We start from the raw sequence: 114,349 nt of genomic DNA, 5'->3' as shown, positions 1-114,349 counted from the left end.
GAAAAGGAGAGGAATTGTGCCGAACGCTCAATTTATTGAGCCAAACAACATTTAATTGAGCGTAACTCAAAATAATTGATCCAAACTAAAAATTCAGATAACTGCGCTCAACTAAGCCAGCCTAATTTCCACAAAAAACCCCACATTATCCTCATGCATTGTCATTTCCCGCAAAGTAAAAACCCTTCATTTCTGTCAATTAGTCTCTTATCCTTACATTTATTAGGTCATTTTAGCGAGTTTTGTAACAATTTGAAATATAGTTGTAATGTAATTGCCCAAAAACTCTATCATCTAAATGATATAATTCTTTTGGGATTAAAAGAGGGTGTAGGAGAACGTATGGAGGAGGCAATACCATTGAAAAGAAAGATATTAAAGGGGTTATTATCTCTAAGCATTGGCTTGAGCGCTTTTACATACACTTCTGCTAACGCGCAAACGTTAAGTGATATACATCAAAAGCAAGCTGAAAACCAGGCCAAAAAACAAGAAAAGAACGCAGAAATTAAAGACGTGCAAGGACAGCAGGACCAGGTGCTTGAGGAACTGCAAAAAATTGAGTCTACTCTGCAGCAGACGCTGAACGATATTCAGACGAAAAAAACAGAAATCAATGATACGAAAAACGAGATTCAAAGCTTGAAAGACCAAATTGCCAAGATTCAAAAACGCATCAAAGAACGCGATGCGATCTTAAAAGAGCGTGTCCGTTCCATGTATGAAAGCGGCGGAGCGGTGAAGTACCTTGATGTCGTACTCGGCTCAAGCAGTTTTGGTGATTTCCTTGACCGTTTGATTTCATTAAATATGATCGCAGAATCTGATAAGTCCATTTTGGAAGATCAAAAACGCGATAAAGCAGCAGTTGAACAGGATAAACAGCATGTAGAACAAAAGCTGAATTCCTTGAATGCGAAGCTTCAGGAATTAAATGGGCTGAATGATAAGCTCAGCGCCCAAAAAGAAGCAAAAAACAGACTGTCCGCTTCATTAAAGAAGAAGGAAACGCATCTTCATGAAGACGTGACAAGTATTGAAGAGAAAAATCAAATTCTTTCCGCACAGGAAAAAGCGGTAAAAGAAGAGATGGCAAGAGCAAAAAGAGAAGCTGAACAGCGCAAGCGTGAAGAAGCAGCCCGTAAAGAGGCAGCCAAACGTGCGGCTGAACGCCAACAAGAGCGTCATGATTCAGCGCCTTCACCTGCGCCGACTCATAGCGAGCCAAGTGTTTCAGCGAACTTTATCTGGCCTGCCAATGGCTACGTTTCATCGCCATTTGGCAAGCGTTTTGGCGGCAGTGATTTCCATCCGGGAATCGATATCGCTCAAGCTGGATCGGACAATGCGATCTCAGCAGCGGCTTCAGGTACGGTTGCCCGTTCTTACCTATCGTCTTCTTACGGTAATGTCGTATTTATTTCTTCTTACATTGACGGCCAGCTGTACACGACTGTTTATGCACATATGAGTGAGCGTGCAGTCAGCACAGGACAAAGTGTAACTCAAGGGCAACGACTTGGTACGATGGGTAATACTGGACATTCCACTGGACAGCATTTGCACTTTGAACTTCATAAAGGTGAGTGGAATTACGCGAAATCAAATGCTGTAAATCCAATCCCATATCTTCGTTAACAACACATCAGGGAAGCAAGGAGACATCTCCGTGCTTCCCTTTTTATTTATAAAAATAGCGGGGTGAGAAGATGAAGGCCAGTCAAGCTCGTAAAAACGCAGAAGATTGGGTGAAGAAGTACGCCAGCTCTGAAAGATGGTTTTTGGGTGCGTATTTCAGCGGATCGACCATCGGACTCGCAGACGACGAAGAACTGCCGGTTGGTTCAGACGTCGATGTCGTCCTTGTTTCCAAGGAGGACGAACCGCCGATGAAACCCGGCAAGTTCCTCTATCGTGATACCTTGCTGGAAGCTACTTATCTATCTCAAAAATTATTAAAATCAGCCCAAGAAGTGCTATCCTCTTACCACTTGGCAGTAAGCTTCCGTACGAACACGATCATTGCTGACCCCACAGGACATTTGCAGAAACTCCAACAGCAAGTGTCCAAGTATTTTCCGGAGAAAAAATGGGTGAGGAACCGATGCGAAAACGCAATGAGAAGAATTGAATCCGGGCTCGCTGCAATTCAGCCGAAAGCACCGATTCATGAACAAGTAACAAGCTGGCTGTTTCCGGCAGGGGTCACGACCCACGTTCTTCTCGTTGCTGCCATGAAGAATCCGACCGTCCGGCTCCGTTACCTTAAAGCGCGCGAGGTACTGGTGGAATACGGACAGGAGGGGTTATATACGGATCTGCTGAGGCTGCTCGGCTGTGAGCATTTTACTTCTGAAAAAGTGGAGCACCACCTAGCCAACCTTGAAGGAACCTTCGATGGTGCAGTGGCGGTCTCCAGGACGCCGTTCTTTTTCAGTACAGATATTACGAAAATTGCCCGTCCGATCGCCATTGATGGAAGCAGGAAACTGATTCAGGACGGTTTTCATCGAGAAGCTGTATTTTGGATTGCAGCCACGTTTGCGCGATGCCGCACGATCCTTGCAGCAGATGCCCCGCCTGATTTGCAAGAATCACTGGCTCCTGCTTTTACCGAACTCCTCGCTGATTTAGGTATTGCAACCACAAGAGATATCTTTGACAGGGCACAGGAAGTGATCAGCTTTCTGCCGGCTGTATGGGACACCGCCAATGCCCTTATGGCGGCCAACCCTGATATTAATAAAAATAAGTAAAGGCATGCCCCCGGATAAAGGGCATGTCTTTTTTAATACGCCGAGTAGACCATAAGAGCAAGAATGAGGACGATTTACACCGATGAAAGCTGATAGAATAATGAAGAGGTGAGTGATGAGATGAATCAGATCAAGCGGTTTAACGAACTGCATCAAGGCAATGATTTGCTTTTGGTGAATCTTATGCTTCAGAAACGGTATGACTATATTGAACCTGAAAACGATAAGCATGCTGCCCTTTACGAAAAACTGCTTAGGAAGGATGAATACGCTGGCTATTATATCGGCGTGACGACAACTGGCATCGCATGCCGCTTTGGCTGCAGCGCTACACCTCCCCACAAGCAGAACACCGTCTTTTCCAAAAGATTATTTGATCTCGTCTGCTTTGGGTTCAGAGAATGCAAAGTTTGCAAGCCGTTAACCCATGGGACCGAACGAGAGGACATCCGGGACTTTATTGACATGATACAGAAGGAACAACATCCGGAAAAATATTTGAAGCAGATCTCTCCGGATGATTCCTCTTATAGCCGTGCGAGGAGATGGTTTTTGAAGCAGCATGACGGAGATCTGCAAAAGTACGTGTACGTCAAGCGGGTAAACGACATGCTCCGCAGCGAAAGCAACCGTGACGAAGAGCTCCCGAATACCCTTAGCTTCCAGAAATACTGGACGCCGATCGGTGTTTTGATCGCCTGTTTTTATGAGGGGGAATGCTGTTTGCTGGAATTTATGGACCGGCGGGCGCTTGAGACCGAGCTTGTTTTTCTGAAAAAGAGACTTAAAGCCAATCTCAAAAAGAGATCAAGCCCATTGAGCCGCCAATTAGGTTTCGAGCTCCAAGAGTATTTCTCCGGGTCACGCAAGGAATTTTCCGTGCCGGTTGCCAGCATCGGAACGGAATTTCAAGTGCAAACATGGAAAGCGCTGAAGGATATACCTTATGGCACGACGCGCAGCTATAAAGCGCAGGCGGAGCATCTGGGACGTCCCAAAGCCGTCAGGGCAGTGGCCAACGCAAACGGCAAGAACCGCATCTGCATCCTTATTCCTTGCCATCGGGTGATCGGGGATAATGGTGACTTGAGAGGATATGCGGGTGGATTGGATCGAAAACAATTTTTACTTGAACTTGAAAATAACAGAAGTTTACAATAGGAGCAGAGGAAGGGGACAGTGAAGATGGACAATCTCTCATTTGATGAGATGTGGGAAAAAATTATGGTGTGCGACAGTTCGTATGACGGTTTATTTTATACTGCTGTCAAAACGACAAAAATTTATTGCCGTCCTTCCTGCCGCTCAAGAAAACCGAAGAAGATCAACGTGGATTTCTATGGAACTATTCCTGAAGCAGTAGAGGCGGGCTTTCGAGCCTGTAAACGATGCCAGCCGGATGCCGGGCTTTCTCCGCAGATGGAGCTCGTCACAAGCGTCAAATCATTTCTTGTTCAGCATTATAAAGAACCGCTCGTTCTTCAGGACATTGCCGATTTTGCCGGTGTCAGTCCGTTTTATCTGGAACGGCAATTTAAACAGGCGACCTCAGAAACGCCGAGGGAATATTTGGAGAAGATCCGGGTAGACAAGGCCGCCCATCTTCTTAAAAATACGAGCCTTACAAATCTCGAAATCTGCTATGAAGCAGGGTTTCGAAGTCCGTCAAATTTTTATAAAGTCTTTCGTACGGTCTTGGATTGTTCACCAAGTGAATTTCGTAATAAGTAAAAGCACTTCTCCTTTGCGGAAGTGCTTTGTGTTTTTTAGAATCGAATTCAGTTCTTCACATCTTCCTTGCTGTGTGTCGGCCCTATATAAACCGATTCGGGCCTGAATATCGTGTTGTCTTCTGACTGTTCAAGAACATGGGCGGTCCAGCCTACCATTCGGCTGGCCGTAAAGGTGGGCGTGAACAGCTCGTCATCCATTTGAATGGCCTTCATAATCGCTGCAGCATAAAATTCTACGTTCGTATACAGCGAACGTCCTGGTTTAAATTCCTGCAAAAGAGCAACAGCCGTGCGTTCTGTCTCAAGAGCCAGATCAAGCCATTGGTCTTTTCCTGTCATGTTTAAGAGACGCTCCTTCAAAGCGGCCGCTCTCGGATCAAGCGTTTTATATACGCGATGGCCAAATCCCATCAGCTTCTCACCACGAACTAACTTCTCTCGAATTACTCTTTCGGGATCGCCTGCTTCCGCCACTTCATCCAGCAGTGCGATCACACCGGAAGGGGCACCTCCGTGAAGGGGGCCTTTCATCGTCCCAATGGCTGATGTTGCAGCAGAAACGAGGTCCGATTCTGTGGAAGCTGTTACCCTTGCTGAAAATGTTGAAGCGTTCATCCCATGCTCCAGCGTCAAGATCATATAGGTTTCCAGCGCTTCAGCATGTGCTTTTAAAGGTGGTGTGCCGTTGATCATATAAAGATAGTTTTCAACATGATCTAAGTCCTCGAAGGGAGAAACAAACGGCCTACCTTCTATGCTGCGTGTCCGATAGGCTATGATACTCGGAACGAGCGCTGTAAGTCTAATCGCTTGAGCAATCGTAGGTTTCCAGCCATATTCTTCAGAGCCTTCTGAAGAGATGGCGGTTCGGATCACGCTCATCAAATCCATGTTCTTTGGAAGGTGATCAATGATCTCTTTGATCGAACCTGAAAGCTTCCTGTTTCTTTTTAACTCATTCTTCAGATCGTTCAGTTCATTTTCAGTTGGAAATTTTCCATGCCATAGAAAGTAGGCTGTTTCTTCGAATGAATAGTGCTTTGTCACTTCGCCGATATCTAAACCTCTGTACAGCAATTTTCCATTCAGGCCATCCACATGGCTGATGGACGTCTGTGCTGCCACAACACCTTTAAGACCTTTTTCCATCAATCATCTCTCCTTTTCTTCTTTGATAACATTGTATAGAATATATATAATTAAGAAAATTAAATCTTTTTAAAGAACTTGATTAGGATCATTAATAAGGAGATAATAATGGAGTTTAATTGGCTATATACCTTTTTAACGGCGGCAGAAACGGGGAATTTTAGAAAAACAGCAGAGATTCTTTACATATCACAGCCTTCCGTAACGGTTCATATTAAGCAGCTTGAAAAAGAAATCGGGGTATTGCTCTTTCATCGGGAAGGAAAGAAAGTTAAACTGACGGAAGACGGAAAACGATACTTGGATCATGCCAAAAAGCTGATTGCCGTTTATGAAAACGGGCTTGAAGATCTTGCTTCCTTCAGCCAGGGCTATACGAGCAAGCTTATCCTGGCCATCTCACCGCTGATCGCTGACACGATTCTTCCCTTTGTGCTGAAGCGATACTTAAATAAGCATCCTGAAACAGAAATATCGGTGAAAATCATAGAATCAGAACACATCGAACAAGCGGTATTGAACGATGAAGTGGATATTGGTCTATCATGTCTTCCTACAGCCAATTCCAATTTAATCTGTAATCTCCTATACAGAGACAAAGTGATCTTGGTTTGTACACACGATGGCCGGGATTCAGAATCCGCACCGCCTCTGGAGGAAGCAGAAGTATTCGAATTGAATTATCTATTGACTCATAATCACCCAGGTTACTGGGGAGGCTTGATTAAAACGATTAAAGCTAAATATCCTGGTGTGCGAATGATGAAAGTGTCACAAGTGCATATTACGAAAAGATTTATTATAGAAGGGCTTGGGGTATCCTTTCTGCCTGCCTCTACAGTCAGGCGAGAACTGCTGGAGGGAAGGATGCTGGAAGTGGACTGCCATTCTATTCAGCTGCCTGACGCCAATACCTATGCACTGACAAAATACGATCACTCCAAACAAAGAGAATTCCTTTCCTTTGTTTCCAACCATAGAATTTAAAAAAAGGAGAGAAAATCGATGAAAAAGAAAATGGCCATGATCAGTATGGCGATGCTGCTTTTGGCTGCATGTTCATCCAATAACGGACAGGACGAGCAGAAGAAACATGAAAAGCAAAACATGCTGGCTGCTGACAGTGTCTTTAAACAAAACTGTGCAAGCTGCCACGGAAACAATCTTGAAGGATCAGCAGGGCCTTCTCTAAAACATATCGGAAGTAAATATTCGGAAAAAGAGATCATGAGCATTATTTTAAAAGGTCGAAATGGTATGCCGGCCGGTCTATTGACTGGCGGAGACGCGAGGCTTGTGGCGGAGTGGCTCAAGAAAGAACACAAATAGGGAAATTCGTTTGTTTTACAAACTCACTGGCTTTTTTAGCATCAGTAAGCGAGATGTTTTTGAGAGATTATCAATAATCATAACAAAAACCGCCTTGTTTAGGCGGTTTTTGTGTTTTATAAGAGGGGGGAGAGCAGGCGGGAGATGGATTCTCTGAAGCGGATCCACTTCGAACGCTCCTGATATTGTTCCCACGTTAATTTACGGGAAAGCTTTACATCCTCGTGAAAAGCGTCCATCAGCTTTTTGGCTATTGTTTTGTTGTATATAAAAGCATTGATTTCAAAGTTCAGCTTTAAGCTTCGGATATCGAAATTGGCGGTCCCGACGGATGATATCTCATCATCTACAACAATCGATTTGGCATGGATAAAGCCGTTGTCATAGATATAGACTTCCGCACCAGCCTTCAGCAAGTCTCCGATATTGGATAACGAAGCCCAATATACGAAAAGATGATCGGGTTTATTCGGTATCATGATCTTTACGTCTACACCCGAATGGCAGGCGATCCGCAGAGTATCCAGCAGACTGGCATCAGGAATAAAGTACGGAGTTTGAATGGTGATTGAATGTTTGGCAAGGGAGATCATCTTGATGTAGCCGTCTTTAATCTGCGGCCACTCCGATTCGGGCCCGCTCGTAACAATCTGCATGCCGATAGCGCCTTTGCCGATTTCCTCAGGAAAAAGGACAGGATCATAATCAATATCATGTCCATATGAGGCTTGGTTCCAGTCTAGTATAAAACGGGTTTGCATGGAGTGGACGGCTGTGCCCTGAATCTTTAAGTGTGTATCACGCCAAAACCCAAACCTCGGGTTAAGCCCCAGGTATTCATCCCCTACGTTAAAACCGCCGACATAACCGATCTTGCCGTCGATAATAACGATCTTCCGGTGATTTCGGTAGTTCATCCGAAAATTAATGAAGGCAAACCTTGTGGGGAAAAAGACTTCAACCTCTCCCCCGGCCTTTCTGAGTTCGGAGAAAAAGCGCTTGGTGAGTCTTCGTGATCCCAATTCATCATATAAGACCCTGACCTTAACCCCTTGTTTTGCTTTTTCGACCAAGACATCCCTTATCTTTCTGCCAAGATTATCTTTTTTAATAATGTAATATTGCAGGTGTATGTGATGTTCTGCCCGTTCGATATCTTGAATCAGATTCTCGAACTTTTTCCCTCCATCAGTAAAAATTTCAACGGAGTTATCCCGTGAAAAGGGAGCCTCGTTATTGACGAGCTGCATGTAGATCAAGTCCTGGCTTGCTCTCTCAGGTTCGTTGCAAAACTCAAAGGACCCGTCCCGAAGATGCTTCATCTGGCTTTTTAAGGTTTTCTCCAAACCAAGCTTTTTTCGGTCATCCCATTGAAATAGCCGGTGTCTGCTTAAGTTTCGTCCGAACAATAAATAAAGAAAAAAGCCACCTAAAGGAATGAACACTAAGACAAGGAGCCAAGCCCAGGTGGAACTGGCATCACGGCGTTCCCGAAATACGATGACGGCCGCAAGCAATATATTCAAAATGGTAACAAGCATAAGTAATATAGAAAAAATATGCATAAATTCTCCTTAACAAGCAAGAGTACGGTAGATGTATAACATACCATATTCTCCTTGTATATTCCCAGTTCTTCAAATAACAAGCAGTATGACCGGATTGAATTTTTTCCATAACCCTAAACAAAGTGTATCATAGTACCATTTATCTCCTAATGACTATTGCGAAAGAAAGCATATGGGAGGATATAAGAGTATATCTTCTTATATGTAAGTATATTATGGCTAACTGTTGGGATTCCTAATAGTAACTGTCACACACCCTTATATCAAAGGATACATAGTTTGGTGCAGCTAAGAAACTTCTTTACAATTAAAAAGTTGCGGTTAATCGCTGTCGAAAAATGTCGTGAAACTAGAGGTGATGTTAATGGAAGCAAAAGTGAGTATTAGAAATGTAACCAAAGTATTTGGCAAATCACCGAAAGCTGCCGTTCAATTACTGAAAAAGGGTTACTCCAAGAAAGACATATTAAAAGAAACGGGCAGCACGGTCGGTGTAAATAACGCATCGTTTGATATCTATCCAGGTGAGATCTTCGTGGTCATGGGGTTATCCGGAAGCGGAAAATCCACTTTGATTCGAATGATCAACCGGTTGATCGATCCTTCAAGCGGCGAAATACTTATCGATAATGAAGACATCGTGAAAATGCCTACCTCTCAACTTAGAGAAGTGAGACGCAAGACGATCAGCATGGTGTTTCAAAACTTCGCATTATTTCCTCATAAAACCGTGTTAGAAAACACGGAGTACGGTCTGGAAATACAAAATGTCTCCCCATCGGAACGCAAGGATAAAGCGATGAGATCCCTTGAAATCGTCGGATTAAAGGGGTATGAAAATCAGATGCCATCCCAGCTGAGCGGCGGGATGCAGCAGCGTGTAGGCCTTGCAAGAGCACTGGCAAGCGATACTGATATCCTTTTGATGGATGAAGCATTCAGTGCCCTTGACCCGCTGATCCGGAAAGACATGCAGGACGAACTTCTTGAAATTCAGGAATCCATGAAAAAAACGATCATTTTCATTACACATGATCTGGATGAAGCTTTACGTATCGGCGACCGTATCGCCCTTATGAAAGACGGAAGCATAATTCAGATAGGAACACCTGAAGAAATTATGATGAATCCTGCCAATGAATACGTTGAGCGATTTGTAGAAGATGTGGATATATCACGCGTTCTTACCGCTTCTCACGTTATGAAACGGGCAGAAAAGATTTCTCCTGACAGAGGCCCGAGGGTCGCGCTGCAGATTATGAAAGATCAAGGATATTCAAGCATCTTTATCGTTGACCGCAAGCAAAGATTGCTTGGGGCCGTAACAGCAGATGATGCCTCTATGGCCATTAAGGAAAACAAGACGATCGAGGAAGTCATGAATAAAGATGTGCTGACTGCAAGTGAAGATACACTTCTTTCAGATTTGCTTGAACCGATGGCGAATACTAATATTCCTCTTGCCGTAATTGATGAAGAAAAACGGTTAAAAGGAGTTATCATCCGGGGCGCTGTCATTGGCGCGCTTGCTGGAAACCGCGATGGGCTGAACGGAAAGGAGGATGACGAATGAATTTTCCGAAAATCCCTTTAGCACAATGGGTTGACCATCTAGTAGACTGGATCACAAATACATTTGATCCTGTCTTTAATGCTATTACTGGATTTATTGAAGGGCTTCTTGACAACCTTGTTACTCTTCTTGGGATAGGTCCTTCTATCTTGTTAATTTTAATTATTACCCTTTTTGCTCTTTATACGAGCAGATGGGGAGTTGCTATTTTTACATTGGTTGGATTATTGTTAATCGACAATCTTGGATATTGGAATGCGACCGTCGATACGATCGCACTCGTATTGTCGTCAGTTGTCCTGACCATCGTGATCGGAATACCGTTTGGAATTTGGGCTTCACAAAATGATACGGCCAAACGGATCATCACACCGATTCTGGACTTCATGCAAACTATGCCAGCCTTTGTTTACCTAATACCATCTATTCTGTTTTTCGGAATCGGGGTTGTACCGGGTATCCTGGCTTCCGTTATTTTCGCGGTGCCTCCGACGATCCGCCTTACGAATCTCGGAATCCGTGAAGTACCGAAAGATTTAATTGAAGCCACAGAGGCCTTTGGTTCAACAACAGGGCAAAAGCTGTTTAAAGTACAGCTTCCTCTTGCTGCACCAACTATCCTTGCTGGTGTGAACCAGAGTATCATGCTTGCCCTGTCCATGGTCGTTATCGCTTCACTTGTTGGTGCACCTGGACTTGGAGCAGAAGTTTACCGTGCTGTTACTCAAATTAAAGTCGGTGAAGGTTTTGAAGCCGGAATTTCGATCGTTATCATCGCGATCATTCTGGACCGTATCTCTCAGAACTTGCGAAAACCGCTTTTCGGCAATATCATCAATAAAAAAATCGTTTATTCTGTATTGGCAGGTCTGCTAATCGTAGCTTACGCGGCAGTAGCGATCAGCCAGGCAAAACCAGATAAAACCAGCTCTAAAAATGTTGGTGACCAGGTAAACTATGAAATAACGGGTATCGATCCTGGTGCCGGATTGATGAAATCAACAGAAAAAGCAATGAAAGACTACGGTCTGAAGAAAGACTGGACACTGAAAGAAGGTTCAGCAGCAGCGATGACCGCCGAATTGAAAAAAGCGTATGAAAAGAAAGAACCGATCATCGTTACTGGCTGGACGCCGCACTGGATGTTCAGTAAGTACGATCTTAAATACCTGAAGGATCCTAAAGGGTCATACGGTAAAGGTGAATCCATTCACACCTTAACGAAAAAAGGGTTCAAGCAGGAAAATCCAGGTGCTAACAAAATCCTGGATCAGTTCTTCTGGAAGCCTTCTGACATGGAAGAAGTCATGGTGGATGTTCAAGATGGAGCACAGCCTGAAAAAGCTGCAGCGAAATGGGTGAAATCTCATAAACAAGAAGTAGGCAAATGGACGAAAGGCGCACAAAAAGGCAACGGAAAAGAAGTCAAGCTTGTCTATGTGGCCTGGGAATCCGAAATTGCAAGTACGAACGTAGTAGCCAAAGTTCTTGAACAGCAAGGCTATAAAGTAAAACTTCAGCAAGTTGAAGCTGGACCGATGTTCGCCGGTGTGGCTGATGGAAGTGCTGACGCTATGGTTGCGGCATGGCTGCCGACAACGCATAAGGATTATTACAACAAGTATAAAGGCAAATTTGAGGATCTTGGTCCAAACCTAAAAGGTACAAAATTAGGTCTTACCGTTCCAAAATATATGCCGATCGATTCCATCGAAGATTTAAAAAAATAATTTGATCTTCTTGAGGACAGCTTCCTTGAAGCTGTCCTCTTTTTTTAGGTAGACTAATGGCCAAATTCTCCTAATAAATATATAGGGAATACTGCAAATTGTACGTAAGGGAGAGGTCAGCATGAATAACATTAACTGGGTTGTGAGTGATCCATATGTGTATCAAGCGCTGCAGTCGGTTGTAAGCAAACCGGTTGTCGTCCAGACGGAACGTGGCTCGGTTCGCGGAACGCTTAAACAGGTTGTTCCTGATCACATCGTCGTAGAATCAGCGGGAAACTCCTTTTATATCAGAACTCAGCAGATCATTTGGGTCGTGCCAAATCCGCAATTGGTTCCCGAATAATACAACCTTCGCCACGCATAAGCATTGAGGTAGAACGGATCACAGCGGGGGTGAGGCACGATGATGAAGCGTTTGAACAAAATAGCGATAGAGCTTCCTAGGCCGGAACACGGTGACATGAACGGAGCCGCGGCGGTTCAGGAACTATTGGGCGGCAAGTTTGGTGAAATGTCCACGTTAAATAACTATATGTATCAATCGTTTAATTTTCGGGGAAAAAAGAAGTTTAAACCCTTTTATGACCTCGTTGCGAGTATTACGGCAGAAGAGTTCGGCCACGTCGAGCTCGTCGCCAACACGATTAATCTGATGTCGTTCGGAAATACGTTTCCAGGCGACCCTGACAGTACGCCTCTTCAGAATGGGAAAGATGCGCGTTATTCCCTCCACTTTACGACAACGGCACAGGCTGCTTACCCGGGGGACGGAATGGGCCGGCCGTGGAATGGAGACTTTGTCACCAACTCCGGAAGTCTTGTGGGTGATTTGCTTCATAACTATTTGCTCGAAATCGGGGCAAGAACCCATAAAATGCGCTGTTATGAGATGACCGATCACCCAACCGCAAGAACGATGATCGGTTATTTGCTCGTCCGCGGCGGCACTCATATCATCGCTTATGCCAAAGCACTGGAAGTGGCAACAGGGGTTGAGGTTGGTAAGATGCTGCCCGTGCCGAGCCTGGATAACAACAAGTTTGATTATGCTAAGCCATTTATAGATAAAGGGCTTTCCAATGTTTTATATACATGGGGGGAGCCGGAGTACCGGGATATCAGTAAAATCTGGAAAGGAAAAAATCCTGAGACGGGACAGCAGTTAACGGTCATTGACGGCATGCCGGAAGGAGCAAAGGTTCCTGATTTTGAGGAGCTGCCTGAAGAGTTTGCTCCAGGCATTGATCAGGATGATTATCAGCGGATTTTGAAGCGGCTGATGTCGAATATATAAGGGGATGCCGGGTCGCTGATGAGTTTTTTGCGGTTCGGCTTCTGTCTTTGTGGGTATTGAGCCAAAATAATACATAATTGAGCCCAACTCCAAATAAAGGATTTTAACTTATTATTCATACTATTTCACCCGGAAAACCTTGACATTCATCTTTAAATTAAGGTACTATACTAAAAAATAAAAGCATATCCAGAGCGGCTGAGGGACTGACCCTATGAAGCCCGGCAACCCCCGAATGGGCGGTGCCAATTTCAGACAAGAATCTATTTTGGAAGATAAGCGGACATGAAATCGTCAAAATGAATGTGCCGCCTTCTCCAGATTTTGAGAAGCCTTTTTAATTACATACAGTAAGAGCTGACTAGACATCTAGAGGCTCGTTTAAGCAGAACTCGTTCTGTTTAAGCGGGTCTTTTTAATTGGCTGTTTTCGTAACCTTTGTTGCTCCTGGGAGTGGTTGATTTCCGTTCCAGGATGCTCGCTTTCCGCGGGGCGTGCGCTCGTCCCGCAGGAGTCTCGCACCTTGCACTCCAATCAACTTAGCAATGAAGGTTTCTTTACAAAAATGCTCCCAACTAAAGCAACAATCATTAAGAAAAGTGTCATTTTAATTTTTAAAAAAACAGGGGAGGAAAGCGCATGTTCACTTTCTATTGGAGTCTATTGACTTTATTTTGGGTTATCGGACTCTTCATCTGGCATAAAATTTATCCGGACAAGAGGAATGAAGGGTGACCTTTTGTCTGAAAAGACCTTATCTCACAAAAGCGGGATAGGGTCTTTTGATTTTTATGTAAATTGTTTGATTTTCTGCAGTCCGTAGTTTAACCATGGTATGATAAAACATAATGATTACGTTTTATTTTGTTTAAGGAGGATCCTGTTATGTCTCAACCAAAGATACCAACCTATATATTAAGCGGCTTTTTAGGGAGCGGGAAAACGACCGTGCTGCTGAAGATGCTGTCTGATTTTAAAAGCAGGGGGCTCAAGCCGGGCATCGTTCTGAATGAACTCGGACAAGTGAATGTAGAAGGGCATATGTTCAAAGGTGAAAAAATGCTGGAGATGCTGGATGGCTGTATTTGCTGTACGATCCAGGACGACCTTCGCGAGGAACTGCAGTTCTTTTTACAGGAAGAGAACGCTGTGGATATTTTGCTGATTGAAGGTACAGGAGTTGCAAATCCGAAGGAAATTCTTGAAGCACTGACGGATCCGCGGCTTCGTGACGGTTTTGAAACGCAATCGATCATCAGTCTGGCCGATGCAAGTAAGTTTCTTGAGTATCAAAGCATATTCTCCAGTTCAAGAGAGATACGCGAGATGCTCAATGAACAAATAACGAGCGCTACACTTATTCTTTTAAACAAGATGGATCTTGTTAACGAGAAAACGAAAGATAAAATCTATAAAAAGCTTAGAAAGCAATTAAAAGCGGAAGTAGAGATCATCGAGACAGTATATGGCGATGTGGAACTGGACGAGTTGCTGAAGAAACGGATGAGCACTGTCGCGGTATCGTTAAGCAAGGAAACAGGAAATGCTGGCTATTCTCATCATGAACATGAAGATCACCACCACGAGCATCCATTTAAGGCATTTAAAATAGAAGATTTCCCGGCGGTTGAACGGATCCGGTTTGAAAAATGGCTGAAAAAGCTGCCAGAAAGTGTACTGCGAGGAAAAGGAATGGTATCACTGGCGTCCCCCTCAGGACTCTATCAATTCCAATTTGCATCGAAAGAAGTAGAAATGGAGCGGATGGAAGATCAAAATTGCAGGACATGCCTCATTTTAATTGGCTATAACATGCCGATTGAGGAAATTCGAGTTTCTTTTCAGCAGGAAGTGCTGCAAACCGTCAGCATCTAGGTACGTTTGGCAAGCTGGATTCAGTGGCGGGCGGAGGTTTACCCGCCGTTTTGGGACAAATACGCGCGGAAATGCAAAAGTTACCCGCCAAAACGAGCTGTTTACCCGCGGAAATTGAATATTTGCCCGCCAACACCACGATTCACACAATCTCCTATTCAGCAAAATCGTATAAAACATGCTACATTAATTCATGATGATAAGAGTGTAAGTTGAAGGAGGATATATCGTGATACGTTTTGGAGTAATCGGAACAAACTGGATTACCGATGCTTTCTTGAAAGCAGCAGGTGACTTGGAAGACCTTAAGCTGGCTGCCGTCTATTCAAGGACGGTGGAGAAAGGGAGAGAGTTCGCGGACAAGTACGGGGTACATACGGTTTTTACCGATGTGGAAGAGATGGCAAAATCCGATGTGATCGATGCGGTTTATGTTGCCAGCCCGAACTCTTTTCACTCGAAGCATGCCATCACGCTGATGAACCATGGCAAGCATGTGCTCTGCGAAAAGCCGCTTGCTTCCAATGCAGAGGAAGTCAAAGAAATGATCGAAGCGGCAAAAGCAAACAAGATTGTTCTGATGGAGGCGCTAAAATCAACCATGCTTCCGGGATTCAAAGCAATTCAAGAAAGTTTGCCCAAAATCGAGACCATAAGAAGATACGTGGGAAACTACTGCCAGTATTCTTCCCGCTATGATGCCTATAAAGAAGGAAACATTTTGAATGCGTTTAAGCCTCAGTTTTCAAATGGAGCGCTCATGGACTTGGGAACGTACTGCATCTATCCGCTTGTAGTTCTGTTCGGCAAGCCGATCAGCGTAAAGGCGAGCGGGGTCATGCTGGAATCCGGTGTGGATGGGGAAGGCAGCGTCCTTTTGACGTATGAGTCGATGGAGGCTGTCATTACGTATTCAAAGATTACGGATTCGTTCCTTCCTTCTGAAATTCAGGGGGAGAAAGGGAGCATCATCATTGACCGGATTCATACACCGGAAAAGGTTGAGATTCGCCATCGAGGTGGATCGGTGGAAGATGTCTCTCAAACAGCCCAACATGAACCGATGTATTATGAAGCAAAAGAATTCATATCTCTGATTCAGCAGGGAAAACTAGAATCAGACATCAACTCTCACGAAAATTCTCTTACAGTCATGGAGATTATGGATGAAGTCCGCAGCCAGATTGGTGTTGTCTATCCAAGCGACCGAAAATAAACGATTTGAACTGCTCAGAGTTTTTTCTGGGCAGTTCTTGTTTAGTTAGGCTGTGAGAATGAAATAGTACGTACCATATGAAAATGGGGGTTTGGATGAGAGTGCATTGGTCACACTAAAGGTGACGATCCTTTCATTTACATAGATAGGGAAACTATTAGGCAATGAGGAGTGGAAGACATGACGAAAAAAGTGAAGAAAGCCATTATTCCGGCAGCTGGTCTTGGGACGAGATTTCTGCCGGCCACGAAAGCAATGCCGAAAGAAATGCTGCCTATCGTAGACAAACCAACCATTCAATACATTGTGGAAGAAGCGATTAATTCCGGGATAGAAGATATTCTGATCGTAACAGGTAAAGGAAAACGTGCGATCGAGGATCATTTTGATTATTCATTTGATCTGGAGCAAAGTCTGTTCAGCAAAGGAAAGGTGAAGCTGCTTCAGGAAGTTCAGCGCTCGTCAGAAATGGCAGATATTCATTACATCCGCCAGAAGCAGCCGAAGGGGCTTGGGCATGCTGTATGGAGTGCAAGGAAATTTATTGGAGACGAGCCGTTCGCTGTCCTGCTTGGTGATGATATTGTCCAATCGGAAACACCGTGCATTCGCCAGCTGATCCAGCAGTATGAGAAAACAGGATCATCTGTTATCGGGGTAAAGCCTGTTCCAGAAGAAGAAACAGGCCGGTACGGGATCATTGAAACGAGAAAACAAGCGGGACGCCTGTATGAGGTCTCCAATTTTGTAGAAAAACCTTCAAAAGGCGAAGCTCCTTCCAACCTGGCGATCATGGGGCGCTACGTTCTTACTCCCGAGATCTTTTCCATTCTCGATAACCAGGAAATCGGGGCCGGAGGGGAGATTCAGCTAACCGATGCCATTCATAGGCTGAACCAGGAACAGAACGTATATGCTTATGAGTTTGAGGGTGATCGGTATGATGTAGGGGACAAGCTTGGTTTTATAACAACCACGATTGAATTTGCATTGAAGAACAAAGAGCTTAACGAGCCTCTTATGCATTATTTAAAAGAAAAGCTGATGAACGTGCAGGCTGATCCAAAACTGTAAGCCATTGCCGATTTAAGGGCGTATCCTAAACAGAAGGGGTTCCATGATTGTGAAATACTGGTCAGCCTTGAGTCCGGAAAATAAACATCTGACATTGGCATGGGTGCTGCTGGTTTTGTTCATGGCCCCTCCGTTTATTCTCGGTGAGCATTCTCATATCCGAGTACATGACAATATGGATTCCAACATTGCGTGGTACAAGGTGTTAAAAGAAAGCGGGCAGCTGTTCGGTCCGATGGACGCTGTTATTCCTCAAATCATCAAAGGGCTTCCACGCAATGCGTTCGGAACGGAGTTCAGCCTGATCCAATGGCTTCATCACTGGTTTCCTCCTATGACAGCTTATGCCATAAGCCAGGGGATTACCCGGATTTTTGCGTTCATCGGAATGTATTTGCTGCTGTCGAAGCATTTTATGAAAGATGAAAAGGCTTATCCCATAACCGTGTGGGTTTCACTGGCCTTTGCACTGACTCCCTTTTGGCCGTCGGGAATGCTCAGTACGCTAGGGCAGCCCCTTGCTTTATGGGCTTTTTTAAATATTAGAAAGCACAAAGAAACCTGGAGGGAATGGCTTACACTTTTACTCTTGCCCTTATACTCCAGTTTTGTGCTTGGTTTTTTCTTTTTTCTCACTGCTGTCGGTTTACTTTGGATATATGATGCACTGGTAAAAAAGCGATGGAACCTTCGCTTGTTATTCAGTATCGTACTGATGGTATCAATATATCTGATGATTGAATACAGGCTCTTGTACTCGCTCGTTGTACCGGAAGAACCGACAAGCCGGAATGAATTTGAGATCGGGAAACATTCATTCTGGCATTCGGTGCGGCTGTCTTTTAAAAACTTTTTCTTGGGTCACACGCATGTTCTCACCCTGCATACAGCTGTCATCATGCCTATTACGTTTGCAGCACTTTGGAAGCTTTGGAAAGATAGAGGGAGGGGTGACGATAGTAAGAGGCTGTTCCTTTTCTTATTCGGGCTTAACTTTCTGCTCTCTGTCTGGTATGCCTTCTGGTTTAACAAAGGCTGGGCACCAATTAAAGAAAGGATTTCTTTTCTTGCAACCTTCAATTTTGCCCGTTTTCATTTTTTGCGTCCTCTTGTTATTTACGCATTATTTGCTTTGGGGTGTTGGATTTTATGGAAAAAAGAACGCTGGAGGATATGGGTGAAAGCTGGTATTGCTCTTCAGATTTTTGTTCTTTGCTGCGCTCATGAAGAGATCTATTATCGTACGGTCGGTGCCCCGTCCTTTAAGGAGTTTTATGCTGAAAAGCAATTTGAGGAGATGAAGAATTATATAGGCAGGCCTCAGTCTTCCTACCGGGTGGCGAGTATTGGAATTCATCCTGCTATTGCACAGTATAATGGCTTCTACACACTCGATACCTACAATAATTATTATCCGTTGTCCTACAAGCATCATTTTCGGAAGATCATTGCCAAGGAACTGGAAAAAGACCGGGTCTTAAGGAAGTACTTTGACCGTTGGGGAAACCGGTGCTATCTGTTTGTAGATGAGCTGGGGAAAAAGTATCATTACACCAAAGGTTCAAAAGAAGTGATTCAGCATCTGCAGCTGAACACAAAAGTTTTTACCGAAATGGGTGGACAGTACATTTTTTCCGCACTGCCGATCAGCAATGCGGAAGAAAATCATCTGCGCTTTGTCAGAGCGTTCTCACAAAAAGAATCGGCGTGGAAGATTTATTTGTATCGTGCAGAAGCCGTTGAATAAAATAAAGGTTGATGAAGAATGAAACATTCATTTATACGATTTTTAATGGTTGGTATCATCAACACACTTGTTGGACTATCCGTCATTTATCTGTTGATTCATGCAGCCGGTGCTTCGTATTGGCTGGCAACATTTTTAGGAAACGCAGTTGGCGCATGTGTGAGCTATGTGCTAAACCGGATGTTCACGTTTAAAAGCTCCTCACCAGTAGCGGGAAGTATGGTACGGTTTGTCATCGTCATTCTTCTCTGCTATTTTATCGCCTATTATGCCGGAATTCGGATCGCAGACTGGGCCTTCTCAGCAATAATTCCTCTGCCAAAACACTTTGCCAAAGATGCCGCTGTTTTGATAGGAACAGGACTGTATACGGTTCTGAATTATGCCGGACAAAAACGCTTCGTGTTTACGGAGAGCAGCAGCTCTGGTAAAGCGGGCACTATGACGCGGGAGTAATTAAATAACAGTTCTTTACTTTGTTCCGGGTGCGGGATGATCTACCCCTTTTACATGATGGTGATGGCCATCGTCTACACTTGTGTAAAAGTCGTAATAGTGAACATGCATGCCGTTGCCTACTGGAATAGGCGGACCAGAATAGGCTCGGTAATGGTGGTTATGGCCATTTTCAAACATTACGTATCCTTCCGTAAAATGGATGTGGCCTCCGTCCTGTGTTGGAATGGGCGGAGAAGTGACATCAAGGCATTGATGCACGTGGTCTCCAGCCATGGAAGTATAATCAACGGAACCATGATTGTGGTTGGGAACAAATCCTTGGACAAAATCATCCTTTCCCACTTTGTTGTTCATAAGAATCTCCTCCTGTAGCATTTGGTCTACTCAATAGTTATGTTCTGTTTTGTTTTATTTTCCAAAATTTTATGTTTCATTGATTTTCTCTTGTGAAAAGAGTATGATTAATGAACTGGACTTTTGCCGTAAATTATAAGGATGATGGATATGAAAAACCCAAAATTCAAAATCACATACCTGCCCTGAGCCGCCTTCGGCTTAGGGTTTTTTTTTCCTTTGGGAAACATTATTTTAGGAGGGGAACATGGAGATTGTACATGAAAGAGAAAGAATAGGTAAAAAAGTGGCCTGGCTGGCTCTGATCAGCAACTGTATATTAACCATTGGAAAGGTTGCGGTCGGGCTGATTGCAGGAAGTGAATCGGTCTTTGCGGACGGTATCCACTCCGCTGCAGACATTGTAGCTTCTATTGCTGTACTGGCCGTGGTAGGAATCTCCAACAAGCCGCCTGATGAGGACCATCCATTCGGACATGGTAAAGCTGAAGTGCTTAGTGAAGGCTTTGTAGGTATTATTTTATTTCTTGTTTCTATATATATTGTTATTGAAGGCATCCTGGGCTTAATCGGAACACCGAAAGCACCTGAGTACATTGCCTTGTTCGCCGCTCTATTTTCTTATTTTGCAAAGCACCTGCTTTACCATAACTCCATGAAGCTGGGTGAAAAATATAACAGCAAAGCCATAATAGCGATCGCATTTGACCACAAAGCTGACATTGTAGCCTCCCTCGCTGCTTTTTTTGGCGTCATACTATCCATTATCGGGGATAAATTCAACCTGCCTTATCTCTTATACGGCGATGCTGCGGCCAGTCTGATCGTCGCTTTCCTTATCCTGAAAATCTCACTGAAACTGCTCGGTTCATCCGTTGATGTATTGATGGATAAGAATATTGAAAAACCGCTGCTTACGCAGTACCGAAAAGTTGTCATGGAATTTAAAGAAGTGAAGCGGATTGACCGCATGAGAGCGAGGACACATGGCCACTACATCATTCTGGACTTAAGAATTTCGCTCAATTATGATCTGAGCATTAAAGAAGGCCATGATATTGCAAGAGATTTAAGAGACGAGATACAAAAAAGATTTCCGGATATATCTGAGGTATTTATTCATATTAATCCGTACTTTCCTGACAAAAATTGACACCTGGCCTGGGTGTTTTTTGTTTATCACAAGAAAAATCGGGAATAGGTTGCATAAACAAATCCTTTAAAAGGAGGAGAAATTAAATGAAATCTATTCATGTTCTGCTTGAGTATACGGAAGAAGCCCCTGAAACGTTTGATAAAGATCTTCGCGGGAAATTAAATGATAATTTAAGTGATTTGGGGCTGAAAGTCGTTTCGATTGGAGATTTTGGTAAAGAAGATGAAGATAACTCAGCCAGTTCACAGTCAAACAAAGCCTAGCCTGATGCTTCGGGAAAACGGACGACCATTATCCCGTATCACAACAATTCCGCAGGCGGGCAGTCAACCCCAGATGAGCAGCTGCCCGGATATGAAAATTATGAAAAAAATAACCATTGATCTTTAGACCTTGTCCCAGGACAGGGTCTTTTTCGTTTTTTTCAGGAATCAGGAACGTAAAATAAGATAGAAATTTGTTGGAATCCTTTAGCTCTTTAAAGGAGATAAATACGTGATGTCGAAATTAGTATTACGGGCGTTTATGTAAGTCTGCTCTAGTAAGATGTCCTCAAAAGGAAAGGATTTTGTTGAAATAAAAAGGAAAAATACTTAAATTGTTGAAATGTATGAAGGGTAAGTAATCCAGTATCCATTCACTGAAATTCCATAAAACAAAATCCGTATGCCCATAGAAAGTAAGCATACCAATAAAACAGGAATAGAGGTGCTTACCATGAACTATCATCAGGTTACGGTTGAAATAAAAAATGAATTGGATATCTCAATTGCCCGTCAAGAAGGGAAAGAACTTGCTAGAATCATCGGTTTTAATTCCGTTAATCAAGTCCGGATCAAAACCGTGATATCCGAGCTTGCCAGAAACATTTACCTTTATGCTGGAGAGGGTAAAATCATTGTCGAAGCGATTGAGGAAGAAAACCGGGCAGGGATCAGGGTATCGGCCATTGATCAAGGTCCAGGTATTCAAGACATTAAAATGGCGCTTCAAGCAGGATATACGAGTTCAGGAGGATTGGGAGCCGGTTTGCCGGGGGTCCAGAAATTAATGGATATCATCAATGTTCAATCGACTATTAATTTGGGTACTGAAATCACGGCCATTAAATGGTGCAGTGAAAAAATGATGAAATAGCCGCCGAATTCCCGTGAAGACAAAGGGAGCCGGCGGTTAAATTTTGCCTTTTTTTTGTGGGAAAAATTACAAACAGGATGTCTCTCCTCTATAATACACAATAAGCCGTACGATAAGGAGAACCCTTATTTATGATAAAGTCTGTTATTTTTGATTTTGATGGCACGCTCGCTGACTCAAGGCTCGTGTTCTTATCGGTGTTTAATCAGCTGGCAGCAAAGCATGGTTTTCGGAAAGTAGATGTTGAAGAGATGGAGTTTTTGAGGAAGCTTTCGATGATGGAAAGGATCAAACATCTGAATTTCCCAATGCACAAAATACCAGCATCGAGCGCTGAATTTTACGAGCTTTATAATCAAGCATTAGGGGATGTGACACTGGTCCCTGGCATGGCTGAACTTTTATCAGAAGTAAACAGGAGGGGATACAAGTCGGCCATAATATCTTCCAATTCGAAAAAGAATGTTGAAGCCTTTCTATCCCGAAACCGCCTCCACCATATGGAAGAGATCATTTGCTCCACCCGGCTTTTTGGTAAGGATCGCCATATTAAAAGCTATCTTAAAAAGAACGGAATGGCCAAGGAAGAAGTGATCTATGTAGGTGATGAAGCCAGAGATATTGCCGCCTGCAGAAAAAGCGGCATTAAAATCATTTGGGTAGGCTGGGGCTATGACGCAAGGGAAGCTGCAGAAAAGGAAAAACCGGATTTTATGGTTTTCCATCCCAAGGATATTTTAACGGTATTGAACTGATCACATGATAAAACCCTGCGTCAAGGACGCAGGGTTTTGTATGGCAGTTTCCGCTTCTTTTGCTGCATAAGCAAAAACGGTAGCCTTCTCTTATTGCCTTTATAATGGATGATTTCAAGCAGTTGGTTCAGTGCTTTAACCTGATCGGATTCATTCATTTCTTATGTGCCCCCTCTTCATATCAATCTATGAAGGAGTTGAGGCATTATGCTTTTTTTTTCTACGCCAGATATTCATGCTGGATCACAGTGTTCAGTAAAATATACTGTCCCTGATCAAGGACAGCCGAGTATAACTTGGCCTCGCTTTCAGATACACCAATCTTGACCAGTTTTTGGTGGGTGTTTTTTTCAGAGGGCGGGAGCTTGCTTGTTTCGTAAGGTCCTACAATCATCATATGCTTCGTGTCCATTCCGTCTTTTTTTAATAGTTTAAGCTTGTTTAATACTTTTTTCTCTGATGGGTAAATGCCAATAACCCTGCGAGTATTCATAGGCAGACCTCCTCAGTTTTAGAATGATAATTTAAGGGAATATTCTGTTAATTCCCGCAGTGGTTATACTTTAAAACCTATTTCAAAAAAATTTAAAGGGTTTAGGTTTGATTTTGTTCTGCGAAGGGTAAAAGCATTTTGAAGCAACTCACCCCCCCTTTTTAAGCCAGAGCCATAACGGTTTTGGTTTTTTTATGCTTTAAATGATGTGGTATAGTGAATGAGGAAGTATTTGAACAGATAGGGGTATGCACGTATGGTTGAGGTGTTACTGGCAGCGCTTTTGCCGATTGTTTTACAGCTTCTTTTTAACCGGGTGCTCTTTTCAAAGTATCTGCCTGTCATGATTACATTGCTAATTTTGCTGTTTGCGTTCGATGGCCTGAATCAGCCGCTGTATCTTCAGGCAACAGCACTATGTTCTGTATTGGCCGGATATTGGCTCGGTTTAAACATCCATAAAAAACAAGCGCGTAAAATGAAATAAAAGCGTTCGCCTCAAGAAGGGGCGGACGCTTTTTTTCGCCAGTAGCGAGCTGAATCCTTTAAAAAAACAAGGAGCAGTATGATAATATAGACCGAAACAACGCCGAGGCCGATATGGCCGAAGTGTAAAAGCTGCAGAAAGACGGATACGATTGTTGCGGCATAGATTCCGCCGAGATACGTTTCCATTTGATGATTTTGATAGAGCGAGGTTAGTCTGGCCCCCAGCTGAGCGCCGATCAATGCGCCGATGATTAAAAGGATGCCGATGTGATAGTTCAGCGTGATCGATTGTGCATAGGTCAGGAACCCTGCTGAAACAATGGCAAAAACACTAACAAGGCTTGTCCCAACTGCTTTTCTTGGTTCAAGTTTTAATACGGAAATCATCAGTGGAACCATGACAAAGCCGCCGCCGACTCCAAGGGTGGTCGAAAGAAATCCGCCAGTAAACCCAATCATCAGCGCATTCGTCATTGAAAAGGCATTTTCCGCCGGCATCTCAGCAACAGTTGTATTTTTCTTTTTCATGAGCAGCTGAACAGCAAAGTATCCCATTAGTATGATATATAAGGCCGGTATTACAATTTTATCCCAATGCTTTTCGCTAAGCCACATGACAACAGGGTGTGCAGCCTGTGTGGCAAGTACTCCTGACAAGCCAAGGGTGATGGCTGTTTTCCAATAGATATTCTTCATGCGAAGATGAGCAAATACCCCTGAAACACTCGTCCCGATCGAATACATGAGACTGGTCGCGATCGCGGTAACCGGCTCATAGCCAAACAATATTAAAACAGGGGTTAAAATAAAGCCTCCCCCAAGTCCGAAAAACCCAGAAATAATCCCAACAGCAAGACCCAGGAAAATATAGAGCAAATCCATGATGCATTCTCCTTTTGACGTTCTGTGCAACATTCAAAGTGTACACCAAAAGAAGAAGTAAAGAAAAGACATTTTACAGACTTAAATGTCTTTTCCAGCATTTAACGCACGAATATTTGTTCGTAAAAATTAGAGTTTCACAGGTCAGCTGTGTTATAATCTTATTAGCAAAATTTAGGAACGGAGGTTGTGAAATGAGTGAGCCTTTTCAGCTCGTTTCTTCTTACGAACCGCAGGGAGACCAGCCTAAAGCGATCCGCAAGCTGGTTCAGGGAATCAAAGAGAAGAAGCAAAAAATGACACTGCTTGGCGCCACAGGTACAGGTAAGACATTTACGGTTTCAAATGTCATAAAAGAGGTGAATAAACCAACGCTGGTTATCGCCCATAACAAAACATTGGCTGGACAGCTGTACAGTGAGTTCAAAGAATTCTTTCCGAATAACGCGGTTGAATACTTTGTGAGCTACTACGATTACTATCAGCCGGAAGCATATATCCCGCAGTCCGATACGTTCATTGAAAAAGATGCGAGCATCAACGACGAAATTGATAAACTCAGACACAGTGCCACCTCTTCGTTATTTGAACGGAAGGACGTTATCATCGTTTCCAGTGTTTCCTGCATCTATGGCCTGGGTTCACCGGAAGAGTACAAAAGCCTGGTTATTTCCTTGCGTACAGGCATGGAAAGAGACAGGGACCAGCTTCTGCGTGATTTGGTAGATATCCAGTACAACCGAAATGATATCAATTTCACACGCGGTACTTTCCGCGTGCGTGGAGATGTTGTGGAGATCTTCCCGGCTTCACGTGATGAACGCTGCCTCAGAGTAGAGTTCTTTGGTGATGAGATCGACCGGATTACCGAGGTGGACGCCCTCACTGGAGAAATTGTCGGCGAACGGAACCATGTTGCCATTTTCCCGGCATCCCACTTCGTAACACGTGAAGAAAAAATGAAATTAGCCATTCAGCGGATCGAAGCCGAGCTGGAGGAGAGGCTGAAGGAGCTGAATGACGCAGGGAAACTGCTTGAAGCCCAGCGCCTTGAACAGCGTACGCGCTACGATATTGAAATGATGAGCGAGATGGGCTTCTGCTCAGGAATTGAAAACTATTCCCTGCACCTTACGCTTCGCCCGATTGGATCTACACCGTATACTCTCCTTGATTATTTTCCTGATGATTCAATGATCGTCATTGATGAGTCCCATGTTACATTGCCGCAGATTCGTGGAATGTATAACGGAGACCAGGCAAGAAAGAATGTACTGGTGGAGCACGGCTTCCGTCTGCCGTCAGCCAAGGACAACCGTCCGCTCACGTTTGATGAATTTGAAGGAAAAGATAAGTTTCAGCATATATACGTTTCCGCGACCCCAGGACCTTATGAAGCGGAGCATGCCCCTGAACCGATCCAGCAGATCATCCGCCCGACAGGATTGCTTGATCCGACCATCGAAGTGAGGAAAAGCAAAGGGCAGATTGATGACCTTCTCGGGGAAATCAATGATCGTGTGGCGAAGAAAGAACGGGTGCTCGTAACAACGCTCACGAAAAAAATGTCCGAGGATCTGACAGATTATCTGCAGGAAATGGGTATAAAGGTAAGATATCTCCATTCCGAGATCAAAACGCTGGAGCGGATACAGATCATCAGAGATCTCAGGCTCGGTGTGTTTGACGTGCTGGTCGGGATCAATCTCCTGCGGGAAGGTTTGGACATTCCTGAGGTATCTTTGGTTACGATCCTGGATGCCGATAAGGAAGGGTTCCTTCGTTCAGAAAGGTCTCTCATCCAGACGATGGGCCGTGCAGCGCGTAACAGCAATGGCCACGTCATCATGTATGCCGACCGTATTACGAAATCCATGGAGATTGCCATCGGAGAAACACAGAGGCGCCGGAATGTTCAGATGCAGTATAACGAGGAGCACGGGATCACGCCGCAAACGATTAAAAAAGCAGTGCACGATGTCATAAGTGCCACTCAAGCGGCTGAAGAAGCCGAGGAGTATACATCTAAAGCACCAAAACAAAAAATGAGCAAGAAAGACCGCGATGCATTTGTTGAACGCCTCGAAGTTGAAATGAAAGATGCAGCAAGAAATCTGCAGTTTGAGCGCGCCGCAGAGCTTCGTGATATGATTCTTGAGCTTAAGGCTGAAGGGTAAGGTGAGTGTAGTTGTCTACAAACCAAAACATTATTGTAAAGGGTGCACGCGCCCATAATTTAAAAAATATAGATATTACCATTCCAAGGGATAAACTGGTCGTATTGACCGGTCTATCAGGATCAGGCAAGTCCTCACTTGCTTTTGATACCATTTATGCAGAAGGGCAAAGGCGCTATGTTGAGTCTTTGTCTGCTTATGCGCGCCAATTTCTTGGCCAAATGGATAAGCCGGATGTCGACTCGATTGAAGGCCTTTCTCCTGCGATCTCGATCGACCAGAAAACGACGAGCCGCAACCCGCGTTCGACTGTAGGGACCGTTACAGAGATTTATGACTACCTTCGGCTTCTCTTTGCCCGAATCGGTCGTCCGGTCTGCCCGAATCACGGAATAGAGATTACATCCCAGACGATCGAGCAGATGGTCGACCGTATACTCGAGTATCCGGAACGTACCAAGCTGCAGATTCTTGCACCTGTGGTTTCCGGACGCAAAGGTGAACACGTTAAAGTGCTTGAAGACATTAAAAAGCAAGGCTATGTTCGTGTCAGAGTGGATGGTGAACTGCGCGACATCGGTGATGAAATCAAGCTCGAAAAGAATAAAAAGCATTCGATTGATGTGGTCATCGACCGTATTGTCGTAAAAGAAGGAATCGCCACCCGTCTCGCTGATTCCCTCGAAACGGCGCTGAACCTCTCCAGTGGTACGGTTACGGTCGATGTCATGGGAGAAGAAGAACTGTTATTCTCCCAAAATCATGCCTGCCCGTATTGCGGATTTTCAATTGGTGAGCTCGAACCGCGACTGTTTTCTTTTAACAGCCCATTCGGGGCATGTCCTTCATGTGACGGCCTTGGAATGAAGCTTGAAGTGGATCCGGAGCTCGTCATCCCTGATTGGAGCCTGTCCTTAAATGAGAACGCGATTGCCCCATGGACACCTGTGAGCTCCCAATACTACCCGCAGCTCCTGAAAAGTGTTTGCACTCATTTTGGAATCGATATGGACACTCCTGTTAAAGACCTGCCTAAAGAGCAGCTGGATAAAGTACTTTATGGCAGTGACACGGAGAGAATCCGTTTCCGTTATAAAAATGATTTTGGACAAATTAAAACGAATGATATTTATTTTGAAGGCGTTCTGGCTAATGTTGAACGCCGCTATAAAGAAACAGGTTCTGATTACATCCGGGAACAGATGGAAGGGTATATGGGCCAGAAAGCCTGCCCTGCCTGCAAAGGCTACCGTCTGAAAAAAGAATCGCAGGCTGTTCTCATTAACGGCCAGCATATCGGTGAAGCCACGGCTCTATCCGTGACAGAAGCGAAAGAATTCTTTGAAAATCTTGATCTGACGGAAAAAGAGCAGGCGATCGCACGCTTGATTTTACGTGAGATCGTTGACCGGATCGGGTTCCTGGTTAACGTCGGCCTGGATTATTTGTCACTAAACCGTGCAGCTGGAACGTTATCTGGAGGAGAAGCCCAGCGTATCCGTCTGGCAACACAGGTCGGTTCAAGGCTGATGGGTGTTCTGTATATCTTGGACGAGCCTTCTATCGGACTTCATCAGCGGGACAACGACCGGCTGATCCGCACGCTTGAAGAGATGCGCAGCCTTGGTAATACACTGATCGTCGTTGAACACGATGAGGACACGATGCTGGCCGCTGATTATATTATTGATATCGGCCCTGGTGCTGGAGCTCATGGAGGCGTCATTACTGCCCAAGGCTCTCCGAATGAAATCATGGATGATCCGAACTCTCTTACCGGGCAGTATCTTTCCGGTAAAAAGTTCATCCCGCTTCCAAAGGCGAGAAGAAAGCCGGACGGCCGAAACATTGAAGTCATCGGAGCTTCCGAAAACAACCTGAAAAATGTAAAGGTAAAGATTCCTCTTGGACTTTTTACAGGGGTAACAGGTGTTTCCGGTTCCGGAAAAAGTACGCTCGTTAATGAAATCCTGCATAAAGCATTGGCTCAAAAGCTTCATAAAGCCAAGGATAAACCAGGAGCTCATAAAGAAATTAAAGGCTTGGAACATGTGGACAAAGTCATTGACATCGATCAGTCGCCGATCGGAAGGACACCGCGTTCCAATCCGGCTACCTATACAGGTGTTTTTGATGATATCCGGGATGTCTTTGCTTCCACCAACGAAGCGAAGGTCAGAGGCTACAAAAAAGGCCGATTCAGCTTTAATGTAAAAGGCGGGCGCTGTGAAGCATGCCGTGGAGACGGGATCATCAAGATCGAGATGCATTTCCTTCCTGATGTGTACGTGCCTTGCGAAGTATGCCACGGAAAACGGTACAACCGTGAAACGCTTGAAGTGAAGTATAAAGGGAAGAACATTGCGGATATTCTAGATATGACGGTTGAGGAAAGTGTAGATTTCTTTGTCAACATTCCAAAGATCAATCGAAAGCTGGCTACTATTCTAGATGTTGGTCTAGGCTATATCAAGCTTGGCCAGTCGGCAACTACCCTTTCCGGAGGAGAAGCACAGCGGGTGAAACTGGCATCCCAGCTTCATAAGCGCTCTACCGGAAAAACGATCTACATTCTGGATGAGCCGACAACCGGCCTTCATGTGGATGATATCTCCCGTTTGTTAAAGGTGCTGCAGCGCTTAGTCGATAATGGAGATTCAGTTGTAGTCATTGAACACAATCTTGATGTCATCAAGCAGTGTGACTATTTGATCGACCTTGGCCCTGAAGGCGGAGACAAAGGCGGAACACTCGTCGGTGCAGGTACGCCAGAGAAACTGGCTGGCATACCTGAATCACATACCGGCCGCTATCTTGCTCCGATCATCAAACGCGATAAGAAGCGCATGGACGCTATTCTGAAACAAAAAGAATCAGTGGCTAAATAAATCTTTTCACAGCGAGTGCCAGGCACCGCGATTACACAAGTGTGTAATGGTGGTGCCTGGCACTTTAAATTTAAGAGCCTGCGATAAAATAAATCGCAGAGCTCTTCTATTTTTTCAGGAAAAGTAATAGCTTGTATATAAGAAAGTTTATTAACAGGACGATCAGGCTACCTACAATAGCCGCGATGAGCCTTTCTCCTGCAGAATAATCAGCGCTGGAATCGCCCAGGGCTCCAAATATGATTCCGGCCAGCATAAGGATCGTTAAAAAAGTAAAGAAAGATTTTATCGCTTTTTGGGTTGAAAACATGTTATCCTCCAATATGATTTCCTTTACAAGTATGGCTAGGGAAGGTCTGGATGCCAAAAAAGAAGTATCCTCATCTAAGATAGCCTATAATAAGGGAAAAAAACAAATCCACATGTGAATTTTTAAAGGATGTATATTTCTTAAGTAGAATTACAAGAAGTAGTCCTTTTCATTGTTCTATAGTTCAGGAGGAAACACAGCATGAACCCAAAAGTAAAGCGTATTTTATCGGCCATTTGTTATTTCAGTCTGTTTTTTGCACCTTTTCTTTTCCCGGCAGTGGTTTATTTCGCTGTGCAGGACCAGGGTGTTACCTACCATGCCAAACGCTCATTTTTATCGCATCTTTTTCCACTCATCGCTATTCCGCTCGGGATTATCATTTCAGCTGAAACGGAATTCAACATGACGGCGATTATTATCAGTGTTATTCTATTCGGCCTTACTTCGTTTGCCGTGATGGTGTGGAATATTATTCAGGGAATTAAAGTTTTTACCCGATAGATGCAGTTCAGCATCCATTGACCGGAACAGAAGACAGCAGCCTAGAATCAGCCGGCGCCGGTTTTTAAAACATTGAAGGGGGCGTCAATTTCACATGGAAGAGCGAAAAATGATTTTAAACATGCTTAATGAAGGCAAGATTTCAGCAGAGGAAGCTGAAAAGCTATTGCTTGCTGTTAACCATAAAAAAGCGTTTGCGCTGCCATCCGGGACTTTGACTAAAAAACCAAAGGATACAAAAAAGGATCCTTCTAAGGGCTTTAAAATGGGCAAATTCTTCAACAGGGTCGTTAAGCGGATCAAGACGGTTGATTTTGATCTGAATTTTGGCCCGCATGAGGACGTTCACTACATTTTTGAAGACCGGCATGTCATGTTTGAAGCCATAGATATCGAGATTTATAATGGATCTATTACGATTGTTCCATGGGACAGAAATGATGTCCAGATTGAATGTGAGGCGGAAGTTTACAAGATTCCTGAAGGGACAGCAGCAAAAACAAAGTTCCGCAACGAAACGTTTTATGATTGTGATGCGACTCGCCTTCGCTTTTATGCAAGAAATAAACATCAGAAAGTGAATGCGGTCATCTCTGTACCGAGGAAAAACTATCAGGAGGTAAAGCTCGTCACGTTCAACGGCGGAATTAAGATCGGTGATTGTGAAGGCCGGCAGATGGCATTAAAGACCACGATCGGCTCACTTTTCGTCAATAATTGCAGTGGAGAGAAGCTGAAGGCCGAAGCGTCAAACGGCAGCATCACCTTAAAGGAAAGCCAATGGAAAGAGCTGATCGCCGAGACGATGAACGGTCCCGTGCGGCTGAACGGGCAGGTGGATGACATTCGAATCGAAACGATCAACGGCTCCATTTATTATCGTTTAGATACTCCGGCGACAGGGTATGCATCATTAAAAACTGTCACGGGTAAAATAGAAGCAGAATTACCTGAATCACTGGAAGTCGAGGCTAGTTTAAAAACCTATGTTGGCGGTCTTGTCAGTGATTTTGACGGAATGGAAGTCTTGGAGCAAAAAAAGGAAGTAACCAAGAAGTTTCTTCGTTTTATTGCTAATAAAGGAAACGAACCGGCTTACCGTATGGAAGCGGAAGCCAAGACAGGATCCATTGCCATCCTGAAGGTTAAATAAGGAGTGACATCATGAAAAGACTTGTTCGTTCTAGTGACCGGAAATTAGCCGGTGTCTGCGGGGGCATTGCGGACTATTTCGCCATTGATCCTGTAATTGTTCGTCTGATCGTCATTGTTGCCCTTATCGCGACAGCTGTAGCACCTGTTGTTATCGGCTATTTGATTGCCATATTTATCATTCCTGAAGAAAGTGAAGTGCACTAAATGTTTAACTGGTTAATCTCTTTACTTGTGAACACTGTAGTTCTTATGGTGGTTGCAGGCTATTATCCGCCTTTTCACCTGGAAGGGGTCGGTGCTGCTTTTTTAGCCAGCATCATCCTTTCCATTTTCAACTTATTTATCAAGCCCATACTGATCCTGCTGACGCTCCCCGTCACCGTATTGTCTTTCGGTCTGTTTCTTATCGTGATCAACGCCATTCTGCTTATGCTGACAGCGAAAGTCATGGGAGATCAGTTTAATATCGACGGATTTGGCGCCGCCTTTTTGGCAGCGATCATTATCTCAGTATTAAACCTGTTGATTCAAAATTTTATAATTGAACCTATGCAAAAAAAGAAGCGTTCCAGATAGGGGCGCTTTTTTGGTAGTTAAATCGAGGAGGTGTGGTTGCAGGCACCTTATGAGTTTGGGAGATAAATTCTGCGGTGCCAGTCACCACGGTTTGGTTCCAGGCACCTTTGCAATGGGGTAACTTTTTTTGTTCGGTGCCAGGCACCAAGGCACCAAGTTTGCTTACAGCAAACAGAAGGAGGCGAAAAATGGAATCTGAAAGGCTGCAGTTCAGGGAGTATTCGATGGAGGATTTGGAGTTTTATGCTTCTCTATGGGGACAATCTGATGTTGTTCAATACATAGGGAAAGGGTTAACAAAAACAAAAAAGGAAGCCACGAAAAGTTTAGAGAATTGGATCCTTCCAGGTTACAAAAATGGTTTGGGCCTTTATATCATACTGCATAAAGAGACAGGGGAGCCTATCGGGCACGCTGGCCTGGTCCGGCAGATTGTGGAGGGGAGAAGAGAGACGGAGATCGGCTATTGGCTCGCAAAACCTTTTTGGGGGAAAGGGTTTGCATCAGAAGCAGCTGCCTTTTTCATGTCCTACGGAAAGATTCAGTTGAAGTATGGAAGGATGATCTCTCTTATTCATCCCAAGAATACTGCGTCCATTGCTGTGGCAAAAAAAATCGGCATGGCCTATGAAAAAACGGTGTTCTTTAACGGAAGCCGTACTCGTATTTATGCTTCAGGATAATAGCAGACACTAGGGCTACAGGATGGCAAGGATATGAATATTTTTGAAAAATGAATTTTGTTACCTTATTGCCCTTAGTGTACAATAATAGTTGAATGGAAGAACAATAGGAGGAAACCATGGCGAAAGTACATACAAAAGAGTTGATCGATAAATTTCAGCTTGAACTGGTCAGCGGGGAAGAAGGTGTGCACCGCACGATTACGACCAGTGATATTTCCCGTCCGGGACTTGAGATGGCTGGGTATTTTACTTATTATCCTGCTGAACGGCTTCAGCTTCTTGGAAAAACAGAACTTTCTTTTATCAGCGAGCTGCCTTCTCAAATTCGCATAGAGCGGATGGAACAGCTGTGTACGGATGAAACACCGGGCATTATTATCTCGAGGGAAATGGAAGTGCCTAAAGAGCTGCTGATTGCCTCTCATGGGACAGGCGTGCCGATCATGCGGACGAAAATGACCACTACCCGTCTGTCGAGCAGACTGACCAATTATTTGGAAAGCCGCCTAGCACCAATGACTGCTGTTCATGGTGTATTGGTTGATATATATGGAATCGGAGTGCTCATTAAAGGAGACAGCGGGGTAGGAAAAAGTGAAACTGCGCTGGAGCTAGTGAAACGGGGACATCGTCTGGTTGCGGATGATTCTGTAGAAATCCGCCAGGAAGATGAAGAGACTCTCGTCGGAAGTGCGCCTGAGCTGATCCAGCATCTGCTGGAGATCCGAGGTCTCGGTATCATCAACGTCATGACGCTGTTTGGTGCGGGAGCGATTCGAAACTATAAAAAGATTTCTCTCATTATCAACCTGGAAACCTGGGATTCCAAAAAGGTATACGACCGTCTTGGACTTGAAGAAGAGACCATGCCAATTCTGGACGCTGAGGTGCCGATTTTAACGGTGCCCGTCCGTCCGGGACGTAACCTTGCTGTCATTATAGAAGTGGCTGCGATGAACTTCCGCCTGAAACGAATGGGTATGAATGCTGCCAAGCAGTTTAACGACAGACTGACAGATGCTATTGCGTCTGGCGATGAAGAAGATTTATAAATCATGGCTCTTTTCTAAATGATTTTTGCTTTGGGACGATTTAGTAAAGAATCTTCTTTGATAAGTTGATTGGAGTGCAAGGGGCGAGACTACGGCTAGGAGAAGCGGGACAGGTGAGACCCACAGGCGCATACGCTGAGGAGCTAGGCGCTTGCGCCGGTAAGGCTCACCGCCCGCCCCGCGGAAAGCTAGCATCCTGAAACGGAAATCAACTACTCCCAAGGGCAACAAATTTTACGAAAACAGCCTAAATCATAGAAAAAGATAGATAGAAGGAAGTGTGAATCGTGGACGCTAGTATTCATCCGATTGACCGGGTTGCATTTGAACTAGGCCCCATTACCGTCTATTGGTATGGGGTTATTATCGGGCTTGGAGCTTTGCTCGGGCTTTGGATTGCCGTCAGGGAGTCTGAACGCCGCGGGCTTGGGAAAGATATGTTCGTGGACGTTGTTATGTGGGCAGTGCCGATCGCCATTATCTGTGCACGGATATATTATGTTGCGTTTGAATGGGATTTCTACAGTAAGCATCCCGAAAAAATTATTGCCATCTGGGAAGGCGGCATCGCCATCCATGGGGCGCTCATCGGTTCTTTTTTAACCGCTTTTATTTTTTCAAAAATCCGTGGCATTTCGTTCTGGAAACTGGCGGACATCGCGGCTCCCAGTATCATACTCGGCCAGGGAATCGGACGCTGGGGCAATTTTATGAATCAGGAAGCACACGGAGGCCCCGTCAGCCGCAGCTTTTTGGAAAACACCCTGCACCTGCCCGACTTTATCGTGAATCAAATGTACATTAATGGAACGTACTATCACCCTACTTTCTTATATGAATCACTTTGGGACTTGGCGGGATTTGTGATCCTGATGTTGTTAAGAAAAGCTAATCTCAAACGGGGTGAGCTGTTTTTCAGCTATGTCATCTGGTATTCGATCGGAAGATTTTTTGTTGAAGGACTGCGGACGGACAGCTTGATGCTCACCTCAACATTAAGGATCGCTCAAGTGATCTCTCTCGTACTGATCGCCGTGTCAATCATTTTAATCATCTACCGCCGCAAAGCGGGACTGTCTGAGAAGCGCTACCTGGAAGGGTAAGCCCTCTCGGCTGCCCTTTAAGTAAAAGCCAGACAGAACAACACGAAAGGACTCTCATGCTATGAAAATCAATACGGCTTTATTTGATTTAGACGGAACGCTTATCAACACGAACGAACTAATCATTGCCTCCTATCTTCATACGCTTGATAAGTTTTTCCCTGAACAATACAATCGCGAACATATTATTCCTCTGATGGGGATGCCCCTGACCGAAACGATGGAGCACTTTGACAAGAACCAAGTCAAAGAGCTCATTGAAACGTACAAAGACCATAACCTTTCTCACCATGATGAACTCGTTACAGAGTTTGAAGGGGTGATTGAAACGATCGAGACGCTGCATAAAAACGGCTACAAACTTGGCATCGTGACCACAAAGATGAGAGGTTCCGTTAACCTGGGGCTTAAACTTGCCGGTCTTGACTGCTATTTTGATACGATCGTTACGCTCGATGATGTGGAGCGGGCCAAGCCTGATGCGGAACCTGTGGAAAAAGCACTGGCTCTACTGAATGCCAAGCCCGAGGAAGCCATTATGATTGGTGACAGCAAGTATGATATTCTGTCAGGAAAAAATGCGGGGACAAAAACAGCAGGAGTGGCCTGGACTATCCGTGGCCGTGAGTATCTTGAGGAGTTTTCACCAGATTATATGCTGGATGAAATGACGGACCTGCTGGCCATTTTAGGAGAGAAATAAAGTGAGAAAAACGGAACGGTACCCTGTTCAAGGCAAAAATTCGCTTTACCAGGTCTATGCCACGGTGCCTTTTTGGAAGGTGGCAAAGAATTTTGCTGCCATCCAGGTATCGCGCTATACTCCCTTTCTGCCCGTGAAAAACTGGATCTACCGGACTTTTCTCGGGATGAAGGTAGGAGAAGATACAGCGGTCGCCCTGATGGTGATGATGGATGTCATGTTTCCCGAGCGGATTTCGATTGGCCGAAATACGGTCATCGGTTATAACACGACGATTCTCGCACATGAATACTTGATCCGGGAGTACCGGCTTGGTGATGTGACCATCGGGGATGAAGTGATGATCGGTGCAAACAGCACGATCCTTCCAGGGGTCACGATTGGACATGGTGCAGTTGTTTCTGCAGGCACACTCGTTCATAAAGACGTACCCGCAGGGGCCTTTGTCGGCGGAAATCCCATGCAAATCATTTATACGAAAGAAGAAATGGAAGGCCGGGAGCGGGAAAAAAGTTGAATTTTGTCGTGCTTTCGGCTCTTGGGTTTTTATTGCGTAAGGAGTATACTAGAAACAAGACAACTCGGTAAGCAGGAGGGAAGAAACTTGAATCGAAAATCTTTTTCTATATTTTTTGTAAGAGATACATTCAAAGTAGGCCATCTCATGGATGATAGCACCATGGGTCAACATTCTGCATCCCAAGCCAGCAGCAACACAGAACTTCTTGCAACAAGAGACGCTTACCGTTTTCGCACTACGGTTTCCCGGTTAAAAGGAAGTGCATTTGTAAAGCACTATGAGCTGCATGATGATAAAGCCAGTATCTATTATTATGGTGATTATGCATCCTATCGCAGGCTAGTACCTCATTCTGCACTCGGGAAGGAAGACTACTTACACTACTTAGGCACTGAAGAAGCAGTGTACCAACTACTCCTTGATTCCACGGTTTATTTGCTGAAAGAACTCCATTTCCTTAATCATGTAAACATCGAAATTCCGAACCATGGTAAAAAATATACAGTCAACGTTTCACGGGACGAATTGGACGAACACCTGGATTGCCATCTGTCTGAAATGAAGGACGGACACCATCACCGGTTTTATTTATTATGCCGGGATTTAGAAGTGGAAAAATTCGTATCTCAATTTGTAAAAGTTAAAAGGCTGCGCAGAAAACATTAAATTTTGCTGAGAAAAACCAATGCAGATACATGCATTGGTTTTTTATTTTGTTTGGCTTTGTTAAAGCATATTGTTGATTTCCAATCATAATGGACATCGCATACTGATGCTTAAAAGAGGCCCTCAAGTTTTTTCTCCATGAAAAAGGGGTGATAGCTGGCGATGATAAGAGCCGGCTGATTTGTGAAACAAATGAAGCGCAAGAAAAGCAGATGGGAAAAAGCTTGCTTATACCCTTCTGCTTTTCAGAGGGCGCTTCAATCACCCCTACCAAAAATCAACAACATGGACTAACAGAGCTTTTTGTTTAAAAAAAGTCCCTCAAGGAATTCAGCATCACTTAGAGAAGTAATAAGGCAGCTGAAATGGAGGGTTAAACATGGAAATGATGACTGGAACTGTAAAAGAAAACTGATTGGCAAGTCCGAGTGGCTCAAAGGGTTTACAGTAATGAAAGAGCTGAGAACGGAACTGTCTCAGCAGGAGTACTTGGAGCTCATGCAGATTAAGTCAAAGGAGGGATACCGCCTTTTTGCTCTTGAGCAGGAGGGAGTTGCAGCGGCTGTTGCGGGAATTATCGTACGGACCAATTTTTATAATAAAAAACACGTTTTTGTTTATGATCTTGTTACTCATCCGGATCACCGATCAAAAGGATACGGAGAAAAATTGCTGGATCATGTGCATCAATGGGCTAAAGAGCAGGGCTGTGAATTTGCCTCTTTGGAATCGGGAGTTCAGCGGAAAGATGCTCATCGCTTCTACGAAGACAGGCTGGGCTATGAACGATACTGCTATTCTTTTCGAAAAACGCTGTAGGGAGAAGCTGACGAAAGAAGAAAGATACCTATCATTTTATATCGGAATCTGAAGCGGTCCATCATGAAGAACTGCATCAGCTCTATGAAGATATTTTTGGACAGGACCGAAAAATATTGTTCGCGGGGCTTGAGGGCAAGAAAAATCTCTCCATCCTTGCCGTTTCACGGAATGGAGAGCTGGCTGGATTTAAGATGGGCTATGAACAGAAAAACGGCCAATATTATAGCTGGTTAGGAGGAATTAAAGCAGAATATCGAAAGCAAGGACTGGCCTCAGAAGTAATGAAGAGGCAGCACGAATGGCTAAAAAGGGAAGGCTATCATTCGGTTCAGACGAAGACCAAGAATAAATGGAGAAGTATGCTGATCCTCAATATAAAATGTGGTTTTGACATCATTGGGACGTATACCGACAGCAAGGGAGAGCTAAAGATCATCCTGGAAAAAAAGCTGTGAATGATCTATTGAATGAGTGATTCCATCATGTCTGCGTTCAGGGGACCAATATGAAGCTGGGCGATCGTGCCGCTTTTGTCTATGACATACGTCGTTGGTAAGGTAAACGCATGATACTTTCCACCCACCTTCCCCTTTTCATCATATAAAACAGGGAAGGTGACGTGATGCTTTTTGGCAAATGTTTTGGCCGCTTCACGTGAATCTTCTGATGTAAGATTCACGGCGAGAATGACCACATCTTTGCTTCGATGTTCTTTATAAAACCGCTGCATCTCCGGCATCTCAGCCTGGCACGGAGGGCACCAGCTGGCCCAAAAGTTCAGAAACACTGTTTTTCCTTTATATTGGGAAAGTGAGATCGTTTTCCCGTCCAAAGAGTTTAGTTTGAAATCAGGCGGGGTGTTGCCTCTTTTCAAACCTGATACTCCTGCTTCAGCAGCTGGAAGCTTTTTATTCTCGATAGTGGCGGTTCCTGCTAAAGAAAGCAAAACAAGAGCTGCTAGTACAAGCGAGCTGAGTCTGTGAAAAAGTTTGTTTTTCATGAAAAGAAGAACAAAAAATATCCCGCATGATACGGTGGAAAAGGCAGCGGACACGATGCTTTTTTCATAAAAAGCATGAACACCCTCGTAAAACATGCAGAAGGCAGTTCCGGAGAGTGTGCCAGTGAATAATAAAGAGGATGCTGATGCATGCGTTCTGCTCAGAGCAATTAAAACATACAAACCAGCAGCGATCGTCCCAAAAACCAGCCCCGGTGTGCCTCCTGAGAAATAGAGAAGGTAACTGGGGTGCTTAATCGTCAATAACGGGTGTAGAAAAAAATAGCTTATTTTCCATATGAAAAGGATAAGGGTTGCGGCATTCCAGACTAGATTGATTTCTGCATACCCTTTGTTTTCCTCTTTGGCTTTAAAATGCACCACTCCATAAGCAAACATTCCAGATAACAATAGGAGCAAAAGCTGAGTGTTCAAGTGTAAGAGCCCCAGTTGAATAACTTCTGGCATCGATCATAACCGCCTTCCTTAAAAACATATGATTACTATTACCTTATCCACAGTAAGGGACAAGTATGATAGAGAAAATCATAAAAAGGGTGATGAATAATGAGTCGTGTAACGGATGAAATACGCTCAAGATTTAAATGTGTGAAATGCCAGCATGACCAATGTCAAACGAAGGAACTTGCCATGACAGGATCGGGCTTAAGCAAGCTTCTCGATATCCAGCATAACCATTATTTGTTTGTTTCGTGTGAGAACTGCGGATATGTGGAGGTTTACAATCCGTCCATTCTGGAAGGGAAGAAAGGGCAGCTCGGGACGATCATGGACATCTTCTTCGGATGAAAAAAGCTTCAGCAGCGGAACATCATGTTCTCGCTGTTGAAGCTTTTTTTACGATTGACATGTCAAACCTCTCATACTGATGCTTGAGAGAGCCCCTCAAGTCATTTTTTATTTACAGCAGGGTTGGGATAGCTGGCTTTTTATAGGCCTCTTCAATCCAAACATACCCTAATTCATCATCTTGGATAAACAATATGTCTTTTGTTACAAAAGATAGAATCCGACACCCATGATCAGGTAGGCTGCGAGAAGGGTCAAGCCTTCAAACCAGTTGGTATCCCCATCATTCGTAATGGAGATGGTCAGGAACACAGCCAAGACCATCGAAACGAGTTCAGGCAGTGAGAAGACAAGTGACATCTGCTTCTCAAAGAACATGGAAGCAAGAACTAGAACAGGAGCAACAAACATGGCGATCTGGAGTGTTGAACCGACGGCGATTTCAACAGTTACTCCAATTTTGTTTTTGTAGGCCATCAATACAGCAGAAGCATGTTCCGCTGCATTACCAACGATTGCGACGATGATAATCCCGATGAATACTTCGCTCCAGCCAAGTGCTCTGCCTACTTCTTCAAACGTATGCACGAGGTTTTCTGAAATGTACGCAACAGCCAAGGTTGCGAGGAATAAAACGTTGATTGATTTCTTCTTCGTCCACTCTGCTGCTTCTTCTTCATCATGCTCTCCGCTTTCCTCGTCATAGGCATAAACGCCGCGATGAGTCACAAGCTTAAAGTAGAGGGCAGCCAAGTAAAGGACGATCATGATCGCAGAAACCCATATGCTTAATGTAAAAGATTCGTGATTATCAAGTGTCAATGAGAATACTTCAGGGAAAACAAAAGCTACAACAATGGCAAAAATCATTAATCCCGCGTTGTGCTGGGCATCATGCACATTAAACTTTTGCCGTTTAAACTTCAAGCCGCCGATAAAGAACGAAAGTCCCCCGACAAGCAAAAGGTTCCCCAATACTGAACCTGTCAAAGATGCGAGCACGACTGAAACTAATCCAGCTTTTAAGGCGAAAATAGAAATGATCAGCTCTACGGCATTGCCAAAGGTGGCGTTAAGCAGCCCCCCGACCCTGGGGCCAACTGTAATGGCAAGGCTCTCGGTCGCTCTTCCCATGAATGAAGCCAGGGCAACAATCGTTACGCAGTAAATAATAAATGAAGCAACTGCCGGCCAATGCATCAGGCTGGCGGCGACAGATAAAGGAATTCCTAGTATAATTCCGATGAAAAAAATGCGATTAATCAATATGTATGCTCCTTTATAGTAGAGTTTTTTTGTGAAATACTAAATTAACTGCAGTGATTCCTATGTTTTTAGCTCCCATCAAGTATTCCCTTTTTCATCCGTCTTTAACGTATTTTATCGATAAAAGGGTCAAGCCTGCAAGTGTTGCCTTCCCGCTCTTTCGGTTGACGAATGACAAAAAGAGGTGTAGACTACAACGTATATTTTATCTCGGTAGTATATTAGCGAACTAAAGCAAAGTGAAGGTGTGAGTCAATGTCAAAGCCGTTTGTTTTCGAAAAACCAATGGGGATGAGAGATACTCTTCCCGTGTTATATCAAGTAAAACAGCAGGTTCGTAAGGTGATGGAACAAGAGATCAAAGGATGGGGCTATCAGTTCATTCAAACCCCTACTTTAGAATATTACGATACAGTAGGCGAAGCATCTGCGATCTTGGATCAGCAGCTCTTTAAACTAATGGATTCAGAAGGAAAAACGCTCGTCCTCAGGCCAGACATGACAGCGCCGATCGCCCGAGTGGTTTCTTCGAGCATGAAAGATGTTTCGTATCCCATTCGTCTGGCGTATGATTCGGCTGTATTCCGTTCACAGCAGCGGGAAGGAGGCCGCCCTGCAGAATTTGAACAAGTAGGCGTCGAACTGATTGGCGATGGAACATCAAGTGCAGATGCGGAGGTTATCGCGCTCATGGTGTCAGCCCTCTCAAAGGCAGGACTGCAAGAATTTAAAGTGGCCGTGGGGCATATTGGGTTCCTTAATGAACTTTTTCTTGAAGTGCTCGGAAACGCTGAGCGAGCAGAAGAACTTTTGCGATATTTATATGAAAAAAATTATGTAGGCTACGCCAGTCATGTGAAAAACCTGGCACTGTCGTCCATTGATAAAAAACGATTGCTGGATCTGCTTCACCTGCGAGGGGGGGAAGAGATCCTGGATGAGGCCAAAGGTATGTCAGTACCTGAAGGGAAAAAAGCAGTTGCTGATTTACAAGAGCTTTTTTCAATTTTAGATTTGTACGGAGTAAAAGATAAAGTCATCCTTGATTTTACGCTCTTCAGCCATATGAGCTATTACACGGGTATCGTATTCGAAGGATATACCAATGAGCTAGGCTTTCCGCTATGCAGCGGAGGGAGGTATGATCAGCTGCTCGGTGAATTCGGCAGGAGTGCGCAGGCGATCGGTTTCGGTATCCGGCTTGATTACTTGATCGAGGCATTGAACGTGAAAAAGCCACTTAACCCTCGGACATGCATCGTTTTTAGTCCGGAACGCAGAAAAGAAGCAATCGAAAAATCAAGAGAACTTCGTGAAAAAGGACTATCTGCTATTGTTCAGGATATTTCAGGGGTCGGCAACGTTGATGAATACAGCGGCCGTTTTCAAGAAGTCATTTATTATATCGGCAAACCGGAGAAAGGGGAGGTACAATGAGCAGCTTATTAACGGTAGCAATGCCAAAAGGGCGGATTTTTCAGGAAGCAGTAGAGCTTTTGCGCCAGGCGGGTTATCCGCTGCCTCCCGAATTTGAAGATTCGAGAAAACTCATTATTGAAATAGAAGAAGCAGGGATGCGTTTTATCCTGGCCAAGCCCATGGACGTTCCCACTTATGTGGAGCACGGCGTTGCAGATGCAGGGATCGCTGGAAAAGACGTAATGCTTGAAGAAGAACGGGATGTATATGAAGTCCTGGACCTGAAAATCAGCGACTGTTATCTGGCTGTGGCTGGACTTCCCGGACAAAGAGAAAACTCAGTGGCACCCAAGATTGCGACGAAATATCCGAATGTGGCGGCACAGTATTTCCGGGAGCAGGGAGAACAGGTGGAGATCATCAAATTGAATGGATCCATTGAGCTCGCTCCGCTGATCGGATTGGCGGACCGCATTGTCGATATCGTTTCTACCGGAAGAACATTGAAGGAGAATGGCCTTGTAGAAATGGAGAAAATCCGGGAAATTACGTCCAGAATTATCGTCAATCCAGCGAGCTACCGCATGAAAGCAGAGGTTATTGATGAGCTGGTCGAACGTCTTAGCAAAGTGGTAGAGAGCAAGGAGGAAGTACTGTGAAGATTGAGAGAGCGATAGACTTAAAAAGTTTAAAGCGAAACATCGATCAGGATTCTGAAGCACAGCTTTCTTCTGTTAAAAGTATCTTAAACCAGGTAAAAGAACAGGGAGATGCCGCGCTTTTTGAGCTGACAGAGAAGTTTGACGGGGTGCAGCTGAAGGAATTGCAGGTGTCACCAGAAGAAATTCAGCAGGCATACGATGAAATCGACGATGAAATGGTTGAAATCATAAAAGAAGCCGCCAGGAACATAGAGGAATACCATGTTCAGCAAAAAAAGCAATCATGGTTTTTTACTAGACAGGATGGTACAGTGCTTGGCCAGAAAATTACACCGCTTGATTCCGTAGGCGTGTATGTTCCCGGTGGTACAGCAGCTTATCCTTCGTCTGTGCTTATGGGTGTAACACCAGCAAAGGTGGCCGGCGTAGAGCGGATCGTGCTGATTTCTCCGCCTGACAAAAACGGCAAGCTCCCGGCTGGTGTACTGGTAGCCGCCAATGAAAGCGGCGTGGCTGCGATCTATAAAAGCGGCGGAGCACAGGCCATTGGGGCTCTTGCTTATGGAACAGAAACGATCCAGAACGTAGATAAAATTGTTGGTCCCGGAAACCTTTATGTGGCGCTCGCCAAACGTGAAGTGTTCGGCACGGTTGATATTGACATGATTGCAGGGCCGAGTGAAATCGCCGTTTTGGCCGACGAGAATGCCAATCCTTCCTATATTGCTGCCGACCTGCTGTCACAGGCCGAACATGACCCGAGATCCGCAGCTGTCCTGGTTACGACATCAGAAGTACTCGCAGAACAGGTGGCAGAAGAAGTGGATAAGCAGCTCCAAACCCTTCCGCGCAAAGAGATTGCAGGGGAAGCGGTGCGCAATTATGGAGCCATCTATCTCGTGGAAAGCTTAACGGAAGGGATTGATTTGATCAATGAGATTGCTCCGGAACATTTGGAGGTCATGACGAAAAATCCGATAGAACTGCTGGGGCAAATCAAACATGCGGGCGCGATCTTCCTGGGACCGAATAGCTCTGAACCTGTTGGCGATTATTTTGCCGGCAGCAACCACGTCTTGCCGACGAGCGGAACCGCACGTTTTTCATCTCCGCTTAATGTGGACGATTTTACGAAAAAATCAAGTGTTATCATGTACAGTGAAACAGCCATTCAGGATAATGCAAAAAAAATCGCCGCATTTGCCCGGCTTGAAGGACTTGAAGCACACGCACGAGCAGTAGAGAAAAGATTGGGGGAAACCGAACATGAGTAACCGAACCTATTCAATAGAAAGAAATACAAAAGAAACCCAGATTGCCCTGGAGTTTTCCATCGATGGCGAAGGACAATCGGACATCGACACACCTGTGCCTTTCCTGAACCACATGCTGGACGGGTTTACCCGCCATGGCCTATTTAATCTATCGGTGAAAGCTGCGGGTGACACTGAGATTGATGACCACCATACAACAGAGGACGTTGGAATCTGTCTTGGAACAGCGATAAAAGAAGCCCTTGGTGATAAAAAGGGGATCAAGCGTTACGGGAACGCTTTTGTCCCGATGGATGAAACCCTTGCCCAAGTGGCTATTGATTTGAGCAATCGCCCTCATCTGGAGTTTCGTGCAGAATTTCCTTCTCAAAGGGTCGGAACATTTGATACGGAGCTTGTGCACGAGTTCTTCTGGAAGCTTGCACTGGAAGCACGAATGAATCTTCATGTGATTGTGCATTACGGAACAAACACCCACCATATGATTGAAGCCGTCTTTAAGGCCTTTGCGAAAGCGTTGGATGAGGCGACCCTCATTGATCCTCGTGTGAAGGGTGTTCCTTCAACAAAGGGGATGCTGTAAATGATCGGCATCATCGATTACGGAATGGGAAACCTGCACTCCGTAAGTTCCGCCTTAAAACGTCTGGATCAGCCTTATTTTCTTTCGGATCAAAAAGAAGAACTGGCAAAAGCAGATAAGCTTCTACTTCCCGGCGTGGGTTCGTTTAAAGATGCCATGGCCATTTTAAATGGAACCGGTTTGGCAGATTTTATAAAAGAAGAAGCCGCGGCAGGAAAGCCATTGCTCGGTATCTGCCTCGGCATGCAGCTTCTTTTTGAAGAAAGCGGGGAAAATGGCATCACCAAGGGATTGGGTCTTCTGCCTGGCACGGTTGAACGGTTCTCAGGAATCACGAGCAGCGGGGAGACGTACAAAGTGCCGCATATGGGCTGGAATAAACTTGAGTACAACCGAACCTCTCCGTTGATTGAAAATCTGGATGAAGGCTATGTATATTTTGTTCATTCCTATGCGGTCCAAGCAGGTGACAGCGGGTGTTTGATCGCCCAGGCGCAATATGGTGACAGAAACGTACCAGCGGTTGTCGGGCAAAACAATATTTTCGGCACACAATTTCATCCGGAAAAAAGTTCAGAAACCGGAATGGCGATTTTAAGCAATTTTTGCAATCTGGCAGAGGAGGCGAAGGCATGAGTGAATTTTTATTGTATCCAGCCATTGATATGCGCGGCGGAAAATGCGTGAGACTGCTTCAGGGAGATTATAACCAGGAAACCATTTATGGAGATTCCCCTTTCGATATGGCCAAGCAATTCGCTGAAGCGGGGGCAAAATGGATCCATATGGTCGATCTTGACGGGGCGAAGGCCGGCGAACGAGTCAACCATCAGCATGCTGTCCGAGTTGCCAAAGAACTTGAGGTTTCTGTACAGGTTGGAGGAGGCATACGCACGGAAGACGATGTAGCCTACTATCTGGAAGAGGGTGTGAACCGGGTGATCTTGGGAAGCGCGGCGATTTCTAATCCGGAATTTGTCCTGAAAATGCTTCGTACTTACGGAGATCGGATTGCCATTGGAATTGATGCTCGAGACGGCTATGTGGCGACTGAAGGATGGCTCATTAACTCAGAAATAAAGGCGGAAGACCTCGCCGAGCGGCTGGCTGCTGAAGGAGCAGAGACGTTTATTTTTACAGATATCTCAAAGGACGGTACCCTGCAAGGGCCAAACACCGAAGCGATCGGCCAGCTTGCGGGCTTAACTGGTAAAAACGTCATTGCATCAGGTGGAATCAGCTCACTGGCTGACCTTGAGGCGCTGAAAAAAGACCACCGCGGCATCGGCGGTGCGATTATCGGGAAAGCCCTGTACACAGGCAGATTTACACTAGAGGAAGCGCTGGAGAAGGTGAAATAAATGCTGACAAAACGAATCATTCCCTGTCTTGATGTCAAAGAAGGCAGAGTTGTAAAAGGCGTACAGTTCGTCAACCTCATTGACGCTGGTGATCCGGTCGAGCTTGCAGCTTTTTATGACCGGGAAGGCGCGGATGAGCTTGTCTTTCTTGATATTTCCGCTTCTCATGAAGGCCGGCAGACGATGATCGATGTTGTGGACCGGGTGGCGAGCCAGCTCGCCATCCCGTTTACCGTAGGTGGCGGCATCAATTCACTGGAAGACATGAAACGTGTGCTGCGAGCAGGCGCCGATAAGGTTTCTGTTAATACAGCTGCACTTTTGCGCCCTGAGCTCATTACAGAAGGCGCTGATTACTTCGGTTCCCAATGTATTGTCACAGCGATCGATGCCAAGTATGATGAATCTCTTGGTTCTTGGCGTGTCTATACTCATGGGGGCAGGAAACCGACCGAGTGGGAAGTAACGGCATGGGCGAAAGAGGCGGTCAAGCGGGGTGCAGGCGAAATTTTGCTGACGAGCATGGATCAGGACGGAGAAAAGAGCGGTTTTAATCTGGCACTGACGAAAGCAGTAAGTGAAGCAGTTACGGTTCCTCTCATCGCATCCGGCGGAGCGGGGAATGCACAGCACTTCCATGAAGCTTTTACAGAAGGAAAAGCAGATGCAGGTCTTGCTGCCAGCATCTTTCATTATAAGGAAACGTCGGTTAGAGAAGTAAAGAAAGAGCTAAAAGAAAAAGGAGTGGTGATCCGATGAATGTGTCTTCCGTAAAGTTTGATGAAAAAGGGCTGGTGCCGGCCATCGTTCAGGACGCCCGTACGAAAACGGTGCTTACCCTTGCGTATATGAATGAAGAGTCGCTGAAAAAAACACTCGAGATTGGTGAAACGGTATTCTACAGCCGTTCTCGCCAGGAGCTCTGGCACAAGGGTGAAACGTCCGGCAACACGCAAAAAGTCGTGGACATCCGCATGGACTGCGACCAGGATGCGCTCGTCGTGTTTGTCGATCCGAAGGGGCCTGCGTGCCATACCGGGGCTGAGAGTTGTTTTTCTGGGGAAGCATCACTGCGAGGTTCGGTTGATGAAGAGCCTCTACGAGGTTCGGTTACAGGTGAGTCCCTGCGAGGTTCGGTTACAGGCACCATAAGTTCGGTGCCAGTCACCGACGTGCCAGTCACCGATGGATCAGCCACTGAAGGGAAAACATCCTACGGGGATGTTGTTCCGGGCAAAGCAGGAGGAAGTAAATCTCCTGAAATACTTAATGTGCTGCAGGGGCTGATTGCCGAGCGAGAGCGGCAGATGCCTGAGGGAGCATACACTACCTATCTTTTTGATAAAGGTGTGGACAAGATATTGAAAAAGGTCGGAGAAGAAGCTTCAGAGGTGATCATTGCTGCGAAAAATCGCGACAAAGAAGAACTGAAATGGGAAGCAGCCGACTTGATTTATCACCTTCTTGTCCTTTTGCAGGAACAAAAGCTTCCGTTTGCTGAAGTTTTGGGCGTATTAGAAGAGCGACATACTTCCAAGGATCGAAAATAAAAAGAGTAATTGTGGGGCCGCCGGGATGTTCGGCGGCCTTTTTGTGCGATGAAATGATGGAATTGAGCGTAAATCAGGGATAATTGAGCCAAATGGAGAATAATTTGAGTCTAACTCAAATTAATTGAGCCAAACAAGCACTTAATTGATCCAATCTAACTATTCAGACTTCTTCACCACCACAACAACCGCCTCCAAACCAAAACACCTGGAATTAACTTGAATTCTCCCGCTGAATACTCTAAACTAGTTAAAAACCAAAAGAGATAAAAGTAATGAGAGGAATCAGTAGTAGTTATCTCCCTGTTTCAGAGAGCCGGTGGGTGGTGAGAACCGGTCACAGATAAGTATGAATTACCTCCTCGAACTTTCTTTGTGAACCGGTCATTCATTTCAGATCAGTAGCAGAGAACGGCCTGAACCGTTAATTCGCTTGAGTGGAAGCTTTAAGCTTCAACAAGGGTGGTACCGCGTGCAAAAACCACGTCCCTTTTTTAGGGATGTGGTTTTTTATATTTTTAAGGAGGAATGATTAGGATGAAAGATTTGATTCAACTATTGTCAGCTGACCAAAAAAGCGAGCTGGAGCGGCAATATGCACTGTATGCCAATGGTGTACAGGAGATCATTCCTGCTGACGAGTTTAAACAGAAGATCGCGAAGTCTTTGCTTAAGAATAAGCCTTTAAAAGTAAAGCTTGGCTTGGATCCCTCTGCTCCGGACGTTCATATCGGACACACGGTCGTTCTGCAAAAGCTGAAGCAGTTTCAGCAAAACGGGCACATTATCCAGCTCATTATTGGTGATTTTACAGGCAAGATCGGGGATCCTACCGGCAAATCCGCTGTACGGAAGCAGCTTACTGATGAAGAAGTGAAACACAATGCGAAGACCTATTTTGAGCAGTTCGGCAAAGTGCTGGATATGGAAAAGGTGGAGCTTCATTATAATGCTGACTGGCTTTCCAAATTGAACTTTGAGGATGTCATCCAGTTGGCAGGCAAAATAACCGTTGCGCGGCTTCTTGAACGAAATGATTTTACAGAGCGGATCTCTACGAGCAAGGCGATCTCTCTTCATGAATTCTTTTACCCGCTCATGCAAGGCTACGATTCTGTTGTTCTGGAAAGTGATCTTGAACTCGGGGGAACCGATCAGCATTTTAACGTGCTGATGGGGAGGCACCTGCAGGAACACTATAAAAAAGAGAAGCAGGCCGTGATGCTGCTGCCTTTACTTGAAGGTCTTGACGGTGTTGAAAAGATGTCAAAATCAAAAGGCAACTACATTGGAATCAATGAAGAGCCGAATGAGATGTTCGGCAAAACGATGTCCATTCCTGATGAACTGATGCCGAAGTATATTGATTTGGCCACAGATTACACGGTGGATGAAAAGAACAAGCTGAAAGAGGATCTAAAAGAAGGCACCCTTCACCCTCGTGACGCGAAAATCCAGCTAGGCAAGACTTTTGTCCGGATGTTCCACGGAAAGGAAGCAGCAGAAAAAGCAGAACAGCATTTTCTGCGTGTTTTCCAAAAAGGAGCATTGCCTGAAGAAATCCCGGAAGTGAAGTGGAATGGCGATCGAAATGTTGCTGTCGTTGAACTTCTTGTTGCCCTGCAGTTGTTAAGTTCCAAAAGTGAAGCCCGGAAAATGATTCAGAACGGCGGGGTGAAGCTTAATGGAAAAAAGGTGTCAGACATAAAACTTGAGATTGAGATAAAAGATGATACAATCGTTCAAGTAGGAAAAAGAAAGTTTGTTAAATTAACTGTATAAATTGAGGCCACCGTTTTCCGCTTCAGGAGACGGTGGTTTTCTGTCATAAAAAGCTTCTGGACAAAAACAGCAATATTTTTTCCATTTGCTTGCTGTTTTTTAAAGATCCATAGATTAAAATGAAATCTTAATAAAACCTTTGTCGAAAGTTTCATTGACAAAGTTTAAAAAGGGTATGTAAGACGCTTTTGGTGTATGGTATACTTTTTTGGGTTGAAAACGAACGGCTAGAAATAAAGGCTATGTAATATGCTTTTTACATAGAAATTGGAGGAAAGAATGAAAAAGGAAAATCACGCGGAAAGTGACATGCGCATACTTCCTTTCATGCAGGATGGAGAATATTATTTCCACCGGGGTATTAAAGCTTACCAAAAGAAGGATTTAGATAAAGCAAGAAAATTATTTGAACGAGCTGTGTACCTGCAGCCCGAAGAACCGGCATTTTATTGCCAGCTCGCATCCACATTGGCCGAGCTGGGTGAATATGATAAATCTAACCTGTATTTAGTGCAGGTGCTTGAAACAATGGGACAGGACATTAGTGAGTGTTACTTTTTTATGGCAAACAACTATGCGCATTTGGGAATGTTTTCAGAAGCCGAAACCTATGCCTCGCTTTATATGAAAAAAGATCCTGACGGTGAATTTTTTGATGATGCACTTGAACTGATCGATTTGATCAATTTTGAGACCGGAAGTGAAGCTTTAACAGAGGAAGAGGAATTGATCATCGGCCATGAAGAGGCCCGGCACAGTATTGAAAAAGGCGACTTGAAGGAAGCAAAAAAACAGCTGGCTGAACTCATCAGCAAGCATCCTGCGTTTTGGGCTGCGTATAACAATCTTGCTCTTACTCATTTTTATTTAAATGAATTTGAGGAAGCATTGAACGTGCTCACGTCCATCCTGGATAAAAATCCGGGCAATTTGAATGCCCTCTGTAATCTTGCTATTTTTTACGAGCAATTGGGGAAAAAAGAAGAGGCTGCTGAAATGGTTGAGGGGATGAAAAAGGTCTATCCAATTCATCCGGACCATCGCTATAAACTCGGCAGCACGTTCGGCATCTTTAATGAGCATGCCTGGGCTAACCGCTGGCTGGCATCCATCAACAAACATTACTACTACAATGATCCTTCCTATCTTCATTTACTGGCTGTTTCATTCTATGCGCTTGGCCGGACCGAGCGGGCAATGAACTGCTGGTCAAAGGCACAGGAACTTGATCCGAAAAGCCAGGTCGCTTCTTATTATCTTGAGAAAGCACAAAATGACGAGCTGACTGTCACGGGTGCTGATTATCAATACCGGGCGCCTTCGTATGTGAAACAGGAGAATGCCCAAAAAAGGGATTTCATGCAGCGCTTTAATAACGTGGCACGCGGTCTGCAAAAAAGTAAATTGGTGCATTTAACCTTACTGCGTGGGAATAATAGCGAAGAAAACATTGAAACCTTACAGGAATTTTGCACAAGGGATGATGAACATACCGTCCTTAAAGAAGTAGCGGCCAGTCTTTTAGTAGAGATGAATCCGGGTACAAAGGTTTCTATTCAAGGAGAAGATGGAGAGCAGATCATAGAGAATGTTTCTCCGACCATTGCAAGTGGGCTGAGCATCCTTTCTATCATGAAGGAAAATGGAGCTTCCATTGATGACGATGTGACGTTCTTATGGCTGGAAACGATGATTCTGGCTCGTTCTGAAAGCTCGCTGCTCAGAAATGATAAGGCGATTGCTGCGGCTATTGATTATGTATCCAGAAAACGAAAAGACGGAGCAACCCAGCGCCAGATCGCCGAGCTGTATGGGATAACGGTTTCCATGCTCTCCTCGCGCATTCAATTTATCAAAAGAGGTCTTGAACGGGTAGATTGAGCAAATCTATGGACGAAAAAGCCTTTGGCCGATACCATGTAACTACAATATAAAGATTTGCAGACAGATGTTCTGGGGAAGGATCAAAGGAGTGGATCATGATGAGTGAAGAAAAAATTTACGACGTTATAATCATCGGCGCAGGTCCTGCGGGCATGACTGCGGCTGTCTATACGTCCAGGGCAAACCTCAGCACATTGATGCTTGAGCGCGGAATCCCGGGCGGACAGATGGCCAATACGGAAGATGTAGAGAACTATCCAGGGTTTGAAACGATCTTGGGGCCTGAACTGTCCAATAAAATGTTTGAACATGCGAAAAAATTCGGCGCGGAGTATGCTTACGGTGATGTGAAAGAGATCATCGACGGCGAGGAATACAAAACGGTCGTATCCGGAAGGAAAGAATTTAAAGCAAGATCGATCATTATAGGAACGGGCGCAGAATATAAAAAGCTAGGAGTACCAGGTGAAAAGGAACTTGGCGGACGCGGCGTTTCCTATTGTGCGGTATGTGACGGAGCGTTCTTTAAAAATAAAGAGCTCGTTGTTGTCGGCGGGGGAGACTCTGCGGTTGAAGAAGGTGTCTACCTTACACGTTTTGCGAGCAAAGTAACCATCGTGCATCGTCGTGATAAATTGCGTGCTCAGCAGATTCTTCAGCAGCGTGCTTTTGATAATGAGAAAGTCGATTTCTTATATAACCATACCGTTAAAGAAATCCACGGTGAGAACAATAAGGTCAGCAAATTAACGCTTGTCAACACCGAGACTGGTGAAGAGCGTGAGTTTTCTGCAGACGGCGTATTCATCTACGTTGGTATGCTTCCCTTGAATGGCGCTTTCGTCAATTTGGGGATTACAAACGAAGCGGGTTATGTTGAAACGAATGAGCTTATGGAAACAAGGATTCCCGGCATTTTTGCTGCAGGCGATGTAAGGGAAAAAACACTTCGCCAAATCGTTACAGCAACGGGGGACGGAAGTATTGCCGCCCAATCGGCACAGCATTTTGTTGAGGAATTAAAAGAAAGAATGAAAGCGTAAATTCGTAATTCTGTTTTAATCAGACTGTAACAGTGGTGAAATAAAAATGGGGTACTATAAATAATAAGAAATTGACCCCCTTTTTATAAATTGCAAGACTTTTGGCGCGGAAGCATTCCGCGCCCTTTTTTTGTGGAATACTAGTTCTATCCTACGTGTTCATTGTGAGGAGTGGCATTTTTTAGTATACTAAAGTTAATGTAACAGGTGATTGAGGTGAACATTGTGCAAAGAGTAACAAACTGTGTTTTAGTCAAAGAAAACGAAGTGCTTCTCTTGCAGAAACCAAGAAGAGGCTGGTGGGTTGCCCCTGGCGGCAAGATGGAGTCAGAGGAATCCATCAGGGATTCTGTCATTCGGGAATACCGTGAAGAAACAGGAGTTTATATTAAAAACCCTCAGTTGAAGGGTGTATTTAATTTTATTATCAAAGAAAAAGACAAGATTATTTCTGAATGGATGATGTTCACCTTTTTGGCAACCGAAGCTGAAGGAGAGGCACTGGAAGAGTCTGATGAAGGGATTCTAGCCTGGAAAAAGGCCTCTGAAATACGTTCATTGCCGATGGCGCCTGGAGATCATCATATTTTGGATTATGTTCTCACCGGGACGGGAATGATTTTTGGAACGTTCACGTATACACCGGATTTTGAACTGCTGTCCTATCGCCTCGATCCGGCTTGATCGGCAGTTTACACGGCGACAGGATTAAACACATACAATACATCAACGATATTTTAACGATTTTTAGAATAAGAGGGGGGAACGGTTATGGAGCAGCAGGACGTTCAAATGGTAATTATAACTGGGATGTCCGGGGCAGGAAAAACAGTAGCGATGCAGAGTTTTGAAGACCTGGGCTTCTTTTGTGTTGATAATCTTCCTCCCGCATTATTGCCAAAGTTTGTTGAGCTTATGGAGGAGTCACATGGAAAGCTGAATAAAGTGGCACTTGTCATGGACTTAAGGGGACGCGAGTTTTTTGACCAGCTGTTTTCAACGCTTGATCAGCTGCCTGTCCACTCTCACATTCAGCCACAGATTATTTACCTTGAAAGCAAGGATGCAGCGCTCGTCCGCAGATACAAAGAAACAAGACGGTCGCATCCCCTGGCGAAAAGCGGAAATCCTCTTCAGGGAATCATGCAGGAACGTGAAATGCTGGAAGAGCTAAAAGGCCGTGCACAGCAAGTGATCGATACAACGGACCTTAAACCGATTCAGCTCCGCGAAAAGATTATTGAGCGATTTTCTTCGGAAAAGTCCCATCCATTTACCGTAAATGTCATGTCATTTGGTTTTAAATACGGGATGCCGATCGATGCCGATCTCGTATTTGATGTGCGATTTTTGCCGAACCCACATTACATTGACCACATGCGGCCAAGGACTGGACTAGAACCGGATATTTCAGAATATGTATTGCGGTGGCCTGAAACAAAGACTTTTCTTGAAAAGCTTATCGATCTATTAAATTTTATGATTCCACAATATAAGCGGGAAGGGAAAAGCCAGCTGATTATCGGAATTGGCTGCACAGGCGGAAAACACCGCTCGGTTGCTCTGGCAGAGTACATTAAGAATGCTTTGTCCAAAGAGTTTGTTACATTGAGCAGCCATCGTGACATGGGAAAGGATAAGTCTTAAATGAAACCTATATCTAAAATAGTCGTTCTGGGAGGAGGCACCGGGCTTTCCGTTCTTCTCAGAGGCTTAAAGAGCTTTCCCGTAGACATTACGGCGATCGTTACCGTTGCTGATGATGGAGGCAGCTCTGGCCGACTCCGAAAAGATTACGATATGCCTCCACCGGGAGACGTGCGCAACGTCCTTGCTGCACTCTCTGAGGTTGAACCTCTAGTGGAACGGCTTTTTCAGCATCGTTTTACAACTGGTGACGGCATTACCGGCCATTCCCTGGGGAATTTGCTGCTGGCTGCCATGCATGACATCACCGGGGATTTTGTCATGGGGATCAGGGAACTGAGCAAGGTGCTGAATGTCCGAGGGCAAGTGCTGCCGGCGGCTAATAAAAGCGTCATCTTAAACGCAGAATATGAAGATGGTTCATTTATTACCGGGGAGTCCAAAATCCCTCTCCGCAATAAACGAATTAAGCGTGTATTTCTTACGCCTGACCATATCGAACCATTAGAGGCCAGCGTAAACGCGATCAATGAGGCTGACTTGATTGTTGTGGGACCCGGAAGCCTCTATACGAGCATCCTGCCCAATTTATTGGTTGGCGGTATTCGGGATGCCGTTCTCAAGTCAACGGTGCCTAGAGTTTATGTTTGTAACGCCATGACTCAAAAAGGGGAAACGAACCACTTTTCAGCAAGTGACCATGTCCAGGCACTGATTGATCACGTCGGCGAAAAAATTGTTGATGTCGTGATCGTTAACAATGAAATTATTCCTGAAGAATTTTTGGAACTCTATCGCGAAGAGGGAGCCGAACAGGTTACCTGCGATATGGATCGTTTAAAATCTTTTGGTTTTAAGATCATTAGTGATAATATAATTCAATATGGCACTTTAGTGCGCCATGATGCGAAACGTGTATCTGAACTGCTTCTTTCATTACTGGGATAAAGGAGTAGTTTTTTCAGAAATTGAAGGCTGAATAACAGCTATCTAACCCTCACGTTACCGTAGTGGATAGAAGAGGGGTGAAAAAGATGTCTTTTGCGGCAGAAACAAAAAAAGAACTGACCCAACTGGAGATGAAAGATTGCTGTGCAAAGGCGGAATTGGCAGCGCTGATCCGAATGAATGGTTCTATCTCTTTTTCGAACCGCCAGATCGTTCTGGATATTCCAACTGAGAATGCCGCCATTGCCCGGCTTATCTATACATTGATCAAGAGAGTGTATTCCTTTCATGTGGAACTCCTGGTCCGGAAAAAAATGAGGCTGAAGAAAAACAACGTGTACATCGTCAGGCTCACTCAGGAAGCAAGAGCTCTTCTAGAGGATTTAAATATCATAGATGAAACCTTCACGTTCAACAGGGGGATCGCAGAAAACATTCAAAAGAATTCCTGCTGCCGCCGATCATACATGAGAGGTGCTTTTCTTGCCGGAGGATCTATCAATCATCCGGAAACGAGTTACCATCTTGAGATTTTTTCAATGTATGAGGAACATACAGCAGCCCTGTGCGAGCTGATGAACACCTTTGATCTAAAGGCAAAAATGCTTGAACGCAAAAAAGGATACATTATTTATTTGAAAGACGGGGAAAAGATATCTGAGTTCCTTACTTTAATTGGAGCGCACAACGCTATGCTCTATTTTGAGGACGTCAGGATCTTGAAGGATATGAGAAACTCCGTCAACCGCCTCGTAAACTGCGAAACCGCCAATTTGAACAAAACAGTGGGTGCAGCAATGAGGCAGGTCGAGAATATCAAATTTATTGAAAACCAGGTTGGTCTCGAAGTTCTTCCTGACAAACTCCGCGAGATCGCTGAACTCCGCGTCGCCCATCAGGAAATTACCCTGAAAGAGCTAGGTGAGATGGTTTCTTCAGGCGCAGTAAGCAAATCGGGCGTCAACCACAGGCTTCGGAAAATTGATGAAATCGCTGACAAAATTCGGTTAGGACAACCCATTTCGAAATAAAAACAAAACTACACACTAATCTTTAAAAGGAGGAACAGCAATGATCGAGAAGAAGGTAACTGTTCAATTGAAAACCGGATTGCAAGCCCGTCCGGCTGCCTTATTTGTGCAGGAAGCGAACCGTTACAACTCTGAAGTATTTGTAGAAAAAGACGGAAAAAGAGTCAATGCAAAAAGTATTATGGGAATCATGAGCCTGGCCATCGGATCTGGCGTCGATATTACCATTTCTGTTAGCGGACATGATGAAGAAGAAGCGATCAAGGGGCTTGAAGCCTTCATTACGGAGCAGAACTAGGTTTTATTGAAGAAAATAGAAGAAGTAAAAGGGCAAAAGCGGGTTCGATATGATCCTATCATCATCGAAGAGCTTTTGCCCTGTTTTTTGTGTTGTTATGGGCGTTTTGCCGCATGTAGGGTTCGCAGATTGCCGGGGCCAAAATATAAGAAATACTAGCCAAACACATATTATGTAAACTGTCTCCCATTGCTAGAAAGCCCGGATACCGAAGAAGCTTTACCGTTTTGTCCGGGCGAACATCGCCAATATTAAAATTACGATGAAGATGACTCCGATGGAAACCAGGACATTGTATAGGTTCATGATCATCTCCCCAAAATAAAAGCCGCTCGTAAAAAGATGAGCGGCTTTCTTGTTTTCATTTCATTAAATGTTTTTAGGATCTTCTACGGAAGAGATGACACGGTCAACAAGTCCGTATTTTACAGCATCCTCAGCTAGCATGAAGTTGTCACGGTCTGTATCGCGCTCAATCACTTCAAGAGGCTGGCCTGTTTTTTCAGAAAGAATTTTGTTAAGCTGTTCGCGCATTTGGATGATACGGCGAGCATGAATTTCAATGTCTGTTGCCTGTCCGCGTGTTCCGCCTAGAGGCTGGTGAATCATAACCTCAGAGTTTGGAAGTACATAGCGTTTTCCTTTTTCACCGGCTGCAAGCAAGAATGCTCCCATGGAAGCCGCCATACCGATGCAGATCGTGGAAACGTTAGGCTTGATGAAGTTCATCGTATCATAAATCGCCATACCTGCTGTGATGGATCCGCCAGGACTGTTTATGTAAAGGGAGATATCCTTTTCAGGGTCCTCGGCAGCAAGAAAGAGCAGCTGAGCTACGATAGAGTTGGATACATTGTCATCAATGCCGCTTCCAAGCATGATAATACGGTCTTTTAACAGACGGGAGTAAATATCATATGCACGTTCGCCACGGTTCGTTTGTTCAATAACTGTAGGAATTAAATTCATGAATAATCCTCCTTTTATGGTGTGTTTTCATGTGTTACTGACATCATACAAAAAAGGTCAAAAAAGGTCAAACGAAAAGCTTCTTTGTTGATAATTCTATGTAGAGGCTTCACAATCCTTTATTTAACAATATGTTTAGACTATCATCATCATTCCCGCGACACCAGGTTTTAAACGTATGGCACGTCAAAAGTTTTATAGTTAAAGAGGATCAGCTATTCTTTACATTTGTATAAGCTGTTTCGAGATTTCGGATCCGGCGGACGATTTCTGCGTTTTTGTTGAGATGGTCATTGATGAGGGTTCCGACAATGGATCGGTAATAGGCATTCATTGCGTGCGATTTCGTAAACACGTCTTTGTTCCGTTCGATGTATTGTTTGAAATTTTCTTCAAAAAAAGCCACTGAAAATTGTTCAGCCATGGTTGCAGCACTCCTTCGTTTCAACTGTTTATATAGTATCAGATTCCGGTGCCAGGCACCAAAACAGAAAATTATATTCTTGGTGCCAGGCACCAAGAATAAATTAAGCGCCTTGTTTTGACAATTGGAAATTACCATGATATAGTTGTGCTGACCATATACGTGTTATTATGACTGGATGTAAACAATATGTGTTTTCTTTTAGTTTTTGTAGCATTGTCACATGGTTCCAATTTTTAAAGCGCTTTAACGCGCCGACAGGAGGATATACCCATGCAAAACGGGAAAGTAAAATGGTTCAACGCAGAAAAAGGATTCGGTTTCATCGAAGTTGAAGGTGGAGACGATGTATTCGTACACTTTTCTGCTATCCAATCTGAAGGTTTCAAATCTTTAGACGAAGGTCAAGAAGTATCTTTTGAAATCGTTGATGGTGCTCGCGGACCTCAAGCTGCTAACGTTACTAAACTTTAATAGCGTGATAAAAGGGCCAGTAATGGTCCTTTTTTTTGTGCCCAAAAATCGCAAGCTCCAGCAGTGTTAACCTGATGGAAGGAACTTCAAATCTTTTTCAGTGTTGCCTGCTGACATTCTATAGTATCATAGTAACGGGAGGGATTTATAATGGAGCTGGGATTATTTCAACAACAAAATTTAAGTCTTGTCATGACTGCAGAGCTTCGCCAGGCCATTGCCATCCTGCAATATCCTTGCTATGAACTTTCTCAATTTTTACAAGAACAAGCGGTAGAAAATCCCCTCATTGAGTTGGCGGATTCGCCAGTCTTTTTTAATACCGATAAAAAGAAAGCGCTTCAAAAAAGTAAAACAACGCAAGATGCGGATGTGATCGGGATGATGCAGCCTGCTGAAGAAACCATGCACGACCGCCTGCTTCATCAAGCGTTAGCCATACCTGCATCAGATGAGATTGCAGCTGTTGTCCGCTATCTCATCTTAAATATAGACCAGGCCGGATACCTGGATATAACGGAAGATGAAATTAAACAGCGTTTCGGAATCAGCACCGAAAGATATGGAGAAGCCATAGATTGGCTTCATCAGCTGGAGCCAGCAGGCATTGGAGCCCGTAACCTTAGGGAATGTCTTCTACTGCAATTGAAATCGCTTGGCATGGAGGATGATCTGTCCTACCTTATCGCTGATACTCACCTTGATCAGCTCGCAGACCGAAAAATTAAGCAGATTGCTGCTGCTCTTGGAACGAATGTACAGGCTGTAGAACAGGCTGCCGACTTTATTCTGACTCTTGATCCGAAGCCGGGGCAAAAACTGTCCAGCCACAGTGAACTGGGATACTTGTATCCAGACCTTTCCGTCTTTGAAGATAATGGAACGTACAAACTCGCCATCAACGATCATTTCACGCCCAAAGTGCAGCTGAATGAAAGCTATGCTCATTTATTAAAATCAAAGGCCAGCGGTGCTGCACAGTACTTGCAGGAACATTATCAAAAGCTTCAATGGCTGCAGAAGAGCCTTGAACAAAGAAAGAACACGCTCATCATGATCGCCAAAGAGATCGTCTCAGTTCAGCAGAACTTTTTAAAAAGGGGCCCTGAACATCTCGTTCCGATTACCTTAAGGGAAGTAGCTGAACGGATCGGCATGCACGAATCAACAGTCAGCCGGGCGGTTAAAAACAAGGTCATTCAAACACCGAAAGGCGCATTCGAACTGAAATATTTTTTTACAGCAAAAATCGAAACGGTAAACGGAGAGAACGCTTCTGCCCAAACGGCCAAGCTTGCCATAAGAAAAGTAATTGAAGCAGAAGATAAAGCAAAGCCGCTGTCTGATCAGGCGATTGCCGAAATGCTTGCCAGCGAAAAGGGCTTGAGCATCTCAAGGCGTACGGTCGCCAAGTACAGAGAGGAGCTGAACATCGCTTCCTCTTCCAAGCGGAAAAGATATTCCTGACACCCGAGCGTAGAAGCGATGCTTCACTATTGCCCTTCAACACAAAAAGCGTGTTGCGGGGCAATAGTTCCAGCGCTTGTCGGACCTAAACTGGGCGCCTGCGCTTTTCTTATTAAGCCAAGCCAGGTGCTTTGTTTTTAATTTATAATGATAACAAGGGTACGAATAAAAAAAGATGAAAAGGGAATGTTGAGTATGAGTCCACTTTCGATCACATTTTATACAAAACACCATTGTCCGCTCTGCGATAAAGCGCATACTATATTAGAGGAACTTCAAGAGGAAATTCCGATGGAGATCCAAAAAGTTGATATTTACCGATCAGATGAACTCATCGAAAAATATGGGATGATGATCCCAGTGATTACGGTAGCGGATGAAGAGATTCAGTACGGGCAGATTCATAAGGAATCATTAAGAAAGCGTTTACTTACAATTGATAAGTAATTTTTGTTGAAATGTTGTCACATGTTTTGTTAGAATGAAGGAGACTTAAACATAGTCATTTTTTTATAGCATCATTGGGACGTAAAATGGCTAACCGGGACGATAAATGTCCCTAAAAGTATTGGGCTCCTCTTATGTTCTGCCGTACAAAAAGACAAGGGGAATGCATGATGAACGATTTGATAGAAATACAGAAGAAGCTTTTGCCTGATCTTCTGGAGGTTATGAGAAAACGATACAGCATACTTAAAATTGTTCGCTTTCATGAACCCATCGGCAGACGAAGCCTTGCCATCAACCTCAATATGACGGAAAGGGTTCTCCGTGCGGAGGTCAGCTTTTTGAAAGACCAGGGGCTGCTTTCCATCCTGCCGGGCGGTATGTCGCTTACTCCTGATGGATTAGATGTTCTTGAACGGCTGGAAGTTCTAATGAATGAACTCGCCGGGCTTCGCGTTTTAGAAATGAAGTTAAGGGAAAACTTAAACCTGTCTGAAGTGATTATCGTTCCTGGCGACAGTGATGAAGATCCTTGGATTAAAAGTGAAATGGGCAAGGCGGCAGTAATGAGGCTGAAACAGGAGTTAACAGGCAATAATGTCATTGCAGTGACCGGCGGCACAACCATCGCTGCTGTTGCTGAAATGATGACTCCTGGAAACAAGGACCAAGACCTTCTGTTTGTCCCAGCCAGAGGCGGTCTAGGCGAAAAGGTAGAAAATCAGGCAAACACCATCTGTTCAACGATGGCTGTAAAAGCACGAGGTGAGTACCGTCTGCTTCATTTACCGGATCAACTTAGTAAGGAAACTTACCTTTCACTGATTGAGGAACTCGGGGTAAAAGAAGTCATGGAGCTGATCCGTTCAGCAAGTATAGTCATCCATGGAATTGGCGATGCTAAAACAATGGCCAACAGAAGGAATTCTTCTTCTGCTGTGCTGGAAAAACTCGAACACGAAAAAGCGGTAGCGGAAGCTTTCGGCTATTACTTCGACCATCATGGAGAAGTAGTGCATCGTGTTCGAACGATCGGTCTTCAATTGAATGACCTGAAAAATAGTGATTTCATCATGGCTGTTGCAGGTGGTGCTTCGAAAGCAGAAGCGATTGCGGCATTCATGAAGCATGGCCCCAAGAAGGTGCTGATCACCGATGAAGGGGCAGCAAACAAACTTCTTGCAAGCTTGTGAAAGACTATGTAACTTATTGTGTGACTAAAGGGTTTTCCCTTTAACTATATTTTTCTTTCTAATTATAAGGAGGTCATTTTAAATGGCAACTAAAGTTGGTATTAATGGATTCGGTCGTATTGGCCGTAACGTATTTCGTGCAGCGCTAAACAACCCTAACGTAGAAGTGGTGGCTGTTAATGATTTAACAGACGCAAACATGCTTGCTTTCCTATTGAAGCATGACACTGTACACGGAAAGCTTGATGCGACTGTTGAAGTCGGCGAAAATGCGCTAATCGTAAACGGCAAAGAAATCAAAGTATTGGCTGAGCGTGACCCTGCTCAATTAGGATGGGGAGACCTTGGTGTAGAAGTAGTTGTTGAATCTACTGGACGTTTCACAAAACGTGCTGACGCTGCTAAACACTTAGAAGCTGGCGCTAAAAAAGTTATCATCTCTGCTCCTGCAAGTGACGAAGATATCACTGTAGTAATGGGTGTTAACGAAGACAAATACGATGCTGGAAGCCACGATGTAATTTCTAACGCTTCTTGTACAACAAACTGCCTAGCTCCTTTCGCTAAAGTACTAAACGAAAAATTCGGTATCAAACGCGGTATGATGACAACTGTTCACTCATACACAAATGATCAGCAAATCCTTGATCTTCCGCATAAAGACTACCGTCGTGCACGTGCTGCTGCAGAAAACATCATTCCTACAACAACTGGTGCTGCAAAAGCTGTTTCTCTAGTACTTCCTGAACTAAAAGGAAAACTAAACGGTATGGCAATGCGTGTTCCAACTCCAAACGTATCATTAGTAGACCTTGTTGCTGAACTCGACAAAGAAGTTTCTGCAGAAGAAATCAATGCAGCATTGAAAGAAGCAGCTGAAGGCCCACTAAAAGGCATTCTTGGCTACAGCGATGAGCCGCTTGTTTCTACTGACTATAACGGTAACACTAACTCTTCTACAGTTGACGGTCTTTCTACAATGGTTATGGAAGGCAACATGGTTAAAGTGATCTCTTGGTACGACAACGAAACTGGATACTCCAGCCGTGTTGTAGACCTTATTGACTTTATTGCTAAAAAAGGACTTTAATAATAGAGAGATTTAAAGTAGAGGGGAAGGGTTGAAAGATGCCCTTACCCTCTTTCCCTTGTAAGGAACTCTTAGCAGTTTCATGTTGCTAAAAGCTTTTCTTTTAAACTTAAGATTTACGGAAGACGGGCGCAGTACCTGAACTTCCCGTTTTCACCTGCGCATTTTAGGTTAAACTAGGGTGTGTAAAAGGGATTCTCTTCTTCTTTAATTTAAGACTGTCAGGAGGTTATACTTATGAACAAGAAAACAGTTCGTGACATCGATGTTAATGGAAAAGTGGTCTTCTGCCGCGTTGACTTTAACGTTCCGATGGAAAATGGGAAAATTACCGACGATACTCGAATCCGTGCGGCACTCCCAACGATTCAATACTTAACAGAGCAAGGTGCCAAAGTTTTATTGGCGAGCCATCTCGGACGCCCGAAAGGCCAAGTGGCTGAAGAGCTTCGCTTGACCCCAGTGGCACAGCGCTTAAGCGATCTCCTTGGCAAAGAAGTTGTAAAAACGGACGAAGCATACGGCGAAGAAGTGAAGAGTGCGCTGTCAAGCCTTGACAGCGGAGGCGTCATTCTTCTTGAGAACGTCCGCTTTTATCCTGGAGAAGAAAAAAATGATCCTGAATTAGCACAGAAATTTGCTGAACTCGCTGACGTGTATGTGAACGATGCATTCGGTGCAGCCCACCGTGCGCACGCATCTACTGAAGGCGTTGCAAAACACCTTCCAGCTGTTGCAGGATTCCTGATGGAAAAAGAACTTGATGTGCTTGGAAAGGCTCTATCCAATCCTGACCGTCCTTTCACTGCTATCATTGGCGGTGCCAAAGTTAAAGACAAAATCGACGTGATCAATAATCTGCTAGATAAAGTGGACAACCTGATCATCGGCGGAGGGCTTGGCTACACGTTCATCAAAGCTTTAGGCCACGATGTAGGTAAATCTTTATTGGAAGAAGATAAGATTGAAACAGCTAAAGGCTTCATGGAAAAAGCGAAGGAAAAGGGAGTTAACTTCCTCATTCCTGAAGATATTCTTGTTGCCGATGACTTCTCAAACGATGCAAACACGAAGGTTGTGGGCATCGATGCCATCCCGTCTGATTGGGAAGGGCTTGATATCGGTTCTAAAACGATTGAAAAGTACCGAAATACCATTCAGAATTCGAAACTTGTAATATGGAACGGACCGATGGGTGTTTTCGAAATGGAAGCATTCTCTAAAGGAACCCGTTCTGTTGCAGAAGCACTTGCTGAAGCCAAAGACACATACAGTGTAATCGGCGGCGGTGACTCAGCAGCTGCAGTTGAGAAATTTGGCTATGCAGACAAAATGAGCCACATCTCAACAGGCGGAGGTGCTTCACTTGAATTCATGGAAGGCAAAGAGCTTCCTGGCGTTACAGCATTAAACGACAAGTAAAACTCGTTTGAAAAGAAATCGATGAAGAGCAGTACAGCTTTCCGTGAAGTCCCCTGAACTTTATGGGGATGCTGTATGTTCTTAGGAAGGTGAAAAACATGCGAAAACCAATTATTGCAGGAAACTGGAAAATGAATAAAACCCTTTCTGAAGCAAAATCTTTTGTTGAAGAAGTGAAAGGATTGATCCCTTCTTCAGATACAGTAGATTCTGTTGTTTGTGCACCAGCTTTATTCTTGGACGCACTCGTAAACGCATCTAAGGGAACAGACCTCGGTGTAGGTGCACAGAACATGCATTTTGAGGATAATGGAGCTTTCACAGGTGAAATCAGCCCTGTTATGCTGAAGGACCTTGGTGTTGGCTATGTTGTTCTTGGACACTCCGAGCGCCGCGAGTACTTTGGTGAAACAGATGAGCTCGTTAACCAAAAAACGCATGCTGCTTTTAACCACGGATTAACTCCAATCGTTTGTGTCGGTGAAACACTTGAACAGCGTGAAGCAGATCAAACAAAAGACGTTGTAAAAACACAAACGGAAAAAGGACTTCAAGGTCTTTCCGAAGAACAAGTTAAACGTACTGTTGTTGCCTATGAGCCAGTTTGGGCGATTGGTACGGGAAAAACAGCTTCCTCTGAAGATGCCAACGAAGTCTGCGGATACATTCGCAGCGTGATCGCTGAACAATTCTCACAAGAAGCAGCAGACCAAGTTCGCATTCAATACGGCGGAAGCGTGAAGCCAGGCAACATCAAAGAACTAATGGGCATGTCTGATATCGACGGTGCTCTCGTTGGAGGAGCAAGCCTTGAGCCACAATCGTTCCTTCAGCTTTTGGAAGGTGTAAACAATGCCTAAGAAACCTGTCGCACTGATTATTCTTGATGGTTTTGCATGCCGCAGCGAAGAAAAAGGAAATGCTGTAGCCCATGCGAAAAAACCAAACTTTGACCGATATTGGGAAACATATCCTCACAACCATTTAACGGCATGCGGAGAAGCTGTAGGGCTTCCTCCAGGCCAGATGGGGAACTCTGAAGTCGGACATTTGAATATTGGTGCTGGCCGTATTGTTTACCAAAGCCTTACCCGTGTGAATCTTTCGATCAAGGAAGGGGATTTCTATGAAAACCCAACCTTTATTGAAGCAATGGATGAAGTGAAGAAGAAGGGGACAAACCTTCACATTTTCGGACTTCTTTCTGACGGCGGGATCCACAGCCACATCGACCATATCTTTGCATTGCTTGAAACGGCTAAAAAGCAAGGAGTAGAAAATGTTTACCTGCATGGCTTCTTGGACGGCAGGGACGTTCCTCCGCAATCGGCAAAAGGCTATATCGAGCAAACATTGAAAAAGATGGACGAGCTGGGCTTAGGCCAAATCGCGACATTATCCGGACGCTATTACTCTATGGACCGTGACAAACGCTGGGATCGTGTGGAGAAATCCTACCGTGCCATGGTTTATGGTGAAGGTCCGGATTACACTGATCCGATCGAAGTGGTGGAAGACTCTTACAAAAATGAAATCTATGATGAATTCGTGCTTCCTTCTGTACTGAAGAAAGAAGACGGTTCTCCGGTTGCTACCATCCAAGACGGAGATGCCATCATTTTCTGCAACTTCCGTCCAGACCGAGCCATTCAGATTTCACAGGTTTTCACGAATGAAGATTTCCGCGGTTTTGACCGGGGAGATCATTTTCCGAAAGACATTCACTTTGTATGCTTAACGAACTTCAGTGAAACCGTCAAAGGTGACGTAGCGTTCAAACCTACGAACTTGGACAACACGCTGGGAGAAGTTCTTTCTCAACAAAATTATAAACAGCTGCGTATTGCAGAAACTGAAAAATACCCGCATGTTACCTTCTTCTTCAGCGGCGGACGCGAAGCTGAGTTTGATGGTGAAACGCGGATTTTGATTGATTCGCCGAAAGTGGCGACCTATGATTTAAAACCTGAAATGAGTGCTTATGAAGTGACGGACGCTCTTGTAAAAGAGATCGAAGCCGAAAACCATGATGCGATTATTTTGAACTTTGCCAATCCGGATATGGTCGGGCATTCAGGCAAGCTTGAACCAACCGTTAAAGCGATTGAAGCAGTAGATGAGTGCCTAGGGAAAGTCGTGGATGCGATCCTTGCAAAAGACGGCTATGCTATCATTACGGCTGACCACGGAAACGCAGACGAAGTGATAACGATGGAAGGCAAACCAATGACTGCTCATACGACTAATCCGGTGCCGGTCATCGTTACGAAAAAAGATATCCAACTTCGCGACGGCGGCAAACTTGCCGACCTCGCACCAACGTTCCTGACACTTCTCGGCGGCCAACAGCCTAAAGAGATGACTGGGGAAACGTTAATCAAAGGCTAATTTTTGAAATCAGGAAAAGGCTGATCGAAAGAGGGCCCCTGCAGAACAGCCTTGTTCCTCACCATAAAATCTTGTTTGATAAGGAGAGAAAATTTATGTCAGCAATTATTGAAGTATATGCTCGTGAAGTATTGGACTCCCGCGGGAATCCAACAGTAGAAGTAGAAGTTTACACAGAGTCCGGTGCATTCGGCCGTGCGATCGTGCCTAGCGGTGCATCCACTGGTGAATACGAAGCAGTTGAGCTTCGTGACGGCGACAAAGGCCGTTACCTGGGAAAAGGTGTACAAACAGCAGTAGAGAACGTAAACACACTAATCGCTCCAGAATTGATCGGATATGATGTATTGGATCAAGTCGGCATCGACAAAACGTTGATCGATCTTGACGGAACAGAAAACAAAGGAAAATTCGGAGCAAACGCTATTCTTGGTGTTTCCATGGCTGTAGCACGTGCTGCTGCTGATCTACTTGGTCTTCCTTTGTACATGTACCTTGGAGGATTCAACGCAAAAACTCTTCCAGTTCCAATGATGAATATCCTCAACGGCGGAGAGCATGCTGATAACAACGTTGACATTCAAGAATTCATGGTTATGCCAGTCGGCGCACCAACATTCTCTGAAGCACTTCGTATGGGAGCTGAAATCTTCCACAGCCTTAAATCTGTGTTAAAGGAAAAAGGATTAAACACAGCTGTAGGAGACGAAGGCGGATTCGCACCAAACCTTTCTTCTAACGAAGAAGCGCTTCAAACGATCATGGAAGCGATCGAAAAAGCTGGCTACAAACCAGGTGAAGAAGTTCGTCTTGCAATGGATGTTGCCTCTTCTGAGCTCTTCAACAAAGAAGACGGAAAATACCATCTTTCTGGTGAGGGTGTTGTTAAAACATCTGAAGAAATGGTTGCTTTCTACGAAGATCTTGTTTCTAAATACCCAATCATCTCCATTGAAGATGGCTTAGATGAAAACGACTGGGAAGGCCACAAGCTATTGACTGACCGTCTTGGCGACAAAATCCAGCTTGTAGGAGACGATCTTTTCGTAACGAACACAAACAAACTTGCTCAAGGTATCGAGCAAGGTGTGGGTAACTCCATCCTTATCAAAGTTAACCAAATCGGTACGCTGACTGAAACATTCGACGCGATCGAAATGGCGAAACGCGCAGGCTATACTGCAGTAATCTCTCACCGTTCTGGTGAAAGTGAAGACAGCACAATCGCTGACATCGCTGTTGCGACTAACGCTGGACAAATCAAAACAGGTGCTCCTTCCCGTACTGACCGTGTAGCGAAGTACAACCAATTGCTTCGTATCGAAGACGAATTGGCAAGCATCAGCCGCTACCCTGGATTGAGCGCATTCTACAATCTTCAAAAGTAAGCTATTTTACGTAAACCGCTTGAGACCTGATCAGTCTCAAGCGGTTTTTTGTTGATTGGCGCGTAAAGTGATCAGACTGGCGCGTATTTTTTGCAGATAGGCGCGTATTTTAAGGGAATTCGCGAATAAATCATAGAAAGTGGCGCGTATTTCATCAGCTGAGCATTCCACATAAAATTTAAGTCCTCAAAGAGAAGGAGAAAAGGTGTTTTCTAGAGAAGTTAACCCCAAAAAGTAAAGAGGATGTGATCGTTATACTGTGATCGAACAGAAATTGCCGATTTATATTCAGAAGTTAGAAGCCTTGTTAAGGAGGCTGCCAGCAAATCATCCGAAACGCCCTAAACTTGAACAAAGTTTTTCCAAACAAATGGCAGGTTACAAGGGAGAGCAGTCACTCTTTTACTACCTGGAACACCTACCTCATAAAAGGTATAAGATTTTTCACGGACTAAGACTTTTAGAAGGCTCCTATTACTTTCAAATGGACTTCCTCATCCTTTCCCCGTATTTCTTTTTAATTCTAGAAGTGAAAAATCTATCTGGCAGCCTCACATTTGATACAAACTATCGTCAATTGATCCGAACAAATAATGATAAGGAAGAAGCCTTTCCAGATCCTCTCTTGCAGGTAGAGCGTCAAAAGAACCGGCTTTCATCTTGGCTAGCAGCTAGAAAGCTCCCACCCGTTCCAATTGAAACCCTCGTCGTCGTGAGCAGTCCTTATACGCTTATAAAAAATCCTCTGATTCCTGATCTTTCCCGCAGCATTATCCACAGTGCAAGCCCCCCATCAGTAATCACAACCATGCAAACCCATTACGCCAAACCAGCTATGACGGATAAAGAAATCAATAGAGCGGTAAAACAACTTTACAAAAACCACGTCCATTATGATCCGGACATACTAGCAAAGTTTCAGGTATCGCCAAACGATGTTTTAAAAGGCGTTCATTGCCCATCTTGCTTTGCCATTGGCATGAATAAAACATATGCTGTTAAATGGCTTTGTCCATTCTGTAATCATTCCTCCGAGCACGCCCACCGACACTCTCTGGAAGACTATAAACTTCTCATAAGCCCAACAATCACAAACCGTGAACTCAGATCCTTTCTATCCCTATCATCCCGTTCAATATCCGAAAAAATCCTCAAATCTCTAAACCTACCTCACACGGGAACCTATAAAGACAGGAGATATCATCTTTAAATTTGAGGAGCTGCATATTATGATAAAATAAATCATTTCATACTCGGTACAAACGGGGAGGCTTGGAACATGCCGAAAATGAAGCTTGAATTTGAAAGACTGAAGATCAGGGAAATTACGGTGAGTGATGCCTCTGTCATCGCACAATGGAAAAGCGGCCCTCTCTTTCGGAAAATGTCTACAGGTTCTATGACCATAATTAATGAAGGCAATCAAAGGCAGGATATTGAGAAAAGCTTAAGCCAGCTGAACGAATCTTACTTGATGATCATCGAAAAGAGGAGCTCGCAGCCTGTTGGGTACGTCCGTTTCAACTGGATGGGAAGCTCGCAGCGTTATGGCTGGCTTCGGTTCGGACTCGGTGCCGAACAAGGAAAAGGATACATGGGGGAAGCACTTGCAGGCATCTTTCAGCACCTGTTTCAGCATGAGACCTACAGGATTGATGCTGAGGTCTACGAATATAACACAAAAAGCCTGAAGCTCCTGAAATCCCTGGGGTTTCAAAAGGAAGGCGTCAGAAGGCAAGCCTACTTTGACAAAGATCAGTATTTTGATATACATGTTATGGGCCTGCTCAAGAGCGACTGGCTGGAAGTCAGCCCGAAGTCCCGGGCATCATTGAACATAAATTAAACTTTTCATTTTGCCGGTAAGAGGTATAATGGATATAGCTGAATATGCGGTTAAGGTCCGTTTTATTTCAAATAAAACGTTAAAAGGGAAGCTGGTTCAAGTCCAGCACGGTCCCGCCACTGTAATCGGGAAATCTTCTTATGTTTCCACTGTTCTGTCAAAGGATGGGAAGGAAAAGAAGATTGTTGATCGAGAGTCAGGAGACCTGCCTTAATTGCCTGTGCGAACCTTCGAGGAAAAGGTGAAGCAATTGTAATCATTTATTGATTAACTGTTGATTCGCTCTCCGAAGGGAGGGCTTTTTTTGTTTTGCACAATCCCAGCTAAATGATACATACAGGAGCGTGAAGGAATTGAAGAAGTTTACACAAATTGCGATGATGCTGATACTCGTAATCGCCATCATTGCCGGTTGTTCGGCTGGAAATCAGTCAACAGACAAAAAGGAAAACGGTGCCAATCAGGTAAAGAGTGAATTTCCCGTAACGATAAAAGATGCGGCGGGCGAGAATGTAAAAATTGATAAGAAACCCAAAAAAATCGTCTCGCTCATACCGAGTAATACAGAGGTCGCATTTGCACTTGGCTTGGATAAAGAAATTGTCGGCGTTTCTGACTTTGACAACTATCCAGAAGCAGCTGTGAAAAAGCCTAAAATCGGCGGATTGGATTTTAACGTGGAAAAGATTGTTGGCTTAAAGCCTGATCTCGTCCTTGCTCATGCCTCCAGTGCGCATACTTCCAAGCAGGGAATTGATCAGCTTAAGAATGCCGGCATCAAAGTAGTTGTGATCAATGATGCGCAGAACTTTACGGATACATACAAGTCCATCGACATGATCGCTAAAGCAACGGGCACTCAAAAACAAGGTGACAAGATTGTAAAATCCATGAAGGATGATCTGTCAGCGATCAAGGAAAAAGCAAAACAAGTAAAGAAAGAAAAAAAAGTTTGGGTTGAGGTTGCTCCAGCTCCGGAGATTTTTACTGCCGGCAAGGGTACATTCATTGATGAAATGCTGAACGCCATTCATGCCAAAAATGCGGCTGGGGAATTGAAGGGATGGGCGAAGGTATCTGAAGAGCAGCCTGTCAAATACAAACCGGACGCGATCGTCACAACGTACGGCTATTACTCCAAAAAGCCGGTGGAACAGATTATGGCCCGTAAAGCCTGGAAGGACGTTCCTGCGGTAAAAAACAAAGAAATTTATGATGTGCACTCTGATAAGGTGACACGTCCGGGACCGCGATTGATTGAAGGAGTGGAGGAGCTTGCAAAAGCCATCTATCCGGAAGTATACAAAAAGTAAAATCATCGTTTCATATACAGCAGTGTTTCTGCTGTTGGGCTTAGCTGTTGCCTTGGGGATATCGGTAGGTTCTATACCTATCCCCCTTTTTCATGTGGTGCAGATTTTAGGAGCGAAGCTTTTCCACTATCCCGTACCAGCATCCATTGATTCTTCGATTGTTAATATCGTCATGGAGATCCGCTTTCCGCGAGTCGTGCTCGCTATGCTTGTCGGCTGCTCATTGGCGCTGGCGGGAACGGCATTTCAGGGGCTGCTGAAAAATCCTCTGGCCGATCCTTATACGCTGGGTGTTTCATCCGGTTCTGCTTTGGGCGCTGTGGCTGTGCTGTTCTTTGGCATTCAGCTGCCTATACTGGGAAGTTTTACACTTCCGGTGGTGAGCATCATTACCGGCTTTCTTACCCTTGTTGGGGTTATATATTTTGCTCGCCTTGTGCAGCGCAGCCTGTCTGTTGAGACGATTATTTTGGCAGGGATTTTAAGCAGCTCATTTATAGGTGCTGTAACGTCTCTTTTAATCGCTCTGACCGGTGATGAATTAAGGCAGATCATCGGCTGGCTGCTCGGCAGCGTATCCATGAGAGGATGGCCGTATGTTCAGCTCATCGCTCCGTTTTTGGCCGCAGGGCTTTTGATTCTTCTGGCAAGTGCTCGTGAATTAAATGCGCTTTCCTTTGGCCAGCAGGATGCAAAAACCATTGGTGTTGACGTGAAAAAACATACGTCACTCGTACTGTTCGGGGCTTCGCTTCTGACGGGATCTGCAGTAGCGGTGTCAGGCACCATCGGGTTTGTCGGTCTTGTCATCCCCCACATGGCCCGCATGATATGGGGAGTAGATCATCGCCATCTGCTGCCGCTGTCCACGCTTCTGGGCGGGGTGTTTCTCGTTCTGGTTGATCTCATCGCCCGAACGATCATCGCGCCGACGGAGCTGCCGATCGGTGTCTTGACAGCGATTATCGGAAGTCCGATCTTTGCCTTAATCTTTATTCGCTATCGTCGAAAGAAGGTGACCACATGATCCAGATCCAGCAGCTTACTGGAGGATATGACGGAAAGCCCGTCGTAAAAGATCTTTCTTTTTCCATTGAAAGAGGAAAAATAACCGGCATCATCGGACCAAACGGGAGCGGGAAGACCACTCTCATGAAAATGATGAACGGAATGCTTTCCCCGCAATCAGGTGAGGTTCTTATAAAAGGAAAGCCGATCAGCAGCTACTCTGCAAAAGAATTGGCAAAAATTATTGCCGTTCTTCCTCAGCATGCGGAAAGCTCGTTTGATTTTACCGTCCGCGAAGTGGTGGCGCTCGGCCGGTATCCCTTTTACAGAGGATTGCTGAAACAATCATCGCCGAAGGATGAAGAGATGGTCCAGCGATCCATGGAGTTTACAGGCGTCCAGCATTTTGCGGAGAAAAGTATTCAATCCCTAAGCGGCGGGGAACGGCAGCGGGTTCTTTTAGCTAAGGCGCTTGCGCAGGAACCGGAGATTCTGCTGCTCGATGAACCGACAAACCATCTTGATCTTTCCTATCAAATGAAACTCATGGACTTGCTGAAAGATTGGGTGCAGGGCTGCCAGTTGTCGGTTGTTGCCATATTGCATGATTTGAATATTGCCAGTCTGTACTGTGACCAGGTTCTTCTTCTCGATGACGGAAAGGAGAAGGCGGTCGGAAAGCCTGGTGACATTATGGACAGCATCCTGCTGGAAGGTGTTTATGATACGAAGCTGAGCAGACAGGAGCATCCGCAGAAGCCGAAGCCTCTGATCGCGCTGGTGCCTGGTGAACGTGAGGAACAAAAGAAAATAGAAGATATTGAGCTTCAAACCACAAGTGAAGCGATGGTGTTCCGAAGCCCCTATTTTTTAAAAACGATGTCTTCTGCCCTGATCGGCGGAGGGTTCTGCTGGGCGAATACGTTTGTTAACCGTCATGTGGATAAAAACTACAATTATGACGATGCACATTCTGAATATGAAGCGTATCTTCACTCCCTTCCTGTCAACCCCAACGAGACCATTGGAATGATGACAGCAGCACGGCTTGAGGATGCAGGTATGGTATCCGTAGAAAAAGAAGGAATCAAGATCCTTGCTGCAGCAACAGCAGGAACATCCAATGCGGTAGATGCTGCACAATCGTGGCAGCGGAAGGATGATACTGTGGCGATTGGTACGATTAACATCTGGCTCTTTATTGAGGGAGAGCTAACCGATGAGGCATTTGTTCAGGCGATGATGACAGCGACAGAAGCAAAGTCGAGCGCTCTCAGAGACTATGGAATTAAAGATCCTATTACTGGAACGATTGCTACAGGTACTTCGACAGACAGCCTTTGCATCGCATCGACCCAGGAAGGAGAAAAAATGAGGTACGCTGGTACGATTACACCGATTGGAAAAGCAATTGGCCATACGGTCTATCAGACGGTGGGAAAAGCGATCGAAAACTATAGAAAGAGAATGGCGCAAACATGATCATTGCTCTTCATTTATTATCCCTTATACTCGCTTTGATCATCGACCAGCTCATCGGAGACCCTCGCTGGCTGCCGCATCCGGTAAGAGGTTTTGGCAAAATGATTTCTCTTATGGACCAGGCACTTAACCGCGGAAGCTGGAAAAAGCTGAAGGGTTTGATCATGCTTTTTATTCTTCTTTCTATTACACTAGTGCTAACTTTTATCATCGTACGGTATGCTTATTCCATCCACCTTGTGTTAGGGATATTCATAGAATCTGTGCTCATCTCAACAACCATTGCAGCTAGAGGGCTTAAAGAAGCAGGATTATCTGTCTATACCCCCCTTCTTCGCGGTGATCTGGAAGAGGCTCGAAAAAAATTAAGCTGGATTGTCGGAAGAGATACAGAAAATCTGCCGCATTCTGAGATTGTAAGAGGGACAGTGGAGACAGTTGCCGAAAATACGAGCGACGGGGTAACCGCACCTCTTTTCTTTGCTTTTATTGGAGGAGCACCACTTGCCTTGCTGTACCGGGCAGTAAATACCTGTGATTCCATGGTAGGCTACAAGAATGAGAGATATAAAGACTTCGGCTGGGCATCTGCCCGGCTTGATGATCTATTAAATTACGTGCCAGCCCGGCTAACTGCGCTTCTTATGGCTGCAGGAGGGCTGGGGGGAAAACGGTTTACCTTATCGTGGCTGAAGGAACAGGCAAGGAACCATCCGAGCCCGAACAGCGGATGGGGTGAAGCGGCAGTCGCGGGAATTCTCGGCATACGGCTTGGAGGCACGAATTATTATAAAGGCCAGGTCTCCTATCGCCCGTTCATCGGCCGTCAGACCTACAGCCTGAAAGCTATACATATAGAAAGAACAATAGCCATCATGCAGCGTGCTGTCATGTGGTTTACGATCGTTTTAATCGCAGCGGGAGGGATGTATATTGTTGCTGCCCAATCATGGAGCTAATCCGCAGCTATTGGCCAATTCCTTGAAGATCAGCCTGGATGAAAACAGCATTGATTTTAGTGTAAATGTAAATCCGTATCCTGCACTAAGAAGAATGAAGGATATGTGGTCCAGCCTTTATGAAGATATTCTGCAGTATCCCGATCCCTTTGCTGAGCCGTTCGTTCAATTCGCGTCTGAAAAAGAAGGGCTGAATGCAGACCAGATCCTCGCAGGGAACGGGGCTGCTGAACTGATTTTTCTCATTGCTCAAGCCTATCGGGGCTCGAACGTACTGATTGCAGCACCTGCTTTCTCAGAATACGAGGATGCGTGTGAGGTGAACGATTGTAATGTGGACTTCTATGTTACCCGAAAAGAGAAAGGCTGGAAGCCGGATCTCCAAGAGCTGAATGAGAAACTCCACGGGAAACAGCTTTGTTTCCTTTGCAACCCGAACAATCCGACAGGAACAGTATTGGAATTGAACCCTTTGGAAGCTATCGTTGTTTTGTGCAAATGCCACCATGTTACACTCGTCGTGGATGAAGCGTTTGTTCACTTTTTAGAAAAGCCCGTATCCGCCGTTCACTTGATGAAAAAGTATTCCAACCTGATCGTCCTGCGGTCATTGACGAAGATGTTTCACTTGCCGGGACTTCGGTTAGGGTATGCTATGTCATCCAAAGAACAGATCGGAAAATTAAGGAGATTTCAGCCTCCCTGGAGTGTGAACGGTCCTGCTCAAAAGCTAGGTATACTCTGTTTGGAACAAGAAGAATGTGCAGATGAAATTGCTATGAAAACAGCAGTTGAGCGAGAGCGGATTTTTCCGATCCTCGACAAGCTTGGATTTGAAACCTCTCCTTCTACCGTTAACTTTTACTTGTTAAGGGAGAGTGGAGAAGAAAATGTTCAGCTTGCTCTCATTAAATATTTAATGATAAAAGGGATGATCGTCAGGCATACGTTTAATTTTAGAGGGCTGGACGGCCATTATATCCGCCTTGCCATTCGAACTCCAGAGGAGAATGACCGCTTATTGGCTGCACTTGAAGGGTGGAAAGCGAGATGATGATCTTTATTACCGGAGGGGTTAGAAGCGGGAAAAGCTCATTTGCCGAAATGTCCGCCGTTTATCATGGAAAGAATGAGAAACCGCTTCACTATATTGCAACGAACGAACATCAGGATGGGGAGATGAGTGAGCGGATCGCCAGGCACCAGGCGGATCGTCTGAACAGCGGGTATAGCTGGAGGGCGTGGGAACAGCCAAGAAACATTCATGAACTGATAAATGAATATGAAAAAAAGGATGTCATTCTCTTGGACTGCTTGACCAATCTTGTCAGCAATGAGCTGTTTGACGGCTGGAAAGAAAATAACAACCAGTGGAGAAATGAAATGTTCCGATCAGAAGTATTCCGCAAGATCATGGATGGATTAAGAATGATTGAAAAAAGCAGCGCAGCACTCATCGTCGTATCAAACGAAGTGTTCCAGGACTTGCCCTCTATTGATGAAGGGACCTTCTATTTTATGAAGATGATGGGGGAGCTTCATCAGCAGATTGTCTCTGAAGCGCATTGGGTGTACCAGGTTGAACTGGGCATGCCCATTTTGAGGAAGGGGTATGATGCAGATGAAAAACAATGCACCTCCTGTCCGGTTTAATGCCTTATACGGTTTTGGCCTGGCTTTTCAGTTCTTAACCGCATTGCCGATCCGCACTTCGTTTCCATGGACAAAAGAAACGAGCAGGTGGAGTGTGTACTGGTATCCAGCTGTCGGGCTGTTTCTCGGTGGATTGGCTTCTGTTCAGGCTCATTTCCTGGCACAGCAAAACGTTATCCCGGTGTCGATGACGAGCTTTTATCTGTTCTGCTTCTCGATCGTTTTGACAGGCGGTTTGCATCTCGACGGGTGGATGGATTGCAGTGATGCCTACTTCTCATACGGCGATAAAGAAAAAAGGCTGCAGATCATGAAGGATCCCAGGACTGGAGCATTCGGTGTATTGTCTGTTCTTTTTCTATTGAGCTGGCGGTTTCTTTTTATCTATGAAACAGTGAAAATGGTTCCGCAGCACGTTTGGCTGCTGTTTCTGCTCATTCCTTTCTTCGGCCGAACCGGCATGGGATGCCTGCTGGTTTCAGCTCCTCTTGCCAGGGAGGAAGGTATGGCTTTTGCCATGAAGCAGAACATTTCAGGCAGAGCCTTTGCTTTTTATGCGATCTATCTCCTGATGGCAGGGATTGGAGCATACCTTACAGGAGCGATTCTTCTGTTTATGAGCTTGTTCCTTTTAGGCTCAGCCTTATTTTTCTTAAGTAAAACGTTCTTTCTTCGCCAGTTTGGAGGGATTACGGGAGACACACTAGGCGCACTTTCGGAAGGGATGGAAACATGGCTATGGTTCGGAGGCTGGCTGTTACTCTCCTTCGCCACGGTCTGACGGAGGAAAATAAACAAAAGCAATATATCGGGTATTGTGATCCCCCCTTATGTGAAGAGGGGCGGATTGAGCTATACAGATTACATAGAAATAAAGGGTATCCCGAGCCGGGTGCTATCCTTGCAAGTGATAGAATGCGATGTGTAGAGACCGCTGAGGTTCTTTTCCCGGAGAGTAAGGTGCAGATCAGTCCTGCACTTCGGGAGATGCATTTTGGGGAATGGGAAAGAAAAACGTACGGCGATCTTTGCGGAATTCAACGTTACCGGGACTGGATTGATGATCCTATTGGAGTCTGTCCTCCAGGAGGAGAGAGCTATCAAGACTTTGAAAATCGCGTTCGCGGTGCCTGGCACCGTGAGATTTGGCCGTCGGCGGAAGAGAGCGGCCATGTAATCGTTGTTACTCATGGAGGCCCAATCCGTTATTTATTGTCAGAGTTTGCTCCGGAACGAAGAGAAATGTGGGCATGGCCGGTCTCACATGGCAAAGGATACACCCTTTACTGGAATGAGACCAAAGGGAGGTTGAAAAAACGATGCACTTTGTTACAGGAGGCGCCTTTCACGGAAAAGCCAAATGGGTGCAGCAGCACTATTCTGCCTCAAGGATAGATGAAGGCTGGTTCAATGGCTACGAGAAGGCTGGCTGGGAAACGGATGATTTTACAACTTCACGCGTCGTTCTTGAAGGATTGGAGCAGATTGTGAAGAAGGTTGTAGAGGAGAACGAAAGCGGCGGAAGAGCAGCTCTTCAAAAGAAGCTTCAGACCTGGCTGGCTTGGGAGGCTTCTGAACCCGGTCGATGTCTTGTTCTGATCGGAACAGACATCGGTAAAGGAATTGTTCCAATGGAAAAGGAAAATAGATTATGGCGGGATGTGACCGGCTGGTTTTATCAGGATGTAGTCATGGCCGCTGAGAGAGTCGATATCATCTGGTATGGGCTGCCCCAGACTTTAAAATAAAGTTTGGATGGATACAAAGGGAGAACTGCCAGTAGGAAGGGAATTAGAATTGTCTTCTTTCGTAACGATGGGTAAACCAGTTTCCCCATGGTTCCTCTTTCGATAATTCATTTGTTTCACAAACAGAGTCCCCTTCCTAAATGTAATATAAAAGATTTGAGGGTCTCTCTTAGCTACAGCAAGCGAAGTCTGCCTGAAAGCAGATCAACTATTGGCTTAAACATAGCAACCAATAAAAAGGAGATGAAAGAGGATGAAGTTATATACGCGTACAGGAGATGAAGGGAAGACAAGTGTGATTGGAGGAAGGCTCGATAAAAACCATATCAGGGTTAAAGCTTACGGTACTCTGGATGAATTGAACAGTTTTGTCGGCCTGGCGGTTACCAAGCTGCAGGACGCCAAGTTCGATGACATCCGCAATGAACTGGTAAAGATTCAGCATGAGCTTTTTGACTGCGGCGGAGATCTGTCTTCAGTGAAAAAGGACTATCCTTATAAAGCGCACGCGGATATGATCACGTTCTTGGAAGAGCGGATCGACGAGTACATTAAAGAAGCGCCGGAGCTGGAGCGTTTTATTCTGCCAGGCGGGTCTGAAGCTTCGTCTGCTATTCATGTATGCCGTACGGTGGCAAGACGCGGAGAACGTGAAATCGTTGAATTGAAGCAGGATAATGAGATCAACCCGGTTGTTTTAAAGTATGTGAACAGACTATCTGATTACTTTTTTGCCATCGCCCGTGTCATCAATTTCCGTGCCGGTGTCAATGATGTGGAATACGAGCGGAGTGCCATTGTTTTCCGCGGAGGAAAACGCAAAGCTGATGCTGAATAGAAAATTCACCATATTTATCGCTTTCCTCTCCTTGTCTGTGGCCGGTTCTTTTATTAAGATTCCAGCTATTGTCGGGAGTGTGGCTTTTGATTCCATGCCGGCACTGGCCGCCGGAGCACTGATGTCTCCTCTAGCTGGAATGGCTGTTGGCTGTATAGGGCATCTCATGTCTGCCGGCCTATCTGGTTTTCCGCTGGGGCCCCTTCATCTTCTCATCGCTGTTCAGATGGGCCTGCTAAGCTTTTGTTTTGGAATCCTCTATCGGCGTAAGTTCAAGATGGCAGCCATCCTGGTCTTTATTGTAGGAAACGGCATTGCGGCACCGCTTTGTTTTTGGCCGGTACTCGGAAAAGCTGCGGTCCTTGCTTTTATCCCTGGATTAGTTGTGGCAGCAGTGCTCAACGGGGTGGCAGCTCACCTGCTCATTCCAAGGCTGAGGCCTGTCTTTGACCGATCAAACGTAAGGATAAATCATGAAAACAAATCGTGATGTAACGTTATTGGAGTTGGGTTCAGATGAATACATTGTGATGGCAGCCGATAATTCAGGAGCGATTGGAAACCTTCCTTTGGATACAGTGCACGTTCCTTATTCTATCGTAGCGGCTTTCGGTGCCCGAGTCTGTGTTATGGAAGTGATGGCGGCCGGAGCAGTGCCGTTTTCCTTTCTCATTCATTCTTTCAATGGGGAAGAAGCATGGACGGAGCTTGTAAGGGGTGTGGAAAAGACGTTTGCTGAGCTGGATTTAAAAAGTGTAGAGATTACAGGAAGTACGGAAAGCAACATGAAGATGCTGCAGTCTGCTTCTTCTTTTACGATGATCGGCAAAGCAAATCAAGCAGCTCTTCGGTTGAACTGTACTCCGCTACAAGCAAAATATGCAGTCATCGGTGTACCGCTAGTGGGGGAAGAGGTCGTTTCCCGCCAAAATGAAGTTCTTCCCCTAACCCTTTTCAGCACTCTTCTAAAGACAGAAGGTATTTATGAAGTTCTTCCGGTCGGCTCGAAAGGCATCTCACACGAGCTGGAAATCTTAACAAGCAGTTCAAGAAGGTTAACATGCAGCCTGCCGATGGATAAGTCAGCAGGCCCTTCAACATGTGCGCTGATCAGTTATGAGCCTGAGTATTCTGCCAGCATCCAAAAGCTTTGCGGGAGGCATTTCTACGAGCTTACAGAAGCCGGATTGTAAATAGACTTACATAGGAGTGGTTGATTTCCGTTTCAGGCTGCTCGCTTTCCGCGGGGCATTCGCTGAACCCCTCGGCGCTTGCGCCTGCGGGTTTCACCTGTCACGCTCGTCCCGCAGGACAAGGAAGGCTTCGGCAGCGTTATATCGCACGAAGAAAATGTGAAATTCATTTTCGAGGAGTCTCGCACCTTGCACTCCAATCAACTTAGCGATGCAGATTATCTACAAGAATGCGCTCCAGAAGAAACCACGGCTGCTTTCGTAATCCTTGTTGCTTATTGAGAGTGGTTGATTTCCGTTTCAGGCTGCTCGCTTTTCGCAGGGGGTGCGCTGAACCCCTCGGCGCTTGCGCCTGCGGGTTTCACCTGTCACGCTCGTCCCGCCGGAGTCTCGCACCTTCCACTCCAATCAATTGAGCAATGAAGATTATTTACAAGAATGCGGTCCAAGAGTAATCACGGCTGCTTTCGTAATCCTTGTTGCTTACTGAGAGTGGTTGATTTTCGTTCCTGGATGCTCGCTTCTCGCGGGGCGTAGGGTGAACCATATTGGCGCAAGCGCACCGAAAATATAACCTATTTCAATTGCGCCCGTTCATTAAAAAACGTGCGGTAGCCGTACTGGACGAAGATAATGACACTGAAAGCAACAGAGCCTGCGATGCCTAGCATGATGGCGATCTGGTATTCGATCGCGGTGATCGGAGAGATGCCGGACAAAATCTGCCCGGTCATCATTCCCGGCAGAAATACGATTCCCATCCCGACCATGGAGTTGATGGTAGGCAGAATAGCGGAATCAAACGCCCGATCCACAAGTTCTTTAGTGGCGGCCTTTGGGGAAGCACCTAGCATAAGAGCCGCCTCCACCATATATTTTTGTTTCTCCATACCTTCTACTAAATGATTGACTCCAAGCGTTACGCCTGTCATCGCATTTCCGATGATCATTCCGGCAATAGGTATCACATATCTGGGTTCATACCACGGAGAGAACTGGATGACCACATAATTGAAAAACAACAGACTGATGAGAGTTCCGATGGTCATTGAGAGAGCGACAACCTTTTTCAAAGATGGAGACAGTTCTTGTTTTATTCGTTTAAAGACGTTATAGACCGCAAAACCTTCCATAAGAACGAGAATGAGCACCGTTAATGCAGGGTGAGGATGCTTGAACAAATAAGTGAGAACATAACCGGCTAACACAAGCTGGATCGTCATCCGCAGCGTACTGATCACTATTTCTTTTTCCCTCGCTATTCCTCTCCACTTTACAATGACTGTTAAAATGACAATGAACAGGTAAGCGGAAAGAAGCTGCCATAATGAGATATCAATAATCTTATCCTTCATGCTCCACGCCCCTATTCTTTTGATTGATGTTTTCCAGCTGAATATTTACATCCGCATAATGCTCTGCAACTCGTTTGGAGTGGGTAACCATGACGACCGTTTTTTGTTTTTCCTTGGATTTACGCAAAAAGGAAGAGATGACATCATCCGCTGTTTCGTCATCCAAAGCAGAAGAAGGCTCATCGAGCAGATAGGCTTCCGCATCCATTAAGAGCACACGTGCGAGAGCAAGGCGCTGCTTCTCTCCTCCAGAAAGGTCTCCGGCTTTAGTTTCCAATGGTTTTTTTAGGTAAACCGTATGTAAGGATTCTTCTAGTTCCGCATCTGCTGGCAGGGGTTTCTCTGAAAAGGAAAGACCTGCTGTCAGGTTATCTTTTACCGTTCCCGGAAAAATCGCAGGCATCTGCTGAAGCATGACGACATTTCTCCGATGAAGAACAGGATTCAGGGCTGCCACATCCTCTCCCTTGTACAGGACGTTTCCTCCATCCGGTGAAATCAAGTGGTTCAGCATTTTTAAAAGGGTAGTCTTTCCGCTTCCGCTCTCACCGGTAATAATGCTTACTTTGCCTTCTTCAATAGATAATTCCTGAAAAGCTAGAATATCTTTATAGACGATTTCTATCAATTCAAACATGGGCTCAGCCCTCCTCTGTTCTTATTTGAAACTATTCCCAAAAACTCTTTATGCTATCATGGATAAAATAGCTTGAACACATTGCCTAGAGAACAGCTCGTATGGTACATTAAAGATAAGTGTAATGTTGTTCGTGGAGGTGTGACAAATGGAAACAGCTGCAACAATTTTATTGGTGATCGTTTCAATCGCCCTTATCGTAGTCGTCGTTCTTCAATCTGGCCGTTCGGCAGGATTATCCGGAGCGATTACGGGTGGTGCGGAGCAATTATTCGGAAAGCAAAAAGCCCGCGGAATGGAAGCCGTGCTAAGCAGAATGACTGTGATCTTAGCTGCTTTATTCTTTCTATTGGCGATTGCCGTAGCTTATTTTATTTAATGATACCTTAACAGCAGGTGAATTTTCACTTGCTGTTTTTATTTTTGGCAGTTTTCGTAACCTTTGTTGCTCAAGGAGTGGTTGATTTCCGTTTCAGGATGCTCGCTTTCCGCGGGGCGGGCGGTGAGCCTCCTCGGCGCAGGCGCCTGTGGGTCTCACCTGTCCCGCTTCCCCCGCAGGAGTCTCGCCCCTTGCACTCCAATCAACTTGTCAATGAAGCTCTATTACAAAAAGGTTCCCAGAGCAACAATCTTTTAGAAAAGAGCCTTATTTTTCAGCCAGCGTATACCGAGCTTTTTCCAGGTGCCGTATGGTATGATTTTTTACGGGCATAAAAGGGTAACTTAACTTAAAAAAGGTGATTGTATGATTGGCTGTCTATGTTTGCATGGATTTACCGGCAGTCCGTATGAAGTCCAGCCAGTTACGGATTATTTAAGGGAACATACCGACTGGCTCCTGTCTGTCCCCACCTATCCGGGGCACGGGGAGGAGCTCAAGCTGAGAGGCATTACACACAAGCTTTGGATCGATGAAGCAGAAAGCGCTTTTCTGGAATTGAGAAAGAAAAGCGATACCGTTTATATACTTGGATTTTCCATGGGCGGCATGATCGGGGGATATCTTGCTTCAAAGTATGGATGCGACAAACTGATCCTGCTGAGTGCAAGCGCCTATTATATGAATCCATCTCAAATGGTGAAAGATATAAAAGAGATGGTTGTGAAGGGGATGCAAGGGAATTTAAAAGACGATGAGCTTTACCAGCGCTATCGTAAAAAGTTTTTGGAGACACCGCTTCGTGCAACGTTTGAGTTCCGCAAGCTGGTCAAAACGCTGAAGCCATCCTTTCAAACGATTCATGCTCCAACGTTAATCGTTCAAGGCGAAAGTGACGGCCTTGTGCCAAGAAAAAGTGCGGAATACTTATATAAAACCATACCTGCACAGAAGAAAAAGATTTGTTATCTGAAAGAATCGAAGCATATGATCTGCCATGATGTAGAGCAGGATCAGCTTATTGAGGAAGTCTTTCAATTTTTAATGGAACAATCGTAATAAGGGAGAGAAGACATCATGATGAAAATAACAGCACCTAAACCATTTATGTTTGAAGCGGGAAAGCGGGCGGTATTATTATTACATGGATTTACCGGCAGTTCTGCGGATGTCAGGATGCTTGGCCGCTATTTGCAGAAAAAGGGTTATACATCCCACGCGCCGCAATATAAAGGGCATGGTGTCCCGCCGGAAGAACTCGTACATACTGGCCCATCTGACTGGTGGAGCGATGTGATGAAAGGATTTAATCATTTAAAAGAAAGCGGCTACAAAGAAATTGCCGTGTGCGGATTGTCACTAGGCGGCGTTTTCTCGTTAAAGCTGGCGACAGAACAGCCGGTAAAAGGTGTCATTCCAATGTGTGCTCCTATGCATATTAAGAGTGAGGAAACGATGTACAAAGGGGTACTTGCCTACGCTCGCGAATACAAAAGCAGGGAGAATAAAACACAGGAGCAGATCGATCAGGAGATGGAAGCGTTCAAAAGCACGCCGATGAATACATTGAAGGCGCTGCAGGATCTGCTCGGAGAAGTAAGAAATTCCATTGATATGGTATACGCACCTGCCTTTGTGGTACAGGCTAGACATGATGAAATGATTAATACAGAATCAGCGAATATTATTTACAATGAAGTAGAAAGCGATCTGAAAGATTTAAAATGGTACGAACATTCAACCCATGTGATCACACTGGGAAAAGAAAAGGAACAGCTTCACGAAGATGTTTTCAATTTCTTGGAGAAGCTCGACTGGTCCGTGGAATAAGCTTTTTGCCTTAAAGGAGGAAAATTTGTGGATAAACAGCAATTGCTAGCGTTTATGAAAGAAGAAGCCTATAAACCGCTCACCGTTCAGGAACTGGAGGATGCGTATGGTTTTCAGGAGGCTGAGGATTTTAAAGATCTCGTCCGCACGCTGAATGAAATGGAAGAGGAAGGCCTTGTCGTCAGAACGAGAACAAACCGATACGGTCTGCCGGATAAAATGAACCTTGTCCGTGGAAAGGTGCAGGCCCACGCCAAAGGGTTTGCCTTTGTTATTCCGGAAACGGGAGAAGGGAAAGACGTTTTTATTTCCCAATCCGATATGGGCAGCGCGATGAACAATGATGTCGTACTTGTTCGATTAAATACGAATTCAAAAGGATCACATCCGGAAGGTACGATTATCCGGATTCTTGAACGCGGGGTCACAGAAACGGTAGGAACCTTCCAGGAAAGCCGCAGTTTTGGCTTTGTGGTGGCGGACGACAAACGAATTCCAAACGATATTTTCATCCCTGCGGATGGCGTTAACGGAGCGGTTGAGGGACACAAGGTCGTTGTCAAAATAACGAAATATCCGGAAGGACGGAACAGCGCTGAAGGAGAAGTTATTCACATTCTCGGCCATAAGAATGACCCTGGAGTGGATATTCTTTCGGTTATTTTTAAGCACAGCCTGCCTCGTGAATTTCGGGAAGCTGCGCTTGAACAGGCGAACAGCGTTCCTGACACGATCGATCCGGCAGACATCGAAGGGCGGCGTGACCTTCGAGAGGAAACCATTGTTACAATTGACGGAGAGGACGCGAAAGACCTGGATGATGCCGTTCATGTCATCAAACTGGATAACGGCAACTACAAGCTCGGTGTTCATATCGCGGACGTCAGCCATTATGTTACGGAAGGTTCACCGATCGATGAAGAAGCCCTTGAACGCGGAACAAGCGTGTATTTGGTGGACCGTGTAATCCCGATGATTCCGCATCGATTGTCTAACGGGATCTGTTCCTTGAATCCGCGCGTGGACCGCTTAACGTTATCCTGTGAGATGGAGATCACGCCAAAAGGGGAAGTCATCAAGCATGAAATTTTCCCGAGTGTTATCCGCACCGTTGAACGCATGACGTATACAAACGTCAGGAAAATTCTTCAGGAAGAAGATGAAGAAGTATTAAAACGCTATGAGCCGCTGATCCCGTTTTTCAAAGGGATGGGTGAGCTTGCTGAAGTTCTTCGGAAGCGCCGGTTCAAGAGAGGTGCCATCGACTTTGATTTTGCTGAAGCAAAAGTACTGGTGAACGAAAACAGTGAACCGCAGGATGTTGTTCTTCGGGAACGTTCCGTGGCAGAGCGTTTGATCGAGGAATTCATGCTTTGTGCGAACGAAACCGTTGCTCAGCATTTTCATAAAGCAGAATTGCCGTTCATGTACCGGATCCATGAAGACCCGGATGCAGAGAAGCTTTCGCGGTTCCTGGAGTTCATCGCTATGTTTGGCTATGTTTTAAAAGATGCGGTTACCGAAGTCCATCCACTTGCACTTCAAAAACTCCTGGAGGAAGTAAAAGGCGAGCCGGAAGAAATGGTGATCAGCAAAATTATGCTGCGATCCATGAAACAGGCAAAATACTTCCCTGAGAGCCTTGGGCACTATGGATTGGCAACCGAATTCTACACTCACTTTACATCGCCGATCCGCCGGTATCCCGACTTGATCGTCCATCGCTTAATCCGAACCTATCTTATTAATAAGAAAACAGATCCGGCAACGATAGGGAAGTGGACCGCACAGCTCGAGAAGATCGCGAAACATGCGTCAGAAATGGAACGCCGTGCCGTAGATGCTGAACGTGAGACGGATGATTTGAAAAAAGCTGAATTCATGCAGGATAAAATCGGTGAAGAATACGATGGGGTTATCAGCTCCGTGACAAACTTTGGCTTGTTCGTAGAGCTTCCGAATACCATAGAAGGCCTCGTCCATGTGAGCTATCTGGCGGATGATTATTACCGTTATGATGAAAAGCATATGGCGATGATCGGTGAACGCACAGGGAATGTGTTCAGAATTGGTGATGAAATCTCAGTTCGCGTCATTAACGTTAACCTGGATGAACGCGCGATCGATTTTGAAATCGTCGGCATGAAAGGCACACCAAGAAAACGGGGCAAAGACCGTCCAAAAGTGATCGAAGGCGGTGAACGCAAACGGAAGACACGCCGTCCGGAGAACGAACGCGGAGATAAAGGCGGCTCTACTAAAGGCAAGAAAAAGCCGTTCTACAAAGGGAACATAACGAAAAAGAAAAAGAAAAACAAAAAGAGGTAAAAGCTAGGCCGGGAAACGTTTTTGTGATGAAGTCCAGTCACATTGACGTTTCCTGACCAATTTAGTATAATTAAGTTTGCACTGTTTGGGGGAGGTCAGGAACATATGCCAAAAGGAGAAGGAAAACTTGTCGCACAAAATAAAAAAGCGCGGCACGATTATCATATAGAAGAAACCTTTGAGGCAGGAATCGTCCTCCAGGGAACAGAAATCAAAGCCATTCGAGCTGGCCGGATTAATCTAAAGGATTCATTTGCCCGCGTACAAAATGGAGAAATGTTTCTTCATAACATGCATGTCAGCCCGTATGACCAGGGCAATCGCTACAATCATGATCCTTTGCGAACCCGCAAGCTGCTTCTTCACAAGAAAGAAATCAGCAGACTGCTCGGTGCAACGAAGGAGCAGGGTTACTCGATTGTACCGTTGAAACTGTATTTGAAAAATGGCTTCGCTAAAGTTCTGATTGGCCTTGCGAGAGGTAAGAAGAACTACGACAAGCGTGAAGATTTGAAGAAAAAAGATGCAAAACGCGAGATCGAACGAGCCTTCAGAGACCGCCAAAAGGCATAAACTGGAGGGTGCGTCCGGTTGAAAAAACACCACAAAAATGCTATAATAACTTTGTTGCTGACAATTGAATAAATGCAGCAGCTTTAACTTTTCCCGTAGATTCACCCCGGGATATTCCATGGGGACGTTACGGATTCGACAGGGATAGTTCGAGCTTAAGTTGCGAGTCGAGGGGGTCGGCCTCGTTAAAACGCCAACGCCTATAACTGGCAAAACTAACAACAACCTAGCTTTAGCTGCGTAATAGCACTTTAGCTGATCCTCCCTCCATCGCCCATGTGGTAGGGTAAGGGTCTCACTCTTAGTGGGCTACGCCGGCTGTCCTCCGCCTGAGGACGATGGAAGAGCACAATCAGGCTAGCGCTTCAAACGCCTGTCGATAGGCAAATGAGGCTGCGAAACACGAATGTATCGACTACACTCGTAGAAGCTTAAGTGCCGTTATCTTTGGACGTGGGTTCGACTCCCACCGTCTCCACCAATACATACTGTTGGTGGTTTTTTACATATTTCTTTGCGCGTTGAGATCAAAATCTAACCCTAACCGTGTTAGGTTTTTTTTATATTTGTAATATCTCATGTACAATTGGGAACTTATAATCTTAAGGGTCAGTTCATTCAATGGTTTACCTGAAGAAAAAGAAAAAATGGCAGCATGTTGACGCCATCTAAAAGGTTATTGATAATATTTTGCCCATTCATTAAAAATGGTTGGCGAAATCTGTTTGACCCTTTGAAGGAATTCCTCTGCATATCCAAGCTTTTCAAGACCCGATATTAATTTCCTGGGATAAGTTCTATCAGTGGTAAATGCCCTTTTGTGGTCGATCACTTTTACCTCTCCCTTCTCGTTGAAGTAAATATGGCGTACCTCTGTATCGTGTCTCAAAAAACCTATCCTCTTAAATTCAGAAAGCATGTATAATATTTGTTTTATTTTTGAATCAGAAAAACGTTTCTTTTTTTTGAGGTATTTTTTCAGATTGTATCCGTTGATATACTCCATGACAATATAGTTGGATCCATACTCATAGAGTCGGGGAATGATTGGGGATGATTGTCCTTTCTTTAATGCCTTCAGTTCAAGTTTTTGAGTTTTTTCTTTCCAGAAAATTTTTACACATTTATTGTGACTAATTTGAAAAACCGCTCCATCACCGCCCTTGCCAAGCTGTTTGTATTTTGTGAGGTTTTCCAAATCTAATTTTCCTTTATTCCTGGCTGCTATCGCTGTTATACTTTCCATTAATACACTTCCTTTATTAAAATTAGACTTCAGCAGCAACTCAATTAGTGTATTTAAGTTTTTAACGGTGATCTGCTAGTATAAACCCAATTCTTTCCCCCAGCTGTTTATTTTTTCAATGTATCTTTTTAGCAGAACACTTTGTTCTCCATTCAACACCCTTCTAAGGTGATTTAGGAGTCTTTTCTCTAATGTTCTTTGTAAATAAGCCATTTTTAATAGCTTTAGGGTGTCTGTATGAAAGGTTATTCCTTCTTTTTGCATTTCCTGAGCGTATAACAGCATGCAATGATTTCTTATTTCTTCTTCCTTTTTATGCCAGTCCGTTCTGAAATCAATCAACAATTCAACCAGTACAACCATATCAAATGAACAGGGTGCATACTTAGCAGACTCCCAGTCGATCATTTGAATGCTCCAATTTTCTTCATCCGTGCCGTTTTGGCAGCAAAGATTATGAAGATGAAGATCACCGTGGATGAGGCACTGGTCTGCTTCCATAATTTCCGGAAAGAAAATTGGCCCCTTTTGCAGGATATTTTGAATAGTGTTGTATCCAGGTTCTACTATTTCTCTTACACCTGGATCTTTCATCGCAAGATCTAGATATTCTTTTGTTTTTTCAATATGTTTGCGTCTTTCTGTGTTTGCCAGCGCAGAATCATATCGGGGCAGCCAGGAATCAAAAGAATCCTTGTACCTGGTTATCCGATCACCAAATGTGCGGGCATGGAATTTTGCAGCAGTCGGAATGATAAGATCGAGATGTTTGGGCGTAATCTTGATTTGCCCGCGCAAAGGTTGAACAAATTCTGTAAATAGCCAGATTTCGTCATCATTTACTCTTTCCTCAATCCAATACATTTTTGGCATAAATTCAGCCATTGCAGTATATCCGCTGCGATACATGTTAATTTCCACACTATGATTTTCATTAAAAGGTGGTTTATATATTTTGAGGACTACTGGAAGACTGTTTAGGCCATCTGTAAGGATCAGTTTCCAGATACTTGTTTTTTCCCTGGAATTTTTAAGACATTCTATTTTATCTTCAGGCAGCGCCACTTCATTTTTTGAGAAAAATTCGAACTTTTTTTTCCATCCATATTGATTCCACTGTTTTACGATTTCTTCTTTACTGCTCAATGCAGAAATCCCCCCTAATTTATATTGAAAAACTCATTTTCTTGTCCATAAATATCGAATGTGGGACACAAAGCTCCTTATAAATGGAAGTGGATCCTTCCAGCTGAATAAAGCTTCTACCTTATGTCCGGAAAGGCTTTTTATCCATTCGGTGATTGTCATTTTCCCGTTTTTTTTGTTTTGGCGGAAGGATAGAAAATCGCGGACCAGGTAAACCCATTTGATGCCCTCTGTCTGTTTCGTCACTGGGGAAGGATTTTGTCCAGTTACCAGCAAATAGTTCAAGTATGCTAAATTTACACCGCAGGCTATTGACAATCTTTGGGTTAACCCAATCCTGGGGTTAATCTCAATAAATTTCAACTTGCCGTCTCTTTCATCCCTCTTAAATTCCGCAATTGCCAGGCCTTTTAACTTGATATTACGCAAAAATGGCACTGCCATATTTATTACGTCCTCATCTCTGATACTTAACGCCATGGCGGTTGAACCGAAGTCTGGAGGGAATTGGTGGAGTTTTTGATTCATCCAGAGTCCAATTAGATTCATTTCCTCATCAAATAAAGTTTTTACTGAATAAATGGATGCCTCTTCTCCAGGAATCACCTCTTGAATCATGAGCTCTCCAAAACGGCTGTAAAAGAGGTACTCTTCCCTTAACTGGACTGGATTTTCAACTAATATTGCTTTTTTATACAGATGATGATCGATACGATTCCGGAAATTGGAGGAAATGACTGGTTTTAATATACAGGGGAACATTACTTCAGAAACAATCCGCTCAAGATGATCTTCATCATCAATAATGAACGTTCTAGGACATGGAACGTTATATTTTACTGATAAATCGTAGGTTAATCTTTTATCTAACACAGCCTCGATTAATGAATGGTCAGGTAAAAGAAAAAGATAATTCAAAGACAACTGATCTCTGTATTTTGATATAAAGCGCACATAGTCATCCGATCCAGCGTAGAGTACCGCTTTCTCCTCAAATGTTTGCCCTAGCCTTGTAAGGTGCTCTATTAATTTTTCTTCCTCAGAAACAGGATTAGGGCATACACCGCAGCTTGCATACCTGGTTTTTCCAATTTTTTGCTTGCTCTCTGTATCAAATGCATATACTTTTATGCCTTGTTCGGCTAAACTCCGAACTATCCCGATCCCAGTCGCACTTAAATCTAAAACTACGGCTGGTAGATCATGCCTCACTGCATCTCACCTCTTTGCAAAAAAGATTGATAAACTTCCTCAATCTTTCTAGCCATACTGGCAATCGTTAAATGCTTTTCAGCAAAGCATTTAGCATTTTGTGCCAAAGAATTCCTTAGTATGGAATCGTCCAGAAGGATCGTTAATTTTTCAGCTAGTTGTTGAGAGTTACCCGGTTCAGCTATAAGCCCCGAATGATTGTCCTGAATAATTTCTGGTATTCCGCCACAGTTTGTTGTAATGATCGCTTTCCGGGCAAACATCGCCTCTATCACAGAAATGGGAAGTGTATCACTGGTAGTTGGCAGGACAAAAATATCTGATCGTTTTAATATTTTTGGAATATCCTTTCTCTTTCCTAGAAAATACACATTTTCCAGCTGTAAATCCTGACATTGGCGTTCAAGCTCTTCTCTCATTGATCCTTCTCCTACAATCCATATTTCAACATTTTCAAGCTTGTTTCTAATGAGCGAAAGTGCTTCAAACAGGTATTTATGTCCTTTACGCGGCCGGAGGCGAGAGATACAGGTAATAATTGTTTTATCTGCAGTTTTCTTTGATTTCCCTGGATGGGAAATTCCAAAATCAATTCCAGTGTAAACAGTTGTCAACTTGGTTTCCTCAGTACCTAAACTGTTTAGCAACGGTCGAAAATATTCACATAAACTAATGATATGGGTCGAGCTTTGAACGGCTTTTTGGTCAATGGCCAAAAAGTAGGCTTCTTCTGCAGACCCTTTTTCAATTAGATTAAACTTTAGCCGTGTGTGTGTCATAAAGCCGTGGGGAGTGAACAGCAGCGGTTTTTGATAACCTTCATTAAGCTGGCACATGACATTTGCTGTAAACCGATCTTGTGCGTGAATAATATCATACTTAGAAATATCCACGCACTTTAGCATCCATTCATATCTGTGCATTTGCCAAACATTTTGGATGATCTTTTCACTGAAACTTCCATACCTTTTAACAAAAAATTGTTTTACATCCTTCATAATTGTTTGGCGCATGCCGTCAATGCCATCATTTTCGAAGTGGTTAGGTGCAGCAATATGGACAATGTGGCCTAAGCTTTCCAATCCTGATTTAAGTGCAGTGATGTAGTTTTGCAATCCGCCAACAAAAGGGTAGTTCCAGAAAGTAGTGATTAAGATTTTCATGTTTTTCTTTTGTTTTAATTCAAAGGGTTTCTGGATATCCGGTTTGTTTTTTTCTTTTTTTAAAGCTGTTGTCAGTCCATAGTATTGATCCATTGCAGATACTAAATGGGGATAGGGGATAAATAATGGAGGCTGTGTTGAATATTGACGGTCTGTCATTTCCATACCCTCCTGATGATTTCAAACGCTTCCGCATAATCTACTCCAACCGTCATGCCTCTAACCTGTGCTAATGATTTCACTCCTTGATATGAACGGGGATGAGGAAAATCCCTCATCTCCATGTGATAAAAAGAAAGAGATTTGAGTTTATCATCAATAGTTTCCGTTATATCCACAAAATAGTTTGGTTTAAATTCTTTATCGTTCGTATGTTGACTCCATTCAGATGAAGAAACCGTTTCAAAACAGAGTATTTCAGCAGCCTTTTTCCCTGGCAATGGCCTGGCTGAAGTAATTACGGCCTGGTACAATATTTGATGGTCCCGGTTTAGGTCTCCGTAATGATGAGTAAAAATCATGGAAGGCTCATACTTGGCCAAAAGCGCTTCAACTTCTTTAGTTAGAGAATGTAAAGGGAGAGTTTCTAATAGTAGATTCGGATATTCTAAAAAAACAACCTCTTCTACCCCCAAGTATTTATTAGCCTCTAACATTGATTCTTTAATGCAATCCTCTTTTTCCTTACGCCCCTTTGCAACAACCACGGAAATCACTTTATATCCATTTTCAATCAATTTTTTTATTGTTCCACCAGGGCCAAGGATTTCATCGTCTGGATGAGCAGCAATCACAATTACATTGGTACTCATGTATTTCACCTCGACTTTTTTTCGTTCTTTTATATATATGGACACACCATTAGTTAGGAAACTGACATTAGTGGAAAGGAATTGGAAATTTATCATAAATCATTGGCAGGTCCTTTTATTTACTTATAGAGAGTTCCGGTTTGAGTTTAAAATAAATTAGAATGTGGAACATGAATAAGCAAAGCTCATTAATTGAAAGACTTTTTGGGTGTAAGCAAAACAGGAGGTAAGTATGATGAATGATAATGAAAACAACAAGCCATCAGAAGATAGTAAAGAGGCTTCCGTTTCCAGAGCCCTCATAGGAGGAGCCGTCGGGGCAACAATAGGATGGTTGTATAAACCTGAAACACGCAAATTAGTGGTATCTCACATTAGGCAATCAGAAACCATAAAAAATTTAGCTGCGGAAATAGGAAGATCAGTTCAAGAAAGGGTAACAGAACAAGCATTGAAAAATATAAAATCGACGACAGCGGGTTTCTTAAATAAAGATAAAAGCAAGGACTCTGATGAGAAAGAGAAGGCGAGAAAAAATGAAGATAATGAATCAACAAGGTATTCTGCACTAGAAGAGGAGAATAAACGGCTAGCAAACCAATTACAGATGCTAGAAGAAAAAATAAACAAGCTAGCTGAGTAAAAAGTCCTGTTCTTTATATAAATGTATACTTTCAGAACCTGTCCATTTTTTATGTATATGGACAGGTTTTTTTATGTGACCCGGTCCCTTTTGTTACTAACAACTTCCTTTTCTTTATGACTTTTCTCTTATCAACGTATTATTGGATCTCCGTACTAAATTGACCACAAATATAGTAAATTTAGTTTTTATTGAAAGAAACAATGACTAGGAACGTTATAGTCATATTGTTTGAGTAAATGTAATCTAACTGTAATATTTTTAATGTTTTTATAAAAATCACAAATAAAATACTGCCAAAGCAGTGTTTTTCATTTTTCAGCAAGATTACGCTGACATAATAAGTGAAAATAATGGTAAGAAACACAGTGTTCCAACGGGTCCATGTTTTTATTGCGTTAGTAAAGGGGTATAGCGTTTTTATGGAATCATTAATTTGATTTCGTTTGTTCGAGTACATTCACAGACAACCTTCATTGAGTAAAGGTTCACTTATTTTTGAAAGGGGGGATTTGGTGACTCGGCAAACATCAGGACAAAGCAAATTAAGAAAAGGCACACTTATAGGAGGACTACTCGCGAGTACAGCTTCTTTTATGATCCCGAGCGTCAGAAAGAAAGCAAAGAAAGGGATGCAAAAGGGAGCAATGAAAGCAGCTGTAAAAGCAGTGAAGAAAAGCCCTTCCGGTTTGAAAGATAAAGCTAAAGAAAAGGTAAAAGAAGAAGCCAAGGATCAGCTTAAATCAAAATTTCAAGAAGAGCTTCAGTCCAAAGTGAGTAAGGCTGCTGAAAAATTGGAAGATGCGAAAGAAAAGAACGCTGATAAAGTTCATGGCAAAGCTGAGCAAGCAGCAGACAAAGTAAGAGATGTTTTATTAAATGTCCAGGATAAACTTAAGAATTTAAAAGAAGCAGGAGAAGAGTTTCAGGAAAAAATTAATTCCAAGAAAAAAAATACGAAGCTTAAAAGTGTTAATGATATCAAAGGGGCTAACAACATCAAAAGTTCCAATCAGTTGAAAAGCTCCAATGATATTAAAAGCTCAAAGGATATTAAACGAGCAACTGATATTAAAACCATCAGTTCCTAATAAATCTTATTTTATTTAAAGAGAGGAGAATGAAAAGATGAGTGTTCAAAAAAGTACGGATAGTTCAAGTCTTGCAGAGGTTATCGACCGAATTCTTGATAAAGGTGTTGTAATCGATGTATTCGCGCGAGTTTCTCTTGTGGGAATAGAGTTAATAACTATTGAAGCTAGGGTAGTTATTGCAAGTGTCGACACATGGCTGCGATATGCTGAGGCAGTTGGGTTGCTGCGAGATGAGGTTGAAAAAGAAGGACTGCCATCTCAGTCAAATGAAAGAGGCAGCCAAGCCTTTAGTATTTAACTATTATACGGTCAGAGCAGTGTAAAAGCTGCTCTGGCCACCTACTAAAATATTTCTAATAGCAAAGGTGGAGGCTGTCAATGGAAATAAAAGAACTAATGGATGCGGTAAATGACTTTTTCAAAGAGCATGTAGCCCCCCCTCACAAGATTACATCAGTTGAAGGCACGGAAGATGAAGGCTGGAAAGTCATTGTGGAAGTGATCGAAGAAAAAGATTACATGAAGAAATATGCAAAGGATGAAATGTTGGGCGTCTATCAAGTTTCCTTGAACAAAAAGAAAGAAGTAACGTCTTTCACAAGGATAAACATCCGATATCGAAGTGCTATTGCTGAAGACTAGGAGGCGATGATGGGTTGGAATGGGGGAGTAAAAAATGACGGTCTTAACGGAAAACAAAAACAAAGTAAATTCAGATTTACTGCAGCATGACGGGATAAAAAACTTAATTTCTCGTTCCTTAAACTATCTTTCAGCAGGTTATCCCGTCCATTTCACAGGACCGCCTGGAGTTGGCAAGACGACGCTCGCACTTCTTTTAGCGAAAAAGCGAAAACGTCCCGTTATGTTAATGCATGGGAACCGGGAGTTATCGAATGCTGATCTAATCGGGGCCTATACAGGATATACCACCCAAAAAGTGGTCGATAATTTTATTCGTTCGGTTTACAAAAAAGAAGAAAATGTTACGGAAACGTGGAATAACGGAAGACTATTGGATGCTGTAAAAAATGGGTACACATTGATTTATGATGAATTTACCCGTTCTGAGCCCTCGACTAACAATATTTTCCTTTCGATTTTGGAAGAGGGGATTTTACCGTTATACGGAACGAAACAAAAAGATCCCTTTATGAAAGTCCATCCGAAATTCACAGTAATCTTTACGAGCAATCCTTCTGAATATGCAGGCGTTTACGAAACACAGGATGCTTTATTAGATCGTCTGATTACCATTCCGTTAGATTATACAGACAAAGATACTGAAGCCGCCATTGTCTCCAGCAAAACAGGTGTTGATTCAAATCAAGCAAAAGCCATAACAAGTTTTGTTGCTGCTCTCAGAGAAAAATGCAGTGAAAACAGCAATAACGGACCAAGTCTGCGGGCTTCTATTATGATTGCAAAACTTGCAGAAGAAGCCGATATCCCAATAAACGGTAAAGATGAAGAGTTTCAGCGGCTATGCCTGGACATCTTATTCGCACCTGTCGCCAAATGCATGGATGAGAAGGATCCATCAAAGCTAAGAGAGTTAATAATAAGCGAATGCAAAAAAGCAGTAAAGGAGTGAGCGATCAATGAGTCAATCAACAGGTATTTATATATTTTGCGGTATACAAACAACAGAGGATAAGTATCAGTTTGGAAATGTCACCATTGAAGGCCAAGAAAGATCAACGTTTACCATTCATTATAAGGATGCAGCCATTGTGGCAGCAGAAATGCCAATGAAAATTTATCATCCCAATAAGGAAAACTTAATGGCTCATCAAGATGTGATATCTTCTGTTATGGCTCAAAACGATACGGTCATTCCCATTAGTTTTGGAAATGTGTTCAATTCAAAAGAAGATGTAAAAGTTCTACTGGAAAATTTGTATCCGCAGTTTGAACAGTTGTTTCCAGAAATAAAGGGAAAAATAGAACTTGGTCTAAAGGTAATGGGCAAAAAACAATGGCTGGAAGAGGAAATTAATAAAAAACCTGAAGTAGAACAAATGAAAAAAACGGTTCAAGGCAAGTCTCAGGATGCAGCGTATTATGAACGCATTCAGCTTGGCGAAATGGCTCAAAAATTTTTCAGTTCTCTTCAAAATGATATTAAAGCGGAAATCTTTGATCCATTAAAAGAAGCATCTACAGCTTCAAAAATCAACAAGCCGATTGGCGAAACGATGCTTTTGAATGCAGCCTTTTTAATTGACCGCGATAAGGAAGAACTCTTTGACCAAAAAGTAAATGAGGTTCATGAAAAATGGGAGGACAAACTCGATTTTAAGTATTCCGGGCCATGGCCTGCCTACAATTTCATCAATATTCAGCTAAAGGTTGAGGAAGGAACATGATCCACAAACTTTTAATGTCCCCGATGAATCTTGTCATTAAAGTTGGTGAAAAGGTTAAAGAAGAAGTGGATCGGGAACTGTATGACATTTCATTTATTCAGCAAAAATTGATTCAGCTTCAAATGATGTATGAACTTGAAGAAATACCGGAAGAGGTCTACAAGGAACAAGAAGAAGTATTGTTAGTAAGATATGAGATAGCAAAACAGCGGGAAATGGAAGAGTGGGAGAATTTGACGAAGAAGCAAAAGTGAGGGAATAAAGATGGCGAAACTCGTTTATTTATATGGACTTATTCCCACCGAAGAAGCAATAAAAGACGCAGTTCCTTCTTTTCGGGGGTTAGATGAACAGAATGAAGTGTATACCATTCAATTAAATGAAATTACGGCCGTTGTCTGTGACCTTGATGCAGACACGTATTCAGAAGAATCGATTAAAGAAAAAATGAACAACGACATGGAATGGCTTCAAGGAAAGGCGCTTCATCACCATGAAGCTCTATTGGCACTCCAAAAACAATATACAGTAATTCCAATGAAATTTTGTACGATTTATACAAGCGAAAATAGCTTGATCGAAACAATTGAAGATCACCAAAAGAAGATCACCAACTCGTTTACTCAACTCGCAGGCAACGAAGAATGGAATTTGAAAATCTATTGTGACCACTCAAAATTAAAAGACTTCATCAGTGGCCACAATTCATTAATAGAAGAAAAAAAAGAAGAGATAAGCAAATTGTCTCCTGGCAGACAGTTCTTTGAAAAAAGAAAGATCGATCAATTGGCAGACCAGGAGTTAGAGAAAGAAATAAATAAAACGTGTGAACAGATCCATGAGGAACTTACCAAATTTTCCCTTCATGATTCAATAAAAAAAAATTGGGGTAAGGATGTAACAGGGAAACAATTCGATATGTGCTGGAATAGCGTATACCTTATACCGGCAGATACAGTGGAAGAATTTTTAGAAGAAATTAAAAAAAAGAAAAATGAGCTCGCAGAAACTGGTTGGAAGTTCGAGGCTTCTGGTCCATGGCCCGCCTACCATTTCGCAAGCTTAACCTGAAATGAGGAATTAGCTCATGGGACACAGAGAAGCCATTGAAAATAAGGAAGTTACTCTTATTGAAATATTAGATGTGATTTTAGATAAAGGTGTCGCCATCAAAGGAGATCTAATCATTTCAATTGCAGGGGTAGATTTGGTTTACCTTGATCTGCGTGTGCTGATTGCTTCAGTTGAAACGCTTGTTAACTCATCTTCAGGCAATCGTAAAGACATCTCGTCCGACCAATTTGATAAACAAAGGGAGGGCCTAATTTATGCAAGCAACTAATCCATCCAGCGGGAAAATTAATCTGGATCCCGATAATGCTGAGCATGGCTTAGCACAGCTGGTTCTGACGGTCATTGAATTGTTAAGGCAAATCGTTGAAAGGCACGCCATCCGCCGGGTGGACGGCGGAAATTTAACCGATGAACAAATTGAAAACCTTGGTGTGGCATTGATGAATTTAGAAGTAAAAATGGACGAGCTTAAAACCATTTTTAATTTAAAGGATGAAGACTTAAATATTGATCTTGGGCCATTAGGAAACCTATTATGAGCCAGACGTGGAAATTAGGGAGTGATAAAAATGGCAGTACAGCATCCTGCAGAGTCCAGTACAATAGTCGATGTATTAGAAAAGATACTGGATAAAGGGGTTGTCATTGCTGGGGATATAACGGTTGGTATCGCTGATGTAGAGTTGCTAACCATTAAAATCCGCCTGATTGTTGCCTCTGTAGATAAAGCAAAAGAAATCGGCATGGACTGGTGGGAGAATGATCCTTATCTATCCTCCAAGGCTTCAGAGGGCACCCGAAAATTGGAAGAGGAAAACAAAGAATTAATGGAGCGAGTCCGACTTTTAGAACAGAATGCAGGGAGCAATGATTGACTTTCAATCATTCCAATAAAGTATACGATATTAGAGGAGGAAAAATTAAATGGCTACTAATAAAACTGAAAATACCCAAATTGAAAATCAACCGGTGGAACAGAAGAAAAAGTTAAGTCCCGTAAATAGAACACTCGTAGGAGGAGTTGTAGGTGCTACTGTAGGATTACTTGCTACCCCGAAAACAGGAAAGAAATTATTAGCTGGTATAGAAAAAGCCAACCTGAAAGACAAAGGGAAAAATCTAGGCAAGGCAGCTAAAGAAAAGCTAAGCGGCTTTAAAGAAACCGGGGTTGCACAATCTCAGCAAGCTGCTGCAGGTCTAAAAGAAAAAACATCCAGTTTATTTAAGAAAAATAAGAACCAGGATAACGATCAAAGCGAAGAAACAGATGTTACAAACGAAGACCAAAATCAAGATAATGGAAATAACGAAAACAAACAGTATCAATCACTCGAAGATGAAAATAAGAAACTAAGTGAACGATTGGAAATGTTAGAACAGAAATTGCAGCAAATGGTTGATGCAAGTGAGGAAAAGGATGAAGAAAAAGATAAAAAAGATAAAAAGAAAAAGAAGAAAAAGCAAGATAAAGAAGAGCAATTAGAGCTGGATAATGAAGAGGATGAAGAAGAAGAAGACGTAAACAATGTAAATGAAGACGAAGATGATGAGGAAGAAGAGGAAGAGGAAGACGAACAAGAGGAAGATGAGGAAGAAGACGTAAACAATGTAAATGAAGACGAAGAAGATGAGGAAGAAGAGGAAGACGACGAAGAGGAAAAGAAGCCTGCAAAGAAAGCAACAAAATCAAAAACCAAAAAGACACCTGCAAAGAATAAGAATTCAAAGAAAGCAAAAAGCAGCAAATCAGAGACATCTCTTTCCAGCAATGACGATACATCTTCGAAATAAGAGGAGGATATTTGATGAGTTCAACCACGTCATCCCAATCTAAAGACAGCATACTTGAATTTTTTGTGAAGGCATGCAATAAACATGGGTTTTCATTAGATATTACGTTAAATGTCAAAGGGGCTGTCGTTACAGGCACAACGATCACCGCTCAAGAATACTTCGAAACGCTGGCTGAAACGTTTGAGGATGGAAACGAGATCGCTCAGGAGATAGGCGAGCGCCTTGTTAAAGCCGGTGGGGCGGCAGAAGACGACAATAACAACAGCGGTATTAATTTCATTCATTTAAAGAACACACGAGTGTTTTGTGGTGATAGTAATTCAACTCCATCTAAGGGGAAAATTCTTTGGAGGGGAAAGTTGGATCAAGTTGATGGATTTTTCCTCGGAAGAATTTCTGACAGTAAAAGTTAAAGTAATAATGCTTAAATAAATCAAATAGAAAGGCTCTTTTCTAAAAGATTGTTGCTTTGGGAATCTTTTTGTAAATAGGCTTCATTGACAAGTTGATTGGAGTGCAAGGTGCGAGACTCCTGCGGGGGAAGCGGACAGGTGAGACCCACAGGCGCTTGCGCCGAGGAGGCTCAGCGCACGCCCCGCGGAAAGCGAGCATCCTGAAACGGAAATCAATTACTCTCAAAAGCAACAAAGGTTACGAAAACAGCCAATAGAAATGTTTAAAAACCAGTTAACTTATAAATATAGTTAACTGGTTTTATTCTAGTTTTAAAAATTATATTACCGATCCAGTTTTACAAGTTTCGCATCTTCATTTGGATGGTCCAAAATCAAATCTCTAATAATATGAGAGCCAAGCATGCTGTATACGGTTCCGTTTCCTCCATACCCAAGCAGATAGTACTGGCGGTTTTTATGAGGATGCTTTCCGATGAATGGAAGGTTATCGAGGGATTCACCGAAACTTGCCCCCCAGGCGTAGGCAATCTTTATAGGGAGATGAGGAAACAGCTTTATAAGCTCCTGCTGAATCCGCTCTGCACGGTTGGCGATCCATTCTTCACTTTGAGGCGCTTCAGGCTTATCTTCATCCAATCCGCCTGCAATGATGCGATGATCAACGGTTGTCCTCATATAAAGGTAAGGTCGTTTCGTTTCCCAGATCATTGCGTTATCTTCCCAGGAAGACAAATCTTCAATCGGTTCAGTCGCGATCGCATAGGATCGGTTGATGTCTGATCCGATTTTTTCATTAATAGGGATTGTGTCATATCCTGTTGCATAAATCAAATGGGATGCTGAGAATGTGCCGATGGAGGTGTGCAGCAGAATGCCGTCATCTTGTTCTTCTGCCTCTTTAGCTTCCACATTTTCAAACAAATGAATGCCTTTTTGCTCCAAATGTTCCAAGATCCCCTGAATAAAGCGGTAAGGATTGACTTCGGCATCTCCATGCGTAATTAAAGCCCCCGGTTTTTCAAATGGCAAATGCTCTTTCATGTCCTCTTTGGTCCAATATTCAGCAGGAAAGCCATGCTTGATTAAGACCTCATATTCCTTTTGCAGCTTTTGAACATGTTCCTCAATGCTCGCATAGCAAATGCTTTTTCGTTTGATCAAATCTACTTCACAGGGAAGTGTCTCAGCTACCTCTTTCAGCTGGTCTACTGCTTTCTGGCAAAGCTTATAAAAGTGCACGGCTTGATCCTCGCCAATCTGATCAATCAGCTCATGAAGCATAATATCATTTGAAAATTGAAGAAGGCCTGTGTTGGCAGAAGAACTGCCCGCAGCCATCTCCCTCTTATCCACAATGGCAATATGCAAACCTTCCTGTGCGAGAGTAAACGCCGTTAGAGCGCCGGACATGCCGCCGCCAACGATTACTGCATCATAATGTGTGTCGATTTCCTGTCTTCCTTTTATGGTCTTCTCACCGTCTAGCGTGGTGGGCCAAAAAAGGCTGCCGTTATGCAAGTCCATATCTTTTCCTCCCGAAATTACTGCGTATATAGTACTTTTACCCTATATACTTAGTGAGTTAAACAGAGAGTAGTTGGAAGATATAACATGAGTGTAAATGTGAGAAGGCCAACTGTATTTAAAAATTTCATGACCAAACCTCTTTCATGACTTTAAATAAAAGGAGCCGTTGCTAAGTAACGGCTCCATCAAATTACTGTTCTTTAGCTGCTGAAACCGCAGAAACACCACGCTGAGCGAATACTCTCTTCGCTACTGCAAGAGCGTTAAGTATACGAGGGAATCCAGTATACGGAATGAGTTGAATGAAGCTTTCTACAATTTCAACGGGAGTCAGCCCAGCTGTCAGCCCGGTATTAACATGAAGTTCAAGCTGTGGTTCAGTACCTTGGGTAACAAGTGAGGCAATCGTGATTTGTGCCCGCTGTTTATTGGTTAAACCTGAACGTGAGTAAATATCGCCGTATCCAAATTCAATGATAAATTTTGCTGCGTCTGAAGCAATATCTTTTAGGTCATCAGAAATTTTTAAATGAGTAGAAATCCCCTTGTTTTCAGTTAACGTATACTCCATTCAATTCCTCCTGAAATAATAATTGCTTAACAAGACCTACTTTATCTCACATCGATTCATGCGTAAAATACATAGTAATTATAGGAAGTATTCGTTTTGGGAATGATACTATTCTAAAAAAGACCTGTTCTAGTCGGCAGGTCTTTTACAATCTTCTTTTCAAATCTTCAACTTCTTTCTCCAAGTGATGAATCTTTTTGTTCAGGTCATCATTGGGTGCAGTGATCTTTTTTGTAATAAGAATGATTGTACCGATCAGCACGACAAGTCCGCCGATCATCGCAATCATGAAAAATAAATACAAATCTGACATTAAAACAGCTCCTTTAAATGTTCACACTTTAACATTATTATAACTGTAATGATATGTATAATTCTCTGGGTTTTTCACTGATCTACTATTTGCTGGGGTTTTCTGTGCAGGGGATCGGACAGTATTTTCTGCAATATCAAAACATCTTCCATATTTAAAGAAGTCCGTTTCAAGCAGAAACGAAAAAATGCAAGCTATCTTAATTCCTTTTTTGTCGAAAATCAACAATATGCTTTAACTAAGCCTAAACAAAAGTAAAAAATCATGGGCATTGATTTGCCCATGATTTTTATTATTTAATCTGTTTTCCGTTAAACACTTTAAGTTCCATTGGACGGCTGAGATATTCAGGCGCTTTTGCAACGAAGGAAGTGAAGTGTTCGCTTTTATTGTGAGCATCTACTGCTTCTAGATCCTGCCACACTTCCACCATCATGTAGGCATGTTCTTCTGCTGTATCTTTGAACAGTTCGTAAGAGATATTGCCGCTTTCCGCTTTTGAAGCTGAGATAAGCTGCTGAATCCCGTTTACAAATTCCTCTTCTTTTGCTGCATTAACATAATTTTTTGCGTGAATAATGATCATTCTTATTCATCCCTTCGTTTTTTTATATAAAATTTATTTCCACTCCGCCACTTCTTCAACAGGAAGACGAACAGACGGATACCCAGTATTCGCTGCTTTACCGATGGAGATCAGCATAACCGGAACGTAACGGTCTTTATCCAATCCAAAAGCTTCAGAAATTTTATCTTTCTCATAACCGCCGATGGGGCATGTATCATAGCCATGGGCACGTGCGGCAAGCATAAGATTCATGGATACGAGGCCGCCATCGATTAATACTGTCTCCTTATTTACCTCAGGATCAAGAGTATCAAAGTGAGCGGTGAGTCTGCCCATCATTTGTTCCTTTACATCTTGCGGCATGTAGCCAAGCTCAACGGCTTTGCTGTAGATTTCTTCACCTTTATCGAAGTTGTTCAAATCTCCGAATACAGCAATCATGGCAGATGAAGTTTCCACTTGAGAGTTATTAAAACGAGCAAGCGGAGCGAGCGTTGCTTTTGCTTCATCACTTTCAATCACAAGAAAACGCCATGGCTGCATGTTGACAGAAGAAGGTGCCATTGTAGCTTTATTAAGGATTTCTGTCATCTCTTCCTTGCTGATTTTAACGGATGGATCGTAATAGCGAATAGAACGGCGTCCAGTCACGATATCATTAAAGTTATTCACTAATGTTGTATTCATGGATAGATTCCCCTTTTTACTTATGATGTCTGTCTAAGGTGTCAAAAGGCTAACCTTCAATCTGGTCAGCGTTATGCTGCATGCGTTTAAGCATATCTAAAAGAACTGGAAGCTCTTCCTCTTTAAAATCTTTCAAAAGGTTAGAGACAAATTGATCTCTTTCTTTTCTGTAGGCAATGATTTCATTGCGGCCTTGATCGGTAAGGCTGACGAGCGTTACTCGGTTATCCTTGGGATTCTTCCGCCTTGCGACCATCCCTGAGATTTCAAGCTGTTTTAAGTGCCTCGTGACAGCAGCACTGTCAATATTGACCTCTTTTTGAAGGGTGGTCTGGCTGATCTCCTCCACTTCATATAGACGATGAAGGAGCTCAAGCCGGGACTGGCTGATTCCTGTACATCGTTCAAATTTCGGGCTGATCTGGTTGTGAAGCTCCCGTAATGTATAGGCGATATGCGTTTTTGTAGCACATGATTGGTTCAAGTAAATCTCCTCTTTCGTCATTAAAAGAATGATTGACCGGTTAATATTTGACACCTCAATGATTGATGCGTCAATTAATATAACGCGGTTGTAAGAAAAAATCAAGGACATAGCTCAAATCTTTAAAACTTAAGGTTTGATTAAGGTTCGTCAAGTAGACTCTGTGTATACCTTGAAAAAATACAAAGTAGAAATGACTTTAATGATATAGGAGTGGTGAACGATGAATAAAAAGGTGAGTGGTCCGTAATCTCTGTCAGCATCCTTGCATTCTTCACGTTTGGCGGACTGGTTGCAAAAAATCAAAACACAGGGACGGCAGTGCAGAATAACCCGTCACAAGGTAGTGGCAGACAAGACATTCAAGATGATATTAACGATCAGGGTGATTCCTCGGCGTTTACGGACGGGCAGCAGCAAAGCGATGATTTCAGCCAGGGAGAAGGCCAGTCTTCGGATTGGGGACAAGATCAGTTTCAGCAGGGAGCACAATTGCTTATTTTGTTTATTTCGAGGATCATAGAATCGCTGTCGGTGGGGATTCCACGCTATATGAAAAACTGGAGTAGGGACGATCGCGACTTACATGCTGCTCATCGTTATCCTCACTTCAGATTTTATGAAAGTGATCGGCAAGTCCGTCTGGAAGAAAACGCATTACCTTGTGTTTTTGCTTTGGCTCCTTTCATTTCTGCACGGCATACTTTTGGGAACGAAATCTTCTGCAAATTGGGCTCCATTCTTTTATTGGAGAACCTTTGCTTTTATTATTTGCGGCACCCTATATTTAGGAGCAGCGATGACTCGGTCGAAGAAACCTCGCAGCAGCCATTGAAAAGACCCGCCAAATCGGCAGGTCTTTTTATTATGCATTTTGATTAAGTTTTAGAAAGTTTTCGTTCAACAAGTCAATTTTGTAAGGGAAAAGTTCAGCGGTCATGACTCCTTCTTTTACTGCAGGATCACTTTCCATCATCGTTCTGGCTTCCTCTTCCGTATCAGCAAGCAAAATGACAATGCCGAACGTGGTTTCATCCATGTTTAGGGTCCGGCCGGCCATAATGAGTTTATCTGCCATCTTTAACTCCTGCAGTGCTTGAAAGTGATCTGATACGATGCTTTTCTCTTTTTCAGTCCAATTGATTTCATCTACTAATCGCGGAATCAATTTTAACGTATAAATAAATTGTTTTTGCGTCATTTAGAGGCTCCTTATATTCAATTTCTTCGTATGTCTTTAGTCCTTCTTTATTTGGAATTAAAGAAGCTCAATTCCCATAATCCTCGCAATGTCTTTCCTGTCATTCTCCAATTCCTTTACCCCTTTCAGGTTGGCAAGCATGCCCTGGAATACCATCTTGTTCGGATGTGTTTTTTCATTTTCACTCAGCAAGAATTCGATGACACTTTTCAGCTCGTCCCTTTTTTCAGCGGGTAGTGGGAGTTTATCCAGCGTTTTCCCCATGTTTAAAAGCTTTTGATGAATGGTATCCTGTAGAGATTGTTCCGTATGGAGATGAAGGCGGGAAAACAGGTTTTCTAAGTTCTTCATCGAAATCATCGTGGACTTCGTTTTCTGCAAACCGGCAACGATGTCATCCAATCTTTGAAGCAAAAATTCGGCCAGTGCTTCTGGCTGGAGAAGCTGATCATCAAAAATAAAAATACGAATGTATGTGTTTTGAAGACCCTGAGCCATCAAAATTAAATCCCCCAAATGAGGAGTAATTTCTTCTCCGTACAAAGAAAGCAGGTTTGTTTCCAGCCATTTCATCGATCTATATTGTGTTTTCAGCATGTGCTTCCGCATCTCTTCATTGATCGTTGAATTCTGTTCTCTAAAATGCATGATAATGAAGTTTTTATGTTCTGTGAATGAAGTAAACAATGCGACCATTTGCTTTTTTATTGTTTCGCGGGGAGGAAGATTTTGTTCCCCGATTTCTGAGATCTTTTGACTGATTTTATCGTTGTAGTAATGGAATAGGGCAATCATCAATTCTTCCTTAGAGGAAAAATAATTATAAAAAGCCCCTTTTGACATCCCGGCATGATCGGTGATGTCCTGAATGGATGTTGAATGAAATCCTTTTTCCGCAAATAAGGCAATCGCCGACTCAATGATTTCTACTTTTCTCTGTTTCATCCCTTACCTCCAAGTAAACGTCTGATTCTATTATCTTAAGTACATATTTTTTCGTCAATTGAAGCTATTATTATTTCTTGCATTCAGGGGAACGGTCCTTTATATTTATATCTATTATGACCGTTCATTTATATTATACCACAACCCGACTGGTCAGTCATGCGTTTGAAAGGAGAAGAAAGAATGAGTTCAATCATCAGGTTCTGTCTGAAGAATAAATTTGCCGTATGGCTTTTAACGCTGCTTGTTGTTGCAGCTGGCTTGTATTCTGGTTTGAATATGAAACTGGAAACGATGCCTAATATCAATACACCGGTCGTCACAGTATCCGCGGTATATCCGGGTGCTACTCCAGAAGAGGTAGCTGACAAGGTGACCGTGCCGATTGAGCAGAAGGTGAAGAATTTATCGGGTGTTGATTCCGTAAGTTCCTCTTCATATCAAAATATCTCTTCTGTCCAGATCGAATACAATTTTGACAAGGACATGGAAAAGGCGAAGGGAGAGGTGCAAGAGGCTCTTGCCAACATCAGTCTTCCTGATTCAGTCGATGACCCGAAAGTATCCCGTCAAAGCTTTAATGAATTTCCGATTTTATCATTAAGTGTTTCGGATAAAGATAAATCACTGAAGGACTTGACCAAAGTGGTAGAAGATGATGTCGTACCAAGACTTGAAGGAGTTGAAGGTGTTTCCTCTGTCCAGGTTGCAGGCCAGAACGTTGAGGAAGTTCAGTTAGACTTCAAACAAGATAGATTAAAAGAAAAAGGTCTGACAGAAGATACGGTCAAGCGGTTCATTCAGGGTGCCAATTCTTCCATGCCGCTCGGACTGTACAACTTTAACAACAAAGAAAAATCTGTAGTTGTCGATGGTAAGATCACAACCATCAAGGAACTGAAGAACCTTGAGATTCCGGTGACTTCTCCTGCTCCAGAATCAGGGGCGGGCAATGCACAGCAGGCAGGAAAGAGTCCTTCAGCTACTTCAGGTGGAACTGGCGGACAAAGTGCCGGAACAGCTGCCGGGCAAGGGGCACAGCAAGGCGCACCTGGTGCTGGTCAACAAGGTTCACCAGCAGCCGGTTCGGCACCACAACAAGCACAGCCTTCAGAGCTGCCGACTGTTAAATTAAAAGATATCGCGTCGATCAAGTCGGTAGGAAAAGCAGAATCGATCTCCAGAACGAATGGCCATGAATCCATTGGCGTTCAGATCGTTAAATCTGCGGATGCCAACACGGTTAATGTGGCAGACGATGTAAAAAAAGAATTGAAACAAATCAAAAAGGATCACCCTGGATTGAAAACCGTTAATGTGTTCGACCAGGCAACACCAATCAAAGAGTCAGTCAGCACGATGCTGAACAAAGCGCTGATCGGCGGATTGTTCGCCGTGATTATCATCCTGCTTTTCTTACGGAATATCCGTTCAACAGTGATCGCGGTCATCTCGATCCCTCTTTCGTTGCTAATGGCCATTCTTGCACTGAAGCAGATGGATATAACGCTCAACATCATGACCCTCGGTGCCATGACGGTTGCCATCGGCCGGGTAGTCGATGACTCGATCGTCGTTATCGAAAACATCTACCGCCGGATGTCACTAACAGGCGAACGCATCAAAGGCAAGGAACTGATCACATCAGCAACACGTGAGATGTTTATCCCAATCATGTCATCAACAATTGTCACTATCGCAGTATTCCTGCCGCTCGGCCTCGTTAAAGGACCTGTCGGAGAGCTCTTCCTGCCGTTTGCTTTAACGATTGTTTTCGCCCTCGTGGCATCCCTGATCGTGGCCATTACGGTCGTTCCGGCTTTTGCAGATTCCTTGTTTAAAAAGGGGTTGAAGAACAAGAAGGAAGTCGGCCACGATAAACCGGGTGCACTTGCAGGCCTTTATAAAAGAGTTCTGAACTGGTCGCTCAACCATAAATTTTTTTCATTCGGGCTGGCCATCCTTCTGCTAGCCGGAAGTTTGTTCCTTGTTCCGAAGATCGGCGTCAGCTTTCTGCCATCCGATGATCAGAAGATGGTCATCGCAACGTTCAATCCAGAACCAGGGCAGACGAGAAAAGATGTGGAAAAAGAATCTCTTAAAGCTGAAAAATTGCTCATCGACCGTAAACATGTGAAGACGATCCAGTATTCCGTTGGCGGTGAGAACCCGATGAATCCGGCAGCGAGTAACCAGGCTATGTTCTTTATGGAGTATGACAAAGATACCCCGAACTTTGAAAAAGAGCAGAAGCGTGTTATTGATGACCTGCAGGGAACTACGAACAAAGGGGAATGGAAGGCACAAGACTTTGGAGCTACAGGCGGAAGCAATAAGCTGGAGGTTCAAGTCTATGGAAACAACATCAAGGACATTAAGCCTGTCACTGAAAAAGTCCAGAACATCATGGACGATAAGAATTCCTTGAGAAATGTGGATTCCAGCCTGTCCAAATCGTACCAGGAATACACGATTGCCGCTGATCAGAAAAAGCTGAGCAAGCTCGGTCTGACCGCCAGCCAAATCGGCATGGAACTGAATGATTCCGGTGATAAATCAGCGCTGACGACGCTGAAAAAAGACGGCAAGGACATTAACGTCTATGTAAAAGTAGACAAAAGCAAATACAAAGACATTAACGACCTAACCGCTAAAAAGCTGCAATCCGCAACTGGAAAAGAAGTGGCCATCAGTGACGTAGCGAAAGTGAAAAAAGGCGAAACCGCAGACACGGTTACACGCAAAGACGATAAGATCTATGCGAGTGTCAGCGGAGACGTCACCAGCAAAAACGTAAACAAAGTATCTGCAGATGTGAAGAAAGAAATCGATAAGCTTGATCTTCCTAATGGTGTAGACGTGAAGATGGGCGGGGTAACCGAGGATATCAATGAGTCCTTCAGCCAGCTGGGACTTGCGATGCTTGCAGCGATTGCGATCGTTTATTTTGTACTCGTCGTAACGTTCGGCGGTGCATTGGCGCCATTCGCCATCCTGTTCTCATTGCCGTTTACTTTAATCGGTGCACTTGTCGCTCTTTATATCTCTGGTGAAAGTATTAGTATCTCTGCTATGATTGGTGCTTTGATGCTCATCGGTATCGTTGTAACGAATGCGATCGTGCTGATTGACCGCGTCATCCACAAGGAGAACGAAGGCCTGACCACACGTGAAGCATTGCTTGAAGCAGGAGCTACCCGTTTGCGTCCGATCCTGATGACTGCTCTGGCAACCATTGGAGCCTTGATTCCGCTTGCGCTCGGATTTGAAGGCGGCGGCTTAATCTCCAAAGGCCTTGGCGTGACCGTTATCGGCGGTCTTACAAGTTCAACACTGCTGACTCTTGTGATCGTACCGGTCGTATACGAGTTCTTGATGAAGCTGACACGAAGAAACAAAAAAGAAGCAGCTGAATAATTATTGGTCATGAGCGGGCTTGCCGATTGAGGCGGGCCTGCTTTTTTGTGGAGGATTATTTAATGGAGGGGGAGAATTAATGGAAGTGGAAGGCGATGAGAAATGAACGTTGAGGAAATGATGAACAAGTTAGAGGAACTTGGGACAGAGCAGACGAAGAAAACGTTTTTACGTCATGGAGCAAAAGAGCCTCACTTGTATTTGTTAGGGGTGAGGGAGTGCTGTGGTTGGGGAGGAGGTGGGAGGTGGGCGCAAATGAATGTAGCGAAAACGGTCGAACGGTGTCGAGGTTATCCTGTTCGATAATAAAATGACCGATATCAATAATAAAATTGAGTTTTCGATAATAAATTAAGTTTATCGATAATAAAAATTCATTTTCGATAATATATGCTTCGGGGGGTTCGCAAACAAGTTTTAACAGGCTAAAATCAGTAGTTCTTAACCCAAAAATGACATAAAAAATCAAAAGGAGTAATGAAAATGATCGTTAAAAAGCGGAATCGCCCGCTGAACATTCAAAAATTACAGGCTTTATTGAGAAGATTGCCAAAAAATCATCCAAAAATCCCTCTCATTCAAGAAACGCTCGCGAAACATACAGCTGGCTATAGAGGAGAGCACTCCATAGATTATCCCCTAAGCTTTTTATCCCCGCAAAATTACTATATAGTGCATGACCTCCGATTACCCCATAATGAATATCACTTTCAGATCGACACCCTGCTCATATCCCAGTATTATCTCTTCATTTTAGAGGTGAAGAATATAGCTGGAACTTTATTTTTTGACCAGGACTTCCACCAGCTGATCCGAACTTTAGACGACAAAATAGAAGTCTTTCCTGATCCCATCCTCCAAGTCAAACGTCACAAAGTTCAGCTTACCTCATGGCTTAAAAAGCATAAACTCCCCGATATTCCTATAGAAACTCTTGTAGTTATCAGCAACCCTAATTCCCAAATTCAAACTTCTCCTCCACATCAGCAATACGTCCGCCAAAAGGTTATCCACCGCAATGCTCTCCCGTTTAAAATTAACCAGATTGAAGAACGCTACAAAGAAGAAAGGTTAACGATAAAACAACTTAAAAAAATGATCCGTCTTCTACTAAAACAACACTCGTCATCTAATTCGCCAATTCTGGAGCAGTTCAATATTAAGTTAGAAGAAATAAAAAAAGGAGTTCAATGCCCAGAATGCCTTTTAATCCCAATTTTAAGAGTTCATGGCACATGGCACTGCCTTGAGTGCTTACATTATACAAAGAATGCTCATCTTCAAGCTCTAAAGGATTACAGTTACCTCATTAATCCTACTATCACTAACAGTGCAGCAAGAGATTTTCTTCAACTATCTTCCATCCCCCAAACCACACGTTTATTACACTCCTTAAAACTGGATTTTGAAGGCGATAATAAAGGAAGAACCTACCATCTCACCTTCGAAGACTAGCCCCAACCCCTCGCATCATTTCCCTTTTTCCTCACAATCCCGTATACTCAGATATTAAAAAGACAGAGGAGAATGGAGAGCATGCAAAAGAGTGAAAACGTACTAAACAGCAACAAAGGAAGGCTGTTGGTCAGCTGTCCGGACAAGCCGGGAATTGTGGCGGCCGTTTCGCAGTTTTTATATAGGCAGGGAGCGAATATCGTGGAATCCAATCAATATTCGACGGATCCGGCGGGCGGCACATTTTTTATGCGTATCGAGTTTGAATGTGAAGATTTGGGCGAAAACGCTCCAAATCTAAAAGAGGCTTTCACCGCAATCGCCGAAAATTTCGAAATGGACTGGCGCCTCTCGCTGGCATCCCAACTGAAGAAGACGGCTATCTTTGTTTCAAAAGAACCACACTGTCTGCTCGAGCTGTTGTGGGAGTATCAGAGCGGAGAACTAGACGCGGAAATTGCCCTTGTGGTCAGCAATCATGAGGATTCAAGAACGCTTGTCGAATCGCTCGGCATACCCTACCATTACATACCGGCCAACAAGGACATCCGTAAAGAAGTGGAAGAGAAACAGCTGCAGCTTTTGGAAGAGTATCAAATTGAGCTTATCGTCCTCGCACGTTACATGCAGATTTTGACGCCGGATTTTGTATCGAAGCACCCGAACCGGATCATCAATATTCATCACTCCTTCCTGCCGGCGTTTATTGGTGCCAAGCCGTATGAACGGGCGTACGGAAGGGGAGTGAAACTGATTGGTGCGACCTCTCACTATGTGACCAACGATTTGGACGAAGGTCCGATCATTGAGCAGGGAGTGGAGCGGGTCAGCCATCATCATAATGCGGAGGATCTGAAAAGAATCGGCCGTTCCGTTGAGCGCAGTGTACTTGCCCGGGCGGTAAACTGGCATCTGCAGGACCGGGTGATTGTTCACGAAAACAAGACGATTGTTTTTCATTAATTCGAAATTATTTTTAAAATAAAACTTTTTGTCCCTCCATTGTAAAAAGAATGTTGATATATTAAAATGACCTTTATTCCTAAAAATTAAAATAGTATCCTTGTATAATATCAGTACAATCAATCGGTCTGATAGTTTCTACCTGGCAGCCGTCAAATGCCGGACTACAGGGAAGCGTGAAATTTTAAAGAGTCTCGATCTCAACACGGAGCAAGACCGATCACTTTTCCGGACATTGCTCTGCTGTATGACAACGTGTATTGCTCTTATTTTCATGCTTTCTGTCCAATTTGGCTGAAAGTAGGGAAATAAGGGCATTTTATATACGGAAAAACATACAACGGGAGTGGTTGGACTTGTATTTTTTGATGAATCTGTTAGGTGTGCTGGTTGTGGTCGGAGTTGTTTATTTATGTTCTCCGAATCGAAAGAACGTAAAATGGAAATCCATTGGGATTCTTTTTGCGGTTGAATTGCTCATTACGTGGTTTATGCTTGGTACAAAAATTGGAACAAAAGTGATTGATCAGTTTGCGTCATTTTTTTCTTGGCTCATTGCCTGTGCAAACGACGGAACGGCCTTTGTATTTCCTTCCGTTATGGCAAATAAGAACATCGATTTCTTCTTTAGTGCTCTTCTTCCTATTATTTTCGTCGTTACGTTCTTTGATATTCTTTCTTATTTTGGAATCTTAACGTGGATTATCGATAAGGTTGGCTGGGTCATCTCAAAAATTTCAGGGCTTCCGAAGCTTGAAAGCTTTTTCTCCATCCAGATGATGTTCCTTGGAAATACAGAAGCACTCGCGGTGATCCGCCAGCAGCTGGTCGTGCTCAAACAACACAGGCTGCTTACGTTCGGACTGATGAGCATGAGCAGTATCAGCGGTTCCATTATTGGAGCGTATTTGACGATGGTGCCGGCAACATATGTGTTTGCGGCTATTCCTCTCAACTGTTTGAATGCCTTGCTGCTCGCAAGCATTCTGCATCCGGTAGACGTGGCAAAAGAGGAAGATGTCGTCTATGTTCCGCCAAAAGAAGAGAAGAAGGATTTCTTCTCTACGATCTCTAACAGTATGCTTGTCGGGATTCGCATGGTCATTGTCATCCTTGCGATGGTGATCGGTTACGTGGCGCTGACGTCCGCTTTGAACGGGATCCTTGGATTCTTTATCAATGGACTTACGATTCAAAAAATCTTCTCGCTCATCTTCAGCCCGTTTGCCTTTTTACTAGGGCTTCCGGTTCATGATGCAATGTATGTCGCAAAATTGATGGGAATAAAGCTGGCGACCAATGAGTTTGTGGCGATGATGGACTTGAAAAATCAGCTTAAAAACTTGCCTCCGCATACGATTGCTGTTGCGACAACGTTCTTAACATCGTTTGCGAACTTCAGTACAGTTGGTATGATCTACGGAACGTACAACTCCATTTTAGGAGAAGAAAAATCAACGATCATAGGCAAAAACGTCTGGAAGCTGCTCGTCAGCGGAATGGCCGTATCACTGCTGAGTGCGATGCTTGTCGGATTGTTTGTTTGGTAATATATATAAAACCTTCTGGAAACGCGTTTTCCGGAAGGTTTTTTGTTTTGAATTTTTTTACATTAAATTTATTGACGAATAACAAACAAAATAATATTATGTTTGTAAATAAATAAACTTTTATAGGGGTTGTTTGTAATATGTCGATATCGGATTTGTTTTGGGAAGCGTCATTGGAAGATTTGAAAAAGGGTTATGTAGAAGAAGATCATCATTTTGTTTGCCTCTTATGCGGGAACACCATTGAAAAAGGCATCATCTATCCTGAAAATGATGTACTTTACGAAGCGGAAAAATATATGACTCTTCATATCGGCTCTGAGCACGGTTCCGTTTTCGAGTACCTGATCGGACTAAATAAAAAACTGACAGGCTTAACCGATCACCAGAACCGGCTTCTCCGGCTTTTTTATGAAGGGAAAAGCGATGAGGAAATCAAGCAGGAAATGGAGGTTGGCAGCACGTCAACCATCAGGAACCACCGTTTTGTGCTGAAAGAAAAAGAGCGCCAGGCGAAAATGCTGCTGACGATGATGGAGCTGCTGAAGGAAAAGGATCAGCACGCGCCCCCCATGATCGCAACCCATCAGACAGCGACCATGATTGATGCCCGGTATAACGTGACAAAAGAAGAGAAGGAGAAGATGGTGAAAAAATACTTTATTGAAGGATCGATGGCATTAAAAACATTTCCGTCAAAAGAAAAGCAAAAGCTTGTTGTTCTGCGGGAAATCACTTCATTATTTTCTTCAGATACAACGTACACCGAAAAAGACGTTAATGAAATCTTGAAGACGGTTTAT

General features: G+C 43.9%; 125 protein-coding genes, 1 other RNA gene, 1 pseudogene, 3 riboswitches and 1 other annotated feature (1 of these 131 only partly in view). Of the genes and pseudogenes, 101 read left to right on the top strand and 26 right to left on the bottom strand.

Annotated elements, in window-relative coordinates; genetic code table 11:
• Positions 1–360: 360 nt before the first annotated feature.
• The 4 genes from M1K46_RS01505 to M1K46_RS01490 all read left to right on the top strand — a co-directional run bounded on the left by M1K46_RS01505 (position 361) and on the right by M1K46_RS01490 (position 4,487).
• Positions 361–1,638 carry a murein hydrolase activator EnvC family protein gene (locus M1K46_RS01505; protein ID WP_256224578.1) on the top strand — a complete coding sequence of 426 codons (1,278 nt, stop codon included), beginning with the start codon at positions 361–363 and terminating at the stop codon, positions 1,636–1,638.
• A gap of 71 nt (positions 1,639–1,709) precedes the next feature.
• On the top strand, positions 1,710–2,756 hold the full coding sequence (locus M1K46_RS01500; RefSeq protein ID WP_256224577.1) for a hypothetical protein: 1,047 nt from the start codon (positions 1,710–1,712) through the stop codon (positions 2,754–2,756).
• A gap of 120 nt (positions 2,757–2,876) precedes the next feature.
• Positions 2,877–3,917 (top strand): methylated-DNA--[protein]-cysteine S-methyltransferase, encoded by a 1,041-nt coding sequence (locus M1K46_RS01495; RefSeq protein ID WP_256224576.1) that lies wholly within the window; start codon positions 2,877–2,879, stop codon positions 3,915–3,917.
• A 24-nt stretch (positions 3,918–3,941) separates the two neighbouring features.
• Positions 3,942–4,487, top strand: coding sequence for a bifunctional transcriptional activator/DNA repair enzyme AdaA (locus M1K46_RS01490; RefSeq protein WP_256224575.1), 546 nt, complete (start codon positions 3,942–3,944; stop codon positions 4,485–4,487).
• A gap of 47 nt (positions 4,488–4,534) precedes the next feature.
• On the opposite strand, the gene M1K46_RS01485 is transcribed toward M1K46_RS01490, so the two are convergent.
• On the bottom strand, positions 4,535–5,641 hold the full coding sequence (locus M1K46_RS01485) for a citrate synthase/methylcitrate synthase (protein WP_256224574.1): 1,107 nt from the start codon (positions 5,639–5,641) through the stop codon (positions 4,535–4,537).
• Between the two features lie 105 nt (positions 5,642–5,746).
• On the opposite strand from M1K46_RS01485, the gene M1K46_RS01480 reads away from it, so the two are divergent.
• Both M1K46_RS01480 and cccB read left to right on the top strand, forming a co-directional pair.
• Positions 5,747–6,625 (top strand): LysR family transcriptional regulator, encoded by an 879-nt coding sequence (locus tag M1K46_RS01480; protein WP_091002936.1) that lies wholly within the window; start codon positions 5,747–5,749, stop codon positions 6,623–6,625.
• An 18-nt stretch (positions 6,626–6,643) separates the two neighbouring features.
• A complete protein-coding gene (cccB, locus tag M1K46_RS01475; protein ID WP_256224573.1) occupies positions 6,644–6,967 on the top strand; it encodes a cytochrome c551 in 324 nt (107 codons plus the stop codon).
• A 116-nt stretch (positions 6,968–7,083) separates the two neighbouring features.
• On the opposite strand, the gene cls is transcribed toward cccB, so the two are convergent.
• Entirely contained in the window at positions 7,084–8,532 is a 1,449-nt protein-coding gene (gene cls, locus M1K46_RS01470) for a cardiolipin synthase (protein WP_256224572.1), read from the bottom strand.
• 367 nt (positions 8,533–8,899) lie between these two features.
• Here cls and M1K46_RS01465 point away from each other — a divergent pair, with 367 nt between their 5' ends.
• From M1K46_RS01465 to M1K46_RS01420, 9 genes are all read left to right on the top strand, one after another.
• Positions 8,900–10,108: a quaternary amine ABC transporter ATP-binding protein gene (locus M1K46_RS01465; protein ID WP_091002938.1), complete on the top strand. Its 1,209-nt coding sequence runs from the start codon at positions 8,900–8,902 to the stop codon at positions 10,106–10,108.
• Positions 10,105–11,838 carry a glycine betaine ABC transporter substrate-binding protein gene (locus tag M1K46_RS25595; RefSeq protein ID WP_305583827.1) on the top strand — a complete coding sequence of 578 codons (1,734 nt, stop codon included), beginning with the start codon at positions 10,105–10,107 and terminating at the stop codon, positions 11,836–11,838. Before M1K46_RS01465 ends, M1K46_RS25595 begins: the two co-directional genes overlap by 4 nt.
• 121 nt (positions 11,839–11,959) lie before the next feature.
• Positions 11,960–12,184, top strand: coding sequence for a YuzF family protein (locus M1K46_RS01450; RefSeq protein ID WP_053357041.1), 225 nt, complete (start codon positions 11,960–11,962; stop codon positions 12,182–12,184).
• A gap of 60 nt (positions 12,185–12,244) precedes the next feature.
• Entirely contained in the window at positions 12,245–13,135 is an 891-nt protein-coding gene (locus tag M1K46_RS01445; protein WP_256224571.1) for a manganese catalase family protein, read from the top strand.
• Between the two features lie 182 nt (positions 13,136–13,317).
• Positions 13,318–13,417: riboswitch (SAM riboswitch) on the top strand.
• A gap of 603 nt (positions 13,418–14,020) precedes the next feature.
• Positions 14,021–15,010 (top strand): CobW family GTP-binding protein, encoded by a 990-nt coding sequence (locus tag M1K46_RS01440; RefSeq protein WP_256224570.1) that lies wholly within the window; start codon positions 14,021–14,023, stop codon positions 15,008–15,010.
• 229 nt (positions 15,011–15,239) lie between these two features.
• Positions 15,240–16,226: a Gfo/Idh/MocA family protein gene (locus M1K46_RS01435; RefSeq protein ID WP_062237901.1), complete on the top strand. Its 987-nt coding sequence runs from the start codon at positions 15,240–15,242 to the stop codon at positions 16,224–16,226.
• 180 nt (positions 16,227–16,406) lie between these two features.
• Positions 16,407–17,300 carry a UTP--glucose-1-phosphate uridylyltransferase GalU gene (gene galU / locus M1K46_RS01430; protein ID WP_256224569.1) on the top strand — a complete coding sequence of 298 codons (894 nt, stop codon included), beginning with the start codon at positions 16,407–16,409 and terminating at the stop codon, positions 17,298–17,300.
• Between the two features lie 43 nt (positions 17,301–17,343).
• The gene (locus tag M1K46_RS01425; protein ID WP_256224568.1) at positions 17,344–19,047 is read left to right on the top strand and encodes a DUF6044 family protein; all 1,704 of its coding nucleotides are present in this window, start codon (positions 17,344–17,346) and stop codon (positions 19,045–19,047) included.
• An 18-nt stretch (positions 19,048–19,065) separates the two neighbouring features.
• Entirely contained in the window at positions 19,066–19,503 is a 438-nt protein-coding gene (locus M1K46_RS01420) for a GtrA family protein (protein WP_256224567.1), read from the top strand.
• A 15-nt stretch (positions 19,504–19,518) separates the two neighbouring features.
• On the opposite strand, the gene M1K46_RS01415 is transcribed toward M1K46_RS01420, so the two are convergent.
• A complete protein-coding gene (locus tag M1K46_RS01415) occupies positions 19,519–19,860 on the bottom strand; it encodes a YmaF family protein (protein WP_091002949.1) in 342 nt (113 codons plus the stop codon).
• 253 nt (positions 19,861–20,113) lie between these two features.
• On the opposite strand from M1K46_RS01415, the gene M1K46_RS01410 reads away from it, so the two are divergent.
• From M1K46_RS01410 to M1K46_RS01395, 4 genes are all read left to right on the top strand, one after another.
• A complete protein-coding gene (locus M1K46_RS01410; protein WP_256224977.1) occupies positions 20,114–21,013 on the top strand; it encodes a cation diffusion facilitator family transporter in 900 nt (299 codons plus the stop codon).
• 86 nt (positions 21,014–21,099) lie between these two features.
• Positions 21,100–21,279 (top strand): hypothetical protein, encoded by a 180-nt coding sequence (locus M1K46_RS01405; protein ID WP_053357050.1) that lies wholly within the window; start codon positions 21,100–21,102, stop codon positions 21,277–21,279.
• 454 nt (positions 21,280–21,733) lie between these two features.
• Positions 21,734–22,153 (top strand): anti-sigma regulatory factor, encoded by a 420-nt coding sequence (locus M1K46_RS01400; RefSeq protein ID WP_256224566.1) that lies wholly within the window; start codon positions 21,734–21,736, stop codon positions 22,151–22,153.
• 131 nt (positions 22,154–22,284) lie between these two features.
• A complete protein-coding gene (locus M1K46_RS01395) occupies positions 22,285–22,908 on the top strand; it encodes an HAD-IA family hydrolase (protein ID WP_062237911.1) in 624 nt (207 codons plus the stop codon).
• 20 nt (positions 22,909–22,928) lie between these two features.
• Here the strand turns inward: M1K46_RS01395 and M1K46_RS01390 are convergent, their stop codons facing one another.
• On the bottom strand, positions 22,929–23,066 hold the full coding sequence (locus M1K46_RS01390) for a hypothetical protein (RefSeq protein ID WP_156419044.1): 138 nt from the start codon (positions 23,064–23,066) through the stop codon (positions 22,929–22,931).
• A 62-nt stretch (positions 23,067–23,128) separates the two neighbouring features.
• A complete protein-coding gene (locus M1K46_RS01385; protein ID WP_256224564.1) occupies positions 23,129–23,401 on the bottom strand; it encodes a hypothetical protein in 273 nt (90 codons plus the stop codon).
• Positions 23,402–23,657: 256 nt separating this feature from the next.
• On the opposite strand from M1K46_RS01385, the gene M1K46_RS01380 reads away from it, so the two are divergent.
• Entirely contained in the window at positions 23,658–23,888 is a 231-nt protein-coding gene (locus tag M1K46_RS01380) for a DUF2198 family protein (RefSeq protein ID WP_062237917.1), read from the top strand.
• Positions 23,889–23,899: 11 nt separating this feature from the next.
• Here M1K46_RS01380 and M1K46_RS01375 read toward each other — a convergent pair whose 3' ends face one another.
• A complete protein-coding gene (locus M1K46_RS01375; protein ID WP_256224563.1) occupies positions 23,900–24,772 on the bottom strand; it encodes a sulfite exporter TauE/SafE family protein in 873 nt (290 codons plus the stop codon).
• Positions 24,773–24,966: 194 nt separating this feature from the next.
• On the opposite strand from M1K46_RS01375, the gene uvrB reads away from it, so the two are divergent.
• Both uvrB and uvrA read left to right on the top strand, forming a co-directional pair.
• Positions 24,967–26,949, top strand: coding sequence for an excinuclease ABC subunit UvrB (gene uvrB, locus M1K46_RS01370; protein ID WP_062237922.1), 1,983 nt, complete (start codon positions 24,967–24,969; stop codon positions 26,947–26,949).
• Positions 26,950–26,960: 11 nt separating this feature from the next.
• A complete protein-coding gene (uvrA, locus tag M1K46_RS01365; RefSeq protein WP_062237924.1) occupies positions 26,961–29,837 on the top strand; it encodes an excinuclease ABC subunit UvrA in 2,877 nt (958 codons plus the stop codon).
• Between the two features lie 106 nt (positions 29,838–29,943).
• Here the strand turns inward: uvrA and M1K46_RS01360 are convergent, their stop codons facing one another.
• Positions 29,944–30,147, bottom strand: a complete 204-nt coding sequence (locus M1K46_RS01360) for a hypothetical protein (RefSeq protein ID WP_053357058.1) — start codon at positions 30,145–30,147, stop codon at positions 29,944–29,946.
• 201 nt (positions 30,148–30,348) lie between these two features.
• Here M1K46_RS01360 and M1K46_RS01355 point away from each other — a divergent pair, with 201 nt between their 5' ends.
• The 12 genes from M1K46_RS01355 to M1K46_RS01300 all read left to right on the top strand — a co-directional run bounded on the left by M1K46_RS01355 (position 30,349) and on the right by M1K46_RS01300 (position 38,389).
• Positions 30,349–30,651 (top strand): hypothetical protein, encoded by a 303-nt coding sequence (locus tag M1K46_RS01355; RefSeq protein WP_053357059.1) that lies wholly within the window; start codon positions 30,349–30,351, stop codon positions 30,649–30,651.
• Positions 30,652–30,745: 94 nt separating this feature from the next.
• Complete coding sequence (locus M1K46_RS01350) at positions 30,746–31,804, top strand: DUF4097 family beta strand repeat-containing protein (RefSeq protein WP_062237928.1); 1,059 nt, start codon at positions 30,746–30,748, stop codon at positions 31,802–31,804.
• A gap of 11 nt (positions 31,805–31,815) precedes the next feature.
• A complete protein-coding gene (locus M1K46_RS01345) occupies positions 31,816–32,010 on the top strand; it encodes a PspC domain-containing protein (protein ID WP_175501768.1) in 195 nt (64 codons plus the stop codon).
• Complete coding sequence (locus M1K46_RS01340; protein ID WP_053357062.1) at positions 32,011–32,382, top strand: phage holin family protein; 372 nt, start codon at positions 32,011–32,013, stop codon at positions 32,380–32,382. It abuts the gene before it with no gap.
• A 188-nt stretch (positions 32,383–32,570) separates the two neighbouring features.
• A complete protein-coding gene (locus M1K46_RS01335; RefSeq protein WP_062237930.1) occupies positions 32,571–33,065 on the top strand; it encodes a GNAT family N-acetyltransferase in 495 nt (164 codons plus the stop codon).
• A 119-nt stretch (positions 33,066–33,184) separates the two neighbouring features.
• Positions 33,185–34,120, top strand: a complete 936-nt coding sequence (gene hprK, locus M1K46_RS01330) for an HPr(Ser) kinase/phosphatase (RefSeq protein WP_062237934.1) — start codon at positions 33,185–33,187, stop codon at positions 34,118–34,120.
• Between the two features lie 287 nt (positions 34,121–34,407).
• The gene (gene lgt, locus M1K46_RS01325) at positions 34,408–35,223 is read left to right on the top strand and encodes a prolipoprotein diacylglyceryl transferase (RefSeq protein ID WP_091002960.1); all 816 of its coding nucleotides are present in this window, start codon (positions 34,408–34,410) and stop codon (positions 35,221–35,223) included.
• A gap of 61 nt (positions 35,224–35,284) precedes the next feature.
• The gene (gene ppaX / locus M1K46_RS01320) at positions 35,285–35,926 is read left to right on the top strand and encodes a pyrophosphatase PpaX (protein WP_256224561.1); all 642 of its coding nucleotides are present in this window, start codon (positions 35,285–35,287) and stop codon (positions 35,924–35,926) included.
• A gap of 1 nt (position 35,927) precedes the next feature.
• Complete coding sequence (locus M1K46_RS01315) at positions 35,928–36,443, top strand: acyltransferase (RefSeq protein WP_062237940.1); 516 nt, start codon at positions 35,928–35,930, stop codon at positions 36,441–36,443.
• 87 nt (positions 36,444–36,530) lie between these two features.
• Positions 36,531–37,112, top strand: a complete 582-nt coding sequence (locus tag M1K46_RS01310) for a hypothetical protein (RefSeq protein WP_091002963.1) — start codon at positions 36,531–36,533, stop codon at positions 37,110–37,112.
• Between the two features lie 450 nt (positions 37,113–37,562).
• Positions 37,563–37,931, top strand: coding sequence for a GNAT family N-acetyltransferase (locus tag M1K46_RS01305; RefSeq protein ID WP_256224560.1), 369 nt, complete (start codon positions 37,563–37,565; stop codon positions 37,929–37,931).
• A 38-nt stretch (positions 37,932–37,969) separates the two neighbouring features.
• Entirely contained in the window at positions 37,970–38,389 is a 420-nt protein-coding gene (locus tag M1K46_RS01300) for a GNAT family N-acetyltransferase (protein WP_375162169.1), read from the top strand.
• Between the two features lie 5 nt (positions 38,390–38,394).
• Here the strand turns inward: M1K46_RS01300 and M1K46_RS01295 are convergent, their stop codons facing one another.
• Positions 38,395–39,402 (bottom strand): peroxiredoxin family protein, encoded by a 1,008-nt coding sequence (locus M1K46_RS01295; RefSeq protein WP_256224558.1) that lies wholly within the window; start codon positions 39,400–39,402, stop codon positions 38,395–38,397.
• 99 nt (positions 39,403–39,501) lie between these two features.
• On the opposite strand from M1K46_RS01295, the gene M1K46_RS01290 reads away from it, so the two are divergent.
• Positions 39,502–39,744, top strand: coding sequence for a zinc ribbon domain-containing protein (locus tag M1K46_RS01290; RefSeq protein WP_053357070.1), 243 nt, complete (start codon positions 39,502–39,504; stop codon positions 39,742–39,744).
• A gap of 204 nt (positions 39,745–39,948) precedes the next feature.
• Here the strand turns inward: M1K46_RS01290 and cax are convergent, their stop codons facing one another.
• Entirely contained in the window at positions 39,949–41,013 is a 1,065-nt protein-coding gene (gene cax, locus M1K46_RS01285) for a calcium/proton exchanger (RefSeq protein ID WP_256224976.1), read from the bottom strand.
• Between the two features lie 252 nt (positions 41,014–41,265).
• On the opposite strand from cax, the gene M1K46_RS01280 reads away from it, so the two are divergent.
• The 16 genes from M1K46_RS01280 to M1K46_RS01205 all read left to right on the top strand — a co-directional run bounded on the left by M1K46_RS01280 (position 41,266) and on the right by M1K46_RS01205 (position 56,492).
• Positions 41,266–42,447: an ATP phosphoribosyltransferase regulatory subunit gene (locus tag M1K46_RS01280; protein WP_256224557.1), complete on the top strand. Its 1,182-nt coding sequence runs from the start codon at positions 41,266–41,268 to the stop codon at positions 42,445–42,447.
• Positions 42,444–43,088, top strand: a complete 645-nt coding sequence (gene hisG, locus M1K46_RS01275; RefSeq protein ID WP_256224555.1) for an ATP phosphoribosyltransferase — start codon at positions 42,444–42,446, stop codon at positions 43,086–43,088. The genes M1K46_RS01280 and hisG overlap by 4 nt, the downstream gene beginning before the upstream one ends.
• A complete protein-coding gene (gene hisD / locus M1K46_RS01270; RefSeq protein ID WP_256224553.1) occupies positions 43,085–44,365 on the top strand; it encodes a histidinol dehydrogenase in 1,281 nt (426 codons plus the stop codon). The genes hisG and hisD overlap by 4 nt, the downstream gene beginning before the upstream one ends.
• Positions 44,358–44,948 carry an imidazoleglycerol-phosphate dehydratase HisB gene (gene hisB, locus M1K46_RS01265; RefSeq protein WP_256224552.1) on the top strand — a complete coding sequence of 197 codons (591 nt, stop codon included), beginning with the start codon at positions 44,358–44,360 and terminating at the stop codon, positions 44,946–44,948. Before hisD ends, hisB begins: the two co-directional genes overlap by 8 nt.
• Positions 44,949–45,584: an imidazole glycerol phosphate synthase subunit HisH gene (gene hisH / locus M1K46_RS01260; protein WP_256224551.1), complete on the top strand. Its 636-nt coding sequence runs from the start codon at positions 44,949–44,951 to the stop codon at positions 45,582–45,584.
• On the top strand, positions 45,581–46,309 hold the full coding sequence (hisA, locus tag M1K46_RS01255) for a 1-(5-phosphoribosyl)-5-[(5-phosphoribosylamino)methylideneamino]imidazole-4-carboxamide isomerase (RefSeq protein ID WP_256224550.1): 729 nt from the start codon (positions 45,581–45,583) through the stop codon (positions 46,307–46,309). The genes hisH and hisA overlap by 4 nt, the downstream gene beginning before the upstream one ends.
• Positions 46,310–47,068 carry an imidazole glycerol phosphate synthase subunit HisF gene (gene hisF / locus M1K46_RS01250; RefSeq protein WP_256224549.1) on the top strand — a complete coding sequence of 253 codons (759 nt, stop codon included), beginning with the start codon at positions 46,310–46,312 and terminating at the stop codon, positions 47,066–47,068.
• The gene (gene hisI / locus M1K46_RS01245) at positions 47,065–47,859 is read left to right on the top strand and encodes a phosphoribosyl-AMP cyclohydrolase (RefSeq protein ID WP_256224548.1); all 795 of its coding nucleotides are present in this window, start codon (positions 47,065–47,067) and stop codon (positions 47,857–47,859) included. Before hisF ends, hisI begins: the two co-directional genes overlap by 4 nt.
• Before the next feature lie 266 nt (positions 47,860–48,125).
• Positions 48,126–48,353, top strand: a binding site (T-box leader).
• Between the two features lie 43 nt (positions 48,354–48,396).
• The gene (gene tyrS, locus M1K46_RS01240) at positions 48,397–49,641 is read left to right on the top strand and encodes a tyrosine--tRNA ligase (protein ID WP_256224547.1); all 1,245 of its coding nucleotides are present in this window, start codon (positions 48,397–48,399) and stop codon (positions 49,639–49,641) included.
• 279 nt (positions 49,642–49,920) lie between these two features.
• Positions 49,921–51,522: a tetratricopeptide repeat protein gene (locus tag M1K46_RS01235; protein ID WP_256224546.1), complete on the top strand. Its 1,602-nt coding sequence runs from the start codon at positions 49,921–49,923 to the stop codon at positions 51,520–51,522.
• A 101-nt stretch (positions 51,523–51,623) separates the two neighbouring features.
• The gene (trxB, locus tag M1K46_RS01230; RefSeq protein WP_256224545.1) at positions 51,624–52,568 is read left to right on the top strand and encodes a thioredoxin-disulfide reductase; all 945 of its coding nucleotides are present in this window, start codon (positions 51,624–51,626) and stop codon (positions 52,566–52,568) included.
• Between the two features lie 225 nt (positions 52,569–52,793).
• Positions 52,794–53,252, top strand: a complete 459-nt coding sequence (locus M1K46_RS01225) for an NUDIX hydrolase (RefSeq protein ID WP_053358469.1) — start codon at positions 52,794–52,796, stop codon at positions 53,250–53,252.
• 87 nt (positions 53,253–53,339) lie between these two features.
• The gene (gene rapZ / locus M1K46_RS01220) at positions 53,340–54,215 is read left to right on the top strand and encodes an RNase adapter RapZ (RefSeq protein WP_053357083.1); all 876 of its coding nucleotides are present in this window, start codon (positions 53,340–53,342) and stop codon (positions 54,213–54,215) included.
• Positions 54,216–55,163, top strand: a complete 948-nt coding sequence (locus tag M1K46_RS01215; protein ID WP_256224544.1) for a gluconeogenesis factor YvcK family protein — start codon at positions 54,216–54,218, stop codon at positions 55,161–55,163.
• Positions 55,164–55,249: 86 nt separating this feature from the next.
• Positions 55,250–56,194: a DNA-binding protein WhiA gene (gene whiA, locus M1K46_RS01210; protein ID WP_053357085.1), complete on the top strand. Its 945-nt coding sequence runs from the start codon at positions 55,250–55,252 to the stop codon at positions 56,192–56,194.
• A gap of 40 nt (positions 56,195–56,234) precedes the next feature.
• Positions 56,235–56,492, top strand: coding sequence for an HPr family phosphocarrier protein (locus tag M1K46_RS01205; protein WP_053357086.1), 258 nt, complete (start codon positions 56,235–56,237; stop codon positions 56,490–56,492).
• 369 nt (positions 56,493–56,861) lie between these two features.
• Here M1K46_RS01205 and clpP read toward each other — a convergent pair whose 3' ends face one another.
• Together clpP and yvfG are read right to left on the bottom strand one after the other, a co-directional pair.
• Entirely contained in the window at positions 56,862–57,461 is a 600-nt protein-coding gene (gene clpP / locus M1K46_RS01200) for an ATP-dependent Clp endopeptidase proteolytic subunit ClpP (RefSeq protein ID WP_053357087.1), read from the bottom strand.
• A 211-nt stretch (positions 57,462–57,672) separates the two neighbouring features.
• Positions 57,673–57,885: a protein YvfG gene (gene yvfG, locus M1K46_RS01195; protein ID WP_053357088.1), complete on the bottom strand. Its 213-nt coding sequence runs from the start codon at positions 57,883–57,885 to the stop codon at positions 57,673–57,675.
• A 273-nt stretch (positions 57,886–58,158) separates the two neighbouring features.
• On the opposite strand from yvfG, the gene cspD reads away from it, so the two are divergent.
• The 23 genes from cspD to M1K46_RS01080 all read left to right on the top strand — a co-directional run bounded on the left by cspD (position 58,159) and on the right by M1K46_RS01080 (position 79,794).
• A complete protein-coding gene (cspD, locus tag M1K46_RS01190; RefSeq protein WP_053357089.1) occupies positions 58,159–58,359 on the top strand; it encodes a cold-shock protein CspD in 201 nt (66 codons plus the stop codon).
• Positions 58,360–58,509: 150 nt separating this feature from the next.
• On the top strand, positions 58,510–59,826 hold the full coding sequence (rpoN, locus tag M1K46_RS01185) for an RNA polymerase factor sigma-54 (RefSeq protein WP_256224543.1): 1,317 nt from the start codon (positions 58,510–58,512) through the stop codon (positions 59,824–59,826).
• 147 nt (positions 59,827–59,973) lie between these two features.
• On the top strand, positions 59,974–60,273 hold the full coding sequence (locus tag M1K46_RS01180) for a glutaredoxin family protein (protein ID WP_309144542.1): 300 nt from the start codon (positions 59,974–59,976) through the stop codon (positions 60,271–60,273).
• A gap of 170 nt (positions 60,274–60,443) precedes the next feature.
• Positions 60,444–61,466, top strand: coding sequence for a sugar-binding transcriptional regulator (locus tag M1K46_RS01175; protein WP_256224542.1), 1,023 nt, complete (start codon positions 60,444–60,446; stop codon positions 61,464–61,466).
• A gap of 82 nt (positions 61,467–61,548) precedes the next feature.
• Positions 61,549–62,556, top strand: a complete 1,008-nt coding sequence (gene gap / locus M1K46_RS01170; protein ID WP_053357093.1) for a type I glyceraldehyde-3-phosphate dehydrogenase — start codon at positions 61,549–61,551, stop codon at positions 62,554–62,556.
• A gap of 237 nt (positions 62,557–62,793) precedes the next feature.
• Complete coding sequence (locus M1K46_RS01165) at positions 62,794–63,978, top strand: phosphoglycerate kinase (RefSeq protein WP_053357094.1); 1,185 nt, start codon at positions 62,794–62,796, stop codon at positions 63,976–63,978.
• A gap of 98 nt (positions 63,979–64,076) precedes the next feature.
• Complete coding sequence (gene tpiA / locus M1K46_RS01160) at positions 64,077–64,838, top strand: triose-phosphate isomerase (protein WP_256224541.1); 762 nt, start codon at positions 64,077–64,079, stop codon at positions 64,836–64,838.
• The gene (gpmI, locus tag M1K46_RS01155; protein WP_256224540.1) at positions 64,831–66,366 is read left to right on the top strand and encodes a 2,3-bisphosphoglycerate-independent phosphoglycerate mutase; all 1,536 of its coding nucleotides are present in this window, start codon (positions 64,831–64,833) and stop codon (positions 66,364–66,366) included. The genes tpiA and gpmI overlap by 8 nt, the downstream gene beginning before the upstream one ends.
• Before the next feature lie 95 nt (positions 66,367–66,461).
• Entirely contained in the window at positions 66,462–67,754 is a 1,293-nt protein-coding gene (gene eno, locus M1K46_RS01150) for a phosphopyruvate hydratase (RefSeq protein WP_053357097.1), read from the top strand.
• 259 nt (positions 67,755–68,013) lie between these two features.
• Positions 68,014–68,964, top strand: a complete 951-nt coding sequence (locus M1K46_RS01145; protein WP_256224539.1) for a nuclease-related domain-containing protein — start codon at positions 68,014–68,016, stop codon at positions 68,962–68,964.
• A 69-nt stretch (positions 68,965–69,033) separates the two neighbouring features.
• Positions 69,034–69,600: a GNAT family N-acetyltransferase gene (locus M1K46_RS01140; RefSeq protein ID WP_256224538.1), complete on the top strand. Its 567-nt coding sequence runs from the start codon at positions 69,034–69,036 to the stop codon at positions 69,598–69,600.
• A gap of 36 nt (positions 69,601–69,636) precedes the next feature.
• A riboswitch (cobalamin riboswitch) is annotated at positions 69,637–69,827 on the top strand.
• Positions 69,828–69,953: 126 nt separating this feature from the next.
• Positions 69,954–70,913, top strand: coding sequence for an ABC transporter substrate-binding protein (locus M1K46_RS01135; protein WP_256224536.1), 960 nt, complete (start codon positions 69,954–69,956; stop codon positions 70,911–70,913).
• Complete coding sequence (locus M1K46_RS01130) at positions 70,876–71,940, top strand: FecCD family ABC transporter permease (protein ID WP_256224535.1); 1,065 nt, start codon at positions 70,876–70,878, stop codon at positions 71,938–71,940. Before M1K46_RS01135 ends, M1K46_RS01130 begins: the two co-directional genes overlap by 38 nt.
• A complete protein-coding gene (locus tag M1K46_RS01125) occupies positions 71,937–73,403 on the top strand; it encodes a heme ABC transporter ATP-binding protein (protein WP_256224534.1) in 1,467 nt (488 codons plus the stop codon). The genes M1K46_RS01130 and M1K46_RS01125 overlap by 4 nt, the downstream gene beginning before the upstream one ends.
• Positions 73,400–74,362, top strand: coding sequence for an adenosylcobinamide-phosphate synthase CbiB (cbiB, locus tag M1K46_RS01120; protein WP_256224533.1), 963 nt, complete (start codon positions 73,400–73,402; stop codon positions 74,360–74,362). The genes M1K46_RS01125 and cbiB overlap by 4 nt, the downstream gene beginning before the upstream one ends.
• Positions 74,337–75,416 (top strand): threonine-phosphate decarboxylase CobD, encoded by a 1,080-nt coding sequence (gene cobD / locus M1K46_RS01115; protein ID WP_256224532.1) that lies wholly within the window; start codon positions 74,337–74,339, stop codon positions 75,414–75,416. The genes cbiB and cobD overlap by 26 nt, the downstream gene beginning before the upstream one ends.
• Positions 75,413–76,015, top strand: a complete 603-nt coding sequence (locus tag M1K46_RS01110) for a bifunctional adenosylcobinamide kinase/adenosylcobinamide-phosphate guanylyltransferase (RefSeq protein WP_256224531.1) — start codon at positions 75,413–75,415, stop codon at positions 76,013–76,015. The genes cobD and M1K46_RS01110 overlap by 4 nt, the downstream gene beginning before the upstream one ends.
• Positions 75,984–76,796 carry an adenosylcobinamide-GDP ribazoletransferase gene (gene cobS / locus M1K46_RS01105; RefSeq protein ID WP_256224530.1) on the top strand — a complete coding sequence of 271 codons (813 nt, stop codon included), beginning with the start codon at positions 75,984–75,986 and terminating at the stop codon, positions 76,794–76,796. Before M1K46_RS01110 ends, cobS begins: the two co-directional genes overlap by 32 nt.
• Positions 76,748–77,410: a histidine phosphatase family protein gene (locus tag M1K46_RS01100; protein WP_256224529.1), complete on the top strand. Its 663-nt coding sequence runs from the start codon at positions 76,748–76,750 to the stop codon at positions 77,408–77,410. The genes cobS and M1K46_RS01100 overlap by 49 nt, the downstream gene beginning before the upstream one ends.
• Positions 77,335–77,763: a bifunctional adenosylcobinamide kinase/adenosylcobinamide-phosphate guanylyltransferase gene (locus M1K46_RS01095; protein ID WP_256224528.1), complete on the top strand. Its 429-nt coding sequence runs from the start codon at positions 77,335–77,337 to the stop codon at positions 77,761–77,763. Before M1K46_RS01100 ends, M1K46_RS01095 begins: the two co-directional genes overlap by 76 nt.
• A 253-nt stretch (positions 77,764–78,016) precedes the next feature.
• On the top strand, positions 78,017–78,601 hold the full coding sequence (locus M1K46_RS01090; protein ID WP_062232641.1) for a cob(I)yrinic acid a,c-diamide adenosyltransferase: 585 nt from the start codon (positions 78,017–78,019) through the stop codon (positions 78,599–78,601).
• On the top strand, positions 78,591–79,091 hold the full coding sequence (locus M1K46_RS01085; RefSeq protein ID WP_256224526.1) for an ECF transporter S component: 501 nt from the start codon (positions 78,591–78,593) through the stop codon (positions 79,089–79,091). The genes M1K46_RS01090 and M1K46_RS01085 overlap by 11 nt, the downstream gene beginning before the upstream one ends.
• Entirely contained in the window at positions 79,075–79,794 is a 720-nt protein-coding gene (locus M1K46_RS01080; RefSeq protein WP_256224525.1) for an ATPase, read from the top strand. The genes M1K46_RS01085 and M1K46_RS01080 overlap by 17 nt, the downstream gene beginning before the upstream one ends.
• Positions 79,795–80,369: 575 nt before the next feature.
• Here the strand turns inward: M1K46_RS01080 and M1K46_RS01075 are convergent.
• Together M1K46_RS01075 and M1K46_RS01070 are read right to left on the bottom strand one after the other, a co-directional pair.
• Positions 80,370–81,149, bottom strand: a complete 780-nt coding sequence (locus M1K46_RS01075; protein ID WP_256224524.1) for an ABC transporter permease — start codon at positions 81,147–81,149, stop codon at positions 80,370–80,372.
• Positions 81,139–81,786, bottom strand: coding sequence for an ABC transporter ATP-binding protein (locus M1K46_RS01070; protein WP_256224523.1), 648 nt, complete (start codon positions 81,784–81,786; stop codon positions 81,139–81,141). Before M1K46_RS01070 ends, M1K46_RS01075 begins: the two co-directional genes overlap by 11 nt.
• Positions 81,787–81,934: 148 nt before the next feature.
• Here M1K46_RS01070 and secG point away from each other — a divergent pair, with 148 nt between their 5' ends.
• The 7 genes from secG (at position 81,935) to ssrA (ending at position 87,377) form a co-directional block, all read left to right on the top strand.
• Positions 81,935–82,165: a preprotein translocase subunit SecG gene (gene secG, locus M1K46_RS01065; protein ID WP_053357115.1), complete on the top strand. Its 231-nt coding sequence runs from the start codon at positions 81,935–81,937 to the stop codon at positions 82,163–82,165.
• A gap of 29 nt (positions 82,166–82,194) precedes the next feature.
• On the top strand, positions 82,195–82,500 hold the full coding sequence (locus M1K46_RS01060) for a hypothetical protein (RefSeq protein WP_256224516.1): 306 nt from the start codon (positions 82,195–82,197) through the stop codon (positions 82,498–82,500).
• Between the two features lie 31 nt (positions 82,501–82,531).
• Entirely contained in the window at positions 82,532–83,224 is a 693-nt protein-coding gene (locus tag M1K46_RS01055) for an alpha/beta hydrolase (protein WP_256224515.1), read from the top strand.
• Positions 83,225–83,242: 18 nt separating this feature from the next.
• A complete protein-coding gene (locus M1K46_RS01050) occupies positions 83,243–83,995 on the top strand; it encodes an alpha/beta hydrolase (RefSeq protein ID WP_256224514.1) in 753 nt (250 codons plus the stop codon).
• 27 nt (positions 83,996–84,022) lie between these two features.
• Positions 84,023–86,323 (top strand): ribonuclease R, encoded by a 2,301-nt coding sequence (gene rnr / locus M1K46_RS01045; RefSeq protein WP_256224513.1) that lies wholly within the window; start codon positions 84,023–84,025, stop codon positions 86,321–86,323.
• Positions 86,324–86,428: 105 nt separating this feature from the next.
• A complete protein-coding gene (gene smpB, locus M1K46_RS01040) occupies positions 86,429–86,896 on the top strand; it encodes an SsrA-binding protein SmpB (RefSeq protein ID WP_256224511.1) in 468 nt (155 codons plus the stop codon).
• 120 nt (positions 86,897–87,016) lie between these two features.
• Positions 87,017–87,377: a transfer-messenger RNA gene (ssrA, locus tag M1K46_RS01035) on the top strand.
• A 195-nt stretch (positions 87,378–87,572) separates the two neighbouring features.
• Here ssrA and M1K46_RS01030 read toward each other — a convergent pair.
• The 5 genes from M1K46_RS01030 to M1K46_RS01010 all read right to left on the bottom strand — a co-directional run bounded on the left by M1K46_RS01030 (position 87,573) and on the right by M1K46_RS01010 (position 92,475).
• Entirely contained in the window at positions 87,573–88,142 is a 570-nt protein-coding gene (locus M1K46_RS01030) for a kinase (RefSeq protein WP_256224510.1), read from the bottom strand.
• A 75-nt stretch (positions 88,143–88,217) separates the two neighbouring features.
• On the bottom strand, positions 88,218–89,288 hold the full coding sequence (locus M1K46_RS01025) for a phosphotransferase (RefSeq protein WP_256224509.1): 1,071 nt from the start codon (positions 89,286–89,288) through the stop codon (positions 88,218–88,220).
• Positions 89,289–89,321: 33 nt separating this feature from the next.
• Positions 89,322–90,500, bottom strand: coding sequence for an ATP-grasp domain-containing protein (locus M1K46_RS25715; RefSeq protein ID WP_256224508.1), 1,179 nt, complete (start codon positions 90,498–90,500; stop codon positions 89,322–89,324).
• Entirely contained in the window at positions 90,497–91,828 is a 1,332-nt protein-coding gene (locus M1K46_RS01015; RefSeq protein ID WP_256224507.1) for a glycosyltransferase family 4 protein, read from the bottom strand. The genes M1K46_RS25715 and M1K46_RS01015 overlap by 4 nt, the downstream gene beginning before the upstream one ends.
• Positions 91,819–92,475 (bottom strand): PIG-L deacetylase family protein, encoded by a 657-nt coding sequence (locus tag M1K46_RS01010; RefSeq protein WP_256224506.1) that lies wholly within the window; start codon positions 92,473–92,475, stop codon positions 91,819–91,821. The genes M1K46_RS01015 and M1K46_RS01010 overlap by 10 nt, the downstream gene beginning before the upstream one ends.
• A 235-nt stretch (positions 92,476–92,710) precedes the next feature.
• Between M1K46_RS01010 and gvpT (M1K46_RS01005) the strand changes: the two genes are divergently transcribed.
• From gvpT (M1K46_RS01005) to gvpU, 13 genes are all read left to right on the top strand, one after another.
• A complete protein-coding gene (gene gvpT, locus M1K46_RS01005) occupies positions 92,711–93,118 on the top strand; it encodes a GvpT/GvpP family gas vesicle accessory protein (RefSeq protein ID WP_091003039.1) in 408 nt (135 codons plus the stop codon).
• 515 nt (positions 93,119–93,633) lie between these two features.
• Positions 93,634–94,209: a gas vesicle protein GvpQ gene (gvpQ, locus tag M1K46_RS01000; protein WP_231689210.1), complete on the top strand. Its 576-nt coding sequence runs from the start codon at positions 93,634–93,636 to the stop codon at positions 94,207–94,209.
• 37 nt (positions 94,210–94,246) lie between these two features.
• Positions 94,247–94,510 (top strand): gas vesicle structural protein GvpA, encoded by a 264-nt coding sequence (gene gvpA / locus M1K46_RS00995; RefSeq protein ID WP_062232702.1) that lies wholly within the window; start codon positions 94,247–94,249, stop codon positions 94,508–94,510.
• 80 nt (positions 94,511–94,590) lie between these two features.
• Positions 94,591–94,854, top strand: coding sequence for a gas vesicle protein GvpO (gene gvpO, locus M1K46_RS00990; RefSeq protein ID WP_062232705.1), 264 nt, complete (start codon positions 94,591–94,593; stop codon positions 94,852–94,854).
• Between the two features lie 34 nt (positions 94,855–94,888).
• A complete protein-coding gene (gene gvpN / locus M1K46_RS00985; protein ID WP_256224505.1) occupies positions 94,889–95,806 on the top strand; it encodes a gas vesicle protein GvpN in 918 nt (305 codons plus the stop codon).
• A 7-nt stretch (positions 95,807–95,813) separates the two neighbouring features.
• Entirely contained in the window at positions 95,814–96,581 is a 768-nt protein-coding gene (locus tag M1K46_RS00980) for a GvpL/GvpF family gas vesicle protein (RefSeq protein WP_256224504.1), read from the top strand.
• On the top strand, positions 96,578–96,835 hold the full coding sequence (locus tag M1K46_RS00975) for a gas vesicle protein GvpG (protein ID WP_062232709.1): 258 nt from the start codon (positions 96,578–96,580) through the stop codon (positions 96,833–96,835). The genes M1K46_RS00980 and M1K46_RS00975 overlap by 4 nt, the downstream gene beginning before the upstream one ends.
• A 10-nt stretch (positions 96,836–96,845) precedes the next feature.
• Positions 96,846–97,652 carry a GvpL/GvpF family gas vesicle protein gene (locus tag M1K46_RS00970; RefSeq protein WP_256224503.1) on the top strand — a complete coding sequence of 269 codons (807 nt, stop codon included), beginning with the start codon at positions 96,846–96,848 and terminating at the stop codon, positions 97,650–97,652.
• Positions 97,653–97,668: 16 nt separating this feature from the next.
• Entirely contained in the window at positions 97,669–97,923 is a 255-nt protein-coding gene (locus M1K46_RS00965; protein ID WP_053357135.1) for a gas vesicle protein, read from the top strand.
• Positions 97,910–98,194, top strand: a complete 285-nt coding sequence (locus M1K46_RS00960) for a gas vesicle protein K (protein WP_053357136.1) — start codon at positions 97,910–97,912, stop codon at positions 98,192–98,194. The genes M1K46_RS00965 and M1K46_RS00960 overlap by 14 nt, the downstream gene beginning before the upstream one ends.
• Before the next feature lie 30 nt (positions 98,195–98,224).
• Positions 98,225–98,530, top strand: coding sequence for a gas vesicle protein (locus tag M1K46_RS00955; RefSeq protein ID WP_053357137.1), 306 nt, complete (start codon positions 98,225–98,227; stop codon positions 98,528–98,530).
• Between the two features lie 49 nt (positions 98,531–98,579).
• Positions 98,580–99,446, top strand: coding sequence for a GvpT/GvpP family gas vesicle accessory protein (gvpT, locus tag M1K46_RS00950; protein WP_256224502.1), 867 nt, complete (start codon positions 98,580–98,582; stop codon positions 99,444–99,446).
• 14 nt (positions 99,447–99,460) lie between these two features.
• On the top strand, positions 99,461–99,862 hold the full coding sequence (gene gvpU, locus M1K46_RS00945) for a gas vesicle accessory protein GvpU (RefSeq protein ID WP_256224501.1): 402 nt from the start codon (positions 99,461–99,463) through the stop codon (positions 99,860–99,862).
• A 324-nt stretch (positions 99,863–100,186) separates the two neighbouring features.
• Here gvpU and M1K46_RS00940 read toward each other — a convergent pair whose 3' ends face one another.
• From M1K46_RS00940 to M1K46_RS00915, 6 genes are all read right to left on the bottom strand, one after another.
• Positions 100,187–101,389 carry an NAD(P)/FAD-dependent oxidoreductase gene (locus M1K46_RS00940; protein WP_256224500.1) on the bottom strand — a complete coding sequence of 401 codons (1,203 nt, stop codon included), beginning with the start codon at positions 101,387–101,389 and terminating at the stop codon, positions 100,187–100,189.
• A 193-nt stretch (positions 101,390–101,582) separates the two neighbouring features.
• Complete coding sequence (locus M1K46_RS00935; RefSeq protein WP_256224499.1) at positions 101,583–101,963, bottom strand: carboxymuconolactone decarboxylase family protein; 381 nt, start codon at positions 101,961–101,963, stop codon at positions 101,583–101,585.
• 145 nt (positions 101,964–102,108) lie between these two features.
• A complete protein-coding gene (locus M1K46_RS00930; RefSeq protein ID WP_175501771.1) occupies positions 102,109–102,276 on the bottom strand; it encodes a hypothetical protein in 168 nt (55 codons plus the stop codon).
• Between the two features lie 292 nt (positions 102,277–102,568).
• Entirely contained in the window at positions 102,569–102,862 is a 294-nt protein-coding gene (locus tag M1K46_RS00925) for a putative quinol monooxygenase (RefSeq protein WP_256224498.1), read from the bottom strand.
• A 33-nt stretch (positions 102,863–102,895) separates the two neighbouring features.
• Positions 102,896–103,531, bottom strand: coding sequence for a nitroreductase family protein (locus M1K46_RS00920; RefSeq protein ID WP_256224497.1), 636 nt, complete (start codon positions 103,529–103,531; stop codon positions 102,896–102,898).
• Between the two features lie 49 nt (positions 103,532–103,580).
• On the bottom strand, positions 103,581–104,015 hold the full coding sequence (locus tag M1K46_RS00915; RefSeq protein ID WP_256224496.1) for a MarR family winged helix-turn-helix transcriptional regulator: 435 nt from the start codon (positions 104,013–104,015) through the stop codon (positions 103,581–103,583).
• A 321-nt stretch (positions 104,016–104,336) separates the two neighbouring features.
• Here M1K46_RS00915 and M1K46_RS00910 point away from each other — a divergent pair, with 321 nt between their 5' ends.
• A complete protein-coding gene (locus M1K46_RS00910) occupies positions 104,337–104,897 on the top strand; it encodes a hypothetical protein (RefSeq protein WP_256224494.1) in 561 nt (186 codons plus the stop codon).
• Here M1K46_RS00910 and M1K46_RS00905 read toward each other — a convergent pair.
• Entirely contained in the window at positions 104,881–105,216 is a 336-nt protein-coding gene (locus M1K46_RS00905; RefSeq protein ID WP_256224492.1) for a YciI family protein, read from the bottom strand. The genes M1K46_RS00910 and M1K46_RS00905 overlap by 17 nt on opposite strands.
• 57 nt (positions 105,217–105,273) lie before the next feature.
• The gene (locus M1K46_RS00900) at positions 105,274–106,161 is read right to left on the bottom strand and encodes a TetR/AcrR family transcriptional regulator (protein ID WP_256224491.1); all 888 of its coding nucleotides are present in this window, start codon (positions 106,159–106,161) and stop codon (positions 105,274–105,276) included.
• A 183-nt stretch (positions 106,162–106,344) separates the two neighbouring features.
• Between M1K46_RS00900 and M1K46_RS00895 the strand changes: the two genes are divergently transcribed.
• The 6 genes and pseudogenes from M1K46_RS00895 to M1K46_RS00870 all read left to right on the top strand — a co-directional run.
• Positions 106,345–109,578 (top strand): efflux RND transporter permease subunit, encoded by a 3,234-nt coding sequence (locus tag M1K46_RS00895; protein WP_256224490.1) that lies wholly within the window; start codon positions 106,345–106,347, stop codon positions 109,576–109,578.
• Between the two features lie 102 nt (positions 109,579–109,680).
• Positions 109,681–109,794: pseudogene (locus M1K46_RS00890) on the top strand (DNA alkylation repair protein); the annotation flags it as partial.
• Between the two features lie 267 nt (positions 109,795–110,061).
• Positions 110,062–111,033: a nuclease-related domain-containing protein gene (locus M1K46_RS00885; protein WP_256224489.1), complete on the top strand. Its 972-nt coding sequence runs from the start codon at positions 110,062–110,064 to the stop codon at positions 111,031–111,033.
• Positions 111,034–111,105: 72 nt separating this feature from the next.
• Positions 111,106–111,996 (top strand): formyltetrahydrofolate deformylase, encoded by an 891-nt coding sequence (gene purU, locus M1K46_RS00880; protein ID WP_256224488.1) that lies wholly within the window; start codon positions 111,106–111,108, stop codon positions 111,994–111,996.
• Positions 111,997–112,076: 80 nt separating this feature from the next.
• Positions 112,077–112,183: riboswitch (purine riboswitch) on the top strand.
• A 169-nt stretch (positions 112,184–112,352) separates the two neighbouring features.
• Complete coding sequence (locus tag M1K46_RS00875) at positions 112,353–113,546, top strand: nucleoside transporter C-terminal domain-containing protein (RefSeq protein WP_091003070.1); 1,194 nt, start codon at positions 112,353–112,355, stop codon at positions 113,544–113,546.
• 140 nt (positions 113,547–113,686) lie between these two features.
• On the top strand, positions 113,687–114,349 hold the 5' portion of the coding sequence (locus tag M1K46_RS00870; protein WP_256224487.1) for a DUF2087 domain-containing protein. Its footprint extends 90 nt past the window's final position; 663 of the gene's 753 nt are visible here — the first part of the coding sequence; it begins with the start codon at positions 113,687–113,689; its stop codon lies off the right edge, out of view.

Source organism: Fictibacillus sp. WQ 8-8 (assembly GCF_024494405.1).
Lineage (GTDB): Bacteria > Bacillota > Bacilli > Bacillales > Fictibacillaceae > Fictibacillus_C > Fictibacillus_C marinisediminis.
This window is presented reverse-complemented; position numbering and strand designations above follow the sequence as displayed.

Coding starts and splice junctions, on each gene's coding strand:
- M1K46_RS01500 (WP_256224577.1), top strand. CDS start 1,710: ATGAAGGCCAGTCAAGCTCGTAAAAACGCAGAAGATTGGGTGAAGAAG.
- M1K46_RS01495 (WP_256224576.1), top strand. CDS start 2,877: ATGAATCAGATCAAGCGGTTTAACGAACTGCATCAAGGCAATGATTTG.
- M1K46_RS01490 (WP_256224575.1), top strand. CDS start 3,942: ATGGACAATCTCTCATTTGATGAGATGTGGGAAAAAATTATGGTGTGC.
- M1K46_RS01480 (WP_091002936.1), top strand. CDS start 5,747: ATGGAGTTTAATTGGCTATATACCTTTTTAACGGCGGCAGAAACGGGG.
- cccB (WP_256224573.1), top strand. CDS start 6,644: ATGAAAAAGAAAATGGCCATGATCAGTATGGCGATGCTGCTTTTGGCT.
- cls (WP_256224572.1), bottom strand. CDS start 8,532: ATGCATATTTTTTCTATATTACTTATGCTTGTTACCATTTTGAATATA.
- M1K46_RS01465 (WP_091002938.1), top strand. CDS start 8,900: ATGGAAGCAAAAGTGAGTATTAGAAATGTAACCAAAGTATTTGGCAAA.
- M1K46_RS25595 (WP_305583827.1), top strand. CDS start 10,105: ATGAATTTTCCGAAAATCCCTTTAGCACAATGGGTTGACCATCTAGTA.
- M1K46_RS01450 (WP_053357041.1), top strand. CDS start 11,960: ATGAATAACATTAACTGGGTTGTGAGTGATCCATATGTGTATCAAGCG.
- M1K46_RS01445 (WP_256224571.1), top strand. CDS start 12,245: ATGATGAAGCGTTTGAACAAAATAGCGATAGAGCTTCCTAGGCCGGAA.
- M1K46_RS01440 (WP_256224570.1), top strand. CDS start 14,021: ATGTCTCAACCAAAGATACCAACCTATATATTAAGCGGCTTTTTAGGG.
- galU (WP_256224569.1), top strand. CDS start 16,407: ATGACGAAAAAAGTGAAGAAAGCCATTATTCCGGCAGCTGGTCTTGGG.
- M1K46_RS01425 (WP_256224568.1), top strand. CDS start 17,344: ATGATTGTGAAATACTGGTCAGCCTTGAGTCCGGAAAATAAACATCTG.
- M1K46_RS01420 (WP_256224567.1), top strand. CDS start 19,066: ATGAAACATTCATTTATACGATTTTTAATGGTTGGTATCATCAACACA.
- M1K46_RS01415 (WP_091002949.1), bottom strand. CDS start 19,860: ATGAACAACAAAGTGGGAAAGGATGATTTTGTCCAAGGATTTGTTCCC.
- M1K46_RS01405 (WP_053357050.1), top strand. CDS start 21,100: ATGAAATCTATTCATGTTCTGCTTGAGTATACGGAAGAAGCCCCTGAA.
- M1K46_RS01400 (WP_256224566.1), top strand. CDS start 21,734: ATGAACTATCATCAGGTTACGGTTGAAATAAAAAATGAATTGGATATC.
- M1K46_RS01395 (WP_062237911.1), top strand. CDS start 22,285: ATGATAAAGTCTGTTATTTTTGATTTTGATGGCACGCTCGCTGACTCA.
- M1K46_RS01390 (WP_156419044.1), bottom strand. CDS start 23,066: ATGAATGAATCCGATCAGGTTAAAGCACTGAACCAACTGCTTGAAATC.
- M1K46_RS01385 (WP_256224564.1), bottom strand. CDS start 23,401: ATGAATACTCGCAGGGTTATTGGCATTTACCCATCAGAGAAAAAAGTA.
- M1K46_RS01380 (WP_062237917.1), top strand. CDS start 23,658: ATGGTTGAGGTGTTACTGGCAGCGCTTTTGCCGATTGTTTTACAGCTT.
- M1K46_RS01375 (WP_256224563.1), bottom strand. CDS start 24,772: ATGGATTTGCTCTATATTTTCCTGGGTCTTGCTGTTGGGATTATTTCT.
- uvrB (WP_062237922.1), top strand. CDS start 24,967: ATGAGTGAGCCTTTTCAGCTCGTTTCTTCTTACGAACCGCAGGGAGAC.
- M1K46_RS01360 (WP_053357058.1), bottom strand. CDS start 30,147: ATGTTTTCAACCCAAAAAGCGATAAAATCTTTCTTTACTTTTTTAACG.
- M1K46_RS01355 (WP_053357059.1), top strand. CDS start 30,349: ATGAACCCAAAAGTAAAGCGTATTTTATCGGCCATTTGTTATTTCAGT.
- M1K46_RS01350 (WP_062237928.1), top strand. CDS start 30,746: ATGGAAGAGCGAAAAATGATTTTAAACATGCTTAATGAAGGCAAGATT.
- M1K46_RS01345 (WP_175501768.1), top strand. CDS start 31,816: ATGAAAAGACTTGTTCGTTCTAGTGACCGGAAATTAGCCGGTGTCTGC.
- M1K46_RS01340 (WP_053357062.1), top strand. CDS start 32,011: ATGTTTAACTGGTTAATCTCTTTACTTGTGAACACTGTAGTTCTTATG.
- M1K46_RS01335 (WP_062237930.1), top strand. CDS start 32,571: ATGGAATCTGAAAGGCTGCAGTTCAGGGAGTATTCGATGGAGGATTTG.
- hprK (WP_062237934.1), top strand. CDS start 33,185: ATGGCGAAAGTACATACAAAAGAGTTGATCGATAAATTTCAGCTTGAA.
- ppaX (WP_256224561.1), top strand. CDS start 35,285: ATGAAAATCAATACGGCTTTATTTGATTTAGACGGAACGCTTATCAAC.
- M1K46_RS01305 (WP_256224560.1), top strand. CDS start 37,563: ATGAAAGAGCTGAGAACGGAACTGTCTCAGCAGGAGTACTTGGAGCTC.
- M1K46_RS01295 (WP_256224558.1), bottom strand. CDS start 39,402: ATGCCAGAAGTTATTCAACTGGGGCTCTTACACTTGAACACTCAGCTT.
- M1K46_RS01290 (WP_053357070.1), top strand. CDS start 39,502: ATGAGTCGTGTAACGGATGAAATACGCTCAAGATTTAAATGTGTGAAA.
- M1K46_RS01280 (WP_256224557.1), top strand. CDS start 41,266: ATGTCAAAGCCGTTTGTTTTCGAAAAACCAATGGGGATGAGAGATACT.
- hisG (WP_256224555.1), top strand. CDS start 42,444: ATGAGCAGCTTATTAACGGTAGCAATGCCAAAAGGGCGGATTTTTCAG.
- hisB (WP_256224552.1), top strand. CDS start 44,358: ATGAGTAACCGAACCTATTCAATAGAAAGAAATACAAAAGAAACCCAG.
- hisH (WP_256224551.1), top strand. CDS start 44,949: ATGATCGGCATCATCGATTACGGAATGGGAAACCTGCACTCCGTAAGT.
- hisA (WP_256224550.1), top strand. CDS start 45,581: ATGAGTGAATTTTTATTGTATCCAGCCATTGATATGCGCGGCGGAAAA.
- hisF (WP_256224549.1), top strand. CDS start 46,310: ATGCTGACAAAACGAATCATTCCCTGTCTTGATGTCAAAGAAGGCAGA.
- hisI (WP_256224548.1), top strand. CDS start 47,065: ATGAATGTGTCTTCCGTAAAGTTTGATGAAAAAGGGCTGGTGCCGGCC.
- tyrS (WP_256224547.1), top strand. CDS start 48,397: ATGAAAGATTTGATTCAACTATTGTCAGCTGACCAAAAAAGCGAGCTG.
- M1K46_RS01235 (WP_256224546.1), top strand. CDS start 49,921: ATGAAAAAGGAAAATCACGCGGAAAGTGACATGCGCATACTTCCTTTC.
- trxB (WP_256224545.1), top strand. CDS start 51,624: ATGAGTGAAGAAAAAATTTACGACGTTATAATCATCGGCGCAGGTCCT.
- rapZ (WP_053357083.1), top strand. CDS start 53,340: ATGGAGCAGCAGGACGTTCAAATGGTAATTATAACTGGGATGTCCGGG.
- M1K46_RS01215 (WP_256224544.1), top strand. CDS start 54,216: ATGAAACCTATATCTAAAATAGTCGTTCTGGGAGGAGGCACCGGGCTT.
- whiA (WP_053357085.1), top strand. CDS start 55,250: ATGTCTTTTGCGGCAGAAACAAAAAAAGAACTGACCCAACTGGAGATG.
- M1K46_RS01205 (WP_053357086.1), top strand. CDS start 56,235: ATGATCGAGAAGAAGGTAACTGTTCAATTGAAAACCGGATTGCAAGCC.
- clpP (WP_053357087.1), bottom strand. CDS start 57,461: ATGAATTTAATTCCTACAGTTATTGAACAAACGAACCGTGGCGAACGT.
- yvfG (WP_053357088.1), bottom strand. CDS start 57,885: ATGGCTGAACAATTTTCAGTGGCTTTTTTTGAAGAAAATTTCAAACAA.
- cspD (WP_053357089.1), top strand. CDS start 58,159: ATGCAAAACGGGAAAGTAAAATGGTTCAACGCAGAAAAAGGATTCGGT.
- rpoN (WP_256224543.1), top strand. CDS start 58,510: ATGGAGCTGGGATTATTTCAACAACAAAATTTAAGTCTTGTCATGACT.
- M1K46_RS01180 (WP_309144542.1), top strand. CDS start 59,974: ATGATAACAAGGGTACGAATAAAAAAAGATGAAAAGGGAATGTTGAGT.
- M1K46_RS01175 (WP_256224542.1), top strand. CDS start 60,444: ATGAACGATTTGATAGAAATACAGAAGAAGCTTTTGCCTGATCTTCTG.
- gap (WP_053357093.1), top strand. CDS start 61,549: ATGGCAACTAAAGTTGGTATTAATGGATTCGGTCGTATTGGCCGTAAC.
- M1K46_RS01165 (WP_053357094.1), top strand. CDS start 62,794: ATGAACAAGAAAACAGTTCGTGACATCGATGTTAATGGAAAAGTGGTC.
- tpiA (WP_256224541.1), top strand. CDS start 64,077: ATGCGAAAACCAATTATTGCAGGAAACTGGAAAATGAATAAAACCCTT.
- gpmI (WP_256224540.1), top strand. CDS start 64,831: ATGCCTAAGAAACCTGTCGCACTGATTATTCTTGATGGTTTTGCATGC.
- eno (WP_053357097.1), top strand. CDS start 66,462: ATGTCAGCAATTATTGAAGTATATGCTCGTGAAGTATTGGACTCCCGC.
- M1K46_RS01140 (WP_256224538.1), top strand. CDS start 69,034: ATGCCGAAAATGAAGCTTGAATTTGAAAGACTGAAGATCAGGGAAATT.
- M1K46_RS01125 (WP_256224534.1), top strand. CDS start 71,937: ATGATCCAGATCCAGCAGCTTACTGGAGGATATGACGGAAAGCCCGTC.
- cbiB (WP_256224533.1), top strand. CDS start 73,400: ATGATCATTGCTCTTCATTTATTATCCCTTATACTCGCTTTGATCATC.
- M1K46_RS01110 (WP_256224531.1), top strand. CDS start 75,413: ATGATGATCTTTATTACCGGAGGGGTTAGAAGCGGGAAAAGCTCATTT.
- cobS (WP_256224530.1), top strand. CDS start 75,984: ATGAAAAACAATGCACCTCCTGTCCGGTTTAATGCCTTATACGGTTTT.
- M1K46_RS01100 (WP_256224529.1), top strand. CDS start 76,748: ATGGCTATGGTTCGGAGGCTGGCTGTTACTCTCCTTCGCCACGGTCTG.
- M1K46_RS01095 (WP_256224528.1), top strand. CDS start 77,335: ATGCACTTTGTTACAGGAGGCGCCTTTCACGGAAAAGCCAAATGGGTG.
- M1K46_RS01090 (WP_062232641.1), top strand. CDS start 78,017: ATGAAGTTATATACGCGTACAGGAGATGAAGGGAAGACAAGTGTGATT.
- M1K46_RS01085 (WP_256224526.1), top strand. CDS start 78,591: ATGCTGAATAGAAAATTCACCATATTTATCGCTTTCCTCTCCTTGTCT.
- M1K46_RS01080 (WP_256224525.1), top strand. CDS start 79,075: ATGAAAACAAATCGTGATGTAACGTTATTGGAGTTGGGTTCAGATGAA.
- M1K46_RS01075 (WP_256224524.1), bottom strand. CDS start 81,149: ATGAAGGATAAGATTATTGATATCTCATTATGGCAGCTTCTTTCCGCT.
- M1K46_RS01070 (WP_256224523.1), bottom strand. CDS start 81,786: ATGTTTGAATTGATAGAAATCGTCTATAAAGATATTCTAGCTTTTCAG.
- secG (WP_053357115.1), top strand. CDS start 81,935: ATGGAAACAGCTGCAACAATTTTATTGGTGATCGTTTCAATCGCCCTT.
- M1K46_RS01055 (WP_256224515.1), top strand. CDS start 82,532: ATGATTGGCTGTCTATGTTTGCATGGATTTACCGGCAGTCCGTATGAA.
- M1K46_RS01050 (WP_256224514.1), top strand. CDS start 83,243: ATGATGAAAATAACAGCACCTAAACCATTTATGTTTGAAGCGGGAAAG.
- smpB (WP_256224511.1), top strand. CDS start 86,429: ATGCCAAAAGGAGAAGGAAAACTTGTCGCACAAAATAAAAAAGCGCGG.
- M1K46_RS01030 (WP_256224510.1), bottom strand. CDS start 88,142: ATGGAAAGTATAACAGCGATAGCAGCCAGGAATAAAGGAAAATTAGAT.
- M1K46_RS01015 (WP_256224507.1), bottom strand. CDS start 91,828: ATGGAAATGACAGACCGTCAATATTCAACACAGCCTCCATTATTTATC.
- M1K46_RS01010 (WP_256224506.1), bottom strand. CDS start 92,475: ATGAGTACCAATGTAATTGTGATTGCTGCTCATCCAGACGATGAAATC.
- gvpT (WP_091003039.1), top strand. CDS start 92,711: ATGAATGATAATGAAAACAACAAGCCATCAGAAGATAGTAAAGAGGCT.
- gvpA (WP_062232702.1), top strand. CDS start 94,247: ATGAGTGTTCAAAAAAGTACGGATAGTTCAAGTCTTGCAGAGGTTATC.
- gvpO (WP_062232705.1), top strand. CDS start 94,591: ATGGAAATAAAAGAACTAATGGATGCGGTAAATGACTTTTTCAAAGAG.
- gvpN (WP_256224505.1), top strand. CDS start 94,889: ATGACGGTCTTAACGGAAAACAAAAACAAAGTAAATTCAGATTTACTG.
- M1K46_RS00980 (WP_256224504.1), top strand. CDS start 95,814: ATGAGTCAATCAACAGGTATTTATATATTTTGCGGTATACAAACAACA.
- M1K46_RS00975 (WP_062232709.1), top strand. CDS start 96,578: ATGATCCACAAACTTTTAATGTCCCCGATGAATCTTGTCATTAAAGTT.
- M1K46_RS00970 (WP_256224503.1), top strand. CDS start 96,846: ATGGCGAAACTCGTTTATTTATATGGACTTATTCCCACCGAAGAAGCA.
- M1K46_RS00965 (WP_053357135.1), top strand. CDS start 97,669: ATGGGACACAGAGAAGCCATTGAAAATAAGGAAGTTACTCTTATTGAA.
- M1K46_RS00960 (WP_053357136.1), top strand. CDS start 97,910: ATGCAAGCAACTAATCCATCCAGCGGGAAAATTAATCTGGATCCCGAT.
- M1K46_RS00955 (WP_053357137.1), top strand. CDS start 98,225: ATGGCAGTACAGCATCCTGCAGAGTCCAGTACAATAGTCGATGTATTA.
- gvpT (WP_256224502.1), top strand. CDS start 98,580: ATGGCTACTAATAAAACTGAAAATACCCAAATTGAAAATCAACCGGTG.
- gvpU (WP_256224501.1), top strand. CDS start 99,461: ATGAGTTCAACCACGTCATCCCAATCTAAAGACAGCATACTTGAATTT.
- M1K46_RS00940 (WP_256224500.1), bottom strand. CDS start 101,389: ATGGACTTGCATAACGGCAGCCTTTTTTGGCCCACCACGCTAGACGGT.
- M1K46_RS00935 (WP_256224499.1), bottom strand. CDS start 101,963: ATGGAGTATACGTTAACTGAAAACAAGGGGATTTCTACTCATTTAAAA.
- M1K46_RS00930 (WP_175501771.1), bottom strand. CDS start 102,276: ATGTCAGATTTGTATTTATTTTTCATGATTGCGATGATCGGCGGACTT.
- M1K46_RS00925 (WP_256224498.1), bottom strand. CDS start 102,862: ATGATCATTATTCACGCAAAAAATTATGTTAATGCAGCAAAAGAAGAG.
- M1K46_RS00920 (WP_256224497.1), bottom strand. CDS start 103,531: ATGAATACAACATTAGTGAATAACTTTAATGATATCGTGACTGGACGC.
- M1K46_RS00905 (WP_256224492.1), bottom strand. CDS start 105,216: ATGACGCAAAAACAATTTATTTATACGTTAAAATTGATTCCGCGATTA.
- M1K46_RS00900 (WP_256224491.1), bottom strand. CDS start 106,161: ATGAAACAGAGAAAAGTAGAAATCATTGAGTCGGCGATTGCCTTATTT.
- M1K46_RS00895 (WP_256224490.1), top strand. CDS start 106,345: ATGAGTTCAATCATCAGGTTCTGTCTGAAGAATAAATTTGCCGTATGG.
- M1K46_RS00885 (WP_256224489.1), top strand. CDS start 110,062: ATGATCGTTAAAAAGCGGAATCGCCCGCTGAACATTCAAAAATTACAG.
- purU (WP_256224488.1), top strand. CDS start 111,106: ATGGAGAGCATGCAAAAGAGTGAAAACGTACTAAACAGCAACAAAGGA.